This is a genomic window from Neorhizobium sp. 05N33 (assembly GCF_056397445.1).
Genome location: NZ_JBFTNK010000004.1, coordinates 224,469 through 339,252 on the forward strand (window position 1 = coordinate 224,469; position 114,784 = coordinate 339,252).

The 114,784-nt window shown below is 62.1% G+C and carries 100 protein-coding genes and 1 other RNA gene (2 of these 101 only partly in view); 58 read left to right on the forward strand and 43 right to left on the reverse strand.

Annotated elements, in window-relative coordinates; genetic code table 11:
• The 5 genes in view from atzD to AC1DLT_RS13535 are tightly spaced (at most 26 nt apart) and all read right to left on the reverse strand, a layout consistent with a single transcriptional unit that may run on beyond the window.
• Window positions 1-366, reverse strand: the 5' end (the start) of a protein-coding gene (atzD, locus tag AC1DLT_RS13515; RefSeq protein ID WP_477487057.1) for a cyanuric acid amidohydrolase. 690 nt of this gene lie to the left of the window's left edge; 366 of the gene's 1,056 nt are visible here — the first part of the coding sequence; the start codon lies at window positions 364-366; its stop codon lies off the left edge, out of view.
• Window positions 366-1,082 (reverse strand): biuret amidohydrolase, encoded by a 717-nt coding sequence (biuH, locus tag AC1DLT_RS13520; RefSeq protein WP_105415552.1) that lies wholly within the window; start codon window positions 1,080-1,082, stop codon window positions 366-368. The genes atzD and biuH overlap by 1 nt, the downstream gene beginning before the upstream one ends.
• A 26-nt stretch (window positions 1,083-1,108) precedes the next feature.
• On the reverse strand, window positions 1,109-2,035 hold the full coding sequence (locus AC1DLT_RS13525; RefSeq protein WP_247039335.1) for an ABC transporter permease: 927 nt from the start codon (window positions 2,033-2,035) through the stop codon (window positions 1,109-1,111).
• Window positions 2,036-2,038: 3 nt separating this feature from the next.
• Window positions 2,039-3,166 carry an ABC transporter permease gene (locus AC1DLT_RS13530; RefSeq protein WP_477487058.1) on the reverse strand — a complete coding sequence of 376 codons (1,128 nt, stop codon included), beginning with the start codon at window positions 3,164-3,166 and terminating at the stop codon, window positions 2,039-2,041.
• 23 nt (window positions 3,167-3,189) lie between these two features.
• Complete coding sequence (locus tag AC1DLT_RS13535; RefSeq protein ID WP_477487059.1) at window positions 3,190-4,317, reverse strand: BMP family ABC transporter substrate-binding protein; 1,128 nt, start codon at window positions 4,315-4,317, stop codon at window positions 3,190-3,192.
• 315 nt (window positions 4,318-4,632) lie between these two features.
• Between AC1DLT_RS13535 and AC1DLT_RS13540 the strand changes: the two genes are divergently transcribed.
• Window positions 4,633-5,307, forward strand: coding sequence for a GntR family transcriptional regulator (locus AC1DLT_RS13540; RefSeq protein ID WP_477487060.1), 675 nt, complete (start codon window positions 4,633-4,635; stop codon window positions 5,305-5,307).
• A gap of 397 nt (window positions 5,308-5,704) precedes the next feature.
• On the opposite strand, the gene AC1DLT_RS13545 is transcribed toward AC1DLT_RS13540, so the two are convergent.
• Entirely contained in the window at window positions 5,705-7,147 is a 1,443-nt protein-coding gene (locus AC1DLT_RS13545) for a M81 family metallopeptidase (RefSeq protein ID WP_477487061.1), read from the reverse strand.
• A 9-nt stretch (window positions 7,148-7,156) separates the two neighbouring features.
• On the reverse strand, window positions 7,157-8,299 hold the full coding sequence (locus tag AC1DLT_RS13550) for an ROK family protein (protein ID WP_477487062.1): 1,143 nt from the start codon (window positions 8,297-8,299) through the stop codon (window positions 7,157-7,159).
• A 135-nt stretch (window positions 8,300-8,434) separates the two neighbouring features.
• Here AC1DLT_RS13550 and AC1DLT_RS13555 point away from each other — a divergent pair, with 135 nt between their 5' ends.
• The 5 genes from AC1DLT_RS13555 to AC1DLT_RS13575 all read left to right on the forward strand — a co-directional run bounded on the left by AC1DLT_RS13555 (window position 8,435) and on the right by AC1DLT_RS13575 (window position 13,618).
• Window positions 8,435-9,970 carry an ABC transporter substrate-binding protein gene (locus AC1DLT_RS13555; RefSeq protein ID WP_477487063.1) on the forward strand — a complete coding sequence of 512 codons (1,536 nt, stop codon included), beginning with the start codon at window positions 8,435-8,437 and terminating at the stop codon, window positions 9,968-9,970.
• A gap of 86 nt (window positions 9,971-10,056) precedes the next feature.
• A complete protein-coding gene (locus AC1DLT_RS13560; protein WP_477487064.1) occupies window positions 10,057-10,977 on the forward strand; it encodes an ABC transporter permease in 921 nt (306 codons plus the stop codon).
• The gene (locus AC1DLT_RS13565; RefSeq protein ID WP_477487065.1) at window positions 10,977-11,843 is read left to right on the forward strand and encodes an ABC transporter permease; all 867 of its coding nucleotides are present in this window, start codon (window positions 10,977-10,979) and stop codon (window positions 11,841-11,843) included. The genes AC1DLT_RS13560 and AC1DLT_RS13565 overlap by 1 nt, the downstream gene beginning before the upstream one ends.
• The gene (locus AC1DLT_RS13570; protein ID WP_477487066.1) at window positions 11,840-12,823 is read left to right on the forward strand and encodes an ROK family protein; all 984 of its coding nucleotides are present in this window, start codon (window positions 11,840-11,842) and stop codon (window positions 12,821-12,823) included. The genes AC1DLT_RS13565 and AC1DLT_RS13570 overlap by 4 nt, the downstream gene beginning before the upstream one ends.
• A gap of 57 nt (window positions 12,824-12,880) precedes the next feature.
• Window positions 12,881-13,618, forward strand: coding sequence for a copper homeostasis protein CutC (locus AC1DLT_RS13575; protein ID WP_477487243.1), 738 nt, complete (start codon window positions 12,881-12,883; stop codon window positions 13,616-13,618).
• 174 nt (window positions 13,619-13,792) lie between these two features.
• Here AC1DLT_RS13575 and AC1DLT_RS13580 read toward each other — a convergent pair whose 3' ends face one another.
• The 5 genes from AC1DLT_RS13580 to AC1DLT_RS13600 form a co-directional block, all read right to left on the reverse strand.
• Window positions 13,793-14,443, reverse strand: a complete 651-nt coding sequence (locus tag AC1DLT_RS13580; protein ID WP_477487067.1) for a helix-turn-helix domain-containing protein — start codon at window positions 14,441-14,443, stop codon at window positions 13,793-13,795.
• Window positions 14,444-14,560: 117 nt separating this feature from the next.
• Window positions 14,561-14,911: a response regulator gene (locus AC1DLT_RS13585; protein WP_038549318.1), complete on the reverse strand. Its 351-nt coding sequence runs from the start codon at window positions 14,909-14,911 to the stop codon at window positions 14,561-14,563.
• Between the two features lie 117 nt (window positions 14,912-15,028).
• The gene (fixJ, locus tag AC1DLT_RS13590; protein ID WP_038543629.1) at window positions 15,029-15,649 is read right to left on the reverse strand and encodes a response regulator FixJ; all 621 of its coding nucleotides are present in this window, start codon (window positions 15,647-15,649) and stop codon (window positions 15,029-15,031) included.
• Window positions 15,636-17,153 carry a PAS domain-containing sensor histidine kinase gene (locus AC1DLT_RS13595; protein ID WP_038543626.1) on the reverse strand — a complete coding sequence of 506 codons (1,518 nt, stop codon included), beginning with the start codon at window positions 17,151-17,153 and terminating at the stop codon, window positions 15,636-15,638. Before AC1DLT_RS13595 ends, fixJ begins: the two co-directional genes overlap by 14 nt.
• A gap of 252 nt (window positions 17,154-17,405) precedes the next feature.
• Window positions 17,406-18,386 (reverse strand): Bug family tripartite tricarboxylate transporter substrate binding protein, encoded by a 981-nt coding sequence (locus AC1DLT_RS13600; protein ID WP_477487068.1) that lies wholly within the window; start codon window positions 18,384-18,386, stop codon window positions 17,406-17,408.
• A 159-nt stretch (window positions 18,387-18,545) separates the two neighbouring features.
• On the opposite strand from AC1DLT_RS13600, the gene AC1DLT_RS13605 reads away from it, so the two are divergent.
• From AC1DLT_RS13605 to AC1DLT_RS13615, 3 genes are all read left to right on the forward strand, one after another.
• The gene (locus AC1DLT_RS13605; protein WP_477487069.1) at window positions 18,546-20,087 is read left to right on the forward strand and encodes a UbiD family decarboxylase; all 1,542 of its coding nucleotides are present in this window, start codon (window positions 18,546-18,548) and stop codon (window positions 20,085-20,087) included.
• Between the two features lie 215 nt (window positions 20,088-20,302).
• Window positions 20,303-22,486 (forward strand): putative bifunctional diguanylate cyclase/phosphodiesterase, encoded by a 2,184-nt coding sequence (locus AC1DLT_RS13610; RefSeq protein WP_247036251.1) that lies wholly within the window; start codon window positions 20,303-20,305, stop codon window positions 22,484-22,486.
• A gap of 175 nt (window positions 22,487-22,661) precedes the next feature.
• Window positions 22,662-25,589 (forward strand): hybrid sensor histidine kinase/response regulator, encoded by a 2,928-nt coding sequence (locus AC1DLT_RS13615; RefSeq protein WP_477487070.1) that lies wholly within the window; start codon window positions 22,662-22,664, stop codon window positions 25,587-25,589.
• Between the two features lie 21 nt (window positions 25,590-25,610).
• Here the strand turns inward: AC1DLT_RS13615 and AC1DLT_RS13620 are convergent, their stop codons facing one another.
• A complete protein-coding gene (locus AC1DLT_RS13620; protein WP_038543616.1) occupies window positions 25,611-26,105 on the reverse strand; it encodes an MgtC/SapB family protein in 495 nt (164 codons plus the stop codon).
• 93 nt (window positions 26,106-26,198) lie between these two features.
• Window positions 26,199-27,455: an AGE family epimerase/isomerase gene (locus AC1DLT_RS13625; protein ID WP_477487071.1), complete on the reverse strand. Its 1,257-nt coding sequence runs from the start codon at window positions 27,453-27,455 to the stop codon at window positions 26,199-26,201.
• A 193-nt stretch (window positions 27,456-27,648) separates the two neighbouring features.
• Between AC1DLT_RS13625 and metH the strand changes: the two genes are divergently transcribed.
• Window positions 27,649-31,422 (forward strand): methionine synthase, encoded by a 3,774-nt coding sequence (metH, locus tag AC1DLT_RS13630; RefSeq protein ID WP_477487072.1) that lies wholly within the window; start codon window positions 27,649-27,651, stop codon window positions 31,420-31,422.
• Window positions 31,423-31,515: 93 nt separating this feature from the next.
• Here the strand turns inward: metH and AC1DLT_RS13635 are convergent, their stop codons facing one another.
• The 5 genes from AC1DLT_RS13635 to AC1DLT_RS13655 form a co-directional block, all read right to left on the reverse strand.
• Window positions 31,516-32,577 carry an ABC transporter ATP-binding protein gene (locus AC1DLT_RS13635; RefSeq protein WP_477487073.1) on the reverse strand — a complete coding sequence of 354 codons (1,062 nt, stop codon included), beginning with the start codon at window positions 32,575-32,577 and terminating at the stop codon, window positions 31,516-31,518.
• Window positions 32,578-32,586: 9 nt separating this feature from the next.
• Window positions 32,587-33,375, reverse strand: a complete 789-nt coding sequence (locus AC1DLT_RS13640; RefSeq protein WP_247036267.1) for an ABC transporter permease — start codon at window positions 33,373-33,375, stop codon at window positions 32,587-32,589.
• Complete coding sequence (locus AC1DLT_RS13645; RefSeq protein ID WP_038543608.1) at window positions 33,372-34,247, reverse strand: ABC transporter permease; 876 nt, start codon at window positions 34,245-34,247, stop codon at window positions 33,372-33,374. The genes AC1DLT_RS13640 and AC1DLT_RS13645 overlap by 4 nt, the downstream gene beginning before the upstream one ends.
• 72 nt (window positions 34,248-34,319) lie before the next feature.
• Window positions 34,320-35,426: an ABC transporter substrate-binding protein gene (locus tag AC1DLT_RS13650; protein WP_477487074.1), complete on the reverse strand. Its 1,107-nt coding sequence runs from the start codon at window positions 35,424-35,426 to the stop codon at window positions 34,320-34,322.
• Between the two features lie 148 nt (window positions 35,427-35,574).
• Complete coding sequence (locus AC1DLT_RS13655; protein WP_038587696.1) at window positions 35,575-36,465, reverse strand: MurR/RpiR family transcriptional regulator; 891 nt, start codon at window positions 36,463-36,465, stop codon at window positions 35,575-35,577.
• Window positions 36,466-36,636: 171 nt separating this feature from the next.
• Between AC1DLT_RS13655 and AC1DLT_RS13660 the strand changes: the two genes are divergently transcribed.
• The 8 genes from AC1DLT_RS13660 (at window position 36,637) to AC1DLT_RS13695 (ending at window position 45,010) form a co-directional block, all read left to right on the forward strand.
• A complete protein-coding gene (locus tag AC1DLT_RS13660) occupies window positions 36,637-37,413 on the forward strand; it encodes an N-formylglutamate amidohydrolase (RefSeq protein WP_247137323.1) in 777 nt (258 codons plus the stop codon).
• A gap of 101 nt (window positions 37,414-37,514) precedes the next feature.
• Window positions 37,515-39,107, forward strand: coding sequence for an amino acid permease (locus tag AC1DLT_RS13665; protein ID WP_046599873.1), 1,593 nt, complete (start codon window positions 37,515-37,517; stop codon window positions 39,105-39,107).
• Window positions 39,108-39,181: 74 nt separating this feature from the next.
• Entirely contained in the window at window positions 39,182-40,552 is a 1,371-nt protein-coding gene (locus AC1DLT_RS13670; protein ID WP_477487075.1) for a glutamine synthetase family protein, read from the forward strand.
• A gap of 78 nt (window positions 40,553-40,630) precedes the next feature.
• Window positions 40,631-41,101, forward strand: a complete 471-nt coding sequence (locus AC1DLT_RS13675) for a helix-turn-helix domain-containing protein (protein WP_247036275.1) — start codon at window positions 40,631-40,633, stop codon at window positions 41,099-41,101.
• On the forward strand, window positions 41,094-41,510 hold the full coding sequence (locus tag AC1DLT_RS13680) for a type II toxin-antitoxin system VapC family toxin (protein ID WP_477487076.1): 417 nt from the start codon (window positions 41,094-41,096) through the stop codon (window positions 41,508-41,510). Before AC1DLT_RS13675 ends, AC1DLT_RS13680 begins: the two co-directional genes overlap by 8 nt.
• A 37-nt stretch (window positions 41,511-41,547) precedes the next feature.
• Complete coding sequence (locus AC1DLT_RS13685; RefSeq protein ID WP_477487077.1) at window positions 41,548-42,933, forward strand: aldehyde dehydrogenase family protein; 1,386 nt, start codon at window positions 41,548-41,550, stop codon at window positions 42,931-42,933.
• Window positions 42,930-44,075: an iron-containing alcohol dehydrogenase gene (locus tag AC1DLT_RS13690; RefSeq protein ID WP_477487078.1), complete on the forward strand. Its 1,146-nt coding sequence runs from the start codon at window positions 42,930-42,932 to the stop codon at window positions 44,073-44,075. The genes AC1DLT_RS13685 and AC1DLT_RS13690 overlap by 4 nt, the downstream gene beginning before the upstream one ends.
• Before the next feature lie 218 nt (window positions 44,076-44,293).
• The gene (locus tag AC1DLT_RS13695; RefSeq protein WP_247036283.1) at window positions 44,294-45,010 is read left to right on the forward strand and encodes a ParA family protein; all 717 of its coding nucleotides are present in this window, start codon (window positions 44,294-44,296) and stop codon (window positions 45,008-45,010) included.
• Between the two features lie 130 nt (window positions 45,011-45,140).
• On the opposite strand, the gene AC1DLT_RS13700 is transcribed toward AC1DLT_RS13695, so the two are convergent.
• Window positions 45,141-46,529 carry a L,D-transpeptidase gene (locus AC1DLT_RS13700; RefSeq protein WP_477487079.1) on the reverse strand — a complete coding sequence of 463 codons (1,389 nt, stop codon included), beginning with the start codon at window positions 46,527-46,529 and terminating at the stop codon, window positions 45,141-45,143.
• Window positions 46,530-46,721: 192 nt separating this feature from the next.
• Here AC1DLT_RS13700 and AC1DLT_RS13705 point away from each other — a divergent pair, with 192 nt between their 5' ends.
• The 3 genes from AC1DLT_RS13705 to AC1DLT_RS13715 all read left to right on the forward strand — a co-directional run bounded on the left by AC1DLT_RS13705 (window position 46,722) and on the right by AC1DLT_RS13715 (window position 48,392).
• Window positions 46,722-47,561, forward strand: a complete 840-nt coding sequence (locus AC1DLT_RS13705; RefSeq protein ID WP_477487080.1) for a DUF4432 family protein — start codon at window positions 46,722-46,724, stop codon at window positions 47,559-47,561.
• 78 nt (window positions 47,562-47,639) lie between these two features.
• The gene (locus tag AC1DLT_RS13710; protein ID WP_038543585.1) at window positions 47,640-47,978 is read left to right on the forward strand and encodes a protein tyrosine phosphatase family protein; all 339 of its coding nucleotides are present in this window, start codon (window positions 47,640-47,642) and stop codon (window positions 47,976-47,978) included.
• A 72-nt stretch (window positions 47,979-48,050) separates the two neighbouring features.
• The gene (locus AC1DLT_RS13715) at window positions 48,051-48,392 is read left to right on the forward strand and encodes a RidA family protein (protein WP_247137318.1); all 342 of its coding nucleotides are present in this window, start codon (window positions 48,051-48,053) and stop codon (window positions 48,390-48,392) included.
• A 60-nt stretch (window positions 48,393-48,452) separates the two neighbouring features.
• On the opposite strand, the gene AC1DLT_RS13720 is transcribed toward AC1DLT_RS13715, so the two are convergent.
• The 4 genes from AC1DLT_RS13720 to AC1DLT_RS13735 all read right to left on the reverse strand — a co-directional run bounded on the left by AC1DLT_RS13720 (window position 48,453) and on the right by AC1DLT_RS13735 (window position 53,297).
• Window positions 48,453-50,114 (reverse strand): thiamine pyrophosphate-binding protein, encoded by a 1,662-nt coding sequence (locus AC1DLT_RS13720; protein WP_477487081.1) that lies wholly within the window; start codon window positions 50,112-50,114, stop codon window positions 48,453-48,455.
• The gene (gene caiB / locus AC1DLT_RS13725) at window positions 50,111-51,313 is read right to left on the reverse strand and encodes a succinate--glutarate CoA-transferase (protein WP_477487082.1); all 1,203 of its coding nucleotides are present in this window, start codon (window positions 51,311-51,313) and stop codon (window positions 50,111-50,113) included. Before caiB ends, AC1DLT_RS13720 begins: the two co-directional genes overlap by 4 nt.
• A gap of 1 nt (window position 51,314) precedes the next feature.
• Complete coding sequence (locus AC1DLT_RS13730; RefSeq protein ID WP_477487083.1) at window positions 51,315-52,277, reverse strand: DMT family transporter; 963 nt, start codon at window positions 52,275-52,277, stop codon at window positions 51,315-51,317.
• 81 nt (window positions 52,278-52,358) lie between these two features.
• Window positions 52,359-53,297, reverse strand: a complete 939-nt coding sequence (locus tag AC1DLT_RS13735; RefSeq protein ID WP_477487084.1) for an alpha/beta fold hydrolase — start codon at window positions 53,295-53,297, stop codon at window positions 52,359-52,361.
• A gap of 91 nt (window positions 53,298-53,388) precedes the next feature.
• Between AC1DLT_RS13735 and ettA the strand changes: the two genes are divergently transcribed.
• The 4 genes from ettA (at window position 53,389) to metF (ending at window position 59,613) form a co-directional block, all read left to right on the forward strand.
• Window positions 53,389-55,038, forward strand: coding sequence for an energy-dependent translational throttle protein EttA (gene ettA / locus AC1DLT_RS13740; RefSeq protein ID WP_038543572.1), 1,650 nt, complete (start codon window positions 53,389-53,391; stop codon window positions 55,036-55,038).
• Window positions 55,039-55,264: 226 nt separating this feature from the next.
• Entirely contained in the window at window positions 55,265-57,562 is a 2,298-nt protein-coding gene (locus AC1DLT_RS13745; RefSeq protein ID WP_477487085.1) for a methyl-accepting chemotaxis protein, read from the forward strand.
• 151 nt (window positions 57,563-57,713) lie between these two features.
• Window positions 57,714-58,712 (forward strand): ArsR/SmtB family transcription factor, encoded by a 999-nt coding sequence (locus AC1DLT_RS13750; RefSeq protein WP_038587638.1) that lies wholly within the window; start codon window positions 57,714-57,716, stop codon window positions 58,710-58,712.
• Between the two features lie 13 nt (window positions 58,713-58,725).
• Entirely contained in the window at window positions 58,726-59,613 is an 888-nt protein-coding gene (gene metF / locus AC1DLT_RS13755; RefSeq protein ID WP_247138538.1) for a methylenetetrahydrofolate reductase [NAD(P)H], read from the forward strand.
• 417 nt (window positions 59,614-60,030) lie between these two features.
• On the opposite strand, the gene AC1DLT_RS13760 is transcribed toward metF, so the two are convergent.
• The 5 genes from AC1DLT_RS13760 to AC1DLT_RS13780 all read right to left on the reverse strand — a co-directional run bounded on the left by AC1DLT_RS13760 (window position 60,031) and on the right by AC1DLT_RS13780 (window position 65,235).
• On the reverse strand, window positions 60,031-60,960 hold the full coding sequence (locus AC1DLT_RS13760; protein ID WP_477487086.1) for a DMT family transporter: 930 nt from the start codon (window positions 60,958-60,960) through the stop codon (window positions 60,031-60,033).
• Window positions 60,961-61,044: 84 nt separating this feature from the next.
• Window positions 61,045-62,247: a lytic murein transglycosylase gene (locus tag AC1DLT_RS13765; RefSeq protein ID WP_477487087.1), complete on the reverse strand. Its 1,203-nt coding sequence runs from the start codon at window positions 62,245-62,247 to the stop codon at window positions 61,045-61,047.
• A gap of 140 nt (window positions 62,248-62,387) precedes the next feature.
• Complete coding sequence (locus tag AC1DLT_RS13770; protein WP_038549310.1) at window positions 62,388-63,173, reverse strand: glycoside hydrolase family 25 protein; 786 nt, start codon at window positions 63,171-63,173, stop codon at window positions 62,388-62,390.
• A gap of 146 nt (window positions 63,174-63,319) precedes the next feature.
• Complete coding sequence (locus tag AC1DLT_RS13775) at window positions 63,320-63,976, reverse strand: class I SAM-dependent methyltransferase (RefSeq protein ID WP_477487088.1); 657 nt, start codon at window positions 63,974-63,976, stop codon at window positions 63,320-63,322.
• A gap of 11 nt (window positions 63,977-63,987) precedes the next feature.
• Window positions 63,988-65,235 (reverse strand): BtaA family protein, encoded by a 1,248-nt coding sequence (locus AC1DLT_RS13780; protein WP_477487089.1) that lies wholly within the window; start codon window positions 65,233-65,235, stop codon window positions 63,988-63,990.
• 166 nt (window positions 65,236-65,401) lie between these two features.
• On the opposite strand from AC1DLT_RS13780, the gene AC1DLT_RS13785 reads away from it, so the two are divergent.
• The gene (locus tag AC1DLT_RS13785) at window positions 65,402-66,754 is read left to right on the forward strand and encodes a serine hydrolase domain-containing protein (protein WP_477487090.1); all 1,353 of its coding nucleotides are present in this window, start codon (window positions 65,402-65,404) and stop codon (window positions 66,752-66,754) included.
• A 41-nt stretch (window positions 66,755-66,795) separates the two neighbouring features.
• Here AC1DLT_RS13785 and AC1DLT_RS13790 read toward each other — a convergent pair whose 3' ends face one another.
• From AC1DLT_RS13790 to AC1DLT_RS13800, 3 genes are all read right to left on the reverse strand, one after another.
• Window positions 66,796-67,908: a transglycosylase SLT domain-containing protein gene (locus tag AC1DLT_RS13790; RefSeq protein WP_477487091.1), complete on the reverse strand. Its 1,113-nt coding sequence runs from the start codon at window positions 67,906-67,908 to the stop codon at window positions 66,796-66,798.
• A 102-nt stretch (window positions 67,909-68,010) separates the two neighbouring features.
• A complete protein-coding gene (locus AC1DLT_RS13795; RefSeq protein WP_477487092.1) occupies window positions 68,011-68,646 on the reverse strand; it encodes a LysE family translocator in 636 nt (211 codons plus the stop codon).
• A gap of 50 nt (window positions 68,647-68,696) precedes the next feature.
• Window positions 68,697-69,908 carry a pyrophosphate--fructose-6-phosphate 1-phosphotransferase gene (locus AC1DLT_RS13800; protein ID WP_038543554.1) on the reverse strand — a complete coding sequence of 404 codons (1,212 nt, stop codon included), beginning with the start codon at window positions 69,906-69,908 and terminating at the stop codon, window positions 68,697-68,699.
• Between the two features lie 326 nt (window positions 69,909-70,234).
• Here AC1DLT_RS13800 and AC1DLT_RS13805 point away from each other — a divergent pair, with 326 nt between their 5' ends.
• From AC1DLT_RS13805 to recN, 25 genes are all read left to right on the forward strand, one after another.
• Window positions 70,235-70,984, forward strand: coding sequence for a J domain-containing protein (locus AC1DLT_RS13805; RefSeq protein ID WP_247037124.1), 750 nt, complete (start codon window positions 70,235-70,237; stop codon window positions 70,982-70,984).
• Window positions 70,981-71,742 carry an N-acetylmuramoyl-L-alanine amidase gene (locus AC1DLT_RS13810; protein ID WP_477487093.1) on the forward strand — a complete coding sequence of 254 codons (762 nt, stop codon included), beginning with the start codon at window positions 70,981-70,983 and terminating at the stop codon, window positions 71,740-71,742. The genes AC1DLT_RS13805 and AC1DLT_RS13810 overlap by 4 nt, the downstream gene beginning before the upstream one ends.
• A 242-nt stretch (window positions 71,743-71,984) precedes the next feature.
• The gene (locus tag AC1DLT_RS13815; RefSeq protein WP_477487094.1) at window positions 71,985-72,581 is read left to right on the forward strand and encodes a lytic transglycosylase domain-containing protein; all 597 of its coding nucleotides are present in this window, start codon (window positions 71,985-71,987) and stop codon (window positions 72,579-72,581) included.
• 67 nt (window positions 72,582-72,648) lie between these two features.
• Entirely contained in the window at window positions 72,649-73,839 is a 1,191-nt protein-coding gene (locus tag AC1DLT_RS13820) for an NAD(P)/FAD-dependent oxidoreductase (protein ID WP_477487095.1), read from the forward strand.
• Window positions 73,840-73,909: 70 nt separating this feature from the next.
• Window positions 73,910-74,345: RNase P RNA component class A (gene rnpB / locus AC1DLT_RS13825), an RNA gene on the forward strand.
• A gap of 448 nt (window positions 74,346-74,793) precedes the next feature.
• The gene (gene mraZ, locus AC1DLT_RS13830; protein ID WP_038549302.1) at window positions 74,794-75,228 is read left to right on the forward strand and encodes a division/cell wall cluster transcriptional repressor MraZ; all 435 of its coding nucleotides are present in this window, start codon (window positions 74,794-74,796) and stop codon (window positions 75,226-75,228) included.
• Between the two features lie 14 nt (window positions 75,229-75,242).
• Window positions 75,243-76,268 (forward strand): 16S rRNA (cytosine(1402)-N(4))-methyltransferase RsmH, encoded by a 1,026-nt coding sequence (gene rsmH / locus AC1DLT_RS13835; RefSeq protein ID WP_477487096.1) that lies wholly within the window; start codon window positions 75,243-75,245, stop codon window positions 76,266-76,268.
• Window positions 76,269-76,271: 3 nt separating this feature from the next.
• The gene (gene ftsL, locus AC1DLT_RS13840; protein WP_038543546.1) at window positions 76,272-76,733 is read left to right on the forward strand and encodes a cell division protein FtsL; all 462 of its coding nucleotides are present in this window, start codon (window positions 76,272-76,274) and stop codon (window positions 76,731-76,733) included.
• On the forward strand, window positions 76,733-78,475 hold the full coding sequence (locus AC1DLT_RS13845) for a peptidoglycan D,D-transpeptidase FtsI family protein (RefSeq protein ID WP_247138459.1): 1,743 nt from the start codon (window positions 76,733-76,735) through the stop codon (window positions 78,473-78,475). The genes ftsL and AC1DLT_RS13845 overlap by 1 nt, the downstream gene beginning before the upstream one ends.
• A gap of 59 nt (window positions 78,476-78,534) precedes the next feature.
• Window positions 78,535-79,995 carry a UDP-N-acetylmuramoyl-L-alanyl-D-glutamate--2,6-diaminopimelate ligase gene (locus AC1DLT_RS13850; protein WP_477487097.1) on the forward strand — a complete coding sequence of 487 codons (1,461 nt, stop codon included), beginning with the start codon at window positions 78,535-78,537 and terminating at the stop codon, window positions 79,993-79,995.
• The gene (locus tag AC1DLT_RS13855) at window positions 79,992-81,422 is read left to right on the forward strand and encodes a UDP-N-acetylmuramoylalanyl-D-glutamyl-2,6-diaminopimelate--D-alanyl-D-alanine ligase (protein WP_477487098.1); all 1,431 of its coding nucleotides are present in this window, start codon (window positions 79,992-79,994) and stop codon (window positions 81,420-81,422) included. Before AC1DLT_RS13850 ends, AC1DLT_RS13855 begins: the two co-directional genes overlap by 4 nt.
• 28 nt (window positions 81,423-81,450) lie before the next feature.
• The gene (gene mraY, locus AC1DLT_RS13860) at window positions 81,451-82,554 is read left to right on the forward strand and encodes a phospho-N-acetylmuramoyl-pentapeptide-transferase (protein WP_038543541.1); all 1,104 of its coding nucleotides are present in this window, start codon (window positions 81,451-81,453) and stop codon (window positions 82,552-82,554) included.
• A 7-nt stretch (window positions 82,555-82,561) separates the two neighbouring features.
• A complete protein-coding gene (gene murD, locus AC1DLT_RS13865; RefSeq protein ID WP_477487099.1) occupies window positions 82,562-83,959 on the forward strand; it encodes a UDP-N-acetylmuramoyl-L-alanine--D-glutamate ligase in 1,398 nt (465 codons plus the stop codon).
• A gap of 25 nt (window positions 83,960-83,984) precedes the next feature.
• Window positions 83,985-85,139, forward strand: coding sequence for a putative lipid II flippase FtsW (gene ftsW / locus AC1DLT_RS13870; protein WP_038543537.1), 1,155 nt, complete (start codon window positions 83,985-83,987; stop codon window positions 85,137-85,139).
• 7 nt (window positions 85,140-85,146) lie between these two features.
• Entirely contained in the window at window positions 85,147-86,271 is a 1,125-nt protein-coding gene (gene murG / locus AC1DLT_RS13875) for an undecaprenyldiphospho-muramoylpentapeptide beta-N-acetylglucosaminyltransferase (RefSeq protein ID WP_477487100.1), read from the forward strand.
• Window positions 86,268-87,677, forward strand: coding sequence for a UDP-N-acetylmuramate--L-alanine ligase (gene murC / locus AC1DLT_RS13880; protein ID WP_247037095.1), 1,410 nt, complete (start codon window positions 86,268-86,270; stop codon window positions 87,675-87,677). Before murG ends, murC begins: the two co-directional genes overlap by 4 nt.
• Window positions 87,678-87,680: 3 nt before the next feature.
• Complete coding sequence (murB, locus tag AC1DLT_RS13885; protein ID WP_477487101.1) at window positions 87,681-88,655, forward strand: UDP-N-acetylmuramate dehydrogenase; 975 nt, start codon at window positions 87,681-87,683, stop codon at window positions 88,653-88,655.
• Between the two features lie 239 nt (window positions 88,656-88,894).
• A complete protein-coding gene (gene aqpZ / locus AC1DLT_RS13890; RefSeq protein WP_038543530.1) occupies window positions 88,895-89,596 on the forward strand; it encodes an aquaporin Z in 702 nt (233 codons plus the stop codon).
• 349 nt (window positions 89,597-89,945) lie between these two features.
• Window positions 89,946-90,872, forward strand: a complete 927-nt coding sequence (locus AC1DLT_RS13895; protein ID WP_247138447.1) for a D-alanine--D-alanine ligase — start codon at window positions 89,946-89,948, stop codon at window positions 90,870-90,872.
• On the forward strand, window positions 90,860-91,792 hold the full coding sequence (locus AC1DLT_RS13900; RefSeq protein ID WP_477487102.1) for a cell division protein FtsQ/DivIB: 933 nt from the start codon (window positions 90,860-90,862) through the stop codon (window positions 91,790-91,792). Before AC1DLT_RS13895 ends, AC1DLT_RS13900 begins: the two co-directional genes overlap by 13 nt.
• Window positions 91,789-93,120: a cell division protein FtsA gene (ftsA, locus tag AC1DLT_RS13905; protein ID WP_477487103.1), complete on the forward strand. Its 1,332-nt coding sequence runs from the start codon at window positions 91,789-91,791 to the stop codon at window positions 93,118-93,120. The genes AC1DLT_RS13900 and ftsA overlap by 4 nt, the downstream gene beginning before the upstream one ends.
• Window positions 93,121-93,207: 87 nt before the next feature.
• Complete coding sequence (ftsZ, locus tag AC1DLT_RS13910; RefSeq protein ID WP_477487104.1) at window positions 93,208-95,004, forward strand: cell division protein FtsZ; 1,797 nt, start codon at window positions 93,208-93,210, stop codon at window positions 95,002-95,004.
• Window positions 95,005-95,260: 256 nt separating this feature from the next.
• A complete protein-coding gene (gene lpxC, locus AC1DLT_RS13915) occupies window positions 95,261-96,217 on the forward strand; it encodes a UDP-3-O-acyl-N-acetylglucosamine deacetylase (protein ID WP_038587576.1) in 957 nt (318 codons plus the stop codon).
• A gap of 239 nt (window positions 96,218-96,456) precedes the next feature.
• Complete coding sequence (locus AC1DLT_RS13920) at window positions 96,457-97,299, forward strand: outer membrane protein assembly factor BamD (protein ID WP_477487105.1); 843 nt, start codon at window positions 96,457-96,459, stop codon at window positions 97,297-97,299.
• Window positions 97,300-97,309: 10 nt separating this feature from the next.
• On the forward strand, window positions 97,310-98,983 hold the full coding sequence (gene recN / locus AC1DLT_RS13925) for a DNA repair protein RecN (RefSeq protein ID WP_477487106.1): 1,674 nt from the start codon (window positions 97,310-97,312) through the stop codon (window positions 98,981-98,983).
• A 66-nt stretch (window positions 98,984-99,049) separates the two neighbouring features.
• Here recN and AC1DLT_RS13930 read toward each other — a convergent pair whose 3' ends face one another.
• Both AC1DLT_RS13930 and AC1DLT_RS13935 read right to left on the reverse strand, forming a co-directional pair.
• Window positions 99,050-99,388, reverse strand: coding sequence for an HVO_A0114 family putative DNA-binding protein (locus AC1DLT_RS13930; RefSeq protein ID WP_105424298.1), 339 nt, complete (start codon window positions 99,386-99,388; stop codon window positions 99,050-99,052).
• Window positions 99,375-99,713, reverse strand: a complete 339-nt coding sequence (locus AC1DLT_RS13935) for a toxin-antitoxin system TumE family protein (RefSeq protein ID WP_371681886.1) — start codon at window positions 99,711-99,713, stop codon at window positions 99,375-99,377. Before AC1DLT_RS13935 ends, AC1DLT_RS13930 begins: the two co-directional genes overlap by 14 nt.
• Before the next feature lie 105 nt (window positions 99,714-99,818).
• Here AC1DLT_RS13935 and ligA point away from each other — a divergent pair, with 105 nt between their 5' ends.
• Window positions 99,819-101,975, forward strand: coding sequence for an NAD-dependent DNA ligase LigA (gene ligA, locus AC1DLT_RS13940; RefSeq protein WP_477487107.1), 2,157 nt, complete (start codon window positions 99,819-99,821; stop codon window positions 101,973-101,975).
• Between the two features lie 23 nt (window positions 101,976-101,998).
• Here ligA and AC1DLT_RS13945 read toward each other — a convergent pair whose 3' ends face one another.
• A complete protein-coding gene (locus tag AC1DLT_RS13945; RefSeq protein WP_477483005.1) occupies window positions 101,999-102,532 on the reverse strand; it encodes a GNAT family N-acetyltransferase in 534 nt (177 codons plus the stop codon).
• Window positions 102,533-102,818: 286 nt separating this feature from the next.
• Here AC1DLT_RS13945 and AC1DLT_RS13950 point away from each other — a divergent pair, with 286 nt between their 5' ends.
• Entirely contained in the window at window positions 102,819-103,409 is a 591-nt protein-coding gene (locus tag AC1DLT_RS13950; RefSeq protein ID WP_247037080.1) for a 3'-5' exonuclease, read from the forward strand.
• Window positions 103,410-103,488: 79 nt separating this feature from the next.
• Window positions 103,489-103,998, forward strand: a complete 510-nt coding sequence (locus tag AC1DLT_RS13955; protein ID WP_477487108.1) for a CreA family protein — start codon at window positions 103,489-103,491, stop codon at window positions 103,996-103,998.
• Between the two features lie 23 nt (window positions 103,999-104,021).
• On the opposite strand, the gene AC1DLT_RS13960 is transcribed toward AC1DLT_RS13955, so the two are convergent.
• The 5 genes from AC1DLT_RS13960 to AC1DLT_RS13980 all read right to left on the reverse strand — a co-directional run bounded on the left by AC1DLT_RS13960 (window position 104,022) and on the right by AC1DLT_RS13980 (window position 109,346).
• The gene (locus AC1DLT_RS13960; RefSeq protein ID WP_477487109.1) at window positions 104,022-105,680 is read right to left on the reverse strand and encodes an FAD-binding dehydrogenase; all 1,659 of its coding nucleotides are present in this window, start codon (window positions 105,678-105,680) and stop codon (window positions 104,022-104,024) included.
• Between the two features lie 149 nt (window positions 105,681-105,829).
• Entirely contained in the window at window positions 105,830-106,159 is a 330-nt protein-coding gene (locus AC1DLT_RS13965; RefSeq protein WP_247039264.1) for a hypothetical protein, read from the reverse strand.
• Between the two features lie 223 nt (window positions 106,160-106,382).
• Complete coding sequence (locus tag AC1DLT_RS13970) at window positions 106,383-106,706, reverse strand: hypothetical protein (RefSeq protein WP_477487110.1); 324 nt, start codon at window positions 106,704-106,706, stop codon at window positions 106,383-106,385.
• A 206-nt stretch (window positions 106,707-106,912) separates the two neighbouring features.
• A complete protein-coding gene (locus tag AC1DLT_RS13975) occupies window positions 106,913-107,380 on the reverse strand; it encodes a chemotaxis protein CheW (RefSeq protein WP_007770391.1) in 468 nt (155 codons plus the stop codon).
• Window position 107,381: 1 nt separating this feature from the next.
• Complete coding sequence (locus AC1DLT_RS13980) at window positions 107,382-109,346, reverse strand: methyl-accepting chemotaxis protein (protein WP_477487111.1); 1,965 nt, start codon at window positions 109,344-109,346, stop codon at window positions 107,382-107,384.
• A 275-nt stretch (window positions 109,347-109,621) separates the two neighbouring features.
• On the opposite strand from AC1DLT_RS13980, the gene AC1DLT_RS13985 reads away from it, so the two are divergent.
• The 3 genes from AC1DLT_RS13985 (at window position 109,622) to AC1DLT_RS13995 (ending at window position 111,452) form a co-directional block, all read left to right on the forward strand.
• Window positions 109,622-109,777, forward strand: a complete 156-nt coding sequence (locus AC1DLT_RS13985; protein WP_477487112.1) for a hypothetical protein — start codon at window positions 109,622-109,624, stop codon at window positions 109,775-109,777.
• Window positions 109,778-109,897: 120 nt separating this feature from the next.
• On the forward strand, window positions 109,898-110,497 hold the full coding sequence (locus AC1DLT_RS13990; RefSeq protein ID WP_477487113.1) for an SCO family protein: 600 nt from the start codon (window positions 109,898-109,900) through the stop codon (window positions 110,495-110,497).
• Between the two features lie 76 nt (window positions 110,498-110,573).
• Window positions 110,574-111,452 carry a 50S ribosomal protein L11 methyltransferase gene (locus tag AC1DLT_RS13995; protein ID WP_477487114.1) on the forward strand — a complete coding sequence of 293 codons (879 nt, stop codon included), beginning with the start codon at window positions 110,574-110,576 and terminating at the stop codon, window positions 111,450-111,452.
• 209 nt (window positions 111,453-111,661) lie between these two features.
• Here AC1DLT_RS13995 and AC1DLT_RS14000 read toward each other — a convergent pair whose 3' ends face one another.
• The gene (locus AC1DLT_RS14000) at window positions 111,662-111,835 is read right to left on the reverse strand and encodes a hypothetical protein (RefSeq protein WP_038549294.1); all 174 of its coding nucleotides are present in this window, start codon (window positions 111,833-111,835) and stop codon (window positions 111,662-111,664) included.
• 256 nt (window positions 111,836-112,091) lie between these two features.
• On the opposite strand from AC1DLT_RS14000, the gene AC1DLT_RS14005 reads away from it, so the two are divergent.
• The gene (locus AC1DLT_RS14005) at window positions 112,092-113,924 is read left to right on the forward strand and encodes an aminopeptidase P family protein (protein WP_477487115.1); all 1,833 of its coding nucleotides are present in this window, start codon (window positions 112,092-112,094) and stop codon (window positions 113,922-113,924) included.
• A 15-nt stretch (window positions 113,925-113,939) separates the two neighbouring features.
• Here AC1DLT_RS14005 and AC1DLT_RS14010 read toward each other — a convergent pair whose 3' ends face one another.
• Together AC1DLT_RS14010 and AC1DLT_RS14015 are read right to left on the reverse strand one after the other, a co-directional pair.
• The gene (locus AC1DLT_RS14010; RefSeq protein WP_477487116.1) at window positions 113,940-114,254 is read right to left on the reverse strand and encodes an AzlD family protein; all 315 of its coding nucleotides are present in this window, start codon (window positions 114,252-114,254) and stop codon (window positions 113,940-113,942) included.
• 1 nt (window position 114,255) lies between these two features.
• A protein-coding gene (locus tag AC1DLT_RS14015) for an AzlC family ABC transporter permease (RefSeq protein WP_477487117.1) crosses the window boundary here: on the reverse strand, window positions 114,256-114,784 show its 3' portion. 191 nt of this gene lie beyond the right edge of the window; 529 of the gene's 720 nt are visible here — the last part of the coding sequence; its start codon lies beyond the right edge, outside the window; the stop codon is at window positions 114,256-114,258.

Below are 114,784 nucleotides of genomic sequence, written 5' to 3' on the forward strand. Positions count from 1 at the left end.
CCGGCGTCCGAGATGATGGGTGGGCAGAACGGGTGTGCGGGAGGCACCGATTGCGAGCGCTCGTTCGCCGGGCGCTTCCACAGTTTCGCGGGTGAAGATCGTCCAGTGCGGCGACAGCGCGCCTTCGGTTCCACCCGACATGACGGTCGGAATCCCATCGACACCATGCCTGTGAAACAGGTCCTCGAAGCTGCGGGTCGCGTATCCACGGCTGAAATCGTTGACGCAGCCGTTGCCTTCGGTCTTGCCGAGCACCGCTACGACGTTCTTCGCCGCAAGGCCGCCCGCAAACAGCGCCTCGACGCCGGCGACATCGTCCGGGCCGTCGGCGGGTATGCGATAAACGTGGGCGCGCAGCGAAGGCATCAGGGCAGGGCCTTCACGAGTGCTTCGGAATTGGAGACGGCACCGAACACGCCGCCCTGCATCTTGACCATCTTGATGGCAGCGAGGTGATTTCCGTAGTCGGTGGCGCCGCAGCAGTCCTCGAGCATCAGGCATTCGAAACCGCGGTCGTTCGCCTCGCGCATCGTCGTCGAGACACAGACATCGGTGGTGATGCCGGTCAGCACGATGTTTTCGATGCGCTTCTGGTTGAGGATGAGTTCCAGGTCGGTGGCGCAGAAGGAGCCCTTGCCCGGCTTGTCGATGATCACTTCGCCTTCGATCGGGTAGAGTTCCGGGATGATGTCCCAGCCGGGCTCGCCCCTCGTCAGGATGCGGCCGCAGGGGCCCGGATCGCCGATGCCGGCGCCGATGCGTTGCGAGCGCCAGCGCTTGTTGGCGGGCAGGTCGGCGAGGTCGGGCCTGTGGCCTTCGCGGGTGTGGATGATGTGGTAGCCTTTTGCGCGCATGGCGGCGAGGACGCGCTTGATCGGCTCGATCGGCGCCTGGACCAGGGCTAAGTCGTAACCCATGTGGTCGACATAACCGCCCTTGCCGCAGAAATCGGTCTGCATGTCGATGATGATAAGCGCGGTGTTCTGAGGTCTCAGGTCGCCGTTATAGGGCCAGGCATAGGGATCGGCGTCGATATAGCTGAGTGTCTGGCCAGCCAGTGCGGCGGGGGAAAGGCTGTTCATCGGGTCTCTCCAATTCGGTTTGCGGCCTATTTCGTCAACGACAACGCGCCTGGCGCACCGGCAAGCGAGCGGGTGGGCGACGAGGTCGCGATCAGGATGATGAGGGTGAGCACGTAGGGTGCAGCGTAAAACAGGTAATAGCCTTGCGTCACGCCGACGGATTGCAGGGCGGGCCCGAGCGCGCCGGCACCGCCGAACAGCAGGGCGGCGAGGAAACAGCCGATCGGGTTCCAGCGGGCGAAGATCACCAGCGCCACCGCCATCAGGCCTTGTCCGGAGGAAATGCCCTCGTTCCACGACCCGGGATAATAGAGCGACAGATAGGCGCCGCCGATCGCCGCCAGCGAACCGCCGGCGGCAGTCGCCAGCAGCCGCACCCGGTCAGGGCTGATGCCCATGGCGCGGGCCGCATCGGTGCTGTCGCCGACGACGCGCAGGATCAAGCCGATACGGGTATTCTTGAACGCCCAGAACAGGAACAGGGCCAGCGCCGCCCCGATGAAGAACAGCACGTTGATGTTGAGCGCCGCCTGAACCTGCGGCACCGCCGACCAGGTTCCGAGCGGGATGGAGGGCAGTTTCGGCGCCACCGGCTGGATGAAGGATTTGCCGAGGAAGAAGGCCAAGCCCAGGCCGAACTGCATCATCGCGATGCCGATGGCGATGTCGTTGACCTTGGGCCATTTGCAGATCCAGCCGTGGATCGTGCCGAACAGGGCACCGGTCGCCATCGCCGCCAGCACGCCTAATGTCGGCGAGCCGGTCATCACCGCCACCGCATAGGCTGTCATGGCACCGAAGACGAGCGTGCCTTCAAGCCCGAGATTGATCCGGCCGGAGCGCTCGGTGATCGTCTCTCCGAGCGAGACGAAGATGAAGGGGGTGGAGACGCGGATGGCGCCTGCGAAGATCGCCAGGGGCACGCCCCAGAGGCCGATACCTGTGTCTTCCATCGGTCAGCTCCTTTTCCAGAGGTCGGGATTGAAGATCTTGAAGCGGCCGTAAAAGGTCTCGCAGAAGAGGATGACGATGAAGAGCGTACCCTGCAGCACCAGAACCGTCGCATCGGGCAAGCCCATGCGCCGCTGGATCAGGCCGCCCGAGGCGGAGATGCCGCCGAGCAGGATGGCAACCGGAATGATCGCCAGCGGATTGTGCCGCGCCAGGAAGGCGACGAGGATGCCGGTATATCCGTAGCCGGCGGCCAGCGAGGCGTTGGCGCTGCCCTGGACCGCAGCGACTTCGATCATGCCCGCCAAGCCTGCGAAACCGCCGGCAATCGCGGTGAAGCCGACGATCAGCTTGCCGACCGGCAGGCCTTGTATCTGCGCCGCGCGGACATTGCCGCCGGCGATGCGGGCCGCAAAACCGTAGCTGGTGATCTCGATCAGAACCCAGGAGAGGATGCAGGCGACGACGCCGATGACGAGGCCCCAGTGGACATCCATGCCGGGGATCTGGCCGAGCATGTAGTCCTTCGGCAGAGGTTTGGTGGACGGCTTGTTGAGGCTCGCCGGATCGCGCAGCAGCCCTTCGACGAACTGGTTCATCAGGGCGATGGCGATATAGGCCAGAAGCAGCGAGGAGATCGTTTCGTTGACGCCGCGATAGTGGCGGAGGAGGCCGGCAAAGCCGATCCAGATGCCGCCGACGACCATGGCGGCAAAGCCCATGAAGACGAAGAGCACGATCGGCGGCACGATGCCGACGAAGGGCATGGCGCTGGCCGCCGCGGCGACGCCGCCGAGGACGACCGCGCCTTCCGCGCCGATGATGACGAGGCCGAGGCGTGCCGGCAGCGCCACGCAGAGTGCGGTCAGCAGCAGCGGTGCGGCGCGGGAAAGGCTGTTCTGGATCGAGAACCAGCTTCCGAAACCGCCCGTGTACATGAGCTGGAAGAGGGTGAGCGGCGACTTGCCGACCGCCAGGATGAAGAGGGAGAAAAGCGCCAGGCCGATCAGGATCGCCACAAGCCCGATCGCCACGGGCTCAGCCCGTCGCGCCAGCCATTCGAGGAGGGGGCGCAGCGAAGCTCCGTTCCCCGTTGCTATCGATAGTCCCGGATCGTTCGCTTCGACCGTCATGGCGCTTCTCCTTCACCTCGAGATCAGGACGTGGACCCGACGACGCCCTCGACCAAATAGCCCATGCTTTCGAGCTCGATCGCGTCCTCGGCGAAGGCGGTGCCGGCGGTGACGACGACATTGCCCTTGTTGTCCTTGATCGGGCCCTTGAAGACCGAGAACTTGCCGGACATGATCTCGGCAAGCGTCGCCTCGAACTTCTTGCGGCCTTCGGCCGAGACAGCCGGTCCGAGCGGGCTCATCTTGACGAAGCCATCCTTCAGGCCGCCGCGGACGAAATTGCCGAGCTTGCCGCCGCTCTGGGCCGCCTTGATGAAGTTGGTATAAACATTACCCCAGGCCCATTCGGCACCGGTCAGGTACTTGTCCTTGGCAAGCGCGCTCTGGTCGGCATGGTAGCCGCAGACGAAGGCGCCGCGACGGGCGGCGGTTTCGACGACGACCTTCGGGCTGTCCACATGGCAGGTGATGACGTCGGCGCCCTGGTCGACGAGCGCGTTGGTGGCTTCGGCTTCCTTGACGGCGAGCGACCATTCGCCGGTGAAGATCACCTGGCAGGTGATCGTCGGATCGACCGAGCGGGCGCCGAGCAGGAAGGAATTGATGTTCTGGACGACCTGCGGGATGGGCTTCGCTGCAACAAAACCGATCTTCTTGCTCTTGGTCGCGTAAGCCGCGGCAATGCCGTTCAAATACTGGCCCTGGCCGATATAGCCGAAATAGGAGCCGGTATTCATCGGGTTCTTGCCCTCCTGCCAGAGGCCGCCGCAATGGCGGAACTGCATCTTCGGATATTTAGCAGCCATGGCCAGCATGTGGGGGTCGAAATAACCGAAGGAGGTCGGGAAGAGCAGAGTGGCGCCGTCGAGGTTGATCATCGACTCCATGGTCTTCTGGACGTCGACGGTTTCCGGAACGTTTTCCTCTTCGACGAGCGTGATCCCCGGCATCTTCTTGATGACGGCCGCACCCTCGGCATGCGCCTGGTTGTAACCATAGTCGTCCTTGGGGCCGACATAGATGAAGCCGATGGTGAGCGCGGTCTGCGCCATGGCCTGCGAGCCGAACAGGCCGGGCACGGTGCCGGCGGCCAGGCCGGCAGCGGAAGCCTGGAGAAAGTTGCGGCGGTTCATGGGAAGGAGTTTGGTCATCGGCATGCTCCTTGCGGCTCTGGGCCGGTTTCGAACGGGTACGGTAAAGTGCATGCAATGTGCGTGCCAGAACTCAAGCCACTGTTGCTAAACGGAAATTTTGCGACCCAAAAACCCTGCAACAAAAAGTGCATACAGATTCATCGCATTTTCGCTTAAGAAATAATCAATAGGTATTATTTGTTCAGCAATCCGTCGGAGGGGCAATACGGCAATCGCCGGTGCAGCTTCCCGACATCGTTGGCGGCGTTATTTGACTTATCGAGTCCGGAACGGCATCTGTATGCAAATTGTAAGGTCAAGTAGAATCGTCCCGTGAAGCAGGTCAGGCGCAGAGAAGTCATCCGTACCGGAACCACCGTCGAGCAGATGGTGCGGGCGATTGCCGACATGATCGTCACGGGCGCCCTCCTGCCGGGCGAGAAGCTCGACGAGATCTCGCTTGCCTCGCGTTTCGAGGTTTCCCGCACGCCGGTGCGTGAGGCGCTGCGCGAACTCGGCGCCATGGGGCTTGTCGGCCGCGAGCCGAACCGCAGTGCCGTCGTCACCAATGTCACCGAGACCCATCTCCACTCGATGTTCGAGGCGATGGCCGAACTCGAAGGTATTTGCGCCCGGCTGTCAGCCGAGCGGATGACGGTGGACGAGCGGCGGGCGCTGGAGCTCGACCATCGCGGCTCGATGCGGCTGGTGCATGCAGGCGCGGAAGAGGAATACGCGGCGCACAATACCGAATTCCACACAAGGCTTTATCGCGGCGCCCATAACGACCATGTCTTCGAGATGGTGACCCAGACGCGGGCGCGGCTCGCACCTTTCCGCCGGGCGCAATTCCGCCTGCCGGGGCGTCTTGCGAAATCCTACGAGGAGCACGATCAGATCGTCACCGCGATCATCCGCGCTGATGCGGTCGCGGCAGGGCAGGCCGCCTATTCGCACGTGGCGATCGTCAGCGACGCCAGCGCGGTGTTTGCGACGGCGGGGGAGTAGGCGGGCGGTCAACACCGCAGCCTCCTTTTTTCAAGCACTTTTGGCCGCACGGATGAAAATCCGGCGGTTCCGTTTGGGCGGGAATGGGGCAGGCGGGGTATTTCGGGGTATTGGGTATTCAGGCTTTCCGCCTGCCCCGGCCGTTTTTGCGTTTCCGGGGATTGTCAGGCCCCTTGAACCGCTTCCTCGACCATCACCGGAAACCGGACCTTGCGAGCCGGATGATGCGGCCGGTTCGCGAACCCGGTTTCCCATCCGATGACGGGGGGATTATGCGAGCGATTGCGGAGGCGGGGACGGACGGGGAAGCGAAAGCGGCTAAGTGTTTGAAAGCTCGACCGCTAAATTTTCCGATAGGCCAAAAATGTCCCCGCTTAGGCGTCGTTCCTTTCGGAAGTCACCAATCCGCCGACCGCGCCGAAGCAAACACCTGCGGCTCGAACGTGAAATCTTTGTCGAAAGGATAGGTCGGCCTCGGCTTGCGGTGGCGTTCCAGGCGCTCGACGAACTGGTCGACGACGCCCGGTGACAGGGCCATCAGGTTCGGGTTGGCGATCGGGGCCAATTCTGGGGAGAGATAGCCGGACTTCACGACGATGATCTTGGCGCTGTTCGGGTCGAGGCCAAGGCGGGTGAAGTCGGCGATATAGTGGTAGGGACGGCGCTTGGCCGAGAGGACCAGTTCGATGCCGTCGATGGCGACGACCGCCTGGCGATCGGCAAGGTCTGCCGTGTCGTGCAGGAACTGGACCTTGACCTTCGCCTTGACCGGCTGGCTGCCGATCGTGTCGAGCGAGGCGCCGATCGAAAGATCGAGTTCGGCGCCGACGCCGGCTGCATAGCAGGCTTCAGCGGCCGCCTTGTCGGCGATGCCGGCAAAAACGACGCCGGTCGCCTTCTTCTTGATCAGGTCGGCGAGCACCTCGGCACGGTCGCCGACGCCCCCGCCGGTCGGGTTGTCGCCGGATTCGGCGAGCACCACCGGAGCGGTCTTCGAGGCGATCGCCCTGTCGACGCATTCCTCTATCGAGCCGGTCTCGCAGCCGAACACGAATTTTTCGCGCGCATCCCAATAGGCCTTGGCAACGCGCTTCGCTTCCCGCTCCAGCACGGCGCGGTCGGTGCCGGTCATGATCGCGGCGGCGGTGCCGCGCGGCTCGTCGGCCCAGACGTAACCGACCATCAGCGAGGCATCCCAGACACCATCGATGGCGTCAATTTCCGGCATCATCTCGTAGAGGCTTTTTGCGGGCTCATCGACCGTCGAGGTGCGTTCGCCCGGCAGCACGACCGGGATCGGCGCCCAGAGCAGCACCGGCTTGACGCCGGTCTTGAGGCTCTCGACCAGCATTTTCACCGAGCGGCGCATGGTCTCCTCGACGTCGATATGCGGCGCGGTGCGGTAGGTGGAATACATGTCGAGCGCATCGATGATCCGCTGGCTGACGTTGCCGTGTAGGTCGTAGCTGGCCGAGATCGTGCAATCCGGGCCGACCAGGTCGCGGGCGGCGGTGAACCAGTCGCCCTCGGCATCCTCCATGCCCTGAACATACATGGCCCCGTGCATGGCCAGATAGAGGCCGTCGAGCGGCAGCATCGGTTTCAGCCGGTCGAGGAATTCGGCCTTGAAGCGTTCGTAGGTGGAGCGGGAAACCGGGCCGCCGGCAATGGCGCGGCAATGGATGGTCGGCAGAAATTCGGCGCCGTAGTCCTTGAGGAAGGCGAAATAGGGCGCTGCCGTCAGGTCATCGCCGCGCACGATGCGAAAATCCTTTTCCTCGTTGAGAACCGGATTGTAGGTGCTGCATTCGATATGGATGCCGCCGACAGCAATACGCATGGAAAAACCTCAGTTGGAGTTTGGGCCGATCAGGAAATTATGGGCTGCGATGCTGGCGGCACCGCGGGCCCAGACATCGCCATCGACGCGCTTGATGCGGATCGGCGTCTGGCCGGCGTAACGCGGCAGCACGTTGGTTTCGATGGCCTGGTTGACCACCGTGCCGAACAGGCCGTCGAACGAGCCTTCGACATGGGTGATCAGGATCAGGCCGGGGTCGTTGATCTGGATGAGGTTGGCGATCGAAAGCCCGAGCGCCGAGCCGGCGCGGTGCAGGATGCGGATCGCGGCGGCATTGCCTGTCGATGCCTCGTATTCGATATCCGACAGCGAGGTGCATTCGAGCCCTTCGGCGCGCGACATTTCCTTGATCGCCTTCATCGAGGAAACGGTGTCGAGGCAGCCACGCTTGCCGCAGCGGCAGGGCGCGCCGCCAGGCTCGATGGTGCAATGGGCGATTTCGCCGGCGCCGCCGTGATTGCCGCGATAAAGCTTGCCGTCGATGAAATGGGCACAGCCAATGCCGTCGCCAAGCGAGACGACGCTGAAACTCTGGATCTCGCGGGCGCTGCCGAACAGTTTTTCGCTGACCGCGACCGCCTTTGCGTCGTTCTCGATAAAGGTCTCGACGCCGGAGCGCTCGCGGATAATTTTTGCCAGCGGCACGTCCTGCCAGCCGAGCAGGGTGGACTGCACGCAATTGGCCTGGGATTCGTCGACGAAGCCGGACAGGGCGACGCCGATGCCGGAAAGCTTTTCCCGGGCGTCCGGATGGGCTTCGAGCAGGCTCGGCAGGCCCTCGGTGATCGCCTGCGCAATCACATGCGGATCGCGTGACAGCGGCATCGACTGGCGGGCGATGATCTTGCCGTTCAGGTCGCTGAGGATCATCGGCGCCGGATCTTCGAGCAGCGAGATGCCGACGAAGAAGGCGCATTCGGGGTGCAGGTCGAGGAGCACCGACGGGCGGCCCTGGCCATAAACCGTCTCGGTCTCGTGTAGCACGCCGAGGTCGATCAGGTCGCGGGCAATGCCGCTCATTGCCGCTTTGCTCAGGCCCAGCAGGTTCGCCATCTCGGTCCGGCTGAGCGGACCGGACTCGCTGATGACGCGCACAAGCTGGCGCTGGGAAGAGGTGAGCAAAGCGTTCAAGGCAGCTGTTTTCTGTTTGTGAAGGTGGGTTGACACTAAGTTCAGGAAATGAACAAATCAACGCCAATAAATTATAAAAATGATCTAAGGCGGCAATGACCGCCCTCGTGTCAACAAAACCAAGGGTGAACGACCATGACCATGTTCTTGAAAAGTCGCCATTTCGCGCTCGCCTGCGCGGTTGCGGGCAGCCTCGTGTTTCCGGTTGCGGCAAGCGCCGCGACGCTCAACGTGATGCAGACCGAGGCCCCACGCTCCATGGATCCCGGCGACCAGACCGCGACCTATACCGCAGCCCTGCTCGACCCGATGTATGAAGGCCTCGTCAAGCGCGATCCCGATCTGTCGCTGAAGCCTGCGCTTGCCACCGAGTGGTCGGCCGACGCTTCCGGTCTGGTCTGGACCTTCAAGCTGCGTCCGGGCGTCAAGTTCCATGACGGCACGGCCTTCGATGCTGACGCCGTGGTCAAGAATTTCACCCGTCACCTCGACACCAAGCGCGGCCTTGCCGCCAGCGGCCGGTTGCGCACCTTCCTCGAAGGCGTTACCGCCGTCGACCCGATGACCGTTCAGTTCAAGCTGAAGACCCAGTATCCGGCCTTCATCGCGCTTTTGACGACCGGCCCCTGCCTGATGGTCAGCCCGACTGCCGACGCCGCCGGCACGGTCGGTTCCAAGGCCGTCGGCACCGGCCCCTACAAGCTGCAGGAATACAAGTCCGGCGAATACGTGATCCAGGCCAAGAACACCGACTGGTGGGGCGGCGCGCCGAAGGGCGAAGACCAGATCAAGTGGACCTGGACGGCCGAGCCTTCGGTGATGAACATGGCGCTGCAGACCGGTGACGCCGACGTCATCAACCCGTTCCCGGCCGCCTTTGCCGCGCAGGTCAAGGCGAACCCTGAGATGAAGCTCTCGACGACCGACGGGTCGGCGGTGTTCTGGGTCTCGCTCAACACCAAGCTGAAGCCGCTCGACGACGTGCGCGTCCGCCAGGCGCTGAACTATGCGACCGACCGCGAGGGCCTCGTCAAGGCGTTCATGAACGGTTATGCGACGCCGGCCAACTCGCCGCTCGCACCGGTCACTCCCGGCTATGACAAGACGCTCAATCCCTATCCGTACAATATCGAGAAGGCCAAGCAGCTCCTGAAGGAGGCCGGTTATCCGGACGGTTTCGCGATGTCGACCATCGTGCAGGAGCAGGAATCGCGCATCGGCGAACTGCTACAGGCGATGTGGGCCAAGGCCGGCGTCAAGCTGGACGTGCGCAAGATGGAAGGCGGCGTCTGGTCGAAGGCGGCCTTCCAGGATCCGGCCGGCAAGGAGAAGGACAATATCGGTTCATCGATCGCTTCGTGGTCGTCCGGCGTCAACGGCGCCGACCTGCAGTTCCGCCCGCTCTACTACACGAAGAGCGCGTCGCCGGCCGGTGCCAACCTCGGCTTCTTCTCCGATGCCAAGCTCGATGAATTGATCGACAAGGCAGCTTCGACGCTCGACGAAAAGGCGCGCAACGCGATCTATGTCGACGCCCAGAGACAAGTGAACGACCAGGCTCCGCATGTTCTGCTCTATACCAAGCAGGACCTGTTTGCGACGCGCGCCGGCGTCAAGGGTGCCTGGGTCATCCCCGGCGGCCTGATCGTCGTCAAGGATGCCAAGAAGTAATATGAAAACACGGCGGATGGAGAATTCCGTCCGCCGTTTCCTTTTATGAAACATGGGGCCGGGAAACCGGGCTCCAGGACAGGCGCATGAAAGCCTATATCCTCAAGAAATTGCTGGCTCTGCCGTTGATCCTGGTCGGCGTATCGCTGCTGGTCTTCGTGGCCATCCGCGCGCTACCGGGCGATCCGGCCCGGCTGATGGCCGGACCGGAAGCGACGCAGGAGGCGGTCGACAACATGACCGTCCGGCTCGGCCTCGACCGCAGCCTGCCGGCGCAATATGCCTCGTTTGCCTATGGGGCGGTGAGGGGCGACCTCGGCACGTCTATCAAGTCCAAATTGCCGGTCGTCGCCGAAATCGCCGAGCGCCTGCCGTTCACGATCGGGCTCGCGATCACCGCCTATCTGATTGCCATCGGCATCGGCGTGCCGGCCGGGATGATCGCGGCGATCTACCGGCACGGCTGGCCCGACCAGTTCGTCATGATTCTTGCGATTGCCGGCGCCTCTATCGCCAATTTCTGGCTGGCGCTGATGGCGATGAATACGTTTTCGGTCCAGCTCGGCTGGCTGCCATTGCTCGGCGCCAGCTCGTGGAAGAGCTTCATCCTGCCGTCGATCACGCTTGCGGTACTGCCGACGGCCGTCATCGCCCGCATGACGCGCTCCAGCATGATCGAGGTGATGAGCCAGGATTATATCCGCACGGCTTATGCCAAGGGCGTGGCGCCCAGCAAGATCTACTGGAGCCATGCGCTGCGCAACGCGCTGCTGCCGATCATCACCATTGTCGGCCTGAATTTCGGCAGCCTGATGGGTGGTGCGGTGGTCACCGAATCCGTTTTCAATTGGCCCGGCATCGGGCGTTTCCTCGTCGATGCGGTGCGTTATCGCGATTATCCGGTGATCCAGGGTGTGACGCTGGTGGCGGTCACCGGCGTGGTGATGATGAATTTCCTCGCGGAACTGCTGATCGCTATCCTCAACCCCAAGATAAGGTTCGACTGATGGCGTCCGTTGACACCGATATCGTACCGCGCCGGCCGGCGTTTCTCCGGGGGCTCCGCTGGATGGCGACGCATCGCAGCATCACGCTGGGTGGCCTGCTGATCGGCGTCATCGTTCTTGCGGCCATTTTCGCGCCGTTGATCGCGCCGGCCGACCCTTATATGCAGGATCTGCTGGCGACCATGGAGCCGCCGTCACTGGCGCATCCGTTCGGCACTGACGACAATGGCCGCGACATTTTCGCCCGCGTCATTTTCGGGGCCCGCATATCACTGCTTGAAGTGGTCCTGGCCGTTGGCCTTGCCGTGCTGGTCGGCGTGCCGCTTGGCATCCTGTCGGGCATGAGCGGTCGTTATGTCGACCAGGCGATCATGTGGACGATGGACATCCTGTTTGCCTTTCCGGGCATCGTGCTCGCCATCCTGATCGTCAGCGTGCTCGGCTCGAGCCTGATCAACCTTTTGATCGCCATTGCCATTTTCTCCGTGCCGGTCTACGCCCGGCTCAGCCGAAACCTGACGCTGGGCCTGAAGCTCATGGACTATGTCGAAGCCGCCGTCTCGCTCGGCATCTCGCGCCGCCGCATCATGAGCCATTATATCCTGCGCAACGCGATCGGGCCGATCATCGTGCAGTCGACGCTGACCGCCGGCACGGTCATCCTGTCGGCGGCAAGCCTGTCGTTCCTCGGCCTCGGCGCCCAGCCGCCGCTTCCCGAGTGGGGCGCGATGATGAGCGACGGCCGCAACTATCTCGGCCTCAACATCTGGATGTCGCTGTTTCCGGGGCTGGCGATCATGATCACCGTGCTCGGCTTCAACATTCTCGGCGATGGCCTGCGCGACCTGCTGGATCCGCGCAAATGAGCATTGCCGGTACACCCCGCACGACAGGCCGGATCGGGCCGGCAAAGCCGGTCTTCTGCGTCGATATCGGCGGGTCGTTCATGAAATTCGCGGTCTCGCCGGCGCCGGGTGCGCTGGTGCCGCTCGACAAGGTGGCGACGCCGGCCGCGAATTGGGACGATCTTGCAGTCTCTCTCTCGGGGCTCATCGAGCGTAATGCGCAATCGGGCGATCCCGGTTCGCCGCTGGCGCTGTCGGTCGCCGGTCTCATCGATCCTCGGACCGGAGTTGCGACCTCGGCCAATATTCCCTGTATCACCGGGCGGCGGATCGGCGACGAACTGTCTGCCATCCTCGGACGACCGGTGCTGGCAGCCAATGACGCTGACTGCCTGACGCTTGCCGAAGCTAACGAGGGTGTTGGACGTGGTCATTCGGTGGTTTTCTGCGCCATCATGGGGACCGGCATCGGTGGAGGGCTTGCGATCGACGGACGGCTGGTGCGTGGTGCTGGCGGCGTCACCGGTGAATGGGGCCATGGCCCGATCCTCAACACCAGTGTCGAACTCGATGGCGAGGCGCTTCATATTCCGCGCTTTTCCTGCGGCTGCGGCCAGTCCGGCTGCGTCGACACGATCGGCGGCGCGCGCGGCATCGAGCGGCTGCATCATTTCCTGCATGGCTGCGAGGAGACGAGTTATCGGATCCTCGAAGACTGGCAGGCGGACGAGGCGAGGGCAGCTAGGACCGTTGCCGTTTATCTCGAACTGATCGCCGATCCGCTGGCGCTGTCGGTCAATGTCACCGGCGCCTCGATCGTGCCGGTCGGGGGTGGGCTTGCCTCGGTCACGCCGCTCATCGATGCGCTGGACCGGGCGGTGCGCAAGCGTATCCTCAACCGTTTCGATCACCCGCTGGTGACACCGGCGCTCCGGCAGGAGGATGGCGGGCTGGTCGGCGCGGCCGTGCTTGGCCATCAGAGTGCCGTTCAAGGTCACTAGAGTACCTTTCAGGGGCGCCTGCTGTTACGAGAGTGCCGGTCATCAAGGAGACTGATCCTGTCCATCCTGCTCGAAGTCTGCGTCGATAGTCCCGAAGGTCTCGCGGCCGCCATCGCCGGCGGCGCCGACCGCATCGAACTCTGCGCTGCACTCGATGTCGGCGGGCTGACGCCGCCGCCCGGCATGATCGCGCTTGCCGCCAAGGCGCCGATCCCGGTTTATGCGATCATCCGGCCCCGCGCCGGCAGGTTCGTCTACGACGCCGACAACGAGGCAGCGATGATGGCCGATATCGATGCGGTGCAGGCGGCGGGTCTTGCGGGTGTCGTGATCGGCGCAAGCCGCCCGGACATGACGCTCGACATGCCCTTGCTCAAGCGGCTGATGACGCATGCGCAGGGCCTCGGCGTAACGCTGCATCGCGCCTTCGATCTGGTGCCCGATCCGTTCGAGGCGCTGGAGCAGGCGATCGATCTCGGCGTCGAGCGTGTCCTGACCTCCGGCCTCAAAGTCAGCGGCCCTGACGGGATCGAGATGTTGAAGATGCTTGTCGAGCGGGCGGGAGACAGGGTGTCGATCATGCCCGGCGGCGGCATCAATCTGTCAACCGTCGAACGGGTGGTGCGCGAAACCGGCGTGCAGGAGGTCCACAGCTCTTGCCGGCGGCCCGTCGAAAGCAAGGACGAACGTGCGATTTCCTTCGGTTTCCAGGCGCCTGTTTCCCATGAGACGAGCAGCGAGATCGTCCGGAAGATGCGCGATTTGCTCGATGAATTGGAAGTGGCGCGGGACTGATGCTCAGGTGTCCGCCGGTCGGCGGGCACGACTTTGCGGCAGGTCGCCGGGGGACGATGACCTGCCGCTTAGCAGTGAGGGAGGATGTTACGAAATTGAGGAGATATGCACTTCCATGGTCAGCGGACGGCCGCCACCGTCCGCTCATGCACTGCTATGCACTTTCATTCACTGTCATGCGCAGAGGCTGCGGAGTGCTTCGTGCTTTTTGATTTCGATGCAACGAATGCTCCGCAGTTTGATAAGGCCAGCCGTACGGAGTTTTGCGAAAACGCGCGACACCGTTTCGATCGTCAGGCCTAAATAGTCGGCTATATCAAGCCGGGTCATGGGTATGTCGAAATGTTCGAGCCCGCCCTGGCGTTCCGCCATGTCGACGAGAAAACCGGCAATCCGTTCCACCGCCGTCTGGCGGCCGATCATCATGATATGTTCCTGGGCGCGCAGCATGCCGCGCAGCGCCAGAGCAAGCAGTTCCGGCAAGGCCTGGTCGTTGGCGGCGCGGCTGATGGGGCGCAGCCCGGTCGGAGCGATGGCTTCGGCGAAGAAACTATGGGTCCGGTCAGCCTCGAACCCGAAAGTTTCTCCGGCCAGATGGAAGGCAATGACCTGCCTCCTTCCGTCCGACAACAGGCGGTGGATCCGCACGGCACCGAATTCGACGTGATAGAATGTTCCTGCCTTATCGCCGGGGGCATAGATTTCCGCGCCGGCATTGAAGGTCGTCACAGAATTGGCCCGGAAGAGACCCGCGGTCTGGGGTGCGATCACGATCTGGCTCTTGGTGAGCTCCAATTTCGTGGCATGAGCGGCTGCGGTGTGCATCTTCACGTCTCCCCTTGCTGTAGTCTCAAGATGCCAGAAGACGTGCAGGGGGAAAATTGGGTTGTATCACTAGGGGGATTTACGTAGGGCAGGCGGGAAAACGGCAGCCAACGCGGCTCAGGCTGTCAGCGCAAGGTCCTTGACGAGACCCAGGAGATCGGCCCCGTTGAACGGTTTGGTGAGGCTCTGGATCGGGCCGAGCTCGTCTTCGATGGACGGAGACATGCCGTCGGTAAGCAGGATCACGGCCTCGCCCGACTGGAGCAGACGCTGCAGCGCGTCGCTCGAAGCACGCAGCACCTGATCGTCGATGATCATGCAAAGCGTCTGGCCGGCGGTGATGGTGCCCTTGCGCCAGGATTCGTGAGCCTCGACGTGATAACCCTCCACCTCCAGTGCGAATGTCAACGACTGCCTGAGACCGAGATCGGGCGCGATGACAATTATGGTTCTCGCTTGTGATAACACCGAATTTCCCGCGCGGGTGGGGCAGCCGGAGAGCTGCTGAAGGGAGACATCTAGTGCCTGCGGGGGGACCTGCGCTTTGCGATAGATCAAGAAAGTTTCAATAAATTTTAGGGGCCATCAATTGGGACCGAAACCGGCAGCCATTGCCATGCGAACGAGCTGTGGCAAGCTTTTCGCCTTCATCTTGCTCATGACGTTGGCGCGATGCACCTCGACGGTGCGAGGGCTTATGTCGAGATCGTAGGCGATCGACTTGTTCGGCAGACCGGCAACCACGGCGGCCAACACCTGCCTCTCCCGATCGCTCAGGCTTTCAAGCCGTGTCTGAACCTCGGCCAGGTCGTCGGTATCGAGCGTTTTGTCCGACAGCAGCTCGGCGGCCCGCTGGATCGCTTCGATGATGACCGTGTCGCCGAAAGGTTTTTCGATGAAGTCGATGGCGCCCGCCTTCATCGCCTCCACTGCCATCGGCACGTCGCCATGGCCGGTGATGACGATCGACGGAATGCCGGCGCGGCTGGAGGTCAGCTTGCGGATCAGCTCGACGCCGGTCATATCCGGCATCCTGAGGTCGGTGACCAAAACACCGTTCCTGACGCTCGGCGCGAACTGCAGGAAAGACGAGGCGGTTTCATGCATGCGCACGGCAAAGCCATTCATGGTCAGCATGAAGGCGAGGGACTTTCTGACCGGCTCTTCGTCGTCGACGATATGGATCGTGTAGTCACCCGTCTGCATTTTCGCGTTCCTCCTTGTCGATCGGGAGTGTGAAACGGAACGTCGCTCCTCCGGCCGCGTTGCGCGTCACCGTCATCTCGCCGCCATGCGCTTCGACGATGCGCTTGGAAATCGAAAGCCCTATCCCCATGCCGCCGGCCTTGGTGGTGATGAAGGGTTTGAAAAGCTGGCCGGCGATCTCTTCGGGAATGCCGGGGCCGGTATCCTGGACGATCACCTGGATCATGTCTTCGTTTTCCTGGAGCGTGCGGATGACCAGTTCCCGCCGCTGGCTGTCGCGCATCGCCTCGATGGCGTTGCGCATCAGGTTGGTGAGCACCTGCTGAACCTGGATGCGGTCGACGGTGACCATTTCCGGCCCTTGCGCGAATTCGAAGATCGCGCGGACGCCTTTTTCGCGCGAGCCGACCAACGCCAGAGCGCCGGCTTCCTCGACCAGACGGCGGATGTTCTCCGGCGCCTTTTCCGTCTCGCCCTTGGTCACGAATTCCCTGAGATGCTTTATGATCTGGCCGGCCCGGAGCGACTGATGCGCCGTCTCTTCCAAAGCTTCGCGCATGCGCACCGCGACGGCTTCGTCCATGTCGCGCAGAAGGCGCGCGCAGCCGTGCACATAATTGGCAATCGCCGAGAGCGGCTGGTTCAGTTCGTGGGCGAGGGTGGATGCCATTTCGCCCATTTCGTTGAGGCGGGCGAGGCGCGCGAGTTCCCCCTGGATCTCCTGCAGGCGTGCAGCCGATTCCTCGCGTTCGGTCAGGTCCCGCACGAAGCCGGTGAAGAAGGTTTCTCCGCCCGTATGGGTCTCTCCGACTGCAAGCTTCATCGGGAAGGTCGAGCCGTCCTTGCGTCGTCCGACGACCACGCGGTCCATGCCGATGATCCGCCTTTCACCAGTCCTCAGATACCTTTCCATGTAGCCGTCGTGTTCGCGGTGGTAGGGTTCCGGCATCAGCATGCGCAGGTTCTGGCCGACCACCTCATCCTCGCTATAGCCGAACTGGCGGATTGCTGCGGCATTGAAGGAGACGATCGTGCCGTCCCTTGTGCTGACGATGCTGGCATCGAGAACCGTGTCGAGCACGGAGCGAAGATGCGCTTCGCGGGAGTCGGCCTTCGCCTGGGCTTTTCCGATCGCCTTGCGGGCAGAGTGAAGTATTTCGCCGAGCAGCGCGATCACCACGCCGACGATGCCGATCATCGCCATTTCCGTGAAATTGGCCCCCCGCGGCGTCAGCTCCTTGATCACGTAGGCTGCCAGAACAGAAAGCAGCACGGTGAAAAGCGAGGCCCGCATGCCGCCGATAAGGGCGGCAACGAGGATCGGCGGAATGAAGAATGTGAAGGGCGCCTTGTCGTCAAGAACGCCGTGCAGCGAGAAGCGCAGCGCAAACGCAACCAGCACGCAGATGGTCGCAATAAAATAGACTTCCGCGGCTGAAAACCGACGGCTCAAGAAAGACTGAATATAGTCATCCTTCTTTTCGGCGAACGTCTTGGAAGCCATGATGCTTATCCGAAGCCGATCGTCTGCAGGAGGAACCCCATTCCCTTGTGCATATGAAACCTGACAGCCTGTCCTTAAACTGGTTCTAGCATGAGCGCGGATGCGGCGTCCAACGGCGGAAACCGTCGTGACCTAAAAAACATATAGTTTTGCGTGGTTTCTTATGTCCGGTGTGAAAACGCGGGCGGGTGCCCGCGCAGGTCGGAAGCGGTGCCGTGGGGGCCGACAGGGTGGAGCCGGAGGCCCGATTCTTCACTGTTGCGGGATATTGGCGATTTTGACGTAGTCGGCCCAGGCCGCGACTTCCTTTTTCAGGTATTCCTGGCCTTCTTCCGGTGTCGAGACGAACACGTCGCCGCCCTGGTCGGTCACGAATTTCTTGACGTCTTCCTGGGCGAGAACCTGCCTGGTCCAGCCATTGATCTTGTCGACGATATCCTTCGGTGTCGCCGAGGGGACCATCATCGCGAACCAGCCGACTTGGTCCATCGGGTAGCCGGATTCCGTCATGGTCGGAACGTCGGGAGCGCCCGGAATGCGCTTGGCGGAACTGACCGCCAGCAGGCGGTAGCGGCCTTCGCGAAGCTGCGACAGGGAGAAGACGGGATCCTGGGCGGCAAAGGCCATCGCACCGCTCAAAATGTCGTTCATCGAATCGGCGCTGCTCTTGTAGGCGACTTCGACCGTGTCGAGGCCGGCTTCCTGCTTGTAGATGGCGGCGAGAACCTTGCCCGACGTGTTGTTGATGGCGTAGCTCGCGTTGGAGCCTTCCTTCTTCAGGTATTCGGTCAGTTCCTTCATGGTCTTGATCGGGCTCGATACCGGAACGGCGATCATGTGCGGCTGCTTGTTGACGGTGGCTGCGACCTGCAGGTCCTTCACCACGTCGAAGGGCGGCGTCTTGAACATGTGCATGTTGCCGGCGACGGCGCTGCCGGTATGGAAGAAGATCGTATAGCCGTCCGGCTTGGAGCGCGTGACGTACTGGCCGGCAATATTGCCGCCGGCGCCGGGCTTGTTTTCGACGATGATGGTGGCGCCCGAGACCTTGGCGATCTTTTCGGCGAAAAAGCGGACGATCACGTCGGCGCCGCTGCCCGCCGGGAACGCACAGATCATGCTGATGGTCTGATTTGGGTAATTAGTCTGGGCCGCGGCCGGCGAAAGCCCGAAGGCGCAGCCGGCAACGGCGACCGATGCGGCAAGCACGAAACGACGTGTGATAGTCTGCATGAATTCCCTCCCATGGATGACCCGGTCTTGCAGTCGACACTGGCCGATCGCACCTCCCCGATGCGACCTGATACAACATTGTATAATTATATTTGATTTAATCAACTGTTCTGGCTAGAAAACATCCCACGCAGAAACGCGTTTTCGGGAGAGGACAAAATGACCGTCAATACGACAACTCAATCCGCCGCCGCACTTGATCTCGACCGTTTCCGGTTGAGGAATTTCGTCGAGAGCCTGAGCGCGGACGAGCTCGATATCCGTGAGGAGAAGGTCGATCTGGCCGATGTCGCGGCGATCCTGCAGAACAACCCGAAGGCCGTCTGGTTCAAGAATACCGGCCCGGAAGGCCAGCAATTGGTCGGCAACGTGGTCGGAAGCCGTTCCCGTCTCGCCAAGGCTTTCGGCGTGCCGGCCGGCGAGGTGGCGCTCGAGATGCGCCGCCGCCTGTCGCTGAAGCCGGAATTGGTGAAGCTTTCCGGCGGCGAAGCGCCCGTGCAGCAGGTCGTGTTGACAGGCGCTGATGCCGATCTCCTCAAGCTGCCGGTCCACGTGCAACACGCGCTCGACGGCGCGCCCTACATTTCCGCGACGATCGACTACACGATCGACCCGAAGGACGGCCGCTACAATTGCGGCATGCGCCGGCTGATGCTGCGCGGCCCGCAGGAAGCCGGCGTCGACCTGATCGCGCCGAGCGACCTGCGCGTCATGTACATGGCCGCGTCCGGGCGCGGCGAGCGGCTGAATGTTGCCTATGTGGTCGGCTGCCACCCGATCGACATGGTGTCCGCCACCATGAAGGAACCGGTGGACGAGCTGGAGCTGATCTCGTCGCTCCGCGGCGCGCCGCTGCCGGTCGTCAAATGCGTGACCAGCGACATCATGGTCCCGGCCGATGCGGAAATGGTCATCGAAGGTTATTTCGACGAGCGCGGTTATGTGGAGAAGGAAGGCCCGTATGGCGAATATCTCGGCTACTACGGCGTCGTGAAGACCAACCCGGTCTTCCATGTGACCGCGATCACCCATCGCAAGGATGCGCTGTTCCAGACGGCGACCATCTCCGGCAATCGCATGGACTTCACCGATACGTCCAACCTCGAGGCGCTGCGCATGGAGATGAACGTCTGGAAGACGCTCGGCGATGTGGTGCGCCAGCCGATTGCCGTCTACGCGCCGGTCGCCGCCGGTGGATCGATGAGCATGCGCTTCTCGATCCGCCAGACCTATCCGGGCGAGGCCCGTTCGGCGCTCTACGCCGTTCTCGGCGCCGTCGGCGTCAAGAACGTCTTTGTCGTCGATCCGGATATCGACATTTTCGACGACAGCCAGATGGAATGGGCGTTCGGCACCCGTTTCCAGGCCGACCGGGATCTGGTGATCGCAACCGGTGTTCGGCTGTCGCCGCTCGATCCGTCGCTTCACGGCTCCCGTTCCGGTGCCAAGGCCGGCTACGATCTCACCTGGCCGATGCAGCATGCCCAGAACTGGGAGCTCGTCACGCCGCAGGCCCCGTCCTATCCCGGCAAGCGTTTCCCCTCGCTCGAAGCGGCTCTGAAGGACGGCGCAAAGCATTTCGAGGAGCTGATGGCGGCGGTCGGCAGTCGCGACGGTCGCGAAGTCGTCCGCGAACTCGACACCTTCCGCTCCAGGGGACTGGAGCGCGACGAGCGGGGCCGTTACTACCTTCCCCTATAAGTTGTTCCATTTCCGGGCACTGTGCCTAATCGAAACGACCTTCCGGGTGCAAATCCGGAAGGTTTTTCATTTTAAGTCGAAAAAGCTCTCTTCCATCCCGTTAAACGGGTGAGGCCCCGGCCAAACACCATTCATTTCTTGGGGGCACCTCGTTATGCTTTCTCTAATGGATGGATTTCTATGGTGCGGTACTACCGCCCGCCTCCGGAGCAGAGATGTCCCACGTCGACAGCATCGATATTGCAGAGCGCAGACGGCTCGACGCTCTGGCAAGTTACCGTATTGCGGGTTCCGGGCCCGAAAACCGTTTTGATCGCATCTGCCGTTTTGCCTCGGAGCTTTTTTCCACGCGCATGGCTTTCGTGACGCTGATCGAAGAGGATCGGCAATGGTTCAAAGCCTGTTCCGGTCTCGATATCGAGGAGACCCACCGATCCGAATCCTTTTGCGATCACACGATCCGCACGGATGATGTTCTCGTGGTGTCCGACGCGCGGCACGACGCACGGTTCTCCAGCCTGCCGATCGTCACCGGCGAACCCTTCATCCGGTTTTACGCCGGAGCGCCGCTGGTCTCGCCGGACGGTTTTCGGATCGGAGCGCTGTGCATCGCCGACACGCAGGTGCGCGAAAGCTTTTCCGAGCGGGAAAGGCGGACGCTCGCGGGCCTTGCGGCCATGGTCATGGAGCACATGGAATTGCGTCGCGAGGGCATACCGCAGGCGACGGCTGCCAACTTTGCGAATGCGACCGATCTTTCGCTGGTTACCGTCGATCCCACCGGCCGGATTGAATTCGTCAACCAGGCGGCGCTCGACATGTTCGGTTTCGGACGGGAGGAGATGATCGGCAGCTCGCTCGATATGATCGTGCCGGAGCGATTCCGCGCGGCCCACAATGCCGGTCTCGCGCGCGTGGCCGCGGGCGGCAATTCCAAACTCAAGGGCAAGACCGTCGAGGTGTCGGCTCGCCGCAAGGATGGTACGGAGTTTCCGATCGAGATGGCCCTTTCGATCTGGCACGATCAGCGCGGCGTCGGCGTGGGCGCCATCATCAAAGACATATCCGAACGCCGCGACCGCGACGTCCGGCTCCTGAGGCTGGCAAGCCAGGATACGCTCACTGGCCTATGCAATCGGCCTCGTTTCGAGGACCTTCTGCGCGAGGAACTGGCGCGCAAGCGGCCGCTTGCCGTGCTGCTCTTCGATCTTGACGGCTTCAAGGACGTCAACGATCGGTTGGGGCACGGCGTCGGCGACTCCCTGCTGCAGGCGATCGGTGTAAGATTGCCGGCGGTTCTTGACCGTAACGTCACCGTATCCCGGTTCGGCGGCGACGAGTTTGCCATTCTCATTCCCGGAACAGGCGATCCCCTTGTCGCCCAGAAGACCGCAAATGCGGTCATCGAGGCTTTCAAGATACCGTTCGAGGTTGCCGGGCACACGTTCCGTGTCGGGGCGAGCGTCGGTTTTTCGCTCGCTCCCAATCATGGTTCGGATGCGGAGGAACTGATCGCCAGCGCCGATTTCGCGCTCTATCGGGCCAAACAGGCCGGCGGCCGCGTCGTGCGCATGTTCGAACAGTCGATGCGCAACGAGACCCTGGCAAGGCGAACGCTCCGGGACGAATTGCTGCGGGCTTTGAACAGGCACGAGCTCGTGCTGCATTATCAACCGCAGGTGACCATCGAGACCGGCGAGGTGTTCGGCGTCGAAGCATTGATACGCTGGCAGCATCCCGAACGCGGTCTCCTGCCGCCCGCTGCCTTCCTTCCGGCCCTGGAGCAGAGTTCGATCGCGCTCGACGTCGGCTTATGGGTGCTTGACGAGGCCGGTCGCCAGATGGCCGCCTGGAATGCAGCCGGTTATCCGCCGATCAAGATGGGCATCAATCTGTTTCCCGCGCAGGTTCGCGCCGGCGATCTGGCGCGCAGCGTCATCGACCTGATCGCGCGCTACGCCCTCGATCCGAGGCTCCTGGAGATCGAGATCACCGAAACGGTCACGCTCAACGACGACGATCAGTCGCTCGAGTCGATTCAGGCGCTGAGCGAACTCGGCGTCGGCATTGCTTTCGACGATTTCGGCACGGGCTATGCTTCGCTCGGTTCGCTGCAGCGCTATCCGCTGACGACGCTCAAGATCGACATGGGCTTCGTCCGGGACCTCCTGACCAAGCCGCGCGACGCCGCCATCACCCGGGCGCTGATCATGCTCAGCAAGGAACTGGGGCTGAAGACGATTGCCGAGGGTATCGAGACCGAGGAGCAGGAGGCGGCGCTTCGCCTGATGGGCTGCGAGGCGGGGCAGGGCTATCGTTACGGCAAGGCGATGCCGGCCGAAGAGGTTGCCCGGCTCTTCGTCCAACCGATCGAAAAGCAGCGTATCCGGATCAAGTAATCCGGCATGATCCGCGCAAGGGCCGGTGCCAAAACCGGACGTCAAGCCGGGACATGAGTATCCTTTGGCGGTCGCGACAATCCCATGGGAGATTTCCGGGACGGGCCTGATTTCAATTGTCAACAATCGCGGAAACTCTATAACCTGATGATGCATTTGGCATCAGGGACGGCGCATGTTCAGACTGACGGAGCTTTCCGAAATAGATCTGAATCAGTTGTTCAATCTCGCACCCAACCCCTATGTCATCCTCGACCGGGAGTTGCGGCTTGTCGGGATGAACGACGCTTATCTGGCGGTGACGGGGCGTAGCCGTCAAGAGCTTCTCGGCCGCAACATGTTCGATGCGTTTCCGAGCGAGTCGGCGTCTGTCCCGGGCCGGCTTCTGCGCCAATCGTTCGCCAAGGTCCTTTCCACTGGTGAGGTGGATCACCTGCCGCTCATTCCCTATCCGATCCCGGGCCCCGACGGGGAGCTCGTGGATCGTTATTGGAGTGCCACCCATACGCCGATCAAGGACGAGGCGGGGCAGCCGATCTTCATCCTGCAGCATACAGTGGATGTGACTGAACTTCATCTGCTACGCAACCGGTCCGCGAGCGACGGCGGCTTGAAGGTTCACACCGACCTGATGCGCCGGGCCGATGCCGTGCAGGGAGAGAATGTCGCGCTCGGCGAGGAACGGGAATATCTGCGCATGCTGTTCGAGCAGGCGCCCGGCTTCATGGCGGTGCTGCGCGGTCCGGAGCATGTTTTCTCGATCGTCAACAGGTCCTACCGGGCGATCGTCGGCCGTGAGGACCTGATCGGCAAGACGGTGCGCGAGGCTCTGCCGGATATTGCCGGCCAGGGCTTTTACGAGCTGCTCGACGAGGTTTACCGGACGGGTACGCCCTATAGCGCCTATGGCGCGCGCGTCGTTCTCCAGCCCTCTGAAAGCGTTCAGCCGGAAGAGCGGTTTCTCGATTTCGTCTACCAGCCGATCCGTGATCGCGACGGCATGGTCAACGGCATTTTCGTGCAGGGCCATGACGTTACGGAGCTTCGCCGCGCGCAGGAGGCGGCCCGCGAAAACGAGGACCGTTTCCGCACGCTTGCCCAGTCGTTGCCGACGCATGTGTGGACGGCGACGCCGGATGGCCGGATGCAGTGGTGCAACGACCAGATTTTTACCTATAGCGGCCTGGAATCCTTCTATTTCGACAGGGAGCGTCGCTCCGACATGCTGCATCCGGACGATTCGCCCCGGATCGCCGCGGCCTGGGGAGAAGCGATCCGCGTCGGGGGCCGTCTTGAGACGGAGATCCGCCTGCGCCGCCACGACGGCGTCTATCGCTGGTTCATCAGTCGCGCGGTACCGATCAAGAATGCCGAAGGCGAAATCACCCTCTGGGTCGCTACCAATACCGATATCGACGAGCAGAAACAGACCGAATCGGAGCTTTCCAGCCTCGCAGAAACCCTCGGCCACCGGGTCGAGGAAAGAACGATCGAGCTCGAGCGGACGCAGGAAGTGCTTCGCCAAAGCCAGAAGATGGAGGCGATCGGCAATCTCGCCGGCGGCATCGCCCACGATTTCAACAATCTCCTGCAGGTGATCACCGGCAATCTCCAGCTTCTCGGACGGGAGTTCGCGGGCAATGAAGTTGCCGAAAGACGGTTGAACAGCGCGCTTGCAGGGGCGTCGCGCGGCGCCCGGCTTGCCTCGCAGCTTCTCGCCTTCGGCCGCCGCCAGCCGCTTTCGCCGAAGGTGATCAATCTGAGCCGCCTGATCCGCGAGATGGATCATCTTCTGAGGCGCAGTCTCGGCGAAGCGATCGAGATCGACACGATTGTTGGCAGCGGACTGTGGAATACGTTGGTCGATCCAAGCAATGTCGAGAACGCCCTCCTCAATCTCGCCATCAATGCACGCGATGCGATGAACGGGCAGGGCAAGCTGACGATCGAACTCGGCAATGTCTATCTCGACGACGAATATGCGCGGCACGCGTTCGACATGGAGGTCGGGAAATATGTGATGCTGGCGGTCACCGATACGGGTACGGGCATGACGGCCGACATTCTGGACAAGGTCTTCGATCCCTTCTTCACCACCAAGCCGGAAGGCAAGGGGACAGGGCTTGGCCTTTCCATGGTCTATGGCTTCGTCAAACAGTCGGGCGGCCATATCAGGATCTACAGCGAGCCGGGCAACGGCACCACCGTGCGGATATATCTTCCGCGATCGATGGAGGAAGAGGATTTGGTTGGCGAAAATGCCAGTGGTGCGGCCTTGGGCGGCGATGAGACGATCCTGGTCGTCGAGGACGACGAAGCGGTGCGGGAAATCACCGTCAGCCTGCTCGCCGAACTCGGTTATCGGGTCCTGCGGGCCAAGGACGCCGACAGCGGGCTTGCGATCGTCGAAAGCGGCGTGCCGATCGACTGCCTGTTCACGGATGTGGTGATGCCGGGGCGGTTGAAGAGCAGCGATCTCGCCAAGCGGGCCAAGGAGCGGCTGCCGCATCTCGGGGTGCTGTTCACCTCGGGTTATACCGAAAATTCGATTGTCCACGGTGGGCGGCTCGATCCGGGGGTCAACCTGCTGAGCAAACCCTATACGCGGGAGGCGCTCGCCCGAAAAATCCGCCAGGTGATCGACCAGAGCCGGCAGGCTCCGTCGCCGGGCTTGCCTGAAGGCTCTCCCGAGATAACTCCGGTTCTGCCTGCCGTCGAGCAGCCATCGGCGCCGGATCTGCCGATCGCGGTTCTGCTGGTCGAGGACGAGGCGCTGATCCGCATCTCGACTGCGGATTTCCTGCAGGATGCCGGCATGACCGTGGTCGAGGCGGGATCGGCAGCCGAAGCGCTTGCCGCAGGCGGCAGCCAGACGATCGACATCCTCGTCACCGATGTGCATCTGCCGGAAATGAGTGGCTTGCAACTTGCCTTGAAATTGCGCGAAACGCTTGCCGATCTGCCGGTGATCTTTGCCACCGGCGACCGCAACGTGCCGGGATCGGAGGAGCTCGGCCAGACGGCGCTGATCACCAAGCCTTACGACTACGAGCTGCTGACGACCCGCATACGGTCGATGGTGACGCCACGGCCGGGCGGCTGAGCCGCATTCGTCTTTTGCGGGTCAGCCGTTATCTTCGTCCTTCATACCCGCGGCCACTTCGGTTTTGCGCAGCAGCCAGAGGATGACGATGCCGGCGCTGGTCGCGGCTGCTGCGACGATCCACATGCCGAGGCCGACGCAGAGCCCGATCGCACCGGACAGCCACATGCTGGCGCCGGTCGTCAGGCCCTTCACATCGCCGCGCATCTGGAAAACGACGCCGGCGGCAAGGAAGGCAATTCCGGCGGTGACGGCCTCGATGAGCCGGATCGGGTCGATCCGGACGGTATTGGGCTGGTTGCCGAACTCATGCATGATCTGCAGGCCGACCAGCGTGAAGACGGCAGATGCGAGGCCGATCAGCATGTTGGTGCGCAGGCCGGCGGAATTCTTGCGCAACTCGCGCTCAAGGCCGATCAGACCGCAGAGAAACGCCGCGCCGACCAGCCTCACCAGAAGCACTTCGATCGCAACGGGCGCCTCGTGCGAAAACTCCTCCGCGAGAACGTTGAGCATGGTCGCAATATCCCGATGTTACCTGTGATGTAACACCGGAAACTGACGCAGGCCTATATGGTTCCGTCAGCGCTGGACGCTGGCGCGAAAGCCTCAGAGACGCCCTTCGGCCTCGACGATGACCTTCGTCAGGCTGCCGTTTGCCTGAAAGAGCGGGATGAGGCAGGCCTGCAGGGCGTGGTAGATATCGCCCTTGCCGGGGAAAAGAGTGTGGGCCGGGACGAGGTCCTCGGTCAGTTCCTCGTGCCAGCCGCCGTTTTTGTGATCGATGAAGCGGTTGGCGATCGTACCCCAGATCCGCCTATAGCTGTCCTCGTAGAAATTGTCGGCCGGCAGGTGCTCGTTGAGGAAATGCGCGGCACCGGCCGCTTCGCACATCGGCCACCAGAGCTTGTTGGTCTTGGCGGGCTTGTCGCTCCAGTCGAGCGTGTAGAAGAAGCCGCCCTTTTGGCTGTCCCAGCCCAGTGACATGGACTGGACGAACAGCGATTTTGCCGCGTCCGGCATCCAGCCGTGCTTTTTATCCCCGAGCGTCCAGAGTTGCAGCAAGAGGCGCGACCATTCCAGCCAATGGCCGGGTGTGGTGCCGGCGGGGCGGAACATCTCGTCGGGATGGTAATAGTCCTTGTCGATCGTCCATTCGGCATCGAAATGTTCGGCAACGCGGAAACCGACGCTGCCGGCAGAACGGCGGATGACGAGGTCGGCAATGCTCGTCGCCTTCTCGAGATAGGCCTTCTCGCCGGTCGCCTCGTATGCGGCCATCAACGCTTCGGTCAGGTGCATGTTGGAGTTCTGGCCGCGATAGCTGCCGCCATCGATCGGCGACCAGTCACGGTTGAATTCTTCCGCGATCGCGCCATGGCGCGGTTCCCAGAACCTGGTTTCGAGGACCTCGGTTATATCGGCCAGCATCCGGTCGGCGAGCGGATGGCCGATGACCTTGGCAGAGGCGGCGGCGAGTAGCACGAAGGCATGGCCGTAACCCTGCTTGGCGGGATCAGCCGCGCCGTCATCATTGACCTGCCAGAAATAGCCGCCATATTCCGTGTCGCGATGGCGCTCCCAGAGGGTGCGCATGCCGTGGTCGACGATATCGCCGGAGCCCGGCCGGCCAAGCAGGTGGCCGATCGAAAAACAGTGGACCATGCGCGCCGATGCATGAATGCCCCGGGTCGGATTGGCGCCGCCAATCGGTGAGCCCTGGTCGTCGAGATCAAAGAAGCCGCCCTTCGGGTTCATTGCCCGGACCTGAAAGAAATCAAAGAGTCCGTCCGCCTGATCGAGGAGCCACCGACGATGATAGGGAAGGCTCGCCCAGTTGGCTTCTGTCTGACGCGTGTCGCTCATGAAAACCTCGGAATCGCTGTGGCGGGGCAGTGGGATCAGAACGCCTATAGCGCCCCGCGAGTTGCCTGTCATCGCTCTTATCAAATCGATTATTGCGCGCATACTCATATGACACTTCTGGAAGGTTATATATTGACATAAACATATCTTTATGCGGTTATTGAACGAAATCGAAACGATGAAGGGCTGTGCTATGTTCGACGAACTCTTTGGTGCCGAAGCCGCCGCTCGCGATGGCGCAGAGATTCTGGCGGCACTCAAGGCGGCTGCGCGCGAGCGCATCCTGATCATCGATGGCGCGATGGGCACCGAAATCCAGGGGCTCGGTTTCGACGAGGGGCATTTTCGCGGTGAGCGGTTTGCCGGTTGCGCCTGCCATCAGCAGGGCAATAACGACCTCCTGATCCTGTCGCAGCCGCAGGCGGTCGAGGATATCCATTACCGTTATGCCAAGGCAGGCGCCGACATCATCGAGACCAACACGTTCTCGTCGACCCGTATCGCCCAGGCCGACTACCAGATGGAAAACGCGGTCTACGACCTCAACCGCGACGGCGCGCGGCTGGCGAAGCGCGCGGCATTTCGGGCGCAGAAGGAAGACGGTCGTCGCCGTTTCGTCGCCGGCGCCATCGGCCCGACCAATCGCACGGCCTCGATCTCGCCCGACGTCAATAATCCCGGTTACCGGGCGGTGACATTCGATGATCTCCGGCTCGCCTATGGTGAACAGCTCGACGGGCTGATCGACGGCGGCGCCGACATCATCCTGATCGAGACGATCTTCGATACGCTGAACGCCAAGGCGGCGATCTTCGCCTGCGCCGAGCGGTTCGAGGCAAAGGGCATCCGCCTGCCGGTGATGATTTCGGGCACGATCACCGACCTTTCCGGCCGCACGTTGTCTGGTCAGACGCCGTCGGCCTTCTGGTCCTCCATCCGTCATTCCAAGCCCTTCACCGTCGGCCTCAACTGCGCGCTCGGCGCCGATGCGATGCGGCCGCACCTGCAGGAACTGTCGGGCGTCGCCGACACGTTCATCTCCGCATATCCGAATGCCGGCCTGCCGAATTCGTTCGGCGGCTACGACGAATCGCCGGAAGACATGGCTCGCCAGATCGAAGGGTTTGCGGCGGAAGGCCTGGTCAACGTCGTCGGCGGCTGCTGCGGTTCGACGCCGGAGCATATCCGCGCGATTGCCGAAGCGGTGGCGCCGCACAAGCCGCGCGAAGTGCCTGAGCACCGGCCGTTCATGTCGCTGGCGGGCCTGGAACCCTTCGAGTTCACCAAGGACATCCCCTTCGTCAATGTCGGCGAGCGCACCAATGTCACCGGTTCGGCGAAATTCCGTAAACTGATTACCGCAGGCGATTTTACCGCGGCGCTGGCCATTGCCCGCGACCAGGTGGAAAACGGCGCTTCGGTCATCGACATCAACATGGACGAAGGCCTGATCGACTCGCAGCGGGCGATGGTCGAATTCGTCAACCTGATCGCCGCCGAGCCGGATATCGCTCGGGTGCCGATCATGCTCGACTCCTCGAAGTTCGAGATCATGGAAGCGGGCCTGAAATGCGTGCAGGGCAAGCCGGTCGTCAACTCGATCTCCATGAAGGAGGGCGAGGAAAAATTTATCGCCCAGGCCAAGCTGCTGCGCAATTATGGTGCTGCCGTCGTGGTCATGGCCTTCGACGAGCAGGGCCAGGCAGATACCTACGAGCGCAAGGTGGCGATCTGCGAACGCGCCTACAAGCTCCTAACCGAAGAGGCGGATTTCCCGCCGGAAGACATCATCTTCGACCCCAACGTCTTTGCGGTGGCGACGGGTATCGAGGAGCATAACAGCTACGGTCTCGCCTTCATCCAGGCGACCAAGACCATCCGCGAGCGCATGCCGCTGGTGCATATCTCTGGCGGTGTCTCCAACCTGTCCTTCTCGTTCCGCGGCAACGAGCCGGTGCGTGAGGCGATGCATGCCGTGTTCCTCTACCACGCCATCCAGGCGGGCATGGACATGGGCATCGTCAATGCCGGCCAGCTGGCGATCTACGAGAACATCGATCCGGAACTGCGCGACGCCTGCGAGGACGTCGTGCTCAACCGTCGCGACGATGCGACGGAACGGATGCTCGAACTCGCCGAGCGTTATCGCGGAACCGGGGCCAAGGAAGCCAAGGAGAGAGACCTCGCCTGGCGTGAATGGCCAGTGGAGAAGCGCCTTTCGCATGCGCTCGTCAACGGCATCAACGAGTTCATCGAGGGCGATACCGAGGAGGCGCGCCAGAATGCTGAGCGGCCTCTGCATGTGATCGAGGGTCCGCTGATGGCCGGCATGAACGTGGTCGGCGACTTGTTCGGATCCGGAAAGATGTTCCTGCCGCAGGTGGTGAAGTCCGCCCGCGTCATGAAGCAGGCCGTCGCCGTGCTTCTGCCCTATATGGAAGAGGAGAAGCGCCTCAATGGCGGCGATCAGAAAAAGTCCGCCGGCAAGGTGCTGATGGCGACCGTCAAGGGCGACGTCCACGATATCGGCAAGAACATCGTCGGCGTCGTGCTCGCCTGCAACAATTACGAGATCATCGATCTCGGCGTGATGGTGCCGGCGACGAAGATCCTGGAAACGGCGATTGCCGAGAAGGTCGACATCATCGGGCTTTCCGGCTTGATCACCCCGTCGCTCGACGAGATGGTACATGTGGCGTCGGAAATGGAGCGCCAGGGGTTCGATATTCCACTGCTGATCGGCGGGGCGACGACCAGCCGCGTCCATACGGCCGTGAAGATCCATCCGCGCTATGATCGCGGCCAGGCGATCTACGTGACCGATGCCAGCCGCGCGGTCGGCGTCGTGTCCGCGCTTCTGTCCGAAGACGGAAAGCCGAGCTATATCAGCACGGTGCAGGCGGAATATGCCAAGGTTGCCGCGGCACACGCACGCGCGGAAGCGGAAAAAACCCGCCTGCCGATCGGCCGTGCCCGCGACAATGCCGAGAAGGTCGACTGGTCGTCCTACCAGCCCAAGAAGCCGCAGTTCACCGGAACGAAAGTGTTCGAGACCTATGACCTGGCGGAACTGGCGAAATATATCGACTGGACGCCGTTCTTCCAGACCTGGGAACTGAAGGGCCGTTTCCCGGCGATCCTCGAAGACGAGAAACAGGGCGAGGCGGCGCGCCAGCTTTATGCCGATGCGCAGGCGATGCTCGACAAGATCATTGCCGAAAAATGGTTCCGGCCGCGGGCGGTGATCGGCTTCTGGCCGGCCAATGCGGTCGGTGACGACATCCGCGTTTACACCGATGAAAGCCGCAACGAGGAACTGGCGACCTTCTTCACACTGCGTCAGCAGCTTTCGAAGCGGGACGGTCGTCCGAACGTCGCGCTGTCGGATTTCGTCGCCCCGGTTGCGACAGGTCTCGACGACTATGTCGGCGGTTTCGTCGTCACGGCCGGTATCGAGGAAGTGGCGATCGCCGAGCGGTTCGAGCGGGCGAACGACGATTATTCGTCGATCCTCGTCAAGGCGCTGGCCGATCGCTTCGCCGAAGCCTTCGCCGAATGCATGCACGAACAGGTCCGCAAGGAATTCTGGGGTTATGCGCCGGACGAGACGTTCTCGGCGGACGAGCTGATCACCGAGGCCTATCACGGCATCCGCCCGGCGCCGGGTTATCCGGCCCAGCCCGACCATACGGAAAAGGCGACCCTGTTCCGGTTGCTCGACGCGGAAGAGGCGACCGGCGTCGTTCTGACGGAAAGCTACGCGATGTGGCCCGGCTCATCGGTCTCCGGCCTCTATATCGGCCATCCGGCATCCTATTATTTCGGGGTGGCGAAGGTCGAGCGCGATCAGGTCGAGGACTATGCCAAGCGCAAGGGCATGTCGATCGAGGAGATCGAGCGCTGGCTCGGTCCTGTCCTCAACTACGTGCCGGTGTCCGGTCAGGATGCTGTCGACGACGCGGCCTGAAGAAGGGCCGTCTGACATTGCTTAGATGCAAGACGGCATCCGCGAGGATGCCGTTTTCGTCTGCGGGCCGTCAGCCCTCCGATTTATCTGCAATCAGTCGCGGATGATCAGGAAATCGTGGGCGTTGAAGCGCAACGCAAGGGTTTCTCCCGGCTGCGGCAGGACTGCGTCCGGCGAATTGAACATGTCGAAGGAAATCTGGTTTCCGCCGACATCAAGCTTGGTGCGGATGACCGAGCCCAGGAAATGCGAGGAGATCACCTGGCCGGTCAGCGAGGTATCGCCCTTGGCATTTTCCAGCAGCGAACCCGCTTCCGGGCGCAGGGCGATCGACAGCTTGTCGCCGCCTTTCAGGGCGCCGATCGATTCCCTCAGCCTGATCGTGTTTTCGCCGACCTTCACCGTGTTGGCCGCCGGATCGACGACGGTCGCCTCGATGATGTTGAGCGTGCCGACGAAGGAGGCGACGAAACGGGTGGTCGGGCGATTGTAGATTTCCGACGGGGTGCCGATCTGGTCGGCGCGGCCGGCATTCATGACGACGACGCGGTCGGAGATCGACAGGGCCTCTTCCTGATCGTGCGTCACGAAGACGGTGGTGATGCCGAGCCGGCGCTGGATTTCACGGATTTCTTCGCGCAATGAAACACGGATCTTGGCATCGAGCGCCGACAGCGGCTCGTCGAGCAGCAGGACCTGCGGTTTCGGCGCAAGCGCGCGGGCAAGCGCCACGCGCTGCTGCTGACCGCCGGACATCTGGTAGGGATAGCGGTCGGCCAGGTGGTCGAGACCGATCAGCGTCAGCATTTCCTTGACGCGTGTTTCGATCTCCGTCTTGGACTTGCCCGCCACCTTCAAGCCGAAGGCGACGTTGTCGAAGACGTTCATGTTCGGAAACAGCGCATAGGCCTGAAAGACCATGCCGATATTGCGCTGGTTGGTCTTCAGCGCGTTCTGGTTCCGGCCGTTGATCGAGATCGCACCGTCGCTCGGGCTTTCGAACCCGGCGATCATGCGCAGCACCGTCGTCTTGCCGCAGCCCGACGGTCCGAGAAAGGAAACGAACTCGCCCTTCTCGATGGACATGTTGAAGTCCTTGACGACCTGCGTCTGGCCGAAACTCTTCTTGATACTTTCGAGAACGAGGAACGACATCAAAATTCCTTAAGGCCTGGACGGCGACAATTTGCCGAAGCGGGAAACGAGCTGGATCAGACCCATCGACAGCCAGGTGATCGCAAAGGCGATGACGGCAAGCGCCGAAGGTTCGTAAGCCTTGTTGGCACCGACGAGCTGGAGATAGGGACCGAAGGCCGGACGGTTGAGAAGCGCCGCCATGGTGAATTCGCCCATGACGATCGCAAAGGTGATGAAGGCGCCCGAGAGCACGCCCGACATGACGTTCGGGAAAATGCAGCGGAACATGATCGTTGGCCATTTGGCGCCGAGAATTTCGGCGGCCTCCGTCAGCGTCCGCACGTCGATAGTCCGCATCGCCGTATCGACCGAGCGGTACATGTAGGGAAGCGCCAGGGTCACGTAGGAGAACGTCAGCAGGACATTGGTGCCCTGGGTGGAGCCGGTGAACGGGATCCAGGACGAGGAATTGTAGAGGCGCAGGTAGCCGAACACGATGACGATCGCCGGAATGACGAGCGGCAGAAGCGTGATGAACTCGACGACCGGCCGCATCTGCGGGAGGCGCAGCCGTACCCAATAAGCCGTGGGCACGATGAGCAGCATGCCGACGACGATCGTCACCAGCGCCATCAGCATGGAGAAGCCGAAGGTGGCGCGGAACTGCGCGTCGGTGAAGACCGACTGGTAGGCGTCGAAGGAATAGGCACCGCGCCGCATGCGCAGCGAGAACTCGAACGTGCCGATCAGGGGTATGAAGAAATAAATGGCACCGATGGCGATCGCGAGCCAGGCGAAGATCTTGTGCGCCTTCATTTCTGCCACCGTTCGGCGCGGGTGCGCAGCCAGATGTAGAGGATGTTGGAAATGCCGGTGATGACGATCATGCCGAGAGCCAAAGCGTAGCCGAGGTTCGGATTGTGCAGCACGTCACCGCGGATCTGGGCGTAGAGCAGGATCGGCACGATGTTGAGCGAGGACCCGGTCAGAGCATAGGCGGTTGCGATCGCGCCGAAGGCGTTGGCGAAAAGGAGAAGCGTGGCGCCCATCAGGCTTGGCCACAGGATAGGCAACACCACCATGCGCCAATATTGCCAGGTGGATGCGCCGAGGATCTCGGATGCCTCGCGCCATTCCTTTTTCAACCCGTCGAGCGCCGGGGTCAGGATCAGCACCATCAGCGGGATCTGGAAGAACATGTAGGTGATCGTCAGGCCGAAGAACGAGAGAAGGTTGAACCCCGTCGAATAGAGATTGAAGCCGAACCAGTCGCGCATGAAGACGGTGACCAGACCGGTCCGACCGAGCGTCGCCAGGAAAGCGAAGGCGAGCGGCACGCCGGCGAAGTTCGATGCGACGCCGGAAAACGTGAGCAGGCTGGAGCGGATCCAGGACGGCACGCCGCCGAGCACAACCGCCCAGGCGAGGAAGAAGCCGATCAACGCGCCGCCGAGTGCAGACGCAACGGATACCCGGATACTGATCCAGTAGGCGCCGAGGATGGACGGCGAAAAGAGATCGGCAATATTCTGAAACGTAAATTCGCCCGCCGGATTGAAGAAGGCGCCGACGATCAGATAGAGCGTCGGGACAATCAGGAAAGCGAGCGCAAATACCATGAACGGCACGATGCCGAGCCAGTCGATGACTGTCCGGCGGTCGATGAATGACGTGGATGCGGTGGTCATGAATGCTGGCCATCCAGGGGGAAACGGGAAACCTCCCACGCCGGGCGGCGCGGGAGGTCAATCCTGATGCGATTACTTGGAGACGTTGGCGCCGACCACGGTATCCCACTTCTTGGTAATGGTTTCCTTGGCGGCGGACTGCTGGGCGAGCGTCGGGAATACGGCCTTCTCATAGGCTGCTGCCGGGGGCAAGGCGTCGAGCAGGTTCTTCGGGATCTTGTTGCTCTTGGCAAGATCGTTGAAGCGGATCGGGTGGCAATATCCCTTCAGCCAGCCGAGCTGACCTTCGTCGGAATAGAGGTATTCCATCCAGAGCTTCGCAGCGTTCGGATGCGGAGCGAAGGCGGAGATCGCCTGCACGTAGACGCCTGCAACAACGCCGCTTGCCGGTACCACGACCTCGAAGGGCGGGTTGCCCTTCAGGCTTTCGCCCCAGGACAGGGCATTATAGTCCCAGGCGATGATGATCGGCGTGGTGCCCTGCGCAAACGGGGCGGCCTTGCCGGTGACCGGCACGAAATTGCCCTTCTTGTTGAGTTCGGCGAAGAACTTCAGGCCTTCGTCGCCGGCCTTGGCGGAGTCGCCCTTGGCGCCGGAGAGGCCGGCAGCATAAACGCCCTGAACGGCCTGGTTGGCGCCGCGCGGATCACCGGCGAGAGCGACTGCGTTGGCATAGTCGGACTTCAGGAGGTCGGGCCAGTCCTTCGGCGACGTCTTGACGAGGTCCTTGTTCACCAGGAAAGCCAGAACGCCGTAATAGTCGCCGTACCAGTAGCCGTCTGCGTCCTTGGCGTCGGCCGGGATCGAATCCCAGGTGGAGACCTTGTAGGGCTGGATCAGGCCGTCGGCCTTGGCGGACGGGCCGAACGACAGGCCAACGTCGATAACGTCGGGAGCCTGTGGGCCCTTGTTGCCCTTGTTGGCCTTGATCGCTTCGATTTCGTCGCCCGAACCGGCGTCCGGGTTCAATTCGTTGACTTCGAGGCCGTACTTCGCCTTGAATCCGGCGATGACGTCGCCGTAGCCGCACCAGCTATGGGGCAGCGCGATCGTGGTCAGCGTGCCTTCCTTCTTCGCAGCTGCGATCAGCTCGGCGCTGGGCGCCGCGGCGGCGATGGCCGTGGAGGCGATGACGATGGCGGTCGTCAGAGAAAGAAGACGTTGGGTCTTGTTGATCAAGGTATCCTCCTAGGGGTTCAGGTCGTGTAGTCCGGATCGTTTCGGCGCGACTCGTAGAGCCAGTTCATGTATCGTATATGACAGCCCGGAGGATGAGCATTTGCTCATGAAACTCCCGGATTGCCGGCATATTTCTTAACCCGACCGATCAGTCGGGACGGCTCTGGCGGCCCGGGCGGCGGAACAGCATCGTCCGCTCGAACAGGCCTTCCAGAGAGTTCATGCGTTCGCGAGTTTCCTCCCACGTCGCGCTCTGCACCGCCTCGATCAGCGCCTCGACGACGAACAGGGTGATGACGGAGCTGTCCCAGGCCGAGGGTGCCTCGATCCTCACCTTGAACGTGTGCTGTGCATGCTTGGCAACGGGTGAAGCCCAGACGTCGGTCAGCAAGATGATGACGACGCCGTTAGCCCGTGCGGCCTCTGCCAGCGTCGCCATCTCCTGCTCGTAGCGGCGAATATCGAAGATCACCAGGACGTCGCCGGCGCTCATGTTGAGAACATGCTGCGGCCAGGAGCTCGAATTGGTGGAGATCAGGGTCGTCTTGGGACGAATGACCTGCATATGGGTGAAGAAATATTCCGCGAGCGCACCGGTAATGCGGCCGCCGACGAAGTAGATGCCGCGGTTGCGGTCACGCAGAAGTGCGGCGGCCCCTTCGAAAGTCGTGGTGTCGAGATCCGAAAGTGTGTCGCGCAGATTGGCGGTGATCGCGTCGGCAAAGCGATTGAGGATATGTGTGCCCGGTGCGTTGGACGCCCACCGGTCGTGCTTGGCGATCGGGTTGGAGATGGTCGCCTCGAGCTCGTGATGCAGATGCGACTGGAATTCCGGGTAGCCCTTGTAGCCGAGCTTCTGCACCATCCGCGCAACCGTCGGCGTCGAAACACGGGCGTTCTCCGCGATCACAGTGATGCTGCCGAGCCCTGACACCGGATAGTTCTCCAATAGGCTGTCCGCCAACTGTTTTTCCGCGCGCGTCAGGCTATCGTAACGAACACGAATGACATCCGATACGGTGCGTGCAGTTGGTGGCACTAAAGCTGTTCCCTCCGGTCTTCGCCGGTTATCGAAAAGATTAACAATCGTTTCTGCGGAGAAGTCAACGGTTCCTTTGAAGAGAAATTTTCAGAATCCCGTTGACGGCGGCAGGAAAGTGAAGAATTCTCTTCTTAATCCAATTTAAACGATTTTTTCCGGAACGCGTCGATGCTGGTCCAGTCGGAATTCTTCTCGGAGGCGGATGGCGGACCCGTTGCCCTGGACAATGTCGGCGGCCGGGGAGATGTGCTTCTCGTCTGCGAACACGCCTCGCGGCGCCTGCCGGAACGCTACGGCGATCTCGGACTTTCCGCGGATGCGCTCGCCTCGCATATCGCCTGGGATCCGGGAGCGCTTGCCGTCTCCCGGCTGATGTCGAAGAGCCTCGACGCGACGCTGATCCACCAGCGGTTTTCGCGGCTCATCTACGACTGCAACCGGCCGCCGGATTCGCCTGCCGCCATGCGTGACGTGTCCGAGATCTTCCGGATCCCCGGCAACGAGAACCTGTCCGAGGCGGAGAAGTCCCGACGCACCACGGCGCTCTACCTGCCATTCCACGGCCGCATCCGCGAGGAGATCGCGGCGCGGCGGGCGAGGGGGCAGAAGACGGTGCTGGTCACCATTCACAGTTTCACGCCGGTCTATTTCGGCAGGGAGCGCCCGGTCGAGATCGGCATCCTGCACGATACCGACAGCCGGCTTGCCGACCGGATGCTGGAGGCAGCATCCGACACCCATCTCTACCGCGTCGAACGCAACGAGCCTTACGGGCCGGCGGACGGCGTAACGCATACGCTGGAAGTCCACGCCCTGCCGGCGGGACTTCTCAACGTCATGATCGAAATCAGGAACGATCTGATAACGGACGAAATCGGCCAGGGGGTCGTGGCCGATTTCTTGACAGGATTGCTGCGGGAAAGCCTCGCAGACATCCAAGGATAAGACCCGGGGAGCAGCAGCTCGCATGCCCGTGGTTAACCTCCGCGGGAAGGACAAACCGGATGGCCGCGATGGCGCGGTCTTTCTGCCAACAGGGGGAAGTCATGTCCGATTATACCGAAGGCGACAAAAAGCAGGACATTCATATCCTGCATTCCATGGGTTATGCGCAGGAACTCGAGCGCCGCATGAGCTCGTTTTCCAACTTCGCAATTTCGTTTTCCATCATTTGCATTCTCTCCGGCGGCATCAATTCGCTGGCGCAGGCGACGTCGGGTGTCGGCGGGGCCGCAATCGGCATCGGCTGGCCGATCGGCTGCATCATCTCTCTCTTCTTCGCACTCGGCATGGCGCAGATTTCATCCGCCTATCCGACGGCCGGCGGGCTCTATCACTGGAGTTCGATCCTCGGGACGCGCTTTACCGGCTGGCTCACCGCCTGGCTCAATCTTCTCGGACTGATCACCGTTCTCGGGGCGATCAACATCGGTACCGCCCTTTTCCTCGGCGGCACGTTCGGCGCGCAGCTTGGCATTGCCGATGCGACCGGCGTTGTTTCTCCGGGGATGCAGGTGGTTCTGGTGATCCTGTTCACCATCGTCCAGGCGGCGATCAACCATTTCGGCATCGGCCTCACCGCCAAGCTCACCGATTTCTCGGGCACGCTGATCCTGGTGACGGCGGCGGTCCTGACCATCGCCTGCCTCATCTACGCACCGACGCACGATATTTCGCGGCTCTGGACTTTCACCAATTATTCCGGTGATGCGGGCGGGGCCGTTTGGCCTCAGTCCGACAGCATGTGGTATATCTTCGCGCTCGGCCTGTTGCTGCCGATCTACACGATCACCGGTTATGACGCCTCGGCGCATACGTCGGAGGAAACCAAGAAGGCGGCGCTGTCGGTGCCCCGTTCGATGGTTTCCGCCGTGCTCTGGTCGTCGCTTGCCGGCTGGGTCATGCTGTCGGCCTTCGTCATCGCCATCCCGGACATGGCCGCAGGCGCCAAGCAGGGCTGGGCCGTGTTCTTCACCACCATCAACACCATCATGCCGGCCTGGCTGGTGACGGTGCTCTATGTCGCCATCTTCATCTCGCAGTTCCTCTGCGGGCTTGCGACCGTCACGTCATGCTCGCGGATGATCTTTGCGTTTTCCCGTGATGGCGGGATCCCGGTCGGCTCAAAGACGCTCGCAAGCGTCAGCCCGAAATTCCGCACCCCAGTCGCCGCGATCTGGACGGGGGCGGCTCTCGAAAGCCTGTTCGTCTGGGGCGCGCTGTTCATCTCGGTCGGCGAGGCAAGCCTCTACGTCACGGTCGTTAACGCGACCCTGATCTTCCTTTTCCTCTCCTTCCTCTTCCCGATCGTGCTCGGCATCTTCGCCTACGGCACCAAGAAATGGCCAGCGCCTGGCCCCTGGGATCTCGGCCAGGGCGTCTACAAGACAGTCGGCGTGCTGGCGACGCTTGGCATGGTGCTGATCATCTACATCGCCATCCAGCCGCCGAACGACAAGGTGCTTGCGGTCACCGTCGGCCTCATCGTCCTTGCGATAATCATCTGGTTCGCGGTCGAGAACAAGCGCTTCAAGGGGCCTCCGATCGGTGACATGATCGCCAAGCGCAAGGCCGAAATCGCTGCTGCGGAAGCGGCGGTCGGCGAAACCGGAACGGTCTCGCCGGTACCGGGCGAATAACCTTCACCGACATCATTGGCGGAGGCCGCGATGTGCGGCCTCCGCCAAATGTTCAAAGGCCAGATGGATCGATCATGACCAGTCATTATTCTTTCGACGAACTCAAAAAGGATGTTGCCGAGGGCCGCATCGATACGATCATCGCTGCCCAGGTGGACATGCAGGGTCGCCTGATGGGCAAACGGTTCCAGGCGGAATATTTCGTCGAGAGCGCCTATCAGGAAACCCATAGCTGCAACTATCTGCTGGCGACCGATATCGAGATGGAGACCATCTCCGGCTACAAGGCGACCAGCTGGGAACAGGGGTACGGCGACTATACGATGAAGCCGGATCTTGCGACGCTACGCAAACTCCCCTGGCTCGAAGGCACCGCGCTGGTTCTCTGCGACGTGCTCGACCATCACACCCATGCGGACGTGCCGCATTCGCCGCGCGCCATCCTGAAGGCCCAGGTGAAGCGGTTGGAGGCGATGGGCATGTCCGCCTTCATGGCGACCGAACTCGAATTCTTCCTGTTCGACCAGACCTACGATCAGGCGCGCGAAAGCAGCTACCGCAATCTCAAACTGGCGAGCGGCTACAACGAGGACTACCACATCTTCCAGACCACCAAGGAAGAGGAGGTCATGCGGGCGATCCGCACCGGCCTGCAGGGTGCCGGCATTCCGGTGGAGAACTCCAAGGGCGAGGCTTCGGCCGGCCAGGAGGAAATCAACGTCCGCTACGCCGATGCGCTGACCATGGCCGACCGGCACGTGATCATCAAGAATGCATGCAAGGAGATCGCCTGGGGCAAGGGCAAGGCGATTACCTTCCTCGCCAAGTGGAATTATTCGGCCGCCGGCAGTTCGTCGCATATTCACCAGTCGCTGTGGAGCGCCGACGGCAAGACCCCGCTGTTCTTCGACAAGGACGACGAACACGGCATGTCGGAACTGATGAAACATTATATCGCCGGGCTGCTTAGCCATGCCGGCGAGATCACCTATTTCCTGGCACCCTACATCAATTCCTACAAGCGTTTCATGGCCGGCACGTTCGCGCCGACCAAGGCAGTCTGGTCGAAGGACAACCGTACCGCGGGCTACCGTCTTTGCGGCGAGGCGTCCAAGGGAATCCGCATCGAATGCCGCGTCGGCGGTTCCGACCTCAACCCGTATCTCGCCATGGCGGCGCTGATTGCGGCTGGCATCGACGGGATCGAGAAGAAGAAGACGTTGGAACCGGCCTTCGTTGGCGACGCCTATGGCGGCAAGGGTATCCGCGAGATCCCGAAGACCTTGCGCGCGGCGGTCGATCTGATGGACGGATCGGAACTGTTGCGCTCGGCCTTCGGCAACGACGTCATCGACCACTATGTCCGAGCCGGCCAATGGGAACAGGAGGAATACGATCGCCGCGTGACGGATTGGGAGGTGGCACGGGGTTTCGAGAGGGCTTGAGATAATCGCAATACTGAGTGTCGCTTGTTGTCATTATGGCATTATGTTAAGCTGTTTCCACAACCTGCGGGAATGGTCATGAGCCCTATAGACAGTGAATGGTTTTATCAGAAACTTGATCAGGGACAGAAATCTTTGCGCGATTTGGCTCGCTTCATGTCGCTCGATCCCAGTGCCGTATCGCGGATGCTGAAGGGCGAACGGAAGATGAGCGCAGATGAGCAGGACGATATCGCCGCCTTCCTCGGGATAAATCTCGAGGAGGTGGCCGCGCACCGGCGGGGCAAGGTGTTCGGATTTGAGGAGACGAAGCAAGGCAGCTATGACGCCACCGGCTACTCGGACACTCAGCCAGCCAAAATGTTCACGAAAGACGATATCATCTACAAGGATGGCAAGCGTTGGATGGAAAAGGAGGACGGCACGCTGATCGAGTTGCACCCCGGTTACGGTTGTATGGCTGGCACGATCACCGTCATGCCGGGCGTCGATCTGACGGCGCCAATGGACTGGGATGAGGAGTTGGGCGAGAAGCTTTATAATGAGTAGTCGGTTTCTGCTCGATACATGTTTTGTTATCTGGATGTCGCAAAAGGAGGTGCTGTCGCCGGTGGCTTTGGAGTCGCTCGGAGAGAGCCGGGCTAGAAGGATTCCGGTTTTCGTTTCCGCTGCGACAGCTTGGGAAATGGGCATGCTGCTCGCCAAAGGTCGTATTCGTGAATCCCGGGATGCCCAGCAATGGTACCGCGACTATCTGCGGGGCGGGAATTTTACAGAACATCCCGTGACCTCCACGATTTTTATTGCGTCCTCGTTCCTGCCCCAGCCTATTCACAAGGACCCGATCGACCGTATTCTGATCGCCACCGCGCGGGAGCACGATCTGACCATCATCACGCGCGACCGCGCGATTCTTTCCTATGGACATGCGGGCCATGTCCGCACGCTTGCCTGTTAACCCCTCGGGGCCTGCTGATTTTCTGGAGTTTGTATCAATGACGATGATCCAATGTATCTCGCCGGTCGACGGTTCGGTTTATGCCGAGCGTCCGGCCATGTCGGCGGAAGCGGCGGCCGAAGCGATCGGACGCGCACGACATGAGCAGAAGACCTGGGCGAAGCGGCCGCTCGATGAGCGTGTCCAGCTTGTGCTGAAGGGCGTTGCGCGTCTCAATGAGATGGTCGACGAGGTGGTGCCGGAACTTGCCTGGATGATGGGCCGGCCGGTGCGCTACGGCGGCGAGTTCAAGGGGTTCAACGAGCGCTCCAATTACGTCGCGTCGATCGCCGCCGATGCGCTGGCGCCACTGCGCGTCGAGGATAGCGCCACGTTCGAACGGCGCATCGAACGCGAGCCGCATGGCGTCGTGTTCGTCATCGCGCCGTGGAATTATCCCTATATGACGGCGATCAATACCGTCGCGCCGGCGCTGATGGCCGGCAACGCGGTTGTCATCAAGCATGCCTCCCAGACGCTGCTCGTCGGTGAGCGCATGGTGCGCGCCTTTGTCGAGGCCGGTGTTCCGGAAGATGTCTTCCAGAATATCTTCCTCGACCACGCGACGTCGGCCAGGCTGATTTCCGAAGGGCTGTTCAACTTCATCAATTTTACGGGTTCGGTCGAGGGCGGAAGGTCGATCGAGCGGGCCGCCGCCGGTACCTTTACCGGCATCGGCCTCGAACTCGGCGGCAAGGACCCCGGTTATGTGATGGAGGACGCCGACCTGGATGCTGCCGTCGACACGCTGATGGACGGCGCGACCTATAATTCCGGCCAATGCTGCTGCGGTATCGAGCGCATCTACGTTCACGAATCGCTCTACGACGCCTTCGTCGAGAAATCGGTCGCCTGGGTGTCGAACTACAAACTTGGCAACCCGCTCGACAAGGAAACGACGCTGGGGCCGATGGCCAACAAGCGCTTTGCCAAGGTCGTGCGCCAGCAGATCGCCGACGCGGTGGCGAGCGGCGCCAGGGCGCTGGTCGATCCGAAGTTTTTCCCGGCCGACGACGGTGGCGCCTATCTTGCGCCGCAAGTATTGGTTGACGTCGATCATTCCATGGAGATCATGCGGGAAGAGACGTTCGGCCCGGCTGTCGGCATCATGAAGGTGAAGAGTGACGACGAGGCGATCGGTTACATGAACGACAGCCGCTATGGGCTGACGGCGTCGCTGTGGACGCCGGATGTCGACCGGGCCAACCGGATCGGCAGTCAGCTCGAAACCGGCACGGTGTTCATGAATCGCGCCGACTATCTCGATCCGGCGCTTGTCTGGACCGGCGTCAAGGAAACCGGGCGAGGCGGTTCGCTCTCCGTCCTCGGTTTCCACAACCTGACCCGCCCGAAATCCTACCACCTGAAGAAGGTCACGAAATGAATATCGTCGCGAACTGGAGCTATCCGACCGCCGTCAAGCTGGGCCGCGGACGCATCAAGGAACTGGCGGACGCCTGCAAGACGCTCGGCCTGAAAAAGCCGCTTCTGGTCACCGACCGGGGACTGGCCTCGATGGCGATCACCGGCCATGCGCTCGACGTGCTCGAAGAGGCTGGCCTCGGCCGGGCGATCTTTGCCGATGTGGATCCGAACCCGAACGAGAACAACCTCGAAGCCGGCGTCAAGGCTTACAAAGATGGCGGTCATGACGGCGTCGTCGCCTTCGGCGGCGGTTCGGGCCTCGATCTCGGCAAGCTGATCGCCTTCATGGCCGGCCAGACGCGACCGGTCTGGGATTTCGAGGATATCGGCGACTGGTGGACCCGCGCCGACGCCTCGAAGATCGCACCGATCGTCGCGGTGCCGACCACGGCCGGCACCGGGTCTGAAGTCGGCCGGGCAGGGGTGCTCACCAACTCCGTCACCCATGTCAAAAAGATCATCTTCCACCCGAAACTGCTGCCCGGCGTCGTCATCTGCGATCCGGAACTGACGATGGGCATGCCGAAGGCAATCACCGCCGGCACCGGCATGGATGCGTTCGCGCATTGCCTGGAGGCCTATTCGTCGCCATTCTACCATCCGATGTCCGGCGGTATCGCGCTCGAAGGCATGCGGCTCGTCAAGGAATTCCTGCCGCGCGCCTACAAGGACGGACAGGACCTCGAAGCCCGCACCAATATGATGTCGGCTGCGGCCATGGGCGCGGTCGCCTTCCAGAAGGGGCTTGGCGCCATCCATTCGCTGTCGCATCCGATCGGCGCGGTCTACAACACCCATCACGGCATGACCAATGCGGTCGTGATGCCGCCGGTGCTGCGCTTCAACCGTCCGGCAATCGAAGAGAAGATCGCCCGCGCCGCGGCCTATCTCGGCATTGCCGGCGGGTTCGACGGGTTCTATGATTATGTCCTGTCGCTGCGTGCCGAACTCAACGTTCCCGAAAATCTTACTGCGATGGGAATCAAGCCGGACCGAATCGATGAACTGACGGCGATGGCGATGGAGGACCCGAGTTGCGGCGGCAACCCCGTCACCATGACGATGGAGAACACCAAAGCGCTTTTCGTCGACTGCTTTTAAGTCCCCCAACCCCTGGGAAGACGGCGTTGAAGAAGCCCGGAGGCCCAAACCTCCGGGCTTTTCCACGTTTTAGCGCCAAAAGCTAAATCTCCTGAGTGATATTAATGGTGGTTAAATTTGCAATTCGTTAACCATGTTTGGAAAGGATGTGCTTATGACACCATGCTTCCCGGTGTCCTCGTGAGCGATGTGGCTCAAGACTTGTTCGAGGACCGAAAATGCCTGTAATTTCCTTTGCCAACGCCAAGGGTGGAGCCGGAAAAACGACCGCTGCGCTCCTGCTCGCTACCGAACTTGCCTATCAGGGTTTTCGCGTCACCGTCATCGATGCCGACCCGCAGCGCTGGATCAGCCAGTGGTTCGAGACCTCCGGCACCGTGCGCAACATCGAAGTGGTATCGGAAGTCACGCTTGCGTCGCTGCAATGTCATCTTCGGGAAATGGCATCGCGCACCGACTATTTCATCATCGACCTCGCCGGCGCCCGTGATGCGCTGGTCACCACGGCGATCGGCCTTTCCGATCACGTGATGATCCCGGTCCAGGGTTCTGCCATGGACGCCAAGGGTGCTGCCCAAATCCTCGACCTCCTGTCCTATATGAAGGAGAAGGCCGGCCTGGTGATCCCGCATTCAGTGGTGCTGACGCGCGTTACCTCGATGGTCACCACCAAGGCGCTGTTGACCATCAAGGGTCTTCTGGCTGCCCGCGGCGTGCATGTCCTCGATACGCCGATCGGCGAACGCATCGCCTTCAAGGAACTCTTCGAGACCGGGGGCACGCTCCATACGCTGGACCCTGCGAAGGTCAGCAATCTCGACAAGGCAAAGGAAAACGCCCGGTCCTACGCACAGGAAGTCATGCGTCTCATGCCCGTCAAGATCACCCGCTCCGTCGCGTCGCGCCTCTTCGGACTGGGCCGCTACGCCGCCTGACACCGCCCGGTTCCATTCATCACATGCGGCCGGTTCTTCGGAACCGGCCGTTTTTTCGCGTTGCGACAGCAGCAGCAGAAAGCCCTGCGGCAATGCCGAGGAGCTTTCCGTCTTTGCGAGCCTGCTAACCTTACTCGGTGAATTCCACCGTGGTGCCGGGCTTGACCATCTTGGCGAGTTCCCTTGCGTCCCAGTTGGTCAGGCGCACGCAGCCGTGGCTGTTGGTCTTGCCGATCTTGGAAGGTTCCGGCGTGCCGTGGATGCCGTATGTGGGCTTCGAGAGCGCAATCCAGACCGTACCGACCGGGCCGTTCGGACCCGGCGGGATCTGCAGGATCTGATCGTTGCTGCCCTGCTTGAAATTGATCTTCGGATTGTAGGTATAGCCGGGATCGAGGGCGATACGTTCGACTGAGTGGATGCCGGTCGGCGAGGGCGTGTCGGTCGAGCCGATGGTTGCCGGATAAGCCGCCACCAGCTTGCCGTCGGCGCCATAGGCAAAAACCTGCTTCTTGCTCTTGTCGGCGATGATGCGGGTGACCTGACCGGCCTTCGGCTGGCCGGGGTTGATAACCTTGATTGTCGACCCCGGGATGGTGAAATCGATGCCGGGGTTGAGTGCCTTCAGATAGTTCTCGTCCATGTGGAACTGCTCGGCGAGCTTTTCGGTTACGGACGTATACGACATGGCCGGCAACTGCGATTTGTGCGCATAGTCTTCCGGGATCGACGCGACGTAGGGACCGGCGGCATCGGCCGGGGTGATCGTGTAGTCGACGATCGGCAGGCCGCCCGAATAGGTCAGCCGCTGCAGGATGTCCTCGGAATTGTTCGGATCGAGCGTCTCGCCGGTCATTTCCTGCCAGGCGGCGATCGCCTTGTTGACGTTGTCGCCGAGATGGCCGTCGATGACGCCGGGCGAGATGCCTTCACGGTCCAGGAAGACCTGGAGTGCAGCGATCTGGGCCTGCGGCTTCTTGGTGACGGTGATGATCGGCTTCTGCGGCAGAAGCGTTTCCGCCGGCGGCTGGTCCGGTTCGATCGAGGCTTCCTGCGGATAGCCGGTGTCGGGGAGGGCCTGATCATCGAGCGGCATGCGGCTGACCGAGCCTCGTCCCGGGATCCCGCCGGTAATGGCGCCTGGTTCGCCCGGTCGATATTCGCGGTAGTCGCGATAACCGCCGGCACCCTGCTGATAGCCGCCAGTGTCGCGCGGAGACCGGTAGCCGCCCGGTACCGGCGGATATTCCTGCGTCCGGTTGGGACGATAGGCTTCCTGGCGAATCTCTGTTGCGACGACATTGCCGAAATGGTCGATCAGAACGCGGCGACCCATGCCGTCGCGGCTAATGACGACGTCGCCGCGGTCGGGCACATAGTCCAGGATCGAGCCGTCAGGAGCGACGAGCATCGTTTCCGAGGGATAGCGGCCATAACGGTTCTGTGCTTCGGCGGAGGGAATTCCCTGTGCCGCGGTCAAGATCACCAGGCTTGCGCATGCAAAAAATAGCCGCTTCACGATGTCACCGACTTCCTTGTTACTACTTAAGCGTAATCGGGAAATCGGACATTGGTTCCCGCCCGTTCGCCTGTCGCCACAGACAAGTTAATTTTGACCGTAGTGTGGAAAAAGTGAATTCGTCATGAACACACCGTTAAATTCGCTTCACGATCGGTTAGAAGTTTTGACGAAACCGTGAAGGGAATGATTATGAAGGCTTTTTCCGCTGCTAACGGGCCGAGGATTTTTCTCGACGAGAGCTCGGTTCTTGATATCGGGGGCTGTTTCATCGGCGATGTGGATCTTGCTCCGGGCCGGGCCATTCCCGACGACGGTGATCCGCGAATCGATCATTCGCTCGAAGGGTTCCTCTTCACCTGCGGGCCCGACCATATTCGTCATCCCGAGGCGATCGAAGGCGCCGCTGAAGGCCAGAAATATCCGCTGCATGGATCCTTCTCCTCCCACCCCGCCGAAATCCTATTCTGGGATGCGCAGGGGCCGGATGCGGAATGCCGTGCCCGCGTGCCGCTGACCATTGCGACCGGCGAGACGGCTCTCCTCGAACGCCATTGGCGGATCGACGGTGCGACGGGCGAGGTGAGCCTGTCGGACAAGGTCACCAATACCGGTTCCAAGCCATTCGCGCGGGTGCATATGTACCATATGAATATCGGCGCCTGGCTGTTCGACGACCAGGTCCGGCTGACCGGCAGGATGCTCGACAAAGGCGGCTTTCCCTGGACCTTCGGCGGCGAGACCGGCGGCATATTCTGCGTGCCGGCGACCGTCGATGGCGAGCAGTGGGCCGAAATCGCGCTCGGGCCGATCGCGGCGATCGGCGGGCTGACGCTCAAGGTGAAGTTCAGGACCGACACGCTGCCGCATCTGCAGGTCTGGCGGAACCAGAAGGCGCCGGCGCATGTACTCGGCATCGAGCCGGTTTCGCATCGCCTGGCAAGCCGCCAGGAACTTGCGGCGAACGGGGAACTCGGGTGGGTCAAGCCCGGCGAAAGTGTCGAATACGGCCTGCGCTTCTGCTTCGTCTGAGAGTTGTCGCTCAGTGATTGACGCCCAAAGGGCACCGTCGTAATGCTTGCGCCTCAAATAGAACGGAGGGCTAAGTCCATGGATATCCGCCAGATCAACGACGAATATTCCGTCACCGGCCAGATCACCGTCGAGGAACTCGACCAGGTCAAGGCCATGGGGTTCAAGTCGGTCGTGTGCCATCGTCCCGACGACGAGGAGCCGGGCCAGCCGCATTTTGCGCAGATCGAAGCCCGTGCCAAGGAACTCGGCCTCGACATCCGCCACATCCCGGTTGGCCGCATGGGCGTCGACGAACAGGGCGTCAAGGCGATGGTCGATGCGCTCGACGAATTGCCGCGCCCGATGCTCGGCTTCTGCCGGTCCGGCGCCCGTTCGACGGCGATCTACGAAAAGAGCCAGCACTTACGCGGCTAAAGATTTTCCGCGGCCCCGTGCTTTTGGCCTGGGGCCTTTTCCCGTAGCTCAATTTTCTTTCAGGAGAGTTCCATGAGCATCCAGCGTATCGAGCCGGCCGCCCGCATGAGCGGCGCCGTCGTCCACGGTAACACCGTCTATCTGGCCGGCCAGGTCGGCGAAGGTGAGAGTGTCACCGACCAGTGCAAGGATGCGCTTTCCGAAGTCGACCGCCTGCTGGCTGCCGTCGGTTCAGATAAGTCGAAGATCCTGCAGACGATCATCTATCTCTCGGACATGGCCTATTTCGGCGAAATGAATGCCGTCTGGGAGAGCTGGATCGATCCGGCCAACCCGCCGGCCCGCGCTACCAGCGAAGCCAAGCTCGCTGCGCCGAAATACAAGGTCGAGTTTATCGTCACGGCTGCGATCTGACCGCTGAGATATTGATTCAGAAAGCCGGCCTATCGTTCTGATGGGCCGGCTTTTTATGTTTCATGCCCTTTCGCGGATCTGGGTCAGCGTCCGGGCCGGCGTGATCGCTTCCGGGTCCAGCCTGACCTCGATGATCGAAGGCTTGCCGCTGGCGCGCGACCGCTCATAGGCCGGGCCGAACTCTTCCGTCTTCTCGACCAGTTCCCCATGCCCGCCGAACGCCTTGGCATAGGCGACGAAATCCGGGTTGACGAGGTCGGTGGCGCTGACGCGGCCCGGATATTCCCGCTCCTGGTGCATGCGGATCGTGCCGTAGATGCCGTTGTTGACCAGCACGGTGATGATCGGCAGTCCATAGCGGACGGCGGTGATGAATTCCTGGCCGTGCATCATGAAGCAGCCGTCACCGGCAAAGCAGACGACTTCGCGCTCGGGAAACAGCTGCTTGGCGGCAACGGCGGCGGGCAGGCCGTAGCCCATCGAACCCGAGGTCGGGGCGGACTGGGTGTTGTATTTCCGGAAGCGGTGGAAGCGATGCAGCCAGGTGGCGTAATTGCCAGCGCCGTTGGTGAAGATCGCGTTGTCGGGCACGTTCTCCTCGATCCATTGCATGATCGGACCCATCCTGACCGGGCCGGGGCCGGCCTCCGGCGGCGTCGACCACTTGAGGTAGGCGTCGTGCAGCGCCGATTTCCGTTCGGCCCAGAGCGGTAAAGCCGGTGGTTCGAGGTCCTTCAGTGCAGCGACGAATTCCGCAGGCGCGGCGCAGATCGCCAGGTCCGGCCGGTACATGCGGCCGAGTTCTTCCGGGTCGGGGAAGATGTGGACGAGCTTCTGTTGCGGGTAGGGAATGTCGATCAGTGTGTAGCTGGAGGAGGGCATTTCCGACATGCGGCTGCCGATCAGCACCAGCAGGTCCGCCTCCTTGACCGCCTTGGCGAGCACGGGATTGATGCCGATGCCGACATCCCCCGCATAGGAGGGGTGGAGGTGATCGAACAGCATCTGGCGGCGGAAGGAGCAGCCTACGGGCACCTTGAAGCGGCTGGCGAAAGCCTGGAAATCGGCAACAGCCTGTTCGCTCCAGCGGGTGCCGCCGAGGATGAACATCGGATGCTGAGCGTTCTTCAGCATGGTCTCGAACGCTGCGATCTGGCTTTTTCCGGGGTGGCTTTCGACCGGCATATAGGCGCGGGCTTCAGGCGCCTCGACTTCCTCGACCAGCATGTCTTCCGGCAGCGTCAGCACGACCGGGCCGGGACGGCCGGAGGTGGCGACCGCAAAGGCGCGGGTGACGAATTCGGGGATGCGGCGGGCGTCGTCGATCTCGCCGACCCATTTGGCAAATTCGGTGAAGGCGCGGCGGTATTCGACCTCCTGAAAGGCTTCCCGTTCCTTCATCTCGCGGCCGATCTGGCCGACGAAGAGGATCATCGGAATCGAATCTTGCCTGGCGATGTGCAGCCCGGCCGAGGCATTGGTGGCGCCGGGACCGCGGGTGACCATGCAGATGCCCGGCTCGCCGCTGAGGCGGCCCCAGCTGTCAGCCATCATCGCAGCACCGCCTTCCTGGCGGCAGACGAGCACCTCGATGCCGCTTTCATACAGCGCGTCGAGCACGGCGAGATAACTTTCTCCGGGCACGCAGGAGATGCGCTTGACGCCATTCGCCTTCAGCGCCTCGACGATGAGCTGCCCTCCGGTCTTGATGACGGTGTTCATTTTTCTCTCCCCTCTTTTTCGATTTGATCGAGTTGCGCCAGCACATCTGCGGTATGTTCGCCGAGCGCCGGGCTCGGCCGGTGATAGACAAGCGGCGTTTCCGACAGCACGATTGGGCTGCGCACGCCCGGAATGACCGTGCCGTCGGCCGCTTCGAGATCGATCCGCAGCCCGCGCTCCTTGACCTGCGGATCGTCGAACATCTCGGCGATCGAATTGATCGGCCCTGCCGGCACGGCATTGTCGCCGCAGGCGGCGAGCAGCTCGGCCTTTTTCCATTTCGACGTCTGCGCGAGGATCAGCCGGCGCACTTCGACGCGGTTGGCGACGCGCGCCTTGTTGGTGGCGAAACGCTCGTCATCGGCCATTCCGTCGATGCCGAGGATGCCGCAGAGGCGCCGGAACTGGCCGTCATTGCCGATGGCGAGAATGAGATACCCGTCTTCGGTGGCCAGGACCTCGTAGGGGCTGATGTTCGGATGAGCATTGCCAAGCCGCACCGGCGCCTCGCCCGAGACCAGGTAGTTCATGTTCTGGTTGGCGAGGATGCCGGCCTGGACGTCGAGCAGCGCCATGTCGACATGCTGGCCTTCGCCGGTCTTCATCGCATGGATCAGCGCGCCCTGGATAGCGGTCACCGCATAGATGCCGGTGAAGATGTCGGCGATCGCGACACCCGCCTTCATCGGCTGGCCGTCCGGCTCGCCGGTGATCGACATGAAGCCCGACATGCCCTGGACAATGTAATCGTAGCCGGCGAGATTGGCGTAGGGGCCGTTCTGGCCGAAACCGGTGATCGAGCAATAGATCAGCTTCGGATTGATCTTTTTCAGGCTCTCGTAGTCGAGGCCGTATTTGACGAGGCCGCCGAGCTTGAAGTTCTCGATCAGCACGTCGGCGGTGGCGGCCAGCCGGCGGACGATATTCTGGCCTTCCTCGGTCTTGAGGTCGACGGCGATCGAGCGTTTGCCGCGGTTGGTGGAGTGGTAATAGGCGGCCGACAGGTTTTCTCCGTCCTTGCCTTCGACGAAGGGAGGACCCCAGGCGCGGGTATCGTCGCCGCCATCGGGGTTTTCCACCTTGATGACGTCGGCACCCATGTCTGCCAGCATCTGCCCGGCCCAGGGACCGGCGAGCACACGAGCAAGTTCGATGACGCGGATGCCGGTAAGCGGCGGTTTCTTGGGTGTCTGGGTCATATCACGGGGTCACGGTTGATTTGGCGGCGCTGGTTACCGGCTTCATGGAGGCAACGCGGCGTTCCCGCCAGATGATGTAGAGGCCGGAGCCGATGATGATCGAAATGCCGAGCCATTTGACCGGATCGGGAAAGTCGCCGAAGACCAGCCAGCCGAACAGCGTTGCCGAGACGATCTCGAAATATTGCAGCGGCGCAATCACGGACGCCGGTGCGGCGCGATAGGCGTAGACGGCAAGGATGCCCGACAGGGCTGCGAAGGCGCCGACGCCCGCGAGCCACAGCAGGGTCTTCCAGTCCGGCATGGAGGGCGCCAGGAAGCCGATGCCCGTCCGGTCGCCGACAAAGAGCAATATGGCTGAGATCGGAATTCCCCAGAGCGCCATCTGGAACTGCATCGACCAGGGATCTTCGCGATGCGCCAGCGCCCGCGTCAGGATCGCGAAGATCGCTACGCAGAAGGCGGTGACGATCGGCAGCAGCGCCACGAAGCCGATCTCCTGGAAGCTTGGACGGATGACGATCATGGCACCGACGAAGCCGGCCGCGCAGGCGGTATAACGCCGCCAGCCGATTGTCTCCTTGAGGAAGATGCTGGAAAGCACCGTCAGGATAATCGGCTCGACGAAGAAGATGGCGATGGCATCGGCCACTTCCATGACTGCCAGGGTCGCCACGAAGCAGACCATGGAGACAGTGATGAGGGTCGCGCGGATCGCATGGAAGACGCTGAGACGCCAGGAGAACGTCCGCCAATATCCATTCCACAGGACGATCGGCAGCATGCAGAGCGCCTGGAAAACGAAGCGCGCGGCAGTGATGAACGTGGGCGACGCGGTATCGGTCGCAAGCTTCGAAAAGACGTCGATGAACGGGGCGATCAGCATCGCGACGATCATCAGGCCGAGGCCGTTGACGATCCGGTTTGGGGCTGATGCGGCAAGGCTTGCGGACGACGAACTCATCGATTTCCTATAGCCGGGACCGGTCCCGGAAGCACTTGATTAAATGTCATGAACTCATTCCGTTTGATGAGTAGGGCCGGTTCAGAGGGCGGCCGCGGGCATGGGCAGGGCGGCCCGGGCCCAGGCGGCGAATTCGGCGGTGGCGCGGGCCCGCACCGTATCGTTCAGCGTTTCGTGGCGGGTGCCCGGCCAGATCTTGGTGGTGACGTTCGAAAAGCCGTTGCGCTTGAAATGCTCGGACAGCCACAGGATTTCACGGCCGCCATTGGTCGCCGGGTCCTCCGCGCCGCCGATCAGGTGGATCGGCAGATTCTTCGCCAGCCGATCGATGAGTTTCGGGGCGCGAAACGTGAGTTCGAAGAGATCGAGCCATAAGGAGACGCTGACGTCGAAACCGCACAAGGGATCGGCGATATAGGCATCGACGATATCCCGGTCATGGCTCAGCCAGTCGAATTCCGTGCGGTGGCCGGCAATGGATTTCCCCCAGGCGCCAAAAGTGAGTTTCGGCAGAAGCCCGCTCGGCACGTCCGAGCCTTTCAAAGCCTTTTCGATGCGCAGGATCACCTGCGCCGCGCGGCCAGCCGGACCTGGATGGAAGTTGGAATTCCAGACCGCGACGGCATTAAAGCTATCGGGATGATCCACGGCGGCATTGAGCGCGATCAGCCCGCCCATGGAATGGCCGAAGAGCAGAACCGGCAGGCCGGGATGGGCATGTGCCGCCATGTCGCGCATGGCTTTGACATCTTCGAGCACCAGACTGACGCCGTTATGCCGGGCGAAACGGCCGATCGGCGCATCCGGCGCCGTCGTTTCGCCATGGCCGCGATGATCGAAGGCGTAAGTCTGGAAGCCGCGGCTGGCCATGGCTTCGGCGAAAGCCCGGTAGCGCCGGGAATGCTCGGCAAGCCCGTGCGAGATCAGCAGGATGGCATGCGCCGGCTCGGTCGCCGGCTGGTAATGATAGGCAAGGTTTGCGCCTGTCGGGCTCTTAAACCGCCTCGTTTCGTCGAACATCCTCGCTCCCTCGACCGTTCGCGCATTGCTCCCGGCCACCAATTCGCCTACATAGCGGCAAACCGAAATTCCCCCCGGAGCACTTTTATCCATGGCACGTCAGTTCATCTATCACATGTCGGGACTCAACAAGTCCTACGGCGCCAAGAAAATCCTTGAGAACGTCAATCTGTCTTTTTACCCGGATGCCAAGATCGGTATCCTCGGTCCGAACGGTGCCGGTAAGTCGACCGTGCTGCGCATCATCGCCGGTCAGGACAAGGAATATACCGGCGAAGCCTGGCTCGCAGAAGGCGCGACCGTGGGCTATCTCGAACAGGAGCCGCATCTCGATGCGTCCAAGACCGTCTTCGAGAACGTCATGGAAGGCGTCGCCAAGAAGACGGCCGTCCTCGACCGCTACAACGAACTGATGATGAACTATTCCGACGAGACCGCGGACGAGGGCGCCAAGCTTCAGGACGTCATCGACAGCCAGAACCTCTGGGATCTGGAAAGCCAGGTCGAAATGGCGATGGAGGCACTACGCTGCCCGCCGCGTGATTCGGAAGTCACCAGCCTGTCGGGTGGTGAGCGCCGCCGTGTCGCTCTCTGCCGGCTCCTGCTGTCGCAGCCGGATCTGCTGCTGCTCGACGAACCGACCAACCATCTGGACGCCGAAACTATCGCGTGGCTCGAAAAGCACCTGCGCGACTATCCGGGCGCCGTGATGATGATCACCCACGATCGCTACTTCCTCGACAACGTCACCGGCTGGATTCTGGAGCTCGACCGCGGCCGCGGCATTCCTTACGAAGGCAATTACTCGGCCTACCTGCTCGCAAAAGCCAAGCGCATGCAGCAGGAAAACCGCGAAGAAGCCGGCCGCCAGAAGGCGATTTCCCGCGAACAGGAATGGATCGCGTCCAGCCCGAAGGCGCGCCAGGCAAAATCCAAGGCGCGTATCAAGTCCTACGAACAGCTGGTGGAGGCCGCCGACAAACAGCGTCCCGGCGACGCGCAGATCATCATCCCGGTCAGCGAGCGTCTCGGCCAGGTGGTCATCGAGATGGAAGGCATCACCAAGGGCTTTGAGGGCCGCACGCTGATCAACGACCTGTCGATCAAGCTTCCGCCGGGCGGCATCGTCGGCATCATCGGCCCGAACGGCGCCGGCAAGACGACGCTGTTCCGGATGATTACCGGCCAGGAAACGCCGGATGCGGGTTCGGTGCGCATCGGCGAGACCGTCCATCTCGGTTATGTCGACCAGAGCCGTGATGCGCTCGACGGCAACAAGACCGTCTGGGAGGAAATCTCGGGCGGCGCCGAAATCATCAAGCTCGGCAAGTTCGACATGAACTCCCGTGCCTATTGCGGCGCCTTCAACTTCAAGGGCGGCGACCAGCAGCAGAAGGTCGGCAACCTCTCGGGCGGCCAGCGTAACCGCGTTCACCTTGCCAAGATGCTGAAGGCCGGCGGCAACGTTCTGCTCCTCGACGAACCGACCAACGACCTCGATACGGAAACGCTGGGTGCGCTCGAAAGCGCGCTGGAAAACTTTGCCGGCTGCGCGATCATCATCAGCCACGATCGCATGTTCCTCGACCGCCTGGCGACGCATATTCTCGCCTTCGAAGGCGACGGCCATGTGGAATGGTTCGAAGGCAATTTCGAGGACTATGAGCAGGACAAGGTCCGCCGACTCGGCCCCGATGCCCTCAACCCGGGCAGCCAGGCCCACAAGCGTCTGACGCGTTAAGTTTTTTAGCTTTTCCTAAAGTAAAAACCCCGGTTCTGCCGGGGTTTTCTTTTGGATGAAGTTAACAAAAGCTAAAATCCGAACCCCCAAAATTATGGGTATTTTTAGCCTAGCCCGATAAAGACAATCGCAAAGATTCCCGGCGCATTTTCCTGCCCCAGGGAGACCATGTCCGCCTGGGTCTTGACGCTGTCATGATGACGGCCCGTTTCAGAGGGTTTTATTCATGCTGCGTTTGATCGAACGTTTGCCTTTCCGTACATCGTTGACGCTTCTTGCTTCCGTTCCGCTCCTGGCCGTGATTGGGCTCGGCGCGTTCGCCAGCTGGGAATCCTACAACCAGTACCGGGAGCTGAACCGTGCGATCGCCCTTGAGAGCCTGGCGCTGGCCGGCGGCGAGCTGATGAACGCCATTCCGGAAGAAAGCTTTGGTTCCGTGGCGCAGCGGCCCCAGGCCCGTGCGAGCGTGGATGCGGCAGAGAAGCGGCTCGTGAACCAGTATAAGGTCATCGATGCGCAGGGTTACGGCGAGGCCAGCTTGCGCGAGCTTGTCGCGGCGGTGGATGAACGCTTTCTGCGGATGCCGGAATATCGTGCCAAGATCGATAGCGGAGACACAAACCAGCTTCTGTCCGCGCAATACGTGACGCCGGTTTCGGAAAAGACGCTGGATATCATCGGCCGCGTCGGCGGCCTGACCGAGGACCGCGCGCTGGCGCGCTATGTCGACGGCTTCCACGCCCTCGTCCAGCTCAGCAACGGCTACGTCATCGTCAACCGGATGGGGCAGCAGTACACCAAAAACGGTGCGTTGACCGTCGAGGAAGCCGCCCGTTTCATGCAGGGGCGGCAGCAGGTCCGGCTTTATGAAAAGCCGATGCGCGCTTTCCTGTCCTCCAAGCTGATCGCGCAGTACGACGCTTATTTCCAGACGCCCGACGGTCAGCTGATCACCAACACGATGAAGGCGCTCGACAGTCTGAAGCCCTATACGCCGGCCGCCGACGACTATAGCGCCTGGGCCCGCGCCATGGAGAACCGTCGCACCTTCACTTCCGGCATCATCGCCCAGGCTGCGAGCGAGTTGAAAGCGTTGGGTGATCAGAAGTCTTCCGACGCAGCGTCCAGCCTGCAGGTACTTTTTGGCTCACTCTCGATCTTCATCCTGGCTGTCATCGCGCTCAGCGTGATCATTGCCCGCAGCCTTTCCGGCTCGATCCGCAAGATCGGCGACCGGATGGCAAGCCTTGCCTCCGGCAATACCGAAGAGGCGATCCCTTATTCGGATCGCAGGGACGAGATCGGCGCCATGGCCCGCTCGGTCGAGGTTTTCCGTGAAGCCGCGATCCGCAATCTTCAATTGGAAGCCGAGGCAGAAGCCACCCGTCGTCGTTCGGAGGCCGAGCGCCTCGAAATGCAGCGCCAGAGCGAGGCGGATGCCGAGGCGAAGCTGACGCAGGCGACCGGCGCGCTTGCCGCCAATCTTCGTCGTCTTGCTGCCGGCGACATGCTCTGCGAAGTGAACGAAGCTTTGGCGCCGCAATTCGAAGGCCTGCGCCACGACTTCAATACCTCGGTCCGCCAGCTGCGCGACGCGCTGCTCAGCGTCGGCAATTCGGTTTCCACCGTCACCAGCGGTTCGCGGGAAATTTCCGACGCATCCGACAACCTGTCGAAGCGCACCGAGCAGCAGGCTGCTTCGCTGGAAGAAACAGCCGCGGCACTCGAAGAGATCACCGCGAATGTGGTCGCCACGTCGAAGCGCACCGGCGAAGCCCGCGACGTCGTCCGCGACGCCCGGACACGAGCCGACCACTCGGGCCAGGTCGTCCGCAACGCGGTTTCTGCCATGGAACGGATCGAGAAATCGTCGCAGCAGATCGGCCAGATCATCGGCGTGATCGACGAGATCGCTTTCCAGACCAACCTTCTCGCCCTCAACGCGGGTGTCGAAGCGGCGCGTGCCGGTGAGGCCGGCAAGGGCTTTGCGGTCGTCGCACAGGAAGTCCGCGAGCTCGCCCAGCGCTCGGCGAACGCCGCCAAGGAAATCAAGTCATTGATCTCCAACTCGGCAGTTGCCGTCGGCGAGGGCGTCAAGCTCGTCAGCGAGACCGGCGAGGGGCTCAGCGTCATCGAGCAGCTCGTCCAGACCGTCAACAGCCACATGGATGCGATCGCGATCGCAGCGCAGGAACAGTCGGTCGGCCTTGCGCAGGTCAATACCGCCGTCAATCACATGGACCAGTCGACCCAGCAGAACGCCGCCATGGTCGAAGAGATGAACGCCGCCGGCGCGGGCCTTGCCCAGGAAAGCGGCAAGCTCAGCGATCTGCTGTCGCACTTCCAGCTCGGCGGCAGCCCCTCGGGCCAGCTTCGCGAGACGGCAAGCCGTATGCGCGCACCGGCGGCTCCGGTCTCACGCCCGGTCGCCGCTGCCCCCACCCGGCCGGCGCCGGCCCGCGCTCCGGTTTCCCGCGGAAATACGGCCCTCGCGCAATCTGCCGACGAGTGGGAAGAATTCTGATCTTCCAGGCACCAACAAAACTTAAGAGGGCGGCTTCGGCCGCCTTCTGCGTTTCAGGCGACCTCATCGGATCCATCAGTTGCCGCTTGCATAGAATGGCAAAACGATATAAACATATCTTTATATCTTGATTGCGTAAGGATGCGGCTGAATGGGATTGGCGCTCGACACCCTGGTGGACGTACTGAAAACGGCGGGCGAGCCGACGCGCTTCCGCCTGCTTGCGCTTCTCGCTGCCGGGGACCTGACCGTCACCGATCTTACCGAAATCCTGGGTCAGTCGCAGCCGCGCATTTCACGGCATCTGAAGCTGCTTGCCGAGGAAGCGCTGATCGATCGCTATCAGGAAGGCGCCTGGGCCTATTTCCGGCTGAAGCAGGAAGGCAAGGCGGCAACGCTGGTCAGGACGCTGCTGGCGGCCGCTTCCGAGGAGGATCCGGTCCTGCTGAGAGACAGCGAGCGGTTGACGATGGTCAAGCGCTTGCATGCCGAGCGCGCCCAGGCCTATTTCAGCCGCAACGCGTCCGAATGGGACGAGCTTCGCCGCCTGCATATAAGCGACGCGGCCGTTGAGTCGGCGCTGCTGAAGCTGATCGGCACGACGCCGGTCGACGCGCTTCTCGATCTTGGCACCGGCACGGGCTGGATCCTGCAACTTCTGTCCAACATCTATCGTCGCGCCGTTGGCATCGACGCGAGCCGCGACATGCTCTCGGTCGCCCGCTCCAATCTCGACAAGGCTGGGATCGTCAAGGCGTCGGTGCGGCATGGCGACATTCTCAACCTGCCGCTCGAAGGCCAGGATTTCGACCTGATCACCGTTCATCAGGTGCTGCACTTCCTCGACCAGCCGGAACTGGCGATCGCCGAGGCAGCTCGCGTGCTGCGTCCGGGCGGCCGCCTGCTGATCGTCGATCTCGCACCGCATACGCTCGAATACCTGCGCAACGACCATGCCCATGTGCGTCTCGGCTTTTCCCATCAGGTGATGGCGGAATGGCTCGAGAAGGTGGGTCTTGAAGTCGAGCAGGCAATCGATCTGGGTTCGGGCAAGGAAGGCGGGCTTACGGCCACCGTCTGGCTTGCCCGCGACCGCCGCCTGCTGATTGCTGCCCATCACGCCTCCGCCCAATCGCAAACCGTTCTTTAAGGGAGCTGAACCAATGACCGCCGATAGCGAAACTTTCAGCGTTTCCTTCGAATTCTTTCCGCCGAAGTCGGACGAGATGGAGGGCCAGCTTTGGGATACGGTCGATGAACTGGCGCTCTGGGACCCGAGGTTCGTTTCGGTCACCTATGGTGCGGGCGGTTCGACCAAGGCGCCAACGATCAATACGGTGCGCCGACTGGTCGGAGAGACCTCGCTTGCGACCGCCGCACATCTGACCTGCGTCGACGCCACGCACGAAGAAACCCATTCGGTGGTCAGCGAATATCGCGCCGCCGGCATCCGCCATATCGTTGCCCTGCGCGGCGATCCGGCGAGCGGTGTCGGCACCGAGTATCGTCCGCATCCGGAGGGTTATGCCAATGCGGCAGACCTGGTGCGCGGATTGACCGAGCTCGGCGGCTTCGACATTTCCGTCTCCGCCTATCCCGAGAAACATCCGGAAAGCACCGATCTTGCCGCAGACATCGAAATGCTGAAGCGCAAGGCGGATGCCGGCGCTGCCCGGGCACTGACCCAGTTCTTCTTCGACAACGACGTTTTTGAACGTTACCTCGAAAAGGTGCGCGCCGCCGGCATCTCGATCCCGATCGTGCCGGGCATCATGCCGATCCAGAACCTGACCCAGCTCAAGCGTTTCGCCGGCCGCTGCGGTTCCTCGGTTCCGTCCTTCCTGGATGCTCGTTTCGAAGGGCTGGACGACAAGCCCGAGGATCGCGCCAAGGTCGCCGCCGATATCGCGGCCGAACAGATCGAAGACCTGATCCGCCGCGGACTTGGCGACTTCCACATCTACACGATGAACCGCGCACCGCTCGTATCCGCCGTCCTGCACCGGCTCGGCCGCCGGCAGATACGCACGCCGCGTATTGCCGCTGCCTGAGCGCATTGAAAAAAACGCATGCTCCTACGAAAGGAGCATGCGTTTTCACCGGAAGTGCTGATTATCAAACGGTCGTGGATGCGATATTTTGAACTGGTAGTGGAACTGGTGGCGCTCAAATGAAGAGCATGGATGCCACAAACACAAACGCTGCACCGACTACCAAGACATTGAGAGAGTATGTACGTCCCATGTCTGCCTCCTTGCGTTGACGGGCAGACTTTATGTCGGTTTTGTGCCGGTTGGGAAGCGTCTTTCGATGCTGCAGTGCCGTGCGCCTATTCGCCTTACGCCGGAAAGGATCGTGCAAGTCACTGATTTTTATTAATAAACCATCCGTTAATCTTAATTTCCGCAAAGTTAAAAAGCCGTGTACGGCTGTTAACTTCTGACATATTCCGTGATGGTTTCGCCCCGTTACGGCGCTCTCGATGCCACATTGCTGCGTCTGCGAAGAAGCCTTCCATCGAGCAGAACGAGGCCGAAGCCGATCAGCAGCATGCCGATCAGGTCGGTCGCCTCCAACCTTTCGCCGAGGAAAAGCGCGCCGAGAAGGATAGCGCTCGGAGGCACGACGAGTGTGACCAGAGACGCGTTCGTTGCACCCGCCAGTGCGAGAATGCGAAAATAGAGAAGATAGGCGAAGGCGGTCGACAGGAGCGCCAGGGCAAGGATCGCAAGGATGGCGTGCGTCGATGGGGCGGGCAGTGCCCAGGGCTGGTCGGCGAAGAGCGACACGGGCAGCATGATCAGGCTGGAGGCCGTAAGCTGTCCGGTGGCACTGACAGGTGCCGGCAGGCCGCGGAAACGTTTGCCGTAGGTGCCGGCCACGCCGTAGGAGATTGCCGCAAGGATGGGCAGGATCAGCGCCCAGAACGGCACGGAGGCGGCTGCCGTGACGCCGGGACCGATGAGCACGGCCGTACCGGCAAATCCCATCAGGCAGCCGGCGATCTTTGCGGGTGTCAGTTTCTCGTCAGTGGTCCAGCGATTGGCGATCAGAACCGTCCAGATCGGCGTCGTCGCGTTGAGGATCGAGGCAAGCCCAGCGCCGATCTCGGTCTGGCCGAAGAAGATCAGCGTGTGGGGCAGGGCGTTGTTGATAAAGCCCATCACCAGAAACGAGCGCCAATGGGTGCGAAGCGTCGCATAGAGCCCGAAGCGACCGTGCAGGTAGATATGGAGCGCCAGCGCCGCCAGAAGCAGGCGCAGGAAAACGAGCGTGAAGGGCGGAACTTCCAAGACCGCTACGCGCGCGAAGAAGAAGGACCCGCCCCAGATCAGCCCGAGCAGCAGGATCAGCGCCCATGCCACGGCGCCGGGTTTCGAAATGGCGGCGGTTGTCATGCGAAATCTCCTCGCGGTCAAGGCGAAGGGATATCCCGATGATCCACGAGTCGCCACCCGTTTTCGCCGGGTGGCGATTGAATTTCAGAGCGCGGAGAGCAGGCCCTGGGTCGGCCAGCCGTCGGCCGGCAGGCCGAGGCGTGCCTGTTCCTTCTGGACGGCCTGGCGCGTACCCGATCCGAGAATGCCGTCGACCTTGCCGATATCGTGGCCGAGCGCTTCGAGCTTGGTCTGCAGCGCCTTCATGCCAGTATCGTCGAGACCCTGGTCCGGCGTGCCCTTCTGATAGGTAGGAGCGCCGGAAAGCCGGGTTGCGAAATAGGCGGCCGAAGTCGTGTAGATGAACGACTGGTTCCATTCCAGATAGATGTTGAAGTTCGGATAGGTGAGGAAGGTCGGTCCCTTGCGGCCCTGCGGCAGGATGAGGGCTGCGGGCAGGTTGCCGAAATTGGTTACGCCGTCGCGCGGGACGACGCCCAGCTTGAACCATTCGCTTGCCGGCATTTCGTTGCCGAGGCCGGACTTGTCCCAAGGCAGATTCTCGGGCAGCGTCACTTCCTGCATCCAGGGCTGGCCGGGCTTGAAGCCCATGCTCTGGATGAACTTGGCGGCTGTCAGGATGGCGTCCGGGGAACTGGTCTTGACGTTGACATGGCCATCGCCGTCACCGTCGACACCGTGCGCGACGATATCCTTCGGAAGCATCTGCACCTGGCCGATCTCGCCGGCCCATGCACCCGTGTTGGAGGAAGGATTGAGATCGCCTTGCTGGACCATTTCGATCAGGGCGATCAGCTGCGGGCGAAAAAGTTCAGGGCGGCGGCAGTCATGCGAAAGCGTCACCAGGGCGTTGCGGGTGTTGAAATCGCCCTGGACGGCGCCGAAATCGGTCTCCATGGCCCAGAAGGCGGTAATCACGCCTGGCGGCACGCCGAATTCCTTTTCGGCGCGGGCAAAGACGTCCGCATACTGCTTGATCTTTTGGCGGCCGATATCGAGGCGGGCCTGGCTGACGGTGCGCTGCGAGAATTCAATGAAGGTCTGTCGGAAGACACCCTGGGCCCGGTCGCGGGACAAGACCTTCTGGTCGATCTGCGCGCCGGCGAGTGCTTCATCCGCAGCACTTGCCGATGCGCCCTTGGAAATGGCTTCTGCCTTGACACCGTTCAGGAAGGCGCCGAGATCGCCGCCACAGGCGGGAGCCGGGGTCTGGGCGAGAGCGGTGGAGGCGAGGCAGCTGGTGATGACGGAGGCGAGGGCGAGGCGGCGGGCAAAGCGAGCGGACATTCGGCGTTCCTAGAATCTGAGTAAGCGCCGCCTGATCTCGGAAAATTTTGTGACCGAAACATGGGCGACAGCTCTGGTGGCGCAGTTTTTATCGCAACTGCTCACACATTGCCAGACACCTGTTCGCCCTGCGAACGGAGTTACTTGTTCACCGCCGCAATCCAGTTATGCCAGTTCTTGGACGTGCCCGCAAAGACGTTGATATCCATCTCGCCCTTGATGCCCGGAACGATGCCGGTCGAGGTATACTGCCAGAAAGCCCAGCGGCGATCCGGGTAGATCTTGGTGGGATGCTGCGCCACGGCGCGGAGCCAGAAATGATAGTTGCTGAAGGCGCCGACCAGATTGTCCCGGTGGAAATCCACCGATGTATAGATGATCGGCCGCTTGCCGTAATAGGCCTCGAGACGATCCATGAAGCGCTGCATCGATGCACGCACTGTTTCGGGATCGGGACGGGTCTTGCAGGTCGGCGAAGCCTGGTTCCATTCCATGTCGAGGACCGGCGGCAGCTTTACCGCATCCTTGGGCACGTTGTTGATGAACCAATCGGCCTGTTCGTCGGCCGTCGAGCAGAAATAATAGAAATGGTAGGGGGCGTAAGGAATGCCGGCCGACGCGGCACCTCGCCAGTTCAGCTCGAAGGTCGGATCGATGCGATCCCTGCCTTCGGTCGCCTTGATGAAGACGAAGGCTATTCCAGCCTTCTTCACGGCCGGCCAGTCGATATCCGTACCGTTCCACTTGGAGACGTCGATGCCGTGGATCTCGTGCAGGCCCGGGTGGTTCTTGCCGAAATCCTGCGGGTCGCTGTCCTTGAACCGCATTTTCTTGACCGATGACGTTTCCATCAGGTCATAGCTTGAGGATGTGCATCCCGTGGCAAGGAACGCGGTCGCAAGGAGGGCCAGAAGGAGCCGAGGCATGAACATCCCGTGTGGTGTCGATGTGGAAGCCTCTTGCCCCGTTCGACGCAAAACAGGGAGGCGTGAACTCCATATTCACCATAACGTCGTAAAAAATCAGTTAGGGCAAGAGGAATTCCAGCTCGAAACCCAGAGAGCTCCGGGATTCAGTTCCTACGGCGGATGACCGCGTGCCACGCGTAGCCCCCGCCGATCTCCTCGAAGATCATATCGGCGTCAGCGTCGGCAAGCTTGCTTTCGAGCACGTCGTGCAGGTTCGGCCGCGGCGTGACGTGGAAACGCATGAGCCACGCCTTCAAAAACCGCCCGAACCAGCCCGGCAGCCGTTCCTGTTGGCCGAAGTCGACGATGTGCAGAGAACCATGCGGCGAAAGCGCCGCAAGCGAGGCTTCGACCGCCTTTTCCCAATCGGGAATCATCGACAACGCGTAGGAGATCAGGATACGGTCGAAGCCGGTCGTGCCGAATTCCTCCGCTGTGAAACTGGTCGCATCGGCGACCCGAAATTCCGGGGTGACCGGCTTGCCGCGGAAATTGGCCCGGGCACTTTCCAGCATCTCGGCGGAAATATCGAGGCCGTAGAGCTTTGCAGCCGGGTAGTGCCTATGAGCGAGGGCGAGGTTACGGCCTGTGCCGCAGCCGACTTCGAGCAGCGAGGCATTCGGCGGAACATTCAACCCCGCAATCGCCCGGTCGCGGCCGAAGAGGTAATATTTGCGGGTGATGTCGTAGATATGGCGCTGATACCGGTACATCCGGTCCATGCGTTCGGCGTGGCCATTGGACAGGGGGCTGTTCGCCATATCCGTCGCCATCAGGCTTTTTTCACGTAGATGTGGAAACCGCCGTAGATCGCCGAGCGATCCTCGAGGTTGAGCTCGCTGGAGCGTTCTTCCAGATAGGACCACTGATCGAGGAGGGCCGGCGAGAGGCGACCGTCGAGCACGCTCTTTTCGGCGGCGGTGCGGAAGATCACGCGGGCGCCGGGCGCGGCCGTGCGGCTGATTTCCGACCAGACGTCGTTCAATTGCTCGTCGTTCATCCAATCCTGCGCGTCGAGCAGGACGTAACGATCGACCGAGCCGGCAGCCTTCTGCGCCAGCAGTTCGGTGAAGCTCGCATGATGAACTGTCACGCGCTCGGCATTGTCGCGGATGGCGCGGTAGTTTTCCGCCTTCAGGTAGGTCGGCAGCGTGCCTTCCTCGGGCTTCGGATAACGGCGCGCGAAAGCCTGCCAGGCGAAATAGTTGTCGCGCAGCGGAAAGTGGCAGGCGAGTTTTTCGAGGCGCTGGCGCAGGACCGGTGCGATCGAGCCGTCGGAGGCGAGGCTCGCCAGCTCGTCATATTGCTGCGGCGGAATGCCGAGGCCAAACAGCGAGCTCTTGCGGCTGGTGATCCAGCGGATCAGCGGCTTGTCAAACAGCGGAGCGATGCGGTCGTCGAAGAACTGGCGCTGTTCGCGCAGCGACTTGGCATTGGCCATTTCGGTCAGATTGATGCCGTGCAAGCGGGCGATCAGATGGCCGGCGCCGATGAAACGGCCGAGCAGGCCGGTCTTGTAGATATTGCGGTCGAACACTTCGATCCGACGACGGCCGGCAATCGAGCGCTTGTCCCAATAGGCGCGGGTCGCGGCGTCGAGGTTCGGGGCGATGAAGGTGTCGTAGCTCTTGCTGTTGGTGCGGATGCCGTCCATGCCGAAATGGCGAACGACATCGCCGTGGCCGGGCAGGTGGCGGAAGGCGGCGAGTTTCAGGCGGTTCAGCGCGACGTGATGCGGGTTCAAATCGACGACATCGATTTTCTTCGGCGAGCGGGAGAGATAGGCGAGCATGTTGCAGCCGCCGGAGCCGATGGTGACGATCGAATGCTCGTCAGAAAGCTCCATGGCGGTCATGTCGACTTCCGGGTCTTCCCAGATCTGCGGATAGACGAGACCGGAGAACAGGAGGCCGAAAAGCCTTTCTGAAAAACCCTGCCGAGACAGTGCTTTATGCTGCAGAAGTGCGTCCTTGAGCTTCTGGTTTTTCCGAAAACCGGCTTCCTGTGCAATATCCGCCATGGTCGAGTCCCGCCTTGTTCAGAGTTTCAGGGCGTGTAAACCCGTCATGCTACAGATTGATGACGAGGCCTGTGTCCAGTCCCGCAATAGGCCCGGGCGTTGCCGATCGCCTCTTCCTTGGATCCGAGAATCCTGATTGCATGCGGCCGTCCAATGGGAGGCAGGCATGCGGTTCTTGATCCGGTCTTTGAAAATCCTCGTCGGCCTCATCGTCGTTGGCCTGATCGGGCTCGGGATCTGGCTCTATACGTCGCCTCCGGAACTGCTGAGGGTCGGCAGCGGCTATTCGGCCAAGATGGTCTGCTCGAACGTCTTCCTTGCCGGACGCGACAGCGATGAGGTTCTGGCGGTCGATGTCCAGGCTCCCGGCCATCCGCTTCTGAGATTGATGCGGGTTTCCGTCGATCGAACGGAAAAGCGGGTTCATGCGGCACTGCTTGGCATTTTCGCCGGCAATGACGCGGTCTATCGCGAAGGGCTCGGCTGCACCGTCACGCCTGACGGCGCAGCCGCGGCAGCCGCCACCGTTCCGGTGCCTGCCGTTACGTCAGCCGATCCGTCCGCGCTTTGGCCGGAAGGCGGAAAAGTGGAACCTGATCCGTCGGTTGCGCGGCTCCTCTTAGATGCGAATCTTGTCGGGCCTGGCATGCGGGCTGTGGTGGTGGTCAAGCGGGGGCGGATCGTCGCCGAGACCTATTCGAGCGGTTTTTCCAAGGATACGCCGTTGCTCGGCTGGTCGATGACCAAGACCGTCAACGCCGCGATCCTCGGCACCCTGGTCCGCGACGGAAAGCTCTCGCTGGACGACAAGGGACTGTTTCCCCAATGGCGGGGCAACCAGCGCGGCGATATCCGGATTGCAGACCTCGCCGCCATGGAAAGCGGGCTTGCCTTCAACGAGGACTACGGCGCGGTCGCTGACGTGACGCGCATGCTCTATCTCGAGCCGGACATGGCAGGCTTTGCGGCCGACCAGCCGCTGGAGGCCGATCCCGGTTCGCGGTTCAGCTATTCTTCCGGCACCGCCGTGTTGCTCTCAAAAATCTGGATGGAGAAGGTCGGCGAGAGAACCGCGGCGCTCGCCTATCCCCGCACCGCCCTGTTTGGTCCGCTCGGCATGACAAGCGCCGTCATGGAGGCGGATGCGGCCGGTACTCTCGTCGGCAGTTCCTATATGTATGCGACGGCGCGGGACTGGGGCCGTATGGGGCTGCTGCTTGCGCGAGACGGCGTCTGGAACGGCAGCCGGATCCTGCCGGACGGTTTTGTCGCGCTGATGCACCAGGCCAACGCCACGTCGAACGGCCGTTATTCGAAGATGCAGACCTGGCTGCCGGACAAGAACAATCCCGACATGCCGGCGGATGCCTTTTTCATCCAGGGGCACGATGGGCAGACCATCACGGTCGTCCCGTCGCTCGATCTGGTCGTGGTAAGGCTTGGGCTGACGCCGAGCTGGAACCGCTACGATCCGACACGGCTTGTCGCCGAGGTGGTGAAAACAACAACGGCGCCCTGAGGCGCCGCAAGCATACCGTCCAAATATTTTTCAGGCCCGGCTTACTTCTCCAGGACGTCCAGCATGTCCTTGCGCTTGGCGTCATAATAATAACCGCGCGCATACAGCTTGATGGCATTGTCGTTTTTGTTGTCGGCAACCAGCCAGGCGCCACGCAGGTACTTGATCGCGTATTTGAGGTTGGTCTCGGCATCGAGCAGGCCGGCGGGCGGGCCTTCGTAACCCATCGACTTGGCGGTCGAATACTTGATCTGCATGAGGCCCCAATAGCCGTTCTTGTGATAGGCCTTGGGATCATATTTGCTTTCCCGATGCACGACGCGGTGCACCAGCGATTCCGGTACGCCATACATGCCGGCATAACGCTTGATGAGCTTGCTCAATTCCGGCGGCGCATCGGACGCCGTGGTCGGCATAGGCTCGCCCGGAGCCGGCGGGAATTCCATGGCCGACAATGCGGCAATCGCTCTCGGCTGCGCTGCATAGGCAAGCGTCGCAGTGTCCGGGCGAGGGATCGGGACGACGGTCTGCAGTGCGACCATATCAGGCGTAAGTTCGGGTTCGTCGAGCGCGATTGCTGAGGCTGCGGCCGGCTGGATCCGGCCTTCGGTGACGGCAGGCGCGATCGGCGGCGACACGAGGCGGCTGCCCTTTGGCATCGCAAGGCTCGCCGGCTGGGCGGACGCGAGGATAGTCGAGGTGGTGCGGGCCACGGGCGGCGGCATCATCGCCGGTCCGGGCGCCGGCGCAAAAGCGACGAGCGGGGCCATGGTGGGTGCTGCCATCGCGGCCGACTGAACGGACATCGCATCGGCGGCTGCAGGCGTCGGGACGGGAAGTCTTGCGGTCTTGGCGAGTGCCACGGTCGGCTGGGTGCCGGCTACCTGGACAGTGGAGGCGAGCTGGACCCCCGGAGGGATCGTCTGGCCTGCAACCTGAACCGGCCCGTAGACCGGCAGATCGGCTTTATGGGTGGTCGTCTGGCCATCCGCGGAGGCTGTCTGAACAGGTCCGGTCGCCTGGCCGTTGATCGGGGCAACCGACTGCGTCGCTGCAAGCTTTTGCTCGCGTTCGACGCTCGAACATCCGGTGAGAGCCGAAGAAACGGCGCACGCCACAACCGTCCCGCGGCCGAGGAATCGGATTATCGCCATTGGGTCGCTTTCATGAAAAAATGGTTACCCCAGTCCGCCCAAACGCCACCAAAAGAGTGTTTCCATTAACCTATTGGGCGGCGTCCGGCAAGACGGCGAGCCTCACGCGGCGATCCGGCGATAGCCGGCGGTGACCGCGCGCCGTGAAATGAAGCGCGTCTGGGGTTTGCGCGAGGCGGCATTGAGGTTGGCGGGGCGCCGTCTGCGGGCGAGCACGCGGCGCGGAAAAAGCACGTGAATTCCGGCTCCAAGCGCTGCGCAAACAAGGAAGGTCGCCTGCATTTCGAGAAGCTGGGGCAGGAGCGACCGGTCGGGATCGACGAACTGGGCGAGCACGGCTGCAAGGACGACGGCATAACGCGCCTGGAAGGCGGATTTGCCGAACAGGCATCCGAAGATTCGTGCCGCCCGACACTCGGGAAGATTGTCATTGTCGGCGATGGGGCCGGAGATTCGCGGATCCTGGTAGGACCAGAGCACGTAGAGCATCAGGTAACCCAGCCCCGCCCAGGAGATTACGTCGACGAGCTTCGGCAGATAGACGGCGACCAGGGCCATGGGGATCATCGCCACGATCAGGGCTGCCGACATTCCGACGGCAAGACCCGGAACCGTGGCGATCGCCGTGCGGCGACCGCGCTGGAGCGAGAAGCTGGCGGTGAGACAAGCAAGGGGGCTTGGAAGGAGGGCGAGAAATATCGCGGTCGCAGCAAAAGCGAGCCAGATGTCAGCCGTCATTCCATTTCCTCCCGGACGCCCGTTGAGCGGCGCCCGCTAATTTTCTTGTCTCAAGCCGTTTCGAAGGGCTGGCCGATATGGTCCATCACTTCGCCGAACCATTTTGCCGTCAGATCGAAATGTTTTCCACCCTTGATTCTGGGAAATTCGATCGTGCGCAGTTTTCCACCCTGATCCTCGTCGTGGCCGGTCACGCCCGAAACCTTGTTCAGTGCGCTTTCGACCGCGAGATCGACCATGCCCTGGATGAGGCGCAGGTCGTCGCCGTTTGCCGGTGCCGAGCGGGCGAAATAGCCGGACTTCTGCACCATCGAGCGATCGGCTCCGATCAGCGCTGCGAACTGCTTCTGGAACCAGCCGCCGACATTGATCGTGTCTATCTTAACATGGCCGAACGCGTCGCGCTTGATCGCTTCGCCTGCCGCTTCCCGTTCGGCGACGATCGTATCGAGGCCGGCACCTTCCGAAACGAACAAGGTCACGAAACCGCGCTGATCCATGACGTCCTTGAGGCGTGCGGCCTCCTTGTCGAGGTCGAAGGCCATCTCCGGCAGGTAGACACCATCGATGTTCTTCATAGCGCTGTTCATCATGAAGCCCTCGACATATTCGTTGCCTTTGGTCTTTTGAATATAGGCCCGTGCGGTCGCGGCGGTAAGCCAGCCGCAGTGGCGTCCCATCACTTCGTGAATCACAAATGTGCGAGGAGCGGCACTCTGCTCGTTCGAAACGTTGTCGAAGAAAGAGGCACCGACTTCGGCGGCCGTCCAGGCGCCGAGCGACTGGCGGATCGGCACGATGTCGTTGTCGACGGTCTTGGGCAGGCCGACGACGGTGAGGTCGTAGCCGTTGGCGCCGAGATAGGCGGCAAGGTCGGCGGCCGTCGTGTTGGTGTCGTCGCCGCCGATCGTGTGAAGAATGGTGATTCCATCGGCGGCCAGCCGCTCGGCGGCGACGCGAAGCGGGTTCTCGCCTTCCTTGACGAGGCCGCGCTTGACGCAGTCTGCGGCATTGGTGAGCTTGACGCGGCTGTTGCCGATCGGCGAGCCGCCGTAGCGGTGCAGCAGATGCGCCTTTTCGCGCATGTCCCTGGTGATTCCGATGCGGTCGCCGAGCAGAACGCCTTGATAACCGGAGCGGTAGGCGACCATCTCGATGTCAGGTGCGACGTCGTTGTAGCGCTCGATCAGGCCGCCGACGGCGGAAGACAGACAGGGCGCGAGGCCCCCTGCGGTCAGCATTGCTACTTTCTGTTTGGCCATCGATCCTCCTTCACGCGCACGCTCGCGTACAGTTCAAAACCGCTGAATGGATGCGACAGAGACAAGCGCCTGTAAAGTGAATTTCTCAAGAAAAACCGCAGCTTCGACTTCGTGGCGCAGAAGAGGCTAATATAATCGATTCAACTCTTACGGCACTCAAGCCTCGCCTGTGGAAAACAGATCTGCGGGCCTCGTCAATTGTCCCGGAGTACAGGGTCACCTGTCTGTGAGCGCCGGTGATTGTTCGGAAAACATGAACATAGTTTAATCTAAGACGGGCCGTCCGTCGTCTTGCAATCGCGCCTGCAATCTGGTCCACTATTCTGATGATCTGGGATTTTGCCTGCCTTCAGTTTTCTTCTCTATGGGAACGGCTTCTCGGCGCCATGGGCGACGCAGCCGGGAACGCGCTCGGCCGCGTCATTGAGGCGATCCGCACGGTATTCGAGGGTGATCCGGAAACGCGCCGGCAGGTGTCTTTCTCGGTTGCCATTATCGCGCTGTCGGCCAAGATGGCGAAGGCCGACGGTATCGTCAGCGAGGCCGAGGTCAAGGCCTTTCAGCAGATATTCGATTTTCCCGACGAGGAAGCCCGCAACGTCGCACGCCTCTATAACCTCGCGCGCCAGGACGTTGCAGGTTATGAAGCCTATGCGACCAAGCTCGCTGGATTGTGTAGCCCCGGTGCCGGCAAGGCTGACAATTGCCCGATGCTGGAAAACGTCGTGGACGGCCTGTTCCATATCGCCAAGGCGGACGGGCTGGTGCACGAGGCGGAACTTGCCTTCCTGTCGCGCATCGCCGAAATCTTCCGCATCGACGAGGGGCATTTCCGTCGCATCATGGCGCGGCACGTGCATCTCGAGGGCCGGGACCCCTATCTGGTACTCGGCGTTTCGCCGGAAGACGATTTCGCCAAGATCCGCAAGCAGTACCGCTCGCTTGTCTCCGAACATCATCCCGACCGGCTGATCGCCCGCGGTGTTCCGGCTTCGCTGCATGCCGCCGCCAACGAGCGCATGGCGGCACTCAACGCCGCCTATGCGGCGATCGAGAAAGAGCGCCGCGCCGCATGACACCGTTTACCGCCGATTATGCCGGCGCGACGGTAAGGCCTTCTCCAAACCATGGTGAACGTGCCGGCGGTCGCCCGCCCGACATGATCATCCTGCACTATACGGGCATGCCGAGCGGCGATAAGGCACTGTCCTGGCTCTGCAACGAAGAGAGCCAGGTCTCCAGCCATTATTTCGTCCACGAGGACGGGTGCGTGGTACAGCTCGTGCCGGAGGATCGGCGTGCCTGGCATGCGGGCAAGAGCTCCTGGGCCGGCGAGATCGACATCAATTCCTGTTCTATCGGTATAGAGATCGCCAATCCGGGCCATCCGGGAGGCCTGCCGGGCTATCCGTCCACGCAGGTCGAAGCCGTCGTCGAATTGTGTCGCGATTGCGGCGAGAGGTGGCAAATCCGGCCGGAAAGGGTGCTCGGGCACTCCGATGTCGCCCCGATCCGCAAGGTCGACCCGGGCGAAAATTTCCCCTGGGAAAAGTTGTACCTTGAGGGGATCGGCCATTGGATCGATCCAACGCAAATCAGCGGCGGACGGTTTTTCCAGTTCGGGGAGAGTGGCCAGCCTATCGAGGCCTTGCAGTCGATGCTCTCGCTCTATGGCTACGGAATTGAAATCACGGGCACTTTCTGCGAGCGCACGAAGGGCGTGGTCGAGGCTTTCCAGCGGCATTTCCGGCCGCAACTCGTCGATGGGATCGCCGATTTCTCGACGATCGACACTCTGCATCGGCTGCTCAAGTCCTTGTCAAAATTCAATTGACGCCGAGCGCCGTGGCGGTCGTTTGAACCGGCGGAAAACCGCAAAAATCAGCCGTGCCACATCATCTCCTTATTAGCCCGGTCTAAAGGACCCGCTAACGGCAGCCGCCATGTTGGACGGGGGTTGCAGAGATAAACGACCAGGATCGTTCAGACATCGCGCCGTCAATCCGGCGACGCGCTGAGAGGGTGTTTGCGTAACCGCACCCGCGATTCCTGCTGGTCCGGAGACACTTCACCTACATGAATATTATGATTGTTGCTGCCGCGGCGGGCCTTGCCATGCTGGTCGCGGGAACCGAACTCGTGCGCGCTGAGGACGACGCCGTCACTACCTATACCAAGCCGCTGATCATTCCATGGGAAACGCGCGAAACCGGTTTTGCCGCGCCCACCGATGAAGCCAAGCGCCTGGTTCGGCAGCTTCATTATTCCCAGCTGATCTCAAAATATGCGGACGAATATGATGTTCCGGAGGAGATCGCGCTGGCCGTGGTGCAGATCGAGAGCAATTTCCGGCCGACCGTCAAGGGCAGTGCCGGCGAGATCGGGCTGATGCAGATCAAGCCGGCAACGGCAAGGCTGATGGGTTACCGGGGGCCGGACTACGGTCTCTACGACCCCGAGACAAATATCCGCTATGGCATGAAATATCTGGCCGGCGCCCATGAACTCGGCGGCGGCAAGATCTGCGGCACCATCCTCAAATACAATGCCGGCCATGRCGCCAAGCGCATGAACCCGGTTTCCAAACGTTATTGCAATCGGGTCCAGGCGGTGATCGAGACCGCCGAGCAGACGGCCGAACGGACTGCGTCGCTTTCGCCTGTGGCATTTTGATTCCGAAAACGGCTAGAAGTGCTTCGAACAGAAGGTATTTCGGCCGGTGGAATCGAAAGGCGAGGGCATGACTGAACGGTTCAGATTTATCGTGGTCGGGAGGGGCATGATGGGCGCTGCGGCGGCCCGCTACCTCTCGAAATGGACCGACGGTATAGCGTTGGTCGGTCCCGGTGAGCCGGCGGACTACGGGCGCCATGAAGGCGTCTTTGCCAGCCACTACGACGAGGCGCGCATCACCCGGACGATCGATCCCGATCCCGTGTGGGCGCGCCTCGCCAATCGTTCGATCGAACGTTACGGCGAGATTGCCCGTGAAAGCGGCGTGGATTTCTATTCCCAATCGGGCTGCCTGCTGGTCGGGCCGAAACGGGGCGAGGGACCTTCCTATGTCGCGAGCGTTCTCGACGCGGCAGATAAGCTCGGCGTTGCGACCGAGACGCTGTCGGATGCGGACCTTGCTGGGCGATTCGGTTTCTTCTCGTTCCCGAAGGAGAGCGAAGGTGTCTGGGAGCCGAGGAACGCCGGACACATCAATCCGCGCCGGCTGGTGAAGGCGCAGGCCCTAATCGCCGAGCGCCAGGGTACGGCAATCATTCCGGAAACGGTTTCCTCGGTGCGCCAGGATGGCGATCAGGTCGCCGTCACGACCACCGAGGGTAACAGCTATCTTGCCGAAAAAGTGCTGGTCGCAGCCGGAGGTTTTTCGATCAACGAACGGCTGCTCGGCGCACGCCTCGACCTGAGTGTCTATGCCCGCACCGTCGCCTTCTTCGAGGTCGACGAGGCCGCGATGGATGTCTGGGGCAGGGTGCCTTCGCTGATCTGGAAATGGCGCGAGGGCGAGGACGGCATCTATCTCCTGCCGCCGGTGCGTTATCCCGACGGCCGGGTCTATCTGAAGATCGGCGGCGATCCGGACGACCTGCTCTTGCCAACCGAGCCGGACATCCGCGCCTGGTTCCGCTCGGGCGGGCGCGAAAGCACGCGCGCCCGGCTTGCCGAGATCATGACGCGGCTGATGCCGGACCTCGATCTCTCCCGCTCGTCGATGGCGGCCTGCGTCACCTCGTTCACGCCGACCGGATATCCGGCGATTGCCATGACCGATGCCTCCCGAATCGGCGTCCTCAGCGGCGGCTGCGGGGCGGCGGCCAAGAGTTCCGACGAGATCGGCCGGCTCGGCGCCGAATTGATCTTCCATGGGGAAATCCGGGACGACGCCTATTCGGCGAATTTCCGCGCCGATTATCTCTGAACGGATTATCTCCGGCCTGATTACTTCCAGCCTATGGCTTTCGCTCGGCATCTCGGTTATGTGACCGCTGCCAGTTGGCCGGGCAGCCGCGCTTTACCAATGCCGAAAGGCGGTAGGGTGAGGAAAGTCCGGGCTCCACGGAAACACGGTGCCGGATAACGTCCGGCGGGGGTGACCCTAGGGAAAGTGCCACAGAAAGGAAACCGCCCCGCTTGCTGTACCGCTTTTCGACAAAGCGGCAGAGCTAGCGGGGTAAGGGTGAAAGGGTGGGGTAAGAGCCCACCGCGCTTCTGGTAACAGCGGCGGCAAGGTAAACCCCACCGGGAGCAAGACCGAATAGGGATGACACGGGCCACGTGAAAACGCGGCTACAGCCTGTTTCCGGGCCAGTCATCCGGGTGGGTTGCGTGAGGCGACATGCAAATGTCGTCCCAGATGAATGGCTGCCACGTTCCGGTGCTTGCATCGGAGCCATACAGAACCCGGCTTACAGGCCAACTGGCGTTTACCTCCTCTCGCGGGTGCGATTCGGTCTACACCTTTCGGGGTATAGACACCCCTGCGGCCACTTTTTGCGGCGCAGCGTTTATATCAGGAATTTCGAAAGCTCCTTTGTTTGTCGGAGCTTAACGAGGGTCGAAAATCCACTTGTCGGACACTGCCGAGGCGGTTTCTTCACGTCCTCCGATAACCCTTTGTTAAACTTAACAGCTTATAAATAAATCCCATCTGGGAGTGGCTAGCGGGGCTTCTCCCATTGACGCCCATATGGTCCCATGGTATCCCAAAATCGCACTGCACAAGGGCGAATGAGCGCCCGCCAATCCCTGAGTTTCGGTCGTCCCGCGGCCGGGCGGTTATCCGCCCATCCGGGCGGCGAAGCTGTGTTTGGTGTTGTGTCAACGGGTGGACGGACGTGCGTCCTGAACCATAACGAGGCGGATGTTTGGCGTGATGAGCCGCTTCCTGTCGAATGCGACGAACAGGATCGATGCGAAGGGACGGGTCTCCGTTCCGGCGAGTTTTCGCTCGGTTCTTTCGGAGCGCGGGATCCAGGAGCTTTATTGCCTCCAGGATTTCACCTATCCGGCGATCAGCGTCGGCGGGCCGGATCTGCTCGATCGTTACGAGCGGCAGATCGCCTCCGTCGATCCGTTTTCGCCGGAAGCGAACCGGATGTCGCTGCTCGTTCACGGTGGCGGCCTCTTCATGAGGCTCGATGCGGAGGGCCGGCTGATGGTCACGGATTTCATCCGCGACTTCACAGGAATCAGCTCGGACGTTACCTTCGTTGGGCGCTCGGATCATTTTCAACTTTGGCAGCCGCAGGCGTTCCACGAGGCGCAGGCGGCGGCGAGAGAGGGGCGCTTCGGTTCGCGTCCCGCGTAAGACAGGGGAACGGAATGGCGGCGAATCCAGGCGACGGAACAGCGGAGCCCGAAGGCGGACCGGTTCGTCACATTCCGGTTCTTCTGAAAGAAGTTATCGAGGCACTCGAGCCTCGGGCCGGCAAAATCATTCTCGACGGTACATTCGGGGCAGGTGGTTATACATCCGCGATCCTTGCGGCGGATGCCGAAGTGATCGCGCTCGATCGCGACCCGAATGCCATTGCTGCCGGCAAGGCGCTGGCCGATGCCCACAAGGGCCGCCTCCACCTCATTCAGTCGCAGTTCTCCCGCCTTGCCGATCATGCGCCGGAAGGCGGGCTTGATGGCGTGGTGTTCGATATCGGCGTCTCCTCCATGCAGATCGACGAGGCCGATCGCGGTTTCTCCTTCCAGCGCAACGGGCCGCTCGACATGCGCATGTCGGCGAGCGGCGTCTCGGCGGCGGATGTCGTCAATCGCGCCAAGGTCGGCGATCTCACCCGCATCTTTGGTTTCCTTGGCGAGGAAAAGCAGTCGGGCCGCATCGCCCGTGCCATTGAGAAGCGGCGTCTGACCGAGCCGTTCACGACCACGCGCGAACTCGCCAACCTCATCGAGACCGTCAACCCGCGCAAGGCCAAGGACAAGATCCATCCGGCGACCCGCGTCTTCCAGGCGCTGCGTGTCTTCGTCAACGACGAGCTCGGCGAGCTCGCCCAGGCGCTGTTTGCGGCCGAGCGGGCGCTGAAACCGGGTGGCCGGCTGGTCGTCGTCACCTTCCATTCGCTCGAAGACCGGATCGTCAAGCAGTTCTTCGCCGATCGTTCGGGCAAGGCCTCCGGCTCGCGGCACCTGCCGATGGTCGAGGCCAAGCCTGCGATTTTCGAGCCTCTCGGCAAGTCGATGATCTCGGCGAGCGACGAGGAGGCGGAACTCAATCCACGCGCTCGTTCGGCCAAGCTTCGCGCCGGCGTGCGGACGGAAGCCGCGCCAAGGGCGGCCGACATATCCATTTTCGATCTGCCCGATCTCGCCAGCCTCGCAAAGATGGGAGCCTGATACATGCTGCGTAGCTTCGATCTTGTTCTGATCGGCGTCATGACGGCAGCGGCCGTCGTCACCTATTCGATCAAGCACCGCGCCGACGAGAAGCTCAGCGAGGTTCGCCGGCTCGAGTCGGAAATCAAGCTGGAGAAGGATACGATCGATCTCCTGAAAGCGGACTGGGCCCTGCTGACCCAGCCGAACCGCCTGCACCGGCTGATCAACGTCTACAATACCGAGTTGGCGCTCGCCCCGACCGAAACGACCCAGCTTGCGATGCCGAAGGAGCTGCCGATGCCGAAGGCGCGGCTTCCGCAGCCCGAGACCACCATCGAGGATATCATCGCCGGCAAGAACAGCGAGGTTGCCGCCGCCCTGAAGGGTGTTGCCGCCGCCAAGGCCAAGCCCGCTCCTAAAATTCCCGTGCCGCTGCGGCGCGGTCCCGTCGAAGTCATTTCAACAGGATCGGTGAAACGCTGATGTCTTTCCTGTCCCGCATCATGATCGTCAAGAGCCGCGCGCATTTTTCGTCCGGCAGCCGTGGCCGCGGCTCTGAAAAGGCATCCTTCGAGGGAACCCGCAAGCGCAAGTCGGCCCAGGCGAAAAACCGCGTCGGCCTGCTGATCGCCGGCTTCGCGGTCTTCTACTGCGTCATCGGCGGCCGCCTGATGCAATATGGCGTCGCGCAGCCGCTGACGACCTCCAGCATCCTGCCGGCAGATCGGCTGCTGGCGTCGCGTCCCGACCTTGTCGATCGCAACGGCGCGGTTCTGGCGACCGACATCCGCACGGTTTCGCTGTTTGCCGAACCCAACAAGATCATCGATGCCGACGAGGTGATCGAGAAGCTCGCGACGGTCCTGAACGACCTCGACGTCAAGGGTACCTATTCGAAGCTGACCTCGAATTCGCGTTTCCAGTGGCTGCGCCGCCAGCTGACCCCGAAGCAGCAGAGCCAGATCCTGGCGCTCGGCATTCCGGGCATCGGTTTCCGGCCCGAAAAGCGTCGTTTCTATCCAGGCGGCCCGACCGCCGCGCATGTCGTCGGTTACGTCAATATCGACAACCGCGGCGTCGCCGGCATGGAGCGCTATGTCGACAATCAGGGCCTTGCCGATCTCGCAGCCGTTGGCATGACGTCCAATCAGCCGCTGGAACCGGTCAAGCTGTCCATCGATCTGCGCGTCCAGTCGATCGTCCGCGACGTGGTGACCGAAGCGATCACCAAGTACAGCTCGATCGGCGCTGGTGCGGTCGTCCTCGACGTACATACCGGCGAGGTGCTCGCCATGGCGTCCGCGCCCGATTTCGATCCCAACAATCCGGCGGAAGGCGGCGAGGAGGGCTGGTTCAACCGCGTGTCGAACGGCACGTTCGAAATGGGCTCCACCTTCAAGTCCTTCACGATCGCCATGGGTCTCGATTCCGGCAAGGTCAACCTTCAGAGCACGTTCGACGCCCGGTTCCCGATCCGCATCGGCGGTTTCACCATCAAGGATTTCCACGGCAAGGGGCGCATACTGAGCGTTCCGGAAATTTTTCAGTTTTCGTCGAATATCGGTACCGCCAAGATCGCCGACACGGTCGGCATCGAAGGCCACAAGGATTTCCTGACCAAGCTCGGCCTGCTGACGAAAATGCGCACCGAGCTTCCGGAAGTCGCTTATCCGAGCCAGCCGCGCGAATGGAAGAAGATCAATTCGGTCACCATTTCCTTCGGCCACGGTGTCTCGACGACACCTTTGCAGACGGCGGTTGCCGGTGCGGCGCTGGTCAACGGAGGCAAGCTGGTCGAGCCGACCTTCCTGCCGCGTACCCGCGCGGAGGCCGACAAGGTCGCTACGCAGGTGATGAAGCCGACGACCAGCAAGGATATGCGCTTCCTGTTCGAATGGAACGGCGTCAATGGCTCCGGGAGAAACGCACGTGTGGCGGGCTTCAACGTCGGCGGCAAGACGGGCACGGCGGACAAGGTCGTCAACGGGCGCTACGTCCACGACAAGAACTTCAACGCGTTCCTCGCCGCATTTCCGATGGACAATCCGCAATATGTCGTCCTGACGTTCTGCGACGAGCCCAAGACCGAGAAAGGCAACGGCGCAGCTCTTGCGGCAACCTCGGCTGCTCCCATGGTCAAGGAGATCATCACCCGCACGGCGCCCATTCTGGGAGTGAAGCCGAAATTCGGCAATGACGGTTCTGCCCTGCTTGTGTCTTATTGAGCGATAACAACTTGAGCGGACGATTCGAGGGGACGACGCTCAGAATGGACAATCAACCGATGAAGTTGCGAGAACTTGCCGGACGGGATTTCCCGGAAATAGCCGAGCTGATGGCCGGGCCGGCAGGCGATCTCGACGTGACCGGCCTTACTTCCGACAGCCGCAAGGTAACCTCCGGCATGCTGTTTGCCGCATTCGCCGGCACCAAGGCGGACGGGTCTCGTTATATCGGCGATGCGGCCGCCCGCGGCGCGGTCGCGGCGATTGCCGGCCATACGGCGGACGCGGGCATTCCTGTTCTTGCCGTTTCCAACCCCCGCCGGCTGTTGGCGATCGCCGCTGCCCGCTTCTATGGTGCGCAGCCAGAAACCATGGTTGCCGTCACGGGCACCGCCGGCAAGACCTCCGTCGCCTCCTTCACCCGCCAGATCTGGGCGCATGCCGGCCATGCCGCGGCTCAGATCGGCACGACCGGCGTCGTTTCGCCCACCCGCAACGACTACGGAACGCTGACCACGCCGGATCCGGTCGAGCTGCAGAAGCTGCTGGCGGAACTCGCTGCCGAAGGCGTTACCCATGCCGCCATAGAAGCTTCCAGCCATGGCCTAGACCAGAGCCGGATCGACGGCGTGCGGCTGTCCGCCGCCGGCTTTACCAATCTCGGGCGCGACCATATGGACTACCATCCGACCGTCGAGAGCTACATGGCCGCCAAGATGCGGCTTTTCGATACGCTGATGCCGAAGGGCTCGCCCGTCGTCATCTTCGCCGACGATCCCTGGTCGGAGGAGGCGATGCGGGTCGCGACGGTGGCCGACCTGGATGTCCGCACGGTCGGTCGTCGGGGTGATTATCTCTGCCTGAAGCGTGTCGAGCATTTCCGTCACAAGCAGACGGCCGAAATTCACGTCGGCGAGCAGATTTTCGAAGTCGATATTCCGCTCGCGGGCGATTTCCAGGTGTCGAACGCGCTGGTCGCGGCGGGGCTTGCCATGTCGACTGGGGTTCCGGCCGCCGTTGCCATGGCCGCCCTTGAAAAGCTGGTCGGCGCCTCGGGTCGTCTCGAACTGGTTGGCCAGACAAAAGACGGCGCACTGGCCTACGTGGATTATGCCCACAAACCGGACGCATTGGAAAACGTGCTGGCATCCGTCCGCCCCTTCACGACCGGCCGCGTCATCGTGGTGTTCGGCTGCGGCGGCGACCGTGACAAGGGCAAACGGCCGATCATGGGCGACGTGGCGACGCGGCTTGCCGATATCGTCATCGTTACCGACGACAATCCGCGTTCCGAAATTCCCGAAGTGATCCGCTCCGAGATCATGGCGGCCGCTCCGGGCGCCGTCGAGATCGGTGATCGGGCCAATGCGATCCGCGAGGCGGTTGGCATGCTGCAGTCGGGCGACACATTGATTGTTGCGGGCAAGGGCCATGAGGAAGGCCAGACGATCGGCACCACGGTCCTGCCGTTCTCCGATCACGTCGAAGTCCGCAAGGCATTGCAGGAGCTGAAATCGTGACCTGGCTATGGACATCCGAGGATTTGACCGCTGCCATGGGCGGTCGCCCGATTGGTTCGCTTCCGGCGGGCATTACCGGCATTTCGATCGACAGCCGTTCGATTGGGCCGGGAGAAGCCTTCTTCGCCATCAGGGGCGACCGCGTCGACGGCCATGATTATGCAAGTCTGGCGGTCGCCAACGGTGCGATGCTGATCGTCGTCAACGAATCGAAATTGCCGGCGCTCGGCAAGCTGAGCGTGCCGATGATCGTCGTCGAAGACGTGCTTGCCGCGCTCGGGAAACTGGCGCTTGTTGCGCGTGCGCGCAGCCGGGCACGCATCGTCGCCATCACCGGTTCGGTCGGCAAGACGACCACCAAGGAAATGCTGCGCCACGCACTTGTACCGTCCGGCAAGGTGCATGCGGCCGTCGCCTCCTTCAACAACCACTGGGGCGTGCCGCTGACGCTCGCCCGCATGCCTGCCGATTGCGACTTCGGCGTCTTCGAGATCGGCATGAACCATCCCGACGAAATCCGTCCGTTGGTCAAGATGGTGCGCCCGCATGTGGCGATGATCACCACGATCGCCGCGGCCCATCTCGGCCATTTCAAGAATCTCGAGGAGATTGCCGCCGCCAAGGCCGAGATCTTTGAAGGTCTGGAGCCCGGCGGTTCGGCGATCCTCAATCGCGACATCAAGCAGTTCGGCTTTCTTCAGAAAAAGGCGCAGGAGGCGGGTGTCTCGCACATCCACACTTTCGGCCAGCATGCCAAGGCGGATTTCCGGCTGGCGGACTTTGAAGGCAACGGGGAAAACTCGGTCGTCTGGGCGGTGCTGAACGGCGAGACGTCGGAAGTCCATATCGGCGCCCCCGGCCGGCATATCGCCGAAAACGCCATGGCGGTTCTCGGCGCTTGCCTGCTGGTCGGCGCGGAAATGGCAGGCGCCATGGCGGCGCTTGCGGCGCTGAAGCCGGTCAAGGGCAGGGGCGAACGCCACCGCCTCGGCATCGGCGAAGGCCATCTGACGCTGATCGACGAGAGCTACAACGCCAACCCTGCCTCGATGCGGGCAGCAATCGCACTTCTCGCATCCGCGACGCCGGAACTGACCGGCCGGCGGATCGCGGTGCTCGGCGACATGCTGGAAATGGGCGAGTTTTCCGCCAAGGTGCACGAGGAGCTCGCAGGTCCGCTGCTTGCCGCCGGTATCGAACATGTCTGGCTGGCGGGTGCGGAAATGGCAGTGCTGCGCGATGCGCTGCCCGATAGCGTCGACGTGCAATATTACGAAAAGACCGCGGACCTTGCCGAATTCGTGGTGCGCTCGGTGATCCCGGGCGACGTGGTGATGGTGAAATCTTCGCTTGGCATCGGTTTCGGCAAGATCGTCGCCGCGCTTATTGACAACTACCCGGCATTCTCCGACACGGAGCGCCACTAATGAGACGGGCTTCTGGAAAGGGCGCTGAATGCTGATCTGGCTTGTAGAACTGGCGGACAAAGTCCAATTTTTCAACCTGTTCCGGTACATCACCTTCAGGACGGGTGCAGCTCTGTTCACCTCGGCGCTGATCGTCTTCCTGTTCGGACCGATGATCATTGCATCGCTCCGCCTGCGCCAGGGCAAGGGACAGCCGATCCGTGCCGATGGGCCGCAGACCCATTTCAAGAAGGCCGGCACGCCGACCATGGGCGGGCTGATGATTCTCGCCGGCATCGTCGGCGGATCGCTGCTCTGGGCCGATCTTTCGAACGTCTACGTGGTGGCGACCCTGCTCGTCACGCTGGGTTTCGGCGCAATCGGCTTTTATGACGACTATCTGAAAGTCACCAAGCAGACCGACAAGGGGTTTTCCGGCAAGGCGCGTCTCGGCATCGAGTTCGTGATCGCCGGGATCGCCGTCTTCTTCATGATGCGGGTGGCGCTGGCGACCGGTCAGTCGGGCAATCCGACGCTCGGCACCTCGGTCGCCTTCCCGTTCTTCAAGGACCTGTTCATCAATCTCGGCATCTTCTTCGTCCTGTTCGGCGGTTTCGTCATCGTTGCCGCCGGCAATGCGGTGAACCTGACAGACGGACTTGATGGGCTGGCGATCGGGCCTGTCATGATCGCCGCGGCCTCGTTTGGCGTCATTGCCTATCTTGCCGGTAACTCGGTGTTTGCGGGATATCTGCAGATCAATTTCGTGCCCGGCACCGGTGAGCTTGCCGTCATTCTGGGAGCGGTGATCGGGGCGGGTCTCGGCTTTCTCTGGTTCAACGCGCCGCCGGCGGCCATCTTCATGGGCGATACCGGATCGCTGGCGCTCGGCGGCCTGATCGGCTCCGTTGCCGTCGCCACCAAGCACGAGATCGTCATGGCGATCATCGGCGGCCTGTTCGTGATGGAGACACTGTCGGTGATCATCCAGGTCGGCTTCTTCAAGATGACCGGCCGGCGCGTCTTCCTGATGGCGCCGATCCACCACCATTTCGAAAAGCTCGGCTGGACGGAAAGCCAGGTGGTGATCCGCTTCTGGATCATCGCGGTCGGCCTTGCCATGCTCGGCCTTTCGACGCTCAAGCTACGGTGATACGGCGATGATCGCGGTCACCACATTCAAGGACAAGCCGGTCGCGCTGTTCGGGCTCGGCGGCTCCGGATTGGCCACGGCCAGGGCCTTGGTCGCCGGCGGCGCGAAGGTGATCGCCTGGGACGACAATCCCGACAGCGTCGCCAAGGCTACGGCCGAGGGGATTTCGACCGCCGACCTCCGCGGTATCGACTGGTCTGCCCAAGCCGCCTTCGTGCTGTCGCCGGGTGTGCCGCTGACCCATCCGAAACCCCATTGGAGCGTCGACCTTGCGCGCGCCGCCGGCGTCGAGATCATCGGTGATGTCGAGCTTTTCGTGCGCGAGCGCCGGGCGCATGCGCCGGATTGCCCGTTCATCGCGATTACCGGCACCAACGGCAAATCGACGACCACGGCGCTGATCGCTCATATCCTGAAATCGAGCGGCCGCGACACCCAGCTCGGCGGCAATATCGGCACTGCGATCCTGACGCTCGATCCGCCGAAGTCCGAGCGCTATTTCGTCGTCGAATGCTCGTCCTACCAGATCGATTTGGCGCCGACGCTCAACCCCACGGCGGGCATCCTGCTCAACCTGACGCCCGATCATCTCGATCGCCACGGCACCATGCAGCATTACGCCGACGTCAAGGAACGGCTGGTCGCCGGCAGCCGGACCGCCGTGATCGGCGTCGACGATTCGTTCTGCGCCCTCATCGCCGACCGCGTCGGACGGGCCGGTGTCGCGGTGCGCCGGATTTCCAAGCGGGTCGTCGTTGCCGATGGCCTCTATGCCGAAGGCAGCCGGATCATCGAGGCGCATGGCGGCGCGACGTCGCTGCTCGTCGATCTCGACGGCATCCAGACGCTCAAGGGCAGCCACAACGCCCAGAACGCGGCGGCGGCCATCGCAGCCTGCCTGGCGGTCGGCGTATCGAAGGACGAGATCCGCGCGGGGCTGAGATCCTTCCCGGGCCTGAAGCACCGGATGCAGCCGGTCGGGCGCCGAACCCAGGTGGTGTTCGTCAACGATTCGAAGGCGACCAATGCGGATGCGGCAGCGCCCGCGCTCTCCAGCTACGACCGGATCTACTGGATTGCCGGCGGCCTGCCGAAGGAGGGCGGCATAGTCAGCCTCGCTCCACTCTTCCCGCGTATCGTCAAGGCCTATCTGATCGGAGAAGCCGCGCCGGCATTCGCGGCGACACTCGGCGAGGCGGTGCCCTACGAAATTTCGGGCACGCTCGAAAAGGCGGTCGCGCATGCCGCAGCGGATGCAGGAGCCGACACGACACCGTCCGCGGTGATGCTGTCGCCAGCCTGCGCCAGCTTCGATCAGTTCAAGAATTTCGAGGTTCGCGGCGATGCCTTTGTCGGCCATGTCGCAAGCCTCGACGGCGTCACGATGTTGGTCGATTTAGATTGATCGAGACGGAAAAGGGGAACGACAGATGGTAAGCCGCGCAGACCGTGGGCCGCTCGCAGACTGGTTCTGGACGATCGACCGTTTCTTCCTCGTCGCCTTCGTATTGCTGATGGGCGTCGGTTTCATGCTCTCCTTCGCGGCATCGCCGGCGGTGGCCGAGCGTATCGGTCTCAACAGCTTCCACTTCGTCGAGCGTCACGCGCTGTTCCTGCTGCCGTCGCTGGTGGTGATGATCGGCCTCTCCTTCCTGACGCCGCGGCAGGTGCGCCGCACCGCTATCGTCCTTTTGATCATCGCGCTGGCGCTGATGGTGCTGGCGCTGTTCTTCGGCGTCGAGGTCAAGGGATCGCGGCGCTGGATCGGCGTCGGCATGTTCTCTATCCAGCCGTCGGAATTCATGAAGCCGGCCTTCGTGGTCGTCTGCGCCTGGCTGTTTGCCGAGCACGCGCGCCAGCCGGAAATCCCCGGAAATCTCTTCGCCATCATCCTGTTCGGCATCGTCGCGGCGCTGCTCGTCGCCCAGCCTGACCTTGGCCAGACCATTTTGACCAGCGTCGTCTGGGGCGGCATGTTCTTCATGGCCGGCATGCCCTGGCTGTGGATCGTCATGCTCGGCGGCGTCGGTGCCGGCGGCATCGTCACCGCCTATTACATGCTGCCGCACGTGACCGCCCGTTTCGACAAGTTCTTGACCGGTGAGGGCGACCGTTTCCAGATCGAGACGGCGCACGAAGCGATCCTGCAGGGCGGTTGGTTCGGACAGGGGCCGGGCGAGGGCATCGTCAAGCGCATCCTGCCGGACAGCCACACGGACTTCGTGTTCTCCGTTGCAGCGGAAGAATTCGGCATTATCTTCTGTATGGCACTGGTGGCGATCTTCGCCTTCATCGTGCTGCGCGGCCTGAACCACGCCTTCAAGGAGCGCAATGACTTCAACCGGTTTGCGGTCGCTGGCCTCGTGCTGCAGATCGGCATGCAGTCGCTCATCAATATCGGCGTCAATCTCGAACTCATGCCGGCCAAGGGCATGACGCTCCCCTTGATCTCCTATGGCGGCTCCTCGATGATCGCGATCTGCATCACTGCAGGCTTCATCCTGGCGCTGACCCGCCATCGTCCGGAGAAGCGAGCGCAGGAGCGGAGCCTGTTCCGGGTCGCCCAGGGCGTACCCGCGGAGTAAAAGTCCAATGACCAAGGGCATCATATTGCTAGCCGCCGGGGGAACCGGCGGTCATGTGTTTCCGGCAGAAGCGCTGGGACACGAACTGAAGGAGCGCGGTTATTCCGTGCATCTCGTCACCGACAGCCGGGCCGAGCGCTACGCCGGCACGTTTCCGGCCGATGAAATCCATGTCGTACCGTCCGCCACTTTCGGATCCAAGAACCCGATCGCGCTCGCCCGTACCGGCTGGAAGCTGTGGACGGGACTGCGGGCCGCTCGCCGCTTGATCGGCCGCCTGAAGCCGCTCGCCGTCGTCGGTTTCGGCGGCTACCCGACTGTGCCGCCGCTGATGGCCTCGACCGCCATGGGCGTGCCGACGATGATCCACGAACAGAACGCGGTGATGGGCCGCGCCAACAAGGCGCTGGCCGCCAAGGTCCAGGCGATCGCCGGTGGCTTCCTGCCCGAGAGCGGCGGACCCTATGCGGACAAGACCGTGACGACCGGCAACCCGGTGCGTCCGGCCGTGCTTGCGGCCTCCAATGTTCCCTATGTCGCGTCCCGTGGCGATGATCCATTCCGTCTGGTCGTCTTCGGCGGCAGCCAGGGCGCGCAGTTCTTCTCCTCGGCCGTGCCGACGGCGCTCAGCCTGCTCGACCAGGCCGAGCGTGATCGCGTCGTGGTTACCCAGCAGGCGCGTCCGGAAGACAAGGATCGTGTCAGTTCCTGCTTTGCCAAGCTCAAGGCACCCGCCGATATTTCCTCCTTCTTTTCGGACATGGCCGAACGGCTTGCCACCGCACATCTCGTCATCTGCCGCTCCGGCGCCTCGACGGTGTCGGAAATTGCGGTGATCGGCCGGCCGGCCATTCTCGTGCCTTACCCGCATGCTCTGGATCACGACCAGGCAGCCAATGCCGAGGCGCTGGTGGCGACCGGCGGCGCGAAGGTCGTGCAGCAGTCGGATCTGTCGCCGGAAAAGCTTGCCGCGATCATTTCGGGTGCGATGAAGGACCCGGATAAACTCGAAAGAATGGCAGCGGCTGCCGAGTCCGCCGGACGGCCGAATGCAACCGGCAAGCTTGCGGATCTGGTCGTGGCGATCGCGGAGCGGAAATCGATTTCGGAATTTAAGGGAGTGCGTGCATGAAGATGCCGAAGGCCATAGGGCTCGTTCATTTCATCGGCATCGGCGGTATCGGCATGAGCGGTATCGCCGAGGTGCTGCATAATCTCGGCCACAAGGTCCAGGGATCCGACCAGGCCGACGGCGCCAATGTCCAGCGCCTGCGCGACAAGGGCATCCCGGTCTTCGTCGGCCACCAGGCCGAGAATATCGGCGATTCCGAGGTGGTCGTCGTCTCGACCGCGATCAAGAAGAACAATCCGGAACTGATGGCCGCGCGCGAAAAATCGCTGCCGATCGTCCGCCGCGCCGAAATGCTCGCCGAGCTGATGCGCTTCCGCAACGCGATCGCCATCGGTGGCACGCATGGCAAGACGACCACGACCTCGATGGTCGCGGCGCTGCTAGAGGCCGGTAATCTCGATCCGACCGTCATCAACGGCGGCATCATCAACGCCTACGGCACCAATGCCCGCATGGGCGAGGGTGAGTGGATGGTGGTCGAGGCCGACGAATCGGACGGCACTTTCCTGAAGCTGCCCGCCGACGTCGCCGTCGTCACCAATATCGATCCCGAACATCTCGACCATTACGGCAATTTCGACGCCGTTCGTGCCGCCTTCCGGCAGTTCGTCGAAAACGTGCCGTTCTATGGGTTCGGCGTGCTCTGCCTCGACCATCCGGAAGTGCAGGCTCTGGTCAGTCGCATCGAGGATCGCAAGATCGTCACCTATGGCGAAAACCCGCAGGCGGATGCGCGTTTCTCGAATGTGCGGATGGAAGGCACCAAATCGATCTTCGACGTGGAAATCCGTCGCCGCCGCACCGGCCGTGTTTTCCAGTTCAAGGACCTGGCTCTGCCGATGCCCGGTCGCCACAACATTTCCAATGCCACCGCCGCGATCGCGGTCGCCAACCGGCTCGGCATTTCGGAAGAGGATATCCGCAAGGGGCTCGCCAACTTCAGCGGCGTCAAGCGTCGCTTCACGCTGACGGGCACCTGGAATGGGGTTTCGATCTTCGACGACTACGGTCACCATCCAGTGGAGATCAAGGCCGTGCTGCGGGCAGCCCGCGAATCGTGCCAGGGCCGCATCATCGCGGTGCACCAGCCGCATCGTTACACGCGCCTGTCGAGCCTCTTCGAGGATTTCGCCAATTGCTTCAACGATGCCGACAGCATCATACTGGCGCCGGTCTACGCCGCCGGCGAGGAAGCGATCGACGGGGCCAATTCGGAAGCGCTGGTTTCGCGCATCCGTTCGGGCGGCCATCGCGACGCTAGATACATGGCATCGCCGACGGAACTCGCTTCGATTGTATCGGGCATTGCGAAACCGGGTGATTTCGTGGTTCTTCTGGGGGCGGGCAATATCACGCAGTGGGCTGCGGCATTGCCGAAGGAACTGGAAAGCATATCGGGACAGTAGGAAATGAAACAGGTGAACGGGGAAAAGCTTCTGGCGTCGCTGGGGGATGACGTCAACAAACTGCGCGGAAGGCTGACGCCGGATGCGCCGATGGATCGCGTCACCTGGTTCCAGGCCGGCGGCCTCGCCGAACTGATGTTCCAGCCCCATGACGTCGACGACCTCGTGACTTTCCTGCAGATCCTGCCGGAAGACGTGCCGCTGACGGTAGTCGGCGTCGGTTCGAACCTGCTCGTCCGCGACGGAGGCATTCCAGGCGTCGTTCTGCGCCTCTCGGCCAAGGGTTTCGGCGGGGTCGATCTCGTTGGCGACAACCGTATCAAGGCCGGTGCGATCTGCCCCGACAAGCACATTGCCGCGATGGCGATGGACAACGGCATCGGCGGTTTCGCCTTCTATTACGGCATCCCCGGCTCGATCGGCGGAGCCCTGCGCATGAATGCCGGCGCGAATGGCGGCGAGACGGCCGAGCGCGTCATCGAGGTGCATGCCGTCGACCGCAAGGGTGGCACGCATGTCTTCTCGACTGCCGAGATGGGCTACAGCTATCGCCATTCCTCGGTTCCGGCGGACATGATCTTTACCCACGCGGTCTTCGAAGGATATCCCGAGGAGCGGGCAAAGATCCGCGCCGAGATGGATGCCGTGCGTCAGCATCGCGAGACGGTGCAGCCGATCAAGGAAAAGACCGGCGGTTCGACCTTCAAGAACCCGGAAGGCCATTCCGCCTGGAAGCTGATCGACGAGGCAGGCTGCCGCGGGTTGGTCAGCGGCGGCGCGCAGATGTCGTCGCTGCATTGCAATTTCATGATCAATATCGGCTACGCCAGCGGTTATGACCTCGAATATCTCGGCGAGACCATCCGCCAGCGGGTTTTCGAACATTCCAGCATCAAGCTCGAATGGGAAATCAAGCGCCTCGGCATCTTCATGCCTGGCCGCGAGGTGAGGCCGTTCCAGGGCATGACGAGCGAATGACGGGAGCCGTCCAGGGTGAGGCGAATGCCTTCCCGTGGCGAGTTATCTTGTAAATTTAAAGCGTTGCAGCGGTCATCTCGTGTTTTGATTCAGTTGGATAGCACCGGTGCAACCTTGGATGTTTCACGAGTTGCTTATTCATTGAGCATTCATGAGAATATATTGCATAATATCCTTGTTTGAATGAGAGTCGCGCCTGGACCGGCAGGGTGCCGGGGGCACGAGCAGGGGGATATCCAATGTTCAAAAAATTAGCGGCCGAGTTTTTCGGCACTTTCTGGCTTGTCTTCGGTGGATGCGGCAGCGCGGTTCTGGCGGCTGCATTTCCGGATCTCGGTATCGGCTTCGTCGGCGTTGCGCTCGCATTCGGCCTGACGGTGCTGACCATGGCTTATGCGGTCGGCGGTATTTCCGGCGGGCACTTCAATCCGGCGGTATCGGTGGGACTGACGGTGGCGGGCAGGTTCCCGGCATCAAGCCTGCTGCCTTATGTCATCGCTCAGGTGGTAGGGGCGGTCGTTGCAGCCCTGGTTCTCTATCTCATCGCTTCCGGCAAGGCTGGTTTCCAGCTCGGCGGCTTTGCGTCCAACGGCTATGGCGAGCATTCGCCCGGCGGTTATTCGTTGACCGCGGCGCTGTTGATAGAGCTGGTTCTCACCGGTTTCTTCATCTTCATCATTCTCGGCGCGACCGGGCCGAAGGCGCCGGCAGGCTTTGCTCCGATCGCAATCGGCCTTGCGCTGACGCTGATCCATCTGATCTCGATCCCGGTCACCAACACATCCGTCAACCCGGCCCGTTCGACCGGCGTGGCGCTGATCGTCGGGGACTGGGCTCTCGGGCAGCTTTGGCTCTTCTGGGTTGCACCGATCGTGGGCGCCGTCCTGGGCGCGCTGGCCTGGAAGCTGGTGGACGATTCGGAAGCGCGGGTCGCGGCCTGATCTGAAGAAAAACGGCGCATTCCGCCGAGATGAAAAAGCCCGCAAAGCTGACCGCTTCGCGGGCTTTTCCGTGGCGCAGACCTCAAGAATCGCCTGTCGATTCGAGCGACTTGGCGGTCATTTCAGCGCCGTTCCGAATGTTGCCGCAAACTGCGCGTTAACATTCCGGGATTCGATTTTTCCTTTGTTTTCATGCTTTTGGCTACCCGGGTTAATCAAGGTAAACGGTTTGTTAACTATATTCGGGCACCAATGCAGGCATGCCTAACGTCCGGCGGGAATCGTCAGAGAGCAGGTTGGCGCAAGCGCCGTACTTTTGAATTGTAGTCCTTTTTGACTGGAGTGATTGATGAGCGACAAGCACGTGGCTGTTTTGATGGGAGGGTTTTCCTCCGAGCGGCCTGTCAGCCTGTCCTCGGGCACTGCCTGTGCGGATGCTCTCGAAGGCGAAGGCTACCGCGTCACCCGCGTCGATGTCGGCCGGGATGTGGCGGCCGTCCTCTCTGAGCTTCGGCCGGACGTCGCCTTCAACGCTTTGCATGGGCCTTTCGGCGAGGACGGGACGATCCAGGGCATTCTCGAATATCTTGAAATTCCCTATACCCATTCCGGCGTGCTCGCGTCTGCGCTCGCCATGGACAAGCATCAGGCCAAGCATGTCGCCAAGGCGGCCGGCATTCCGGTCGCCGAAGCCAAGGCGATGAGCCGGTTCGATATCGGCAATGCCCATCCGATGAAGCCGCCTTACGTGGTGAAGCCGGTTCGCGAAGGGTCGTCCTTCGGTGTCGTGATCGTCCAGGAAAACCAGTCGCATCCGCCGCAGATCATCGGCTCGTCCGAGTGGCGCTACGGCGATCGGGTTCTGGTCGAGCGGTATGTCTATGGCCGCGAGCTCACCTGCGGCGTGATGGGCGATGTGGCGCTTGGGGTTACCGAAGTGGTGCCGCTCAGCCACGCTTTTTACGATTACGACGCGAAATATGCGGAAGGTGGTTCGAAACACGTCATACCTGCGCAAATTTCACCGAATATTTACCAAAAGATTCAAACACTAGCGCTCAAGGCGCATCAGGCGATGGGCTGCCGTGGCGTCAGTCGCTCCGACTTTCGCTACGACGACCGCTTCTCCGAGAACGGCGAGGTCATCTGGCTGGAAATCAATACGCAGCCGGGCATGACCCCGACCTCACTGGTGCCCGAAATGGCCGGCCATGCCGGCCACTCATTTGGTGAACTCGTCCGTTGGATGGTGGAGGACGCTACGTGTTTGCGTTGATCGGCAGAAAGGCGGGTGGACCGCGCGGCCGTTCTCAGGCTCTTTATCTCGGTGCCGAGGAGCGCCGGGTTCTTCCTCGTCCGCTGCGCCGGGTTTTCCGTTTCTGCGTCAGCCTCGCCACCGGCCGCATCCATATTCCGCCTCATACCGGAACCGTGTCGGCTGCAGGCTTCTTCGCTGCCGTCGGTCTCTACGGCATGTCGCTCGGCGGTCACGGCCAGGCTGTCGCGCAGGCGACCACGGCGGCTGTCGGCTTTGCGATCGAAGACGTTCGTGTCTCGGGCAATGACCAGACCTCCGAAATCGACATCCTGCAGCTTCTCGGGCTCGACGGCACGACGTCGCTCGTCGCTCTCGATATCGATTCGGCCCGCCGCAAGCTCTCGGCGCTCCCCTGGGTCCAGTATGCGGAAGTCCGCAAGATCTACCCGAGAACGATCGAGGTGATGCTGAAAGAGCGTCAGGCCTTCGGTATCTGGCAGCACGGTTCCGAACTCTCGCTGATCGAAAAGAACGGCAGCGTGATTGCGCCGCTTCGCGACAACAAGTTCGCTTCCCTGCCGCTCTTCGTCGGGCGCGACGCCGAGGCGGCGGCGGCCTCTTTCGAGGACGCCCTGTCGGGCTGGCCGGAGCTGAAGAACCGGGTGAAGGCCTATGTCCGCATCGCCGGCCGCCGCTGGGATCTGCATCTCGACAACGGCATCGTGCTGAAGTTGCCGGAAGGTAATGTCACCAAGGCGCTTGCCATGCTCGCCAAGCTCGAAAAGGATCAGGGCGTGCTGGAGCGTGACGTCGCCGCCGTCGATCTTCGGCTTGAGGATCGCACCACTGTTCAGCTCACCCCTGGCGCTCTGGATCGCCGCAGGGAAGCGCTCGACGCACGATCAAAGGCCCTGAAGAAACTGGGAGAGCAGTCTTGAGCGTATTCGGTTCCTCCCATTTCGGCCTGCCGCGCATGAAGCCGCTGTCTTCCAAGCGCAGCCATGTCGTTTCGGTCCTGGATATCGGCTCGACCAAGGTGGTCTGCATGATCGCCCGGCTGACGCCGCGTCAGGAAAGCCAGGTCCTGCCGGGCCGCACCCACAATATCGAGATCATCGGCATCGGCCACCAGCGCTCGCGCGGTGTAAAGTCCGGCGTGATCGGCGATCTGGATGCCGCGGAAAGCGTCGTTCGTCTGGCGGTCGATGCCGCCGAGCGTATGGCCGGGCTTACCGTCGACAGCCTGATCGTCAATGTGTCCGCCGGCCGCATCACCAGCGACGTCTATACCGCGACGATCGATCTCGGCGGCCAGGAAGTGGAAGAGGCCGATCTCAAGAAGGTTCTGATCGCGGCAAGCCAGCAGTCGCTGCGCCAGGACCGCGCCATCCTTCATTCACTGCCCACCGGCTTCTCGCTCGACGGCGAGCGCGGTATCCGTGATCCGCTGGCGATGTTCGGCGATACGCTCGGCGTCGACATGCATGTGGTCGCAGCCGAACGCGCCACGCTGAAGAACCTCGAACTCTGCATCAACCGCGCCCACCTCTCGGTCGAGGGCATGGTGGCGACGCCCTATGCCAGCGGCCTGGCAGCCCTCGTCGACGACGAAGTCGAGCTCGGCTGCGCCGCGATCGACATGGGCGGCGGCACGACGACGATCTCGGTTTTCGCCGAAGGCAAGCTCGTTCATACGGATGCGATCAGCCTTGGCGGCCATCACGTCACGACCGACCTTGCCCGCGGGCTTTCCACCCGTATCGAGGATGCGGAGCGGATGAAGGTCGTGCACGGTTCGGCGCTCGCCAACGGGTCCGACGAACGCGACGTGATCTCCGTCCCGCCGATCGGCGAGGACGACCGCGACCAGCCGACTCAGGTGCCGCGCTCGCTGGTCACCCGGATCGTACAGGCCCGTATCGAAGAGACGCTGGAACTCATCCGCGACCGCATCCAGAAGTCGGGTTTCAGCCCGATCGTCGGCAAGCGCGTCGTGCTGACCGGCGGTGCCAGTCAGCTCACCGGCCTTTCGGAAACGGCGCGCCGGATCCTCGCGCGCAACGTCCGGATCGGCCGCCCGATGGGTGTCTCCGGCCTGCCGACGGCAGCCAAGGGACCGGCGTTTTCGACGGCGGTCGGCCTGATGATCTATCCGCAGGTCGCGGATTTGGAAACACACGCTTCGCAGAGCGGCCTGATGGCCTCGCTGGGAAGCGGCAATGGCCGGCTGGCCCGCGTCGGTCAGTGGTTGAAGGAAAGTTTTTGATGTGAGGGGCTCGCCCGCCCGCATCGGAGCAAAGTTGCAATGAATTGGCCGGCGGCGATGCGGCCAGAAAAAGAAGGAACTGGTGCAATGACCATCAAGCTGCAAAAGCCTGATATCACCGAGTTGAAGCCTCGGATTACCGTGTTTGGCGTCGGTGGCGGCGGCGGTAACGCCGTCAACAACATGATCACCGCCGGCCTCGAGGGCGTCGACTTCGTCGTCGCCAATACCGATGCCCAGGCGCTGACCATGACCAAGGCCGAGCGCATCATACAGATGGGCGCCCGGGTCACCGAAGGTCTCGGCGCCGGTTCGCAGCCGGAAGTCGGCCGCGCCGCCGCGGAAGAATGCCTCGACGAGATCGTCGATCACCTGCACGGCACACACATGTGCTTCGTCACCGCCGGCATGGGCGGCGGCACCGGCACGGGTGCAGCCCCGGTCGTCGCGCAGGCAGCCCGCTCGAAGGGTATCCTGACGGTCGGCGTCGTCACTAAGCCGTTCCACTTCGAAGGCCAGCGCCGCATGCGCCTTGCCGAGATGGGTATCCAGGAACTGCAGAAGTCGGTCGACACGCTGATCGTCATTCCGAACCAGAACCTCTTCCGCATCGCCAACGACAAGACGACCTTCGCCGACGCATTCGCGATGGCCGACCAGGTTCTCTATTCGGGCGTCGCCTGCATTACCGACCTGATGGTCAAGGAAGGCCTGATCAACCTCGACTTCGCCGACGTCCGCTCGGTGATGCGCGAGATGGGCCGCGCGATGATGGGCACCGGCGAAGCATCCGGCCCGGGCCGCGCCATGCAGGCCGCCGAAGCCGCGATCGCCAATCCGCTGCTCGACGAGACCTCGATGAAGGGCGCTCAGGGCCTGCTAATCTCGATCACCGGTGGTCGCGACCTGACGCTGTTCGAAGTCGACGAAGCCGCGACCCGCATCCGCGAAGAAGTCGATCCGGATGCGAACATCATCCTCGGCGCGACCTTCGACGAAGCGCTCGAAGGCCTGATCCGCGTATCGGTCGTGGCGACCGGCATCGATCGTGCCGCCGGCTCGGTCGACATTCGCGCCGCCGAGATGCGCGCTGCCGCAAGGCCGATCATCCGTCCGTCGGCAGCGATTGCTCCGGCTCCCGTTGCCGCCCAGCCGGCTCCGGTCATGCAGGCCGCTCCGGCTCCGAGGCCGGCTGTCGACCCGATCGCCGAAACGATCCGCATGGCGGAAGCCGAGATGGAACGGGAACTGGCGATCGCAGAACCGCAGCACCAGTATGCGGCTCCAGTACCCCAGCCGGTCGCTCCGCAGCCGGTCATGCAGCAGCAGGAAGAGTTCCGTCCGCAGAGCCGCATCTTCGGTGCTGCTCCGGCCGAAGCACCGGCTCCGGTCATGAGCCGGCCGGCTCCTGCACCGCAACCGGCACCGGTTCACCAGCACGCACAGCCGCAGCCTGCTCCGATGATGAGCCAGCCCGCTCCTCGCCCGGCACAGCCGGTCTATCGCGAGCCGATGGCACCTTCGATGTCGCAGGTGGTGCAGCCGGTTCGCATGCCGAAGGTCGAGGATTTTCCGCCGGTCGTGAAGGCCGAGATGGATCACCGCGCCCAGCCGGTGAGCCATGTGCAGGAAGAACGCGGCCCGATGGGTCTTCTGAAGCGGATCACCAACTCGCTTGGTCGCCGCGAAGAGGAAGAGCCCGCTCACGTCGAGCCGGCCGCACCGGCTCCGGCCCCGCAGCAGCGTCGTCCGCTGTCGGCGGAAGCAAGCCTCTATGCACCGCGCCGCGGCAATCTCGACGATCATGGACGTGCAGTTCCGCAGGCCCATCACGAGGAAGACCAGCTCGAAATTCCGGCCTTCCTCCGCCGTCAATCGAACTGAGTTAAAGACGGTCACGAAACGTGAAGAAGGCCCGGATCACGCATCCGGGCCTTCAGGCGTTTTATCAATCAGGACGCAGAGTTAACAACGTAACAATCCGAAATGAACAGTGATTTGGATTGTGCCAAACGGCTGCGTATGAAGGACGCTAAGGGACGCCAAAAGAGATCGACCGATTCAGGCGATCGGTCCGGCTGGCGCTAAAGAATATCGGATCCTTCTGCTTTACGGATCCGGCGACAAGAAGGCAGCAGGAATGACTATCGGACTGTTCGGTTTCCAGACCACCATCGCCTCCCCGGTAACACTGAAGGGGATTGGCGTTCATTCCGGAGCTCCTGTCAGCCTTACTTTTCAACCGGCCGAAGCTGGTACCGGCGTGATCTTCACGCGCCTTCTGGACGATGGCAGTTCGGTTGAATATCGCGCCGTTTCCTCGCAGGTCGGCAACACCGATCTCTGCACCGTTCTCGGCACTTCACTTTCCCGCGCCGTCGCGACGATCGAACACGTGATGGCCGCGCTCTACGCGCTCGGTGTCGACAATATCATGGTCGAAGTCGATAGCGGCGAAATGCCGATCATGGACGGCAGCTCCTATCCTTTCATCGAAGCCATCGAACAGGTCGGCATCGTCAATCTTGGCATCAAGCGCCGTTATATCCGCGTCCTGAAGCCGGTCCGCATCGACTCCGGCGCTTGCTGGTCGGAATTCCGGCCCTATGACGGCACTCGCTTCGAGGTGGAGATCGACTTCTCGTCGCCGCTGATCGGCCGCCAGAGCTGGAAAGGCGACCTGACCGCCGAGACCTTCAAGCAGGAACTCTCCCGCGCCCGCACCTTCGGTTTCATGCGCGACGTGGAGCGTCTCTGGGCTGCCGGCTACGCACTCGGCTCCTCGCTGGAAAATTCGGTCGTCATCTCGGACGACGACACGATCGTCAATGTCGAGGGCCTTCGCTACAAGGATGAATTCGTCCGCCACAAGACGCTCGATGCCGTCGGCGATCTGGCGCTTGCCGGCGCCCAGTTCATCGGCTGCTACCGGTCCTATCGCGGCGGCCACAAGATGAATGCCAATGCGTTGAAGGCGCTGATGAGCGATCCGACGGCTTATGAGGTCGTCGAGGCTCCGTCGTCGCGTGCGGCCCGAGTAAGGGCACGGGAGTTCGTACCGGTCAACGTGCCGGAACTGACATCCTGGTTCGCCTGAGTAAATTGATCCAGTCGACTCGGCCGCTTCCCCGGAAGCGGCCTTTTTCTTTTGGGAGACTGTTTCGATTTAACCTTGAAATGCCGTATTGCAGCGACGTGCCACAAAAATGCATTAATGCCGCAGCATTGCGTTGCTCTCCCTTTGCTTTTATGGCTAGAACGGCCTGCTTAGGCGGCGGGCTTATCAGGCGCGGGACGATCAGGAATTGTCGAATGAACCATGTAAGGTCTGTTGGAATGCGTAAGACGGCGAGAGTAGCGCTTGTGTCGCTGGTGCTGGCCGGCGCCGGCTTTGGCGTGACCGCCTGCCAGTCGGATCCCGATATCGACATCACCAAGCTCGGTCTCGAAACGGATTCGCCGGAGACGCTCTACAACCAGGGCCTCGCCAACATGAAGGCCGGCAACCTTGCCGAAGCTGGCCGCAAGTTCGATGCGATCGACCGCCAGAATCCCTTCACCGAATGGGGCCGCAAGGCGCTCGTCATGAGCACATTCACCAAGTACCGGCTCGGCCGCAACGACGAGGCGGTGGCCACCGGCAACCGCTACATGAGCCAATATCCGCAATCGCAGGATTCGGCCTATGTCCAGTATCTCGTCGGCCTCGCTTACTCCAAGCAGATCGCCGACGTGACCCAGGACCAGCGCGCTGCCGTGCGCACCATCGATGCGATGAACAAGGTCGTAACCAATTATCCGAGTTCGGAATATGTCGAGGATGCGCAGGCGAAGATCCGCTTTGCGCGCGATCAGCTCGCCGGCAAGGAAATGCAGATCGGCCGCTATTATCTGGAGCGCAAGGAATACCTTGCCGCGATCCAGCGTTTCCGCAACGTGGTCGAGCAGTATCCCAACACCAACCAGGTGGAAGAGGCGTTGGCGCGTCTGACCGAAGCCTATTATGCGATGGGCATTACGGAAGAGGCGCAGACCGCTGCCGCGGTCCTCGGGCGCAATTATCCAGACAGCCAGTGGTATGCGGATTCCTTCAAGCTGCTGAAAGGCAACGGCGTCGAACCGCGCGAAAATCGCGGTTCGTGGATTTCCCGCGCCGGGGCCAAGCTGATCGGCGCTTAAGGTCTGAGACATGCTGATCCAGTTGTCGATCCGCGATATCGTTCTGATCGAGCGGCTGGATCTTGCCTTCGAGACCGGCCTTTCGGTGCTAACCGGCGAAACCGGCGCCGGCAAATCGATTTTGCTCGACAGTCTTTCGCTGGCGCTCGGCGGCCGTGGTGACGGCGGCCTGGTGCGCCATGGCGAGGACAAGGGCCAGGTGACGGCCGTCTTCGACGTATCCGGCAGCCACGGTGCCCGAAAACTCCTGCGCGACAACGGCATCGACGACGACGGCGATCTGATCTTCCGCCGCATCCAGTCGGCCGATGGGCGCACACGCGCCTCGATCAACGACCAGCCAGTCAGCGTGCAGCTGATGCGCCAGGCCGGCCAGCTTCTGGTCGAGATCCACGGACAGCACGACGACCGGGCGCTGATCGACACCGACGCGCACCGCACGCTGCTCGACGCCTTCACGGGCTTAAGCGACGAGGTGCTGCAGCTTTCCGCCCTTTATCGCTCCTGGAAGGACGCGGATCGGGCCTTCAAGACCCATCGCGCCAGGGTCGAGGCCGCGGCGCGCGAAGCAGACTATATCCGCGCCTCTGTGGAAGAACTCGAAGCGCTCTCGCCGCGCGATGGCGAGGAGGACGAGCTTGCCGAACAGCGCTCGCGCATGCAGAAGTCCGAACGCATCGCCGGCGACATTTCCGAGGCCTCCGAATTCCTCAATGGCAATGCATCGCCCGTTCCGCTGATCGCCTCGCTGGTCCGGCGCCTGGAGCGCAAGAGCCACGAGGCGCCAGGCCTGCTCGAAGAAACCGTCGAGCTTCTCGATCAGGCGCTCAACTACCTCTCCAATGCCCAGATGGAAGTCGAGGCGGCGCTGAGGCGCACCGAATTCGACCCACGCGAACTGGAGCGGGTCGAGGAGCGACTGTTTGGGCTCAGAGCCGCCGGCCGCAAATATTCAATCCCGGTCGCCGACCTGCCGGTGCTTGCCGAAAAGATGATATCGGACCTTGCCGATCTCGATGCCGGCGAGGAGAAGCTCGCCGAGCTGGAAAAGCTGACTGCCGCTGCCAAGGCCGCCTACGATCGGGCCGCCGCGATCCTGTCCGAGAAGCGCCGGCATGGCGCCGAGGCGCTGGCCGAAGCCGTGATGGCGGAGCTGCCGGCGCTGAAGCTAGAACGGGCCCGCTTCATGGTCGATGTGGCGAGCGATCCGGAAGCGGCGAGCGCCGAAGGCATCGATACCATCGAGTTCCACGTCCAGACCAATCCCGGCACGCGTCCGGGCCCGATCATGAAGGTCGCTTCGGGCGGCGAGCTATCGCGTTTCCTCCTGGCGCTCAAGGTGGCGCTCGCCGATCGAGGCTCGGCTCCGACGCTGGTCTTTGACGAAATCGATACCGGGGTCGGCGGTGCCGTCGCCGATGCGATCGGCCAGCGGCTGAAACGGCTGTCGGACAAGGTGCAGGTGCTGTCCGTCACCCATGCGCCGCAGGTGGCCGCGCGTGCCGCAACGCATCTGCTGATCTCCAAGGGACCGGCCGGCGAGGGCACCGACAAGATCGCCACCCGCGTCGCCACCATGGAGCCGGAACACCGCACCGAAGAGATCGCCCGCATGCTCGCCGGCGCATCGGTGACCGACGAGGCGAGGGCGGCGGCCAAGCGCCTGCTGGCGGGCAACGGCTGACCGGAATGTAATCCCGTCGGCGTACCGACCTCCCGCTGCTTTCCAATGAAAAAGCGCGTCCGGGGTTTAAGCTGCCTTCGAGATATCCGAAATGTCGATATGGACGTCGGCATAGGGAAAGATGACGCCGTCTTCAGCCCTATCGAGAAGCCCGATCTTAATCAGTGCTGCAATGTCGGCATGAACGGGGCGGAAGTCGCGTTTTACGAGCCGGGACACTTCCCGCATCGTCATGCCGCCCTTGTCTTTCATGGCCGCCAAAATGGCAACCCGGTTGGGGGTCAGGGCTGTGTGCAGGGCTTCCCATGTCGGAAAGCTGTAGATCGGCTCTCCGAGATGTCGGCCGGCTTCGAAGTCGGCGATGATGTCATCTTGCGATGCAATATTGATTCTAAGAGTTTTCATCGGCCTCCATCCTTTCGACTTCTGCGAAGAAATCCCGCAACAAAGTCGATACGTTTCGAAATGAATACGGTGCCTCGACGGCACCGATATGCCTGTGATCTCCCTTTCCAGCCTCGTTGTCGTATCGCATGACGCAAACGTCATCGACCACATAGGCCAGCCGATATTTGTAATTGTGTGCGCTGCCTTTGAGCGGTGCCGGCACTTCGAAAACAGAGAGATCCACGAATGATCGTAGCGTGCGTTCCTGCCGTCTTTTCAACAGGAGTTTTGCGTTTGCCATGATGACCTCAATAGCATCAACTGGTGATGACTTCAATAGCATCACCAGTCTCCAACGTTTCTTGGCGCCTTGCGATGGGTGATCCTCTTCCCCTTGGGGAAATTTGCGCTACAAAACGACTCCTCGCTACCCGAGGAGTAGACCCGCATGCCCGCCGAACAGACGCCCGTCGAAAACCTGACCGAAGAACAGGCCGCAGCCGAACTGGCCTATCTGGCGGCGGAGATTGCTCGCAATGACGAGCTCTATCACGGCCATGACGCGCCTCAGATTTCGGATGCCGATTACGACGGGCTGAAACGGCGGAACGATGCGATCGAAAAGCGGTTCCCGCAGCTTATCCGCGCCGACAGCCCATCGATCCGAGTCGGCGCGGCGCCGTTGCCGACGTTTGCGGCGATCACTCATTCGCGGCCGATGCTGTCGCTCGACAACACCTTCTCGGACGATGACGTGCGCGACTTCGTCTCTTCCGTCTACCGTTTCCTCGGCCAGCTGCCGGACGGCTCGATCGCGTTTACCGCCGAGCCGAAGATCGATGGGCTTTCCATGTCGATCCGCTACGAGAACGGCCGGCTGGTGAATGCCGCGACCCGCGGCGACGGTACGACCGGCGAGAACGTCACCGAGAACATCAAGACCATCAAGGAAATCCCCAATCGCCTGCCCGCGGGCGCGCCCGATGTCGTCGAGGTGCGCGGCGAGGTTTATATGACGAAAAGCGACTTCCTGGCGCTTAACGAGAAGATGGCGGCGGAAGGCAAGCAGACCTATGTCAACCCGCGCAATACGGCCGCCGGCTCGCTGCGCCAGCTCGACGCCAAGGTGACCGCAAGCCGCAACCTGAAATTCTTCGCCTATGCCTGGGGCGAAATGTCGGAAATGCCGGCCGATACCCAGATGGGCATGGTCGAGAAATTCAGGGAATGGGGTTTTCCGGTCAACCCGCTGATGAAACGCCTGCACGCGGTCGAGGATATCATCGCTCATTACAAGGATATCGGCCTCAAGCGCCCGGATCTCGACTACGAGATCGATGGTGTCGTCTACAAGGTGGACAGGCTCGACCTGCAGGCCCGGCTCGGTTTTCGCTCGCGTTCGCCGCGCTGGGCCACGGCGCATAAATTCCCGGCGGAACAGGCCTTTACTCATGTGGAGCGGATCGACATCCAGGTCGGCCGCACCGGCGCGCTGACGCCGGTCGCGCGCCTGACGCCGGTCACCGTCGGCGGCGTGGTCGTCACCAATGCGACGCTCCACAACGAAGACTATATCAAGGGGCTCGGCAATTCCGGCGAACCGATCCGCGAGCCGGATCACGATATCCGCGTCGGCGACACCGTCATCGTCCAGCGAGCAGGGGATGTCATCCCGCAGGTGCTCGACGTGGTGATGGAGAAGCGTCCTCCGGAAGCCGTGCCCTACGAATTCCCGAAGAAATGCCCCGTCTGCGACAGTCATGCGGTGCGCGAGCGTAACGAAAAGACCGGCAAGCTCGATTCGGTCACCCGCTGCACCGGCGGCTTCGTTTGCCGTGCGCAGGCGACCGAGCACCTCAAACATTTCGTGTCGCGCAACGCCTTCGATATCGAAGGCCTCGGCTCCAAGCAGATCGATTTCTTCTTCGAGGCGGAAGACGACGCGCTGAAGATCCGCACTGCGCCCGACATCTTCACGCTGAAGCGGCGGCAGGAGGCCTCGACGCTTACCAAACTCGAAAATATCGAGGGCTTCGGAAAAGTCAGCGTCAAGAAACTGTTCGATGCGATCGACGAGCGGCGCGAGATCGCGCTTCACCGCTTCATCTACGCGCTCGGCATCCGGCACGTAGGCGAGACCACCGCCAAGCTGCTTGCGCGCGCCTACGGCACCTACGAGGCGTTTGCGAAGGCCATGGACGATGCGGCCGAGCTTTCCGGCGACGCCTGGGACGATTTGAACAATATCGAGGGCATCGGCGAGGTGATGGCGCGCGCCATCGTCGAGTTCTTCAAGGAGCCGCGCAATGTCGAGGTCATCACCCGGCTTCGCGAAGAGGTGACGCCGCAGGCCGCCGAACAGCCGGTCGCCTCCAACAGCCCGATCGCCGGCAAGACGGTGGTCTTCACCGGCTCGCTCGAAAAATTCACCCGCGACGAGGCCAAGGCGAGGGCGGAAAGCCTTGGCGCCAAGGTGGCCGGGTCGGTCTCCAAGAAGACCGACTATGTGGTCGCGGGTCCTGGCGCCGGCTCCAAGCTCGACAAGGCGAGGGAACTCGGCGTCCAGGTGATGGACGAGGACGAATGGCTCGCCTTTATTGCGTGAAGGCCTTCATACGGTGATGAAGGTCACACCCTGAGCCGCGCCATCGAATAGGCATCGACATATCGTCCTTCGCGGAAGGCGAATTGCTTGAAATGGCCTTCCATCTCGAAGCCGAATTTCCGGTAGAGCGCGATGGCTGCCTCGTTGTCGGTGTAGACGGTCAGTTCGAGCCGGCGGATGTCCAGCCAGTCGTCTGCGACCTGTACCGTCTCGCCGAGCAAGGCGCGGCCCACTCCGCGTCCGACAAAATCGTCGTGCACGCCCATGCCGAGGCTAGCCGCGTGGCTCCGACGGCCCTGAAATCGGTTGATGCCGCCGTTGCCGACGATCTGGCCCTCGTAGGTGGCCACCAGCGCGATGCTTCCAGGCGTCGGGCTCTCGACCCATTTGCGGGTCTCTTCCAGGCGTGTGTGCGGCAGACGCAGGGTTCCGTAGCGATAACCGGGCATGTTGGCCAAAGCGTTGACGGCCTCGGCGTCCGTCGCGCGCAAGGCACGAATCTCAAGACCCTTCAGCCTGGACGGTCGGGGTGGTTTCTCCTGGATCTCTTCGGCTATCTTCATGCTTGCTCTCCTTGGTTCTTCGCCGAGGCAGAGCGGAAACACCGAACCCTGCCATATCGGGCAGGGTTGGTGGACGGATGACCGGTTAACGCGCCAAGACCGCCACGCACCCTGCGGGGTGAATGGTCACGGTAAGATGCATGTGGGTGGCGAAACGTGTCATGGCGCGCAACGTCTCAGACAAGCGCCGGATCGTCAAGAGGGGTGAAAGCGCTGGCCGTCTTTGCCGAATCGAATTCCCACCTGTAGAAGTTCTCCGACAAGCATCCGGAACCAGCCCTTGAAAACCATCGCCATCGATTTCGAAACCGCCAACGAGCAACGCGGCAGCGCCTGCTCGGTCGGGCTTGCCTGGCTGGAGGGCGACGAGGTGGTGCGGGTGGAGGAACGGCTGATCCGCCCGAAGGACATGCGGTTTTCCTCCTTCAACGTCGCCATCCACGGCATCCGGCCGGAACATGTCGAGGATGCCGGCGAGTTTCCGGAAGTGATGGACGAGTTCGCCGACGATTTTCGCGGCGCGACGATGATTGCCCACAATGCCGCCTTCGATTTCAGCGTCTGGCGGGCCTGTCTCGACGCCTACCGGCAGAGTTATCCGGACCTGTCTTATCTCTGCAGCGTGAAGATGTCGCAGAAAGTCTGGCCGCATCTCGGCTCGCACAAGCTCAATGTCCTTGCCCAGCATCTCGGCCTTCGCTTCGCGCATCACAATGCAGCTGAAGACGCGGCCGTCTGCGCGCGGGCGACAATCGCGATCGCCAAATCGCTTGCCGTGCCGCATGTCCGCGACATTCCGGCTGCGATCGGCATGAAGGTCGGGCGGCTGTTTTCCGGCGGTTACGCGCCCTGCACCTGCCGGCTGAAATAGGCACTTTCGCGAAGCTGCTTGTTTCCGGTCCGGCAATCCTTATCTCAGATCACGGATCGTTTACCGGAGCCGTTCCCCCATGAAACAACCCATCAATCGAATTGCCTGCCTTGCATCCGCCGTCGCCCTGTCGTTCGGGACGCTTGCCGCCCCCGCTTCCGCCCAGGTGGTTGGCGAAGTCGGCGTCGACTGGACCGGCAACGACATCATCGTCGAGGCGGTCGCCGATCCGCAGATAAAGGGCGTAACCTGCCACGTCACCTATTTCGAACGCGGCATCATAGACCGGCTTAAGAACGGCAACTGGTTCGAAGACCCCTCCAACAATTCGATTGCCTGCCGCCAGACCGGTCCGATCGAGATCGGAGAGATCGACCTCGGCAAGGGCGGCGAGGAAGTGTTCCGGCAGGGCCGTTCCCTGATCTGGAAGAACCTGCTCGTCAAGCGTATCTACGACAAGGCGAACGACACGCTGATCTATCTCGCTCACTCGCGGCAGGTGGTGGACGGTTCCGCCAAGATGGCGATCTCGACCGTGCCGCTCTATAACCAGAACGTCGCCTGGAAGAACGGCAAGCCAAAACCGTAATCTTTTCAGGCCCGGGCTCCGGCTCAGCCGAGGGCTGCCGCGGYCGCCCGGCCGGCATTGCGGCCGGAAAACAGGCAGCCGCCGAGAAATGTGCCCTCCAGCGCCCGATAGCCGTGCATGCCGCCACCGCCGAAGCCGGCGGCTTCGCCGACCGCATAGAGCCCCGGGATCACGTCTCCATTCTCACCGAGCACGCGGGCCGAGAGGTCCGTCTCGATCCCCCCGAGCGTCTTGCGGGTCAGGATGTTCAGCCTCACCGCGATCAACGGTCCGTGCGCCGGATCGAGAATGCGGTGCGGTTTTGCCGTGCGCACGAGCTTTTCACCGAGCGAACGGCGGGCGTTGTGAATGCCCATGATCTGCGCATCCTTGGCAAAGGGATTGGCCACTTGTCCGTCACGGGCAAGGACTTCATGTTCGATAGCGGCGAGGTCCAGGAGGTTGCTGCCGGCAAGCCGGTTCATGCCCGCGACCAGTTCGCCAAGGCTCTCGGCGACCACGAAATCCTCGCCCTGTTCCTTGAAGGCCTCGACCGGCCCGGTTGCCTTCCTGCCGATCGCCCGTCTCGCCGTCAGCTTCCAGTCGCGACCGGTGAGGTCCGGGTTCTGTTCGGAGCCGGAGAGCGCGAATTCCTTGCGGATGATGCTCTGGTTCAGCACGAACCAGCTATAGTCGTAGCCGGTCGCCATGAGGTGCTGCAGCGTGCCGAGCGTATCGTAGCCGGGATAGAAAGGGGCAGGCAGTCGCTTGCCCGTCGCGTCGAACCATAGCGAGGAAGGGCCGGGCAAGATGCGGATGCCATGGTTTTGCCAGACCGGGTTCCAGTTCCGCAGGCCCTCGGTATAGTGCCACATGCGGTCGCGGTTGATCACCTGCCCGCCGGCGGACCGGGTAATGCCGATCATCCGCCCGTCCACGTGTTTGGGCACGCCCGAGACCATGAAAGCCGGGGGTCGCCCGAGCCTTGCCGGCCACATCTGCCGTATGAGGTCCTGATTGCCGCCGATGCCGCCCGAAGCGACGATGACGATCGGCGCATTGAGTTCGAAGTCACCGGCCGATGTCCTGGAGGTTTCCTCGCCACGCAGCGCCGTGCTCGCCGCAAGGACCGTACCTGCAACCCCTGTCACGGCACTGCCGGTCCTGACCAGATTGTCGACGCGGTGCCGCCAGAGAAAGCGGATCCTGCCGCTTTTCTCCGCCTCGCGCGCCCGCCGCTCGAACGGTTCGACGACACCGGGGCCGGTGCCCCAGGTAGTGTGGAACCGAGGCACGGAATTGCCGTGCGAGGTCGCCGAGCCGCCGCCGCGTTCCGCCCAGCCGACGATCGGAAAGATGCGATGGCCCATCTGCCTGAGCCAGGAGCGTTTCTCGCCGGCGGCGAAGGCTACATAGGCTTCCGCCCAGAGGCGTGGCCAATGATCCTCCTCGCGGTCGAAACCGGCGGTGCCCAGCCAATCCTGCCAGGCGAGATCGAGCGAATCGCGGATGCCCATCCGGCGCTGCTCGGGGGAATCGACGAGGAACAATCCGCCGAGCGACCAGAAGGCCTGGCCGCCGAGGTTCTGTTCCGGTTCCTGGTCGAGGATGACGACGGAGCGGCCGGCATTTGCAAGTTCGGTCGCGGCGACGAGGCCCGAAAGGCCCGCGCCCACCACGATGGCGTCAACTCTGTCGCTCAAGCGCGCTCCTCCCAAAGCGTGGAGATACAAACCATGCTGCATCCTTACCGCGAATACAGTCATGCGGTGTGGCAGGAGTCAATTCAGGCGTGGCGGCACAAAAAACAGGCCCGCAAAGCGAGCCTGTTCTTCAGTCCTTGAATGGCCGATTAGCGGACGTAGACGATCTTGCCGCCGTTGGCCGCCGTTTCGATGCCCGCCACATGCTGCAACTGGACATTCTTCTCTTCGAGAGCCGCCATCAGGTTGGAATCCGTTTGGATCTGCGCCTGGGCGGCCTCCGCTGCCTGCGGGTTGGGGGTCGTCAGCGTCGGCGGGATCTTGTCGTTCGACGATTCGCTATCCGTAGCTTCGGTGATATAGACCACCGTCACGTCCGACGGGGAGGGGGCCGGCGTGGTCGGGGCAAGGTCCTGGGCGTAAACGCCCCCGATTGAGGAAGCGGATATAAGGGTTGCGAGAGCAATAACCTTCTTCATAACATGTTCCTTTCTCGGTTCTTAGGCGCCGAACACGTGTCTCTTCGGCACCAAGATATGGACGGAACCGGAAACGCCCGGAGATTGTTCCGGGCTTTTCTGAAATCATCTCTATGCAGCAATGATTTAAGGTTCCATCACCCGCGTAGAGGCGATTGTAAATGGCTTTCGCCGAAACGGGGTCCGGAGAAAAGACACCGGCCCCCGTTTCATCAACAGCGAATCAGCGGACGTAGACGGTCCGGCTGCCATCGGCGGCGGTGTCGATCGCCACGACGTTGTTGAGTTCGACGTTCTGCTTCAGAAGATCGGCTCGCAGCGCGCGGTCGGCCTTCACCTCGGCCTGTGCCTTCTGCACCATTGCCGGGCTTGGATGGATGATGCTCTCAGGCACGTCGAGCCGTTTGGCGCTGTTGTCGATTTCGGGATCGGTATAGACGATGGCGACGTCGCCGGCGGGCTTGGCCGTCATGCCCATATCGCGGGCATAGGCGGTTCCCACCGTGGCTGCGGACATCAGGACTGCGAGAGCAAAAGCCTTGTTCATGGTCGTTCTCCTATCTGGGTAAACCAGCCGAGGGGCGTTTGAGGCGTCGGTTGGGCGTTTAGCGACGGGAGAACGTCGACCCGGTTCCCCGGTTCCGTTTAAAATTGTTACAAATAGGCAATGATTACAATACGTTAATATTCCGTCACATTTGCGTGTGACGGAAGATCCGGACATAGTTTCGGACTTTTTAGCGGCCCGCGAAATTACGCGGCTTCGCGCGCCAGTTCGTCGGCGATGACGGTGTCGAGGTTCAGGAAGCAGACCATCGTCTTTTCAAGCGCGACGATGCCGCGGCAGAAGGCGCGCTGGGCTTCCGGAATGATTTCCGGGGCCGGCTGCAGGTCTTCGCCACGGATGGTCATCATGTCGGATACCTGCTCGACCAGCAGGCCGACCAGCTTGCCGGCGATGTCGGTGACGATGATTGCGGAACGTTCCGACGGTTCGGTCATCTTCATGCCGAGGCGGCAGGCCATGTCGATGACCGGGATCACCGCGCCACGCAGGTTGATGAGGCCGAGCACGTAGGACGGGGTGTGCGGCATCGGGGTCACCGGTGCCCAGCCGCGGATTTCGCGGATCGCCATGATGTCGATGCAGAATTCCTGGTCTCCGAGATGGAAGGAGACGATTTCGAGGTAGGCGCCGGACTGCTTGATGGCATTGCTCATGTCAGAACTCTTCCCATTTGTCTGAGGATCCCACGGCCTTCGGCTTGGCGGAGGTGGGGCTATTGCTGAAGGCTCCCGCGAGCTTGTTCATCAAGTTGAGTGCGGGCGATGGTTTGGGTGGCGTGGAAGCGCTCGCAGCCTCGACGGCGCGCGGGCCATTGCCTCCGCGGATCTGGAAATGGCTGATCAGCTGGTTGAGGTTTTCGGCATCGCTTGCCAGCGAATGGCTGGCAGCGGTGCTCTGCTCCACCATTGCGGCGTTCTGTTGCGTTGCTTGGTCCATCTGGCCGATCGCGATATTGATTTCCGTCAGTCCGGTCGATTGTTCGCGTGCAGAGGTGAAGATCGCGTGAACGTGGTCGTTGATTTTCAGCACGTCGTCGCCGATCCGCGTCAGCGCTTCGCCGGTCGCCTTCACCAGATCGACGCCTGTCTTGACCTCGTGGTTCGAACGGGTGACCAGCGCCTTGATATCCTTGGCCGCGCCGGCAGCGCGTCCGGCGAGTTCGCGCACTTCCTGGGCGACGACGGCAAAGCCCTTACCGGCCTCGCCCGCGCGGGCCGCCTCGACGCCGGCGTTGAGCGCCAGCAGGTTGGTCTGGAAGGCAATCTCGTCGACGACGTTGATGATCTTGCCGATCTCGGCCGTCGCGTCCTCGATCCGCCCCATGGCGGCCGTGGCATCGCGGACCACGCTAGTGGACTGTTCCGTATAGTCCTTGGCGTGGCTCACCATCTGGGTCGCCTCTTCGGCGCGGCTGGTGGCGTTGCGCACGGTCGAGGTGATTTCTTCGAGGGCTGCGGATGTCTCCTCAAGCGAGGCCGCCTGCTTCTCTGTGCGCTTGGCGAGATCGTCGGCAGCGGAGCGCATCTGGTTGGCGTTGGCGCCGATGGAACTGGAACTGTTCGCGACCTCGGTCATGATGTGGCGCAGGCGTTCGACGACCCGGTTGAAATCGGCGCGCAGGCGCTCGAGGTCGCCCCGGAAGGGACGCTCGAGGGCGGCCGCAAGATCGCCTTCCGAGAGACGGTTGAGGGCGCTTGCAAGCGAATCGACTGCGAAGTGGAGCGCTTCGGCTTCTGCCTTCTGTTCGGACTCGCTCGTCTGCCGCCGGGTCTCGTTCTGGCGGCGTTCGTCTTCCAGATTGACCTCCAGGCTCTGGCGCTCGACGGCTGCAAGCCTGAAGACGTCGGTGGCGCGCGCCATTTCACCGATCTCGTCGCCGAGATCTATGCCGGGCACGGGCGTGTTGTAGTCTCCGCCAATGATCCGCTGCATGCTCGAACGGACGCCGTCGATGCCGCGCCGGATCGCGCCGCCGTGAATGCTCTGCAGGATTGCCATGGCGACCAACGCGATCAGCCCGCAGCCGAGCTGCACATAGAGCGAGGTCGAGGAAAGCGTATTCGCCTCCTGGACGCGGTTGCGCACCAGTTTCTCGCCCGCGACGGCAGCCGTATCGAGCATTACGCCAACCCGTTCGCCGGCACCGTCGATGGCGTCGTCGATCTTGTCATAGGCCTCTTTGGGCGCGCCGGTTTCGACCATTTTTCTGAGATCGACCTGGATCGCCGTCGAAAGAGCTGCGAGGTCCATCTCGAAATTCGAGACGAGGCCTGGATTGCCGATTTCAGCCGCGAGTTTCTTCAGATTACCGGCAGAGCTTTTCAACTTGTCGGAGGAGTCCGCCATCGCCTTCAGCCGGCTCGGCTCGACCCGTTTGTCGTCGCGGTCGACGATCGTGTCCATCGCTGCCAGAACGAGTTCCAGGTTGGCGATGCGCATGCCGTCGACCGCATCCACATGCTCCTGGATATCGGTCGCGCGTTGCAGCGCTTCGTCGAGCTGTCGGCTTTCGTACCAGCCGACGAGCAGCATCGCGCCGATGCCGACAAAGGCGGAGCCTGCCAGCGTCCAGAGCCGGTGATTGACCGACAGCGTCTTGCGAAGGGGTTTTGCCGTCATGCTGTTGAAATTCCTCCCACGCCGGATCAGGTCCGGCAGACTGCAGATAGAGATGGAAACTGAGGGCGAGCCGGTGTCGGCGACATCATGTCTTTTCGCGGTCGACATAGCGGCCCCTAGTGTGATGCGTGCTGCATCCTCACTCCCATTCGCCGCTACGAATCGTAAACCACGTTCGCCTTTATAAGATCTCAGACAGGTATTAATCTTACCCTAAACTTGTTCGAAGGTTGCCGGCCTTCTGAACGGCCGGAAAGGGTGGTAGATTGAGCGTTATGGACAGTACGATCGAGACTTATCGCCTGCCGCTGATTGCCGCCATAAGCCTGCTCTTGCTCGGGTTCGGCGGTGTCGCCTTTTACGGCTGGCTCCGGTTCGGCTCTTCCATTCTGTTGACGCTCGGTGAAACCGGCCTTTCCTGGTGTTTCTGACCGGCTGCCGGTTCGGTGAGACAGATCAGCGCGATATCTCTCGAAAACGGCTTCTTGAATTGCTTCGCTGCCGCCCGGGGTCTATCGATCCGTCATTAGGTCTGAGCTGAAGAGATACCGATGAAAAGCTTTCGCACCATCCTCTGGGTTGCCGTCGTGGCGCTTGCCGGCGTGCTTGTCTGGCTGACGATGGAAGTGACCGGCTCGAAACGGCAACTTGCGGAAGGTCCGTTCGGCGTGCCGTTCCAGCTCGTTGCCCAGAACGGCCAGCCGATCACCGAAAAGGCCTTCCAGGACAAGCCGACGGCGCTGTTCTTCGGCTTCACCCATTGCCCGGAAGTGTGCCCCACGACGCTGTTCGAGCTGAACGGCTGGCTGCACAAGGTCGACCCGGATGGCACCAAGCTCAACGGCTATTTCGTCAGCATCGATCCGGAGCGCGACAGTCCGGAACTGCTCGGCCAGTATGTGTCGAACGTCACCGACCGGGTGAAAGGGATTTCCGGTCCGCCGGCCAAGGTCCAGGAGATGGCCAAGGGTTTCAAGGTCTATTTCAAGAAAGTGCCGGTCGACGAGAAGGATCCGAACGGCGACTACACCATGGACCATACGGCCTCGGTGTTCCTTCTCGACAACGGCGGGCGCTTCGCCGGCACCATTGCCTATGGCGAAAACCCCGACGTCGCGGTCAAGAAGCTTGAGAATCTGATCAAGGGCTGACCGTTTGACGTTGAAGCCGACAGGGCTTCTGTGGCAATCCTCTCCGCCACCGATCAATAGCTGAGAGACCGTTTCCTTGAGCGAAATCCGCCTTTACGTCACGTCCACCGAAAAAGGTGCGGCCGAGATTCTCGATATCCTGTCGGAGGTTTTCGGCGAAGAGGATTTCGCCATCGCCACCACCGAGGTGGACGAGAAAAAGGACATCTGGGAAGCCTCCGTCTACATGCTGGCGGATGACGAGGAGATGGTGCGCGAGCGCGTCGCCGAAGGCCTCGCCCAGGCCTTTCCCGCTCTCGAAATCCAAAGGGAAGTCATCCCGGACATCGACTGGATCGCCAAGTCGCTGGAGGGGCTGAAGCCGGTGAGGGCAGGGCGGTTCATCGTCCACGGCTCACATGACCGCGACAAGGTGAAGGTCAACGATATCGCCATCGAGATCGATGCGGGCCAGGCCTTCGGCACCGGCCATCACGGCACCACCGCCGGCTGCCTCGAAGTGATCGAGGACGTGATGCGCGCAAGGACCGTCCGCAACGCGCTCGACCTCGGAACCGGAAGCGGCGTGCTGGCGATAGCGGTGCGCAAGCTGGCCAATATCCCGGTGCTCGCGACCGACATAGACCCAGTCGCTGTTCGGGTGGCCCGGGAAAATGTCCGCCGCAACGGCATCGCTACCGGCATCCGCCTGGAGACGGCGCCGGGATTTCATTCGCCTCAATTCGATCGGGAAGGGCCATTCGACCTGATCATCGCCAACATTCTGGCACGGCCGTTGATGAAGATGGCGCCGCAGCTGGCGGCCCATCTGGCGCCCGGCGGTTCGGTGATCCTCTCCGGCATCTTGGCCACACAGCGCTGGAAGGTGCTGGCCGCCTATAACGGCGTCCACCTCGCTCACGTCCGTACCATCTGGCGCAATGGCTGGGTAACGATCCACCTGCGCCACGATTGATTCGTATGCGTGTGCAGCATTGAATTCTGCACATAGCTTCTCGGGCAAACAGCAAAAAGGCGGCACCGGTGGTGCCGCCTTGCGATCAGTTCTGAGACTGATCTACCCGCGAGCCTGAGGAGGGAGATGCTCGAGCGGGCCTCGTATCCTGAAAGCCGGGGCGGGTGAGGGAGGAGAGCCCGCGCCGGCCGAATGTCAGAATACGTAGCTTAGAATACGTAGTTCTGTGCACCCTTGCGGCGCAGTTCTTCGCGGCTGGTGCCGAGGCCTTTCAGCGTTTCGTCGTCGAGGCCCAGCAGGGCGCCGTTGACGTAACGGGCAACCTGACGCTCGCGAGCTTCGACCATGCGGTTGAAGGCATTGCGGAAGAAAGAATTGGCCATGGAAGCGATCCTCTTGATACGGACCTTGTTCGGCGCCCGTTCGATGAAGTGAATATAGCGATTGCTGCACCGCACAGTGAGAGAGATTCTCTCATTGGTGGTATGCGTTTGCTGCATATGAAGGCTATGTCGGCGCCAAACGCATTGAGCAGATGCACAATCGCCGATCATTTCCGGCTCGGCTGGCAATGTCTGGCGAAGATCGGCTAACATGATCGCAACCTCTCGGAATCAAGCAGCCCGGAAACTCAAGCCCATGTTCCAGTCCTTCGAAGTGAAGTCCGCCCCGCAGTTCGGCCGCGATCGCGTCAGCGCGCTCCGGGCGAAATTCGCCGATCTCGGCATCGACGGTTTTCTTATTCCCCGCGCCGACGAATACCAGGGCGAATACGTGCCGGCCTCCGCCGAACGCCTGTCATGGCTCACCGGCTTCACCGGATCGGCCGGCATGGCGCTCATCACGCAACGTGAGGCTATCGTTTTCGTCGATGGACGTTACGTCACCCAGCTTGCCGAACAGGTGGACGGCTCGATGTTCGCCGCTGGCGATCTCGTCAACGAACCGCCGCATGTCTGGCTGCCGCGCCACGGCGCAAAAGGTTTCCGGCTCGGTATCGATCCGTGGCTGCATGCGGGCGCGGAAGTGCGGCGGCTGGAAAAGGCGCTTGCCGAGATCGGCGGTTCGCTGGTGCTGCTCGACGCCAATCCGCTCGACGCCATCTGGACCGATCGTCCCGCCGAGCCGCTCGGCGCCGTCTCGATCCAGAAACAGGAGCATGCCGGCACCCTGGCGAGCGAGAAGATTGCGGCGATTGCGAGCCAGGTGAAGGAGAAGGGCGCTGCCGCTGTCGTCATCGCCGATCCGACCTCGGTCGCCTGGATCTTCAACATCCGCGGCGATGACGTGCCGCATACACCCTATCCGCTGTCGCGCGCCATCATTCCGGCCGAGGGCAAGGCCGAGATTTTTCTCGACCCGCTCAAGACCGGCATCGAACAGGCCGCCTACCTGGCGCAGATTTGCGTGCAGCGCCCGCCTTCGGAATTCCTGGCGCGGCTAGCGGCCTTTTCGGCGGACGGCGCAAAGATCCTGATCGATCCCGAGCTGACGCCGCTGGCGCTCACCAAAGCGATCACGGCCGCCGGCGGCGAGGTGGTCGAGGCTTCCGATCCGGCAAAACTGCCGCGCGCCTGCAAGAACCGCGAGGAGCTCGACGGCTCGGCCAAAGCGCATCTGCAGGATGGCGCGGCGATGGTCGAATATCTCTGCTGGCTCGACGCCCAGGCGCCCGCCACGATCACCGAGATCGACGCGGTCAAGGCGCTGGAGGCGACCCGCGCCCGCGTGGGCCAAAACATGCAGAACCCGCTGAAGGACATTTCCTTCGATACGATCTCCGGCGCCGGCGAACACGGCGCGGTCATCCACTACCGGGTGACGACCGAGACAAACCGCAAGCTTGAAGCGGGCGAGCTTTTCCTGGTCGATTCGGGCGCGCAATATGTCAACGGCACGACCGACATCACCCGCACGGTCGCGGTCGGCGCGGTGCCTGAAGAGCACAAGCGTTTCTTTACGCTGGTGCTGAAGGGCATGATCGGCATCAGCACGGCGCGGTTTCCGAAGGGCACCCGCGGCTGCGATCTCGATCCGCTCGCCCGCATCGCGCTCTGGAAGGCCGGCGCCGACTATGCACATGGCACCGGCCACGGTGTCGGTTCGTATCTCTCTGTGCATGAGGGACCGCAGCGGATCTCGCGGCTGGCGACCCAGGAACTGCTGCCCGGCATGATCCTCTCCAACGAGCCCGGTTATTATCGTCCCGGTTCGTTCGGCATTCGCATCGAAAACCTGATCTATGTGAAGGCGGCCGAGGATATCGACGGCGGTGACCAGCCGATGCTCGCCTTCGAGACGCTGACCTGGTGCCCGATCGACCGCCGCCTCGTGCTGCCTGAGCTGATGACCGCCGAGGAGCTCGGCTGGCTGAACGGCTACCACGCCGCTGTGCGCGAAAAGCTGCTGCCGCTGATCGGGGACGATGCGGTCAAGACCTGGCTGGTGAAGGCGACGGAGCCGCTTTCCTGAAGCAGGCGTCTCTAATCAGAAGCCCAGGAGGTGGCGGCAGATCATCGCTGCCGCCCAGCCGCCGCCGAGCAGCAGGAGACCCGGATACCGGATGCCGACCACGAGCGCGGCCAGCATGGCGATCTTGACGTCCCAGCCGCCGTTGAAGAAGGCGGGGGCGACGAGCGTGGTCAGGACCGCCGCCGGCACGGCGTTGAGGGCCTGCTCCATGCGCGGCGGGATCGTCTTCATCCGGGTAATCAGCACATATCCGCCGATGCGGGTAAGGTAGGTCGCGACCGCCGCGGCCAATATCAGCAGAGCCATATCCGCGGAGATGAGGTCGGCCATGTCAGCTCTCCATCTCGGCGGCGGCGTTCGCCGGCACGGAATCGGTGGACAGCGGCAAGAAAGCCGCGACGACCACTCCGACCGCGGCACCGATGCTGACATGCCAGGGCGAGCCGACAAAATGATAGCCGAGCACGGAACCGAGTGCGCTCGCCACTACCACCGGATAAAAGCCCGGCTTGCTGCGAAAGCCGATGACCAGCCCGAGGAAATAGACCGGCAGCAGCACGTCGATCGCAAGCGAACGCGGATCGCCCATCATCCGCCCGAAAAACGCGCCGACGACGCTGAAGAACAGCCAGGGGAAATAAATCGCGGCGCCGAAGCCGATATACCATCGGAAGCTGACGCCCTGGCCGCTTTCGCCGCGCTTCACGGCTTCGGCGAATTGCGGATCCGTCAGCACGAAGAAGGTGAAGAATTTCTGGAGCGGCGTGAAATGGGTAATGTATCGGGTTAGCGCCGCCGAATAGAGGATATGTCGGAAATTGACGGCGAAGACGGAGAGCACGATCAGCCACGGCGCGACA

Excerpts from the sequence above, each read along its gene's own strand:
- murD (WP_477487099.1), top strand. The coding sequence starts at position 82,562 with ATGATCGCGGTCACCACATTCAAGGACAAGCCGGTCGCGCTGTTCGGG.
- aqpZ (WP_038543530.1), top strand. The coding sequence starts at position 88,895 with ATGTTCAAAAAATTAGCGGCCGAGTTTTTCGGCACTTTCTGGCTTGTC.
- ftsL (WP_038543546.1), top strand. The coding sequence starts at position 76,272 with ATGCTGCGTAGCTTCGATCTTGTTCTGATCGGCGTCATGACGGCAGCG.
- ettA (WP_038543572.1), top strand. The coding sequence starts at position 53,389 with ATGGCACGTCAGTTCATCTATCACATGTCGGGACTCAACAAGTCCTAC.
- rsmH (WP_477487096.1), top strand. The coding sequence starts at position 75,243 with ATGGCGGCGAATCCAGGCGACGGAACAGCGGAGCCCGAAGGCGGACCG.
- AC1DLT_RS13850 (WP_477487097.1), top strand. The coding sequence starts at position 78,535 with ATGAAGTTGCGAGAACTTGCCGGACGGGATTTCCCGGAAATAGCCGAG.
- AC1DLT_RS14010 (WP_477487116.1), bottom strand. The coding sequence starts at position 114,254 with ATGGCCGACCTCATCTCCGCGGATATGGCTCTGCTGATATTGGCCGCG.
- AC1DLT_RS14005 (WP_477487115.1), top strand. The coding sequence starts at position 112,092 with ATGTTCCAGTCCTTCGAAGTGAAGTCCGCCCCGCAGTTCGGCCGCGAT.
- AC1DLT_RS13555 (WP_477487063.1), top strand. The coding sequence starts at position 8,435 with ATGACCATGTTCTTGAAAAGTCGCCATTTCGCGCTCGCCTGCGCGGTT.
- AC1DLT_RS13530 (WP_477487058.1), bottom strand. The coding sequence starts at position 3,166 with ATGACGGTCGAAGCGAACGATCCGGGACTATCGATAGCAACGGGGAAC.
- mraY (WP_038543541.1), top strand. The coding sequence starts at position 81,451 with ATGCTGATCTGGCTTGTAGAACTGGCGGACAAAGTCCAATTTTTCAAC.
- fixJ (WP_038543629.1), bottom strand. The coding sequence starts at position 15,649 with ATGCAGACGGGTGACTACACGATCCATATCGTCGACGACGAAGAGCCG.
- AC1DLT_RS13605 (WP_477487069.1), top strand. The coding sequence starts at position 18,546 with ATGACCGTCAATACGACAACTCAATCCGCCGCCGCACTTGATCTCGAC.
- AC1DLT_RS13680 (WP_477487076.1), top strand. The coding sequence starts at position 41,094 with ATGAGTAGTCGGTTTCTGCTCGATACATGTTTTGTTATCTGGATGTCG.
- AC1DLT_RS13965 (WP_247039264.1), bottom strand. The coding sequence starts at position 106,159 with ATGAAGAAGGTTATTGCTCTCGCAACCCTTATATCCGCTTCCTCAATC.
- AC1DLT_RS13745 (WP_477487085.1), top strand. The coding sequence starts at position 55,265 with ATGCTGCGTTTGATCGAACGTTTGCCTTTCCGTACATCGTTGACGCTT.
- AC1DLT_RS13580 (WP_477487067.1), bottom strand. The coding sequence starts at position 14,443 with ATGCACACCGCAGCCGCTCATGCCACGAAATTGGAGCTCACCAAGAGC.
- AC1DLT_RS13600 (WP_477487068.1), bottom strand. The coding sequence starts at position 18,386 with ATGCAGACTATCACACGTCGTTTCGTGCTTGCCGCATCGGTCGCCGTT.
- AC1DLT_RS13735 (WP_477487084.1), bottom strand. The coding sequence starts at position 53,297 with ATGTTCGACGAAACGAGGCGGTTTAAGAGCCCGACAGGCGCAAACCTT.
- AC1DLT_RS13770 (WP_038549310.1), bottom strand. The coding sequence starts at position 63,173 with ATGCCTCGGCTCCTTCTGGCCCTCCTTGCGACCGCGTTCCTTGCCACG.
- AC1DLT_RS13980 (WP_477487111.1), bottom strand. The coding sequence starts at position 109,346 with ATGACGGCAAAACCCCTTCGCAAGACGCTGTCGGTCAATCACCGGCTC.
- AC1DLT_RS13810 (WP_477487093.1), top strand. The coding sequence starts at position 70,981 with ATGACACCGTTTACCGCCGATTATGCCGGCGCGACGGTAAGGCCTTCT.
- AC1DLT_RS13565 (WP_477487065.1), top strand. The coding sequence starts at position 10,977 with ATGGCGTCCGTTGACACCGATATCGTACCGCGCCGGCCGGCGTTTCTC.
- lpxC (WP_038587576.1), top strand. The coding sequence starts at position 95,261 with ATGACTATCGGACTGTTCGGTTTCCAGACCACCATCGCCTCCCCGGTA.
- AC1DLT_RS14000 (WP_038549294.1), bottom strand. The coding sequence starts at position 111,835 with ATGGCCAATTCTTTCTTCCGCAATGCCTTCAACCGCATGGTCGAAGCT.
- AC1DLT_RS13785 (WP_477487090.1), top strand. The coding sequence starts at position 65,402 with ATGCGGTTCTTGATCCGGTCTTTGAAAATCCTCGTCGGCCTCATCGTC.
- AC1DLT_RS13935 (WP_371681886.1), bottom strand. The coding sequence starts at position 99,713 with ATGCTATTGAAGTCATCACCAGTTGATGCTATTGAGGTCATCATGGCA.
- AC1DLT_RS13795 (WP_477487092.1), bottom strand. The coding sequence starts at position 68,646 with ATGACGGCTGACATCTGGCTCGCTTTTGCTGCGACCGCGATATTTCTC.
- AC1DLT_RS13730 (WP_477487083.1), bottom strand. The coding sequence starts at position 52,277 with ATGAGTTCGTCGTCCGCAAGCCTTGCCGCATCAGCCCCAAACCGGATC.
- AC1DLT_RS13820 (WP_477487095.1), top strand. The coding sequence starts at position 72,649 with ATGACTGAACGGTTCAGATTTATCGTGGTCGGGAGGGGCATGATGGGC.
- AC1DLT_RS13990 (WP_477487113.1), top strand. The coding sequence starts at position 109,898 with ATGAAAAGCTTTCGCACCATCCTCTGGGTTGCCGTCGTGGCGCTTGCC.
- AC1DLT_RS13800 (WP_038543554.1), bottom strand. The coding sequence starts at position 69,908 with ATGGCCAAACAGAAAGTAGCAATGCTGACCGCAGGGGGCCTCGCGCCC.
- AC1DLT_RS13595 (WP_038543626.1), bottom strand. The coding sequence starts at position 17,153 with ATGGCTTCCAAGACGTTCGCCGAAAAGAAGGATGACTATATTCAGTCT.
- AC1DLT_RS13955 (WP_477487108.1), top strand. The coding sequence starts at position 103,489 with ATGAAACAACCCATCAATCGAATTGCCTGCCTTGCATCCGCCGTCGCC.
- AC1DLT_RS13545 (WP_477487061.1), bottom strand. The coding sequence starts at position 7,147 with ATGCGTATTGCTGTCGGCGGCATCCATATCGAATGCAGCACCTACAAT.
- AC1DLT_RS13720 (WP_477487081.1), bottom strand. The coding sequence starts at position 50,114 with ATGAACACCGTCATCAAGACCGGAGGGCAGCTCATCGTCGAGGCGCTG.
- ligA (WP_477487107.1), top strand. The coding sequence starts at position 99,819 with ATGCCCGCCGAACAGACGCCCGTCGAAAACCTGACCGAAGAACAGGCC.
- AC1DLT_RS13750 (WP_038587638.1), top strand. The coding sequence starts at position 57,714 with ATGGGATTGGCGCTCGACACCCTGGTGGACGTACTGAAAACGGCGGGC.
- AC1DLT_RS13610 (WP_247036251.1), top strand. The coding sequence starts at position 20,303 with ATGTCCCACGTCGACAGCATCGATATTGCAGAGCGCAGACGGCTCGAC.
- murC (WP_247037095.1), top strand. The coding sequence starts at position 86,268 with ATGAAGATGCCGAAGGCCATAGGGCTCGTTCATTTCATCGGCATCGGC.
- ftsZ (WP_477487104.1), top strand. The coding sequence starts at position 93,208 with ATGACCATCAAGCTGCAAAAGCCTGATATCACCGAGTTGAAGCCTCGG.
- AC1DLT_RS13930 (WP_105424298.1), bottom strand. The coding sequence starts at position 99,388 with ATGAAAACTCTTAGAATCAATATTGCATCGCAAGATGACATCATCGCC.
- mraZ (WP_038549302.1), top strand. The coding sequence starts at position 74,794 with ATGAGCCGCTTCCTGTCGAATGCGACGAACAGGATCGATGCGAAGGGA.
- AC1DLT_RS13805 (WP_247037124.1), top strand. The coding sequence starts at position 70,235 with ATGATCTGGGATTTTGCCTGCCTTCAGTTTTCTTCTCTATGGGAACGG.
- AC1DLT_RS13665 (WP_046599873.1), top strand. The coding sequence starts at position 37,515 with ATGTCCGATTATACCGAAGGCGACAAAAAGCAGGACATTCATATCCTG.
- AC1DLT_RS13525 (WP_247039335.1), bottom strand. The coding sequence starts at position 2,035 with ATGGAAGACACAGGTATCGGCCTCTGGGGCGTGCCCCTGGCGATCTTC.
- AC1DLT_RS13560 (WP_477487064.1), top strand. The coding sequence starts at position 10,057 with ATGAAAGCCTATATCCTCAAGAAATTGCTGGCTCTGCCGTTGATCCTG.
- AC1DLT_RS13970 (WP_477487110.1), bottom strand. The coding sequence starts at position 106,706 with ATGAACAAGGCTTTTGCTCTCGCAGTCCTGATGTCCGCAGCCACGGTG.
- AC1DLT_RS13570 (WP_477487066.1), top strand. The coding sequence starts at position 11,840 with ATGAGCATTGCCGGTACACCCCGCACGACAGGCCGGATCGGGCCGGCA.
- AC1DLT_RS13845 (WP_247138459.1), top strand. The coding sequence starts at position 76,733 with ATGTCTTTCCTGTCCCGCATCATGATCGTCAAGAGCCGCGCGCATTTT.
- metF (WP_247138538.1), top strand. The coding sequence starts at position 58,726 with ATGACCGCCGATAGCGAAACTTTCAGCGTTTCCTTCGAATTCTTTCCG.
- AC1DLT_RS13760 (WP_477487086.1), bottom strand. The coding sequence starts at position 60,960 with ATGACAACCGCCGCCATTTCGAAACCCGGCGCCGTGGCATGGGCGCTG.
- AC1DLT_RS13695 (WP_247036283.1), top strand. The coding sequence starts at position 44,294 with ATGCCTGTAATTTCCTTTGCCAACGCCAAGGGTGGAGCCGGAAAAACG.
- AC1DLT_RS13780 (WP_477487089.1), bottom strand. The coding sequence starts at position 65,235 with ATGGCGGATATTGCACAGGAAGCCGGTTTTCGGAAAAACCAGAAGCTC.
- AC1DLT_RS13625 (WP_477487071.1), bottom strand. The coding sequence starts at position 27,455 with ATGAGCGACACGCGTCAGACAGAAGCCAACTGGGCGAGCCTTCCCTAT.
- ftsW (WP_038543537.1), top strand. The coding sequence starts at position 83,985 with ATGGTAAGCCGCGCAGACCGTGGGCCGCTCGCAGACTGGTTCTGGACG.
- AC1DLT_RS13640 (WP_247036267.1), bottom strand. The coding sequence starts at position 33,375 with ATGAAGGCGCACAAGATCTTCGCCTGGCTCGCGATCGCCATCGGTGCC.
- AC1DLT_RS13690 (WP_477487078.1), top strand. The coding sequence starts at position 42,930 with ATGAATATCGTCGCGAACTGGAGCTATCCGACCGCCGTCAAGCTGGGC.
- murG (WP_477487100.1), top strand. The coding sequence starts at position 85,147 with ATGACCAAGGGCATCATATTGCTAGCCGCCGGGGGAACCGGCGGTCAT.
- recN (WP_477487106.1), top strand. The coding sequence starts at position 97,310 with ATGCTGATCCAGTTGTCGATCCGCGATATCGTTCTGATCGAGCGGCTG.
- AC1DLT_RS13975 (WP_007770391.1), bottom strand. The coding sequence starts at position 107,380 with ATGAGCAATGCCATCAAGCAGTCCGGCGCCTACCTCGAAATCGTCTCC.
- metH (WP_477487072.1), top strand. The coding sequence starts at position 27,649 with ATGTTCGACGAACTCTTTGGTGCCGAAGCCGCCGCTCGCGATGGCGCA.
- caiB (WP_477487082.1), bottom strand. The coding sequence starts at position 51,313 with ATGACCCAGACACCCAAGAAACCGCCGCTTACCGGCATCCGCGTCATC.
- AC1DLT_RS13660 (WP_247137323.1), top strand. The coding sequence starts at position 36,637 with ATGCTGGTCCAGTCGGAATTCTTCTCGGAGGCGGATGGCGGACCCGTT.
- AC1DLT_RS13535 (WP_477487059.1), bottom strand. The coding sequence starts at position 4,317 with ATGACCAAACTCCTTCCCATGAACCGCCGCAACTTTCTCCAGGCTTCC.
- AC1DLT_RS13620 (WP_038543616.1), bottom strand. The coding sequence starts at position 26,105 with ATGCTCAACGTTCTCGCGGAGGAGTTTTCGCACGAGGCGCCCGTTGCG.
- AC1DLT_RS13710 (WP_038543585.1), top strand. The coding sequence starts at position 47,640 with ATGGATATCCGCCAGATCAACGACGAATATTCCGTCACCGGCCAGATC.
- AC1DLT_RS13615 (WP_477487070.1), top strand. The coding sequence starts at position 22,662 with ATGTTCAGACTGACGGAGCTTTCCGAAATAGATCTGAATCAGTTGTTC.
- murB (WP_477487101.1), top strand. The coding sequence starts at position 87,681 with ATGAAACAGGTGAACGGGGAAAAGCTTCTGGCGTCGCTGGGGGATGAC.
- AC1DLT_RS13645 (WP_038543608.1), bottom strand. The coding sequence starts at position 34,247 with ATGACCACCGCATCCACGTCATTCATCGACCGCCGGACAGTCATCGAC.
- AC1DLT_RS13765 (WP_477487087.1), bottom strand. The coding sequence starts at position 62,247 with ATGTCCGCTCGCTTTGCCCGCCGCCTCGCCCTCGCCTCCGTCATCACC.
- AC1DLT_RS13790 (WP_477487091.1), bottom strand. The coding sequence starts at position 67,908 with ATGGCGATAATCCGATTCCTCGGCCGCGGGACGGTTGTGGCGTGCGCC.
- AC1DLT_RS13985 (WP_477487112.1), top strand. The coding sequence starts at position 109,622 with ATGGACAGTACGATCGAGACTTATCGCCTGCCGCTGATTGCCGCCATA.
- AC1DLT_RS13920 (WP_477487105.1), top strand. The coding sequence starts at position 96,457 with ATGCGTAAGACGGCGAGAGTAGCGCTTGTGTCGCTGGTGCTGGCCGGC.
- AC1DLT_RS13635 (WP_477487073.1), bottom strand. The coding sequence starts at position 32,577 with ATGTCGTTCCTCGTTCTCGAAAGTATCAAGAAGAGTTTCGGCCAGACG.
- AC1DLT_RS13675 (WP_247036275.1), top strand. The coding sequence starts at position 40,631 with ATGAGCCCTATAGACAGTGAATGGTTTTATCAGAAACTTGATCAGGGA.
- AC1DLT_RS13685 (WP_477487077.1), top strand. The coding sequence starts at position 41,548 with ATGACGATGATCCAATGTATCTCGCCGGTCGACGGTTCGGTTTATGCC.
- biuH (WP_105415552.1), bottom strand. The coding sequence starts at position 1,082 with ATGAACAGCCTTTCCCCCGCCGCACTGGCTGGCCAGACACTCAGCTAT.
- AC1DLT_RS13705 (WP_477487080.1), top strand. The coding sequence starts at position 46,722 with ATGAAGGCTTTTTCCGCTGCTAACGGGCCGAGGATTTTTCTCGACGAG.
- AC1DLT_RS13670 (WP_477487075.1), top strand. The coding sequence starts at position 39,182 with ATGACCAGTCATTATTCTTTCGACGAACTCAAAAAGGATGTTGCCGAG.
- AC1DLT_RS13775 (WP_477487088.1), bottom strand. The coding sequence starts at position 63,976 with ATGGCGAACAGCCCCCTGTCCAATGGCCACGCCGAACGCATGGACCGG.
- AC1DLT_RS13895 (WP_247138447.1), top strand. The coding sequence starts at position 89,946 with ATGAGCGACAAGCACGTGGCTGTTTTGATGGGAGGGTTTTCCTCCGAG.
- AC1DLT_RS13715 (WP_247137318.1), top strand. The coding sequence starts at position 48,051 with ATGAGCATCCAGCGTATCGAGCCGGCCGCCCGCATGAGCGGCGCCGTC.